Origin of the sequence: Idiomarina tyrosinivorans (assembly GCF_003987475.1) — a bacterium.
In the GTDB taxonomy this organism is placed as follows: domain Bacteria; phylum Pseudomonadota; class Gammaproteobacteria; order Enterobacterales; family Alteromonadaceae; genus Idiomarina; species Idiomarina tyrosinivorans.
Map to the genome: position 1 here is coordinate 57672 of NZ_PIQH01000001.1, position 115343 is coordinate 173014.

Here is a 115343-nt window from a genome sequence, read left to right on the forward strand (position 1 = left end):
GGGCTTTAGATCATAACTTGGCATTTGATGATAGCTTCGAATTCAACGACTTTACCAAAGATCACCTGGGTAGAGACGCTTGGATACAGCAGCGGGATTTATTATCGCGAAAACTTTATCAAGAGCGCGCGAGTAACTGTCTTCGACAACTTGATGAAATATTCTTACTCGTACCGGATGAGTGGGATCTAACAGATGACTTTATGGAGCAGATTCGGTTAACATTAGGTCTAATAAACGAAGACAACTTCTGGGAGCGGATATAATGAATACGTTATGCATGTATGCCACTGTGCGTTTTATGCCGTTCGCTGAAACCCAAGAGTTCGCTAATGTTGGTGTGGTCGTTTGTGCACCCGATACCGGTAAAATTAAGTTTAAACTTGCACGTAAGCGTTTTGGTCGTGTTAATCAATTCTTTGAAGACCTCGATGGCAAGTTGTTCGGCAGCGCATTACAACTTTTAGAGGCTGAACTTAATCGCCTAAAAGAATTCGCTATAGACAAGCCAGGAAAAGCTACCGCTGCGTTATTTCAGGAACTGACCCGGCACCGAGAAGGCGTGATATCTTTTGGGGGGGTTAGCACTGCAGTAGTTAATAACATTGACGATAAGCTCATCGACTTGTACGAGCATTATGTCGAGAGAAGCTTCCTCAGCGAAAAGTATCGCGAGAGCATAATCGAGCAGAACATTCGTCAACTGTTGAAACGTGAAAATGTAAGAGACTTTAAGGCCCAAGTACTCGAAACAAAGCTCGGCGAGTTCAAGCTGCCATTCGTAAAGAAAAGTGCTACCAATACAAAAGTAATACGGCCTCTTGCTTTTGAGCGAAAAACGCCACTAGCAGCCTATGAACATGCAGCTCAGTGGATAGATAGACTCACTCGCTTACAACATGAGCAGATAGTGTTGCCTTACAACATGATGCTGGCAGTAGAAAAGCCAACAGACAAAGGGTTTGAAGAGGCGTACCTTGAAGCCGTTAACATCGCTTCTCAGAGAGAAATAATTGTCGCTAACGCCAATAACTCTCTAGAAATTTTGAAGTTTGCTAATAACACATAATTCAAAGCCCGGATCAAAAAATAGGGGCTACAAACCCCTATAGCTCCAGTTCAGCAAAGTCTCAGTCAACATCTTCCTGAGTAAAGCCAATATAACGCAGCGTCACAGCCTCAGAGCTATGACGCTGCATCTTCATTACCTTGGCAATATCAGAGAACTTAACTCATTGTTTTAAAAGGAGTATAAAGAAAGGAAATTGGTCGGCGTGAGAGGATTTGAACCTCCGACCCCTGACACCCCATGACAGTGCGCTACCAGGCTGCGCTACACGCCGACCGAGTTGCTTATGTTACCGATTTCACGGGGTTACGCAACAATAACTCGGTGGTTTGAGTGCTGACTGCTGTAAATTTCGCCAGTTATTGGTCGTCGGTCTTTATTGGCTTGGAAAAACGTTTAATTTTTTTCAGTGCGTTAATTAACACCGAGGTGTGGGGTTCAGCGCCCGATTTTAATTGAAAGCCTTGATTGTCGTAAACGCTGAATTGGCCACTGCTGTCGAGCACTGTGGTTTCGGTCTGCTGGTAAATCACAATGTAGGGCTTATACGATTCAACCAGCGGGTAACGCTCGCCACGGCTACGCAGCGACTCACCGTTCGAGAAGTTCTTCACACCGTTGGCGCATGACATTAAGCTATCCAAAGCGGTTGGCATTAAGTCCATTAACCCAGCAATGGGATGTGACGGGAGGGAAATATTACTCACCCATAACGGTACTTCTAACAGTGAAGGCTGGAATTGTTTTTTGTCGACCAATTGCTCGTCGCGGACGGGCGCCAGCGCAGTAACCATGACTTTGGCACTCTTCAAATCGGCGCTTTCTAACCACTCAATAACCGCATCGCGGTCGCTAATATCGGCAAACAACACGGTTAAGCCTTTGTGTTCGTGCGGGCCGCTTTCCCAGCGTTGTAGTGTTTGTATGGTGCTATTCTCGGGTAATGCAATCTCGTCTTTGTAATGCTGCGTTCGCAGCAGGTGCATTGGCATACCAAAATCTGATAGTGGTTTCGCGTAAGCCGGTGCGGTTTTATCATTAATTAAGGTTTGCTGGTAAAAGTCGGGTAAGCCATACAGTAATTGGAAACTACCGCCTTCGGCCTCCGGATGACCTAGCAATTGAATGTCGGCGCGATGGTAACCGCTGGCGACTGGGCTCAATACGGTATTTAGTGCCTCGCGTTGCTCGGCGTTTAATCGGTTAAATGCCACAATCACAGCCTGCTGTGGGTTATTGACCTTGGCACAGAGTAACGGGTTTAACGGGTATTCAATGGTTTTCGTCGCATTATGCAGCAACATCTGTTGCCGATCACGGTAGTGCGTGGCTTCGATTAATCCATGTTTTGCCATTAGCGTTTTGGCAGTGGTTGGGTACGAAATCGGAAACATATCATCTTGCTGGGTAATTGGGTCGTACAGCGCCGCATCGGCCCATACGTGCATGCTGTGGCTGGTTAAAAAGCACAGCACGAAAATGCTGGTAATGGGCGCGCCGTAACGCTGATTTTGCAATTGCGGTAGGCGTTTCCAGGTCAGGTTTGCCAATACTAATTCAATCCCCAGAATCAGCAAAAAGCTCAGTAGAATACCAATCACCATCACAAAACTGGCACCGGTGAATACGGTTTCGGCATCACGCGCCATTTGTGCCAGTGAGTAGGTATTTAAGTGGTAGCCGTATTGGCGGAAGAAAATGACGTCGGAAATTAATGCAACAAGGGCAAAAGCGCTGACTAAGCTGGCGTAGCCGCGCATAAAGCGCGAATAGGGCGCGAATAAGCAGACCGGGAATATGGCAATAATAAAGAATACAAAGGGCAGAAAGGCAAAATGGCCAATCCAACTGACGATGGCGTAGATCGTCGACAGACCCGTTGTAGGAAATTCCGAAGCTTCGATATAAAGGGTACCAATCGCCAGCGACAGGATAATATTGGTAAAGGTAAACCAATGCCCCCAGCTAATAAGCCGAGCAATTTTATCGCGACGCTGATATTTCCCCATTAGTGGCATGCTCCCTTGTCACCCTCTACGGTATCTGACACCTAACTACAGTGAATTAGTTTGTGTTATCAAGCGATTGTAGCAAGATATTGGCAAATTGCCGCGCTACCGCACCTTGTTGATCGCCTTTGTAGCCTTGCTGCACCACATTGGTTACCGCATTACCTAATGACATCAGTGCCAAGTCGGCTGGTGTTTGGTGCTTTTCGAGCACCGCCATTAACTCATTGAGGATGGCGTCTTGCTTGTCAGTGGCATATTTTGATTGGATTGGCATGGGTACGTCGCTTAACCGTGATACACTAGCGCGCATAGTAACATACCTTGAAAGGGAAGGAAGCTACTCGCCATGCAATTGCAATTGCTTAACAGCATTATTCACCAGTTTTATCAAAACGACGGCCAGGTAGGTTTGCGCTTAGCGAGCCAAGAATTGGAAGCCGACGATGAGCTTAATAATTTATTAGAAGAGCTAACCGACGTTTACACCAGCAAACCGGCCAAGGGCTACGCCAGTTTCTTAACCGAACAGGATGATGGTGAGCCCAGTGAGTTTCCGACTCAATTAGCATCGTGGCAGAAGCAACAATTAGGTTTCGTTGAGTTTAGCCAAAGCGCGGCACGGGTGTTGTTACAGCAATTGCAGCACTACGGTATGTTAGATGCTGGCTTTTTATTGATTTCGCATTACCAGCATCTGGCAACCGACTATTTGTTGGTAAGCTTCTTACCAGTAAAGGATGGCGTGACCATTGACCATAACTTATCGGTCGACCGTTCATCGCAGTTGGATATTAGCCGTGTGCAGTTGGCCGCGCGAGTAGACCTTACTCAGTGGCAAACCGACCCGACAGATGACCGTTACATTTCGTTTATCAAAGGCCGGGCGGGACGTAAGGTATCGGATTTTTTCTTAGACTTTTTAGGTTGCACCGAACGCTTAAACAGTAAAGCGCAAACGCAGCACTTGGTGGAAGCGGTAGACGCTTACGCGCAAGAACAGCAATTCGAGCCAGAGCAACGTTCAGCATTGCGGCAGTCGGCTTACCATTATTGCGACGAACAATGGAAGCAGGGCGAGGGCGTAAGTGTGAAAACTTTGTCTGAGCAAGTACGAGAAAATATTCCGGCAGAACGTTCATTAGAAGATTTTTCGCGCGAATATGGTGAGCAAAAAAGTGTTGATTTAACCCAAGAGTTTCCCGCCGATAAAACTACATTGCGTAAGCTGGTGAAGTTTCAAGGCCAAGGTGGGGGTGTGAGCGTGGGTTTTGACCACACCATGCTGGGCGAACGGGTTGAGTACGATGCGGCAACGGATACCTTAACCATTCACGGTACGCCGCCAAATTTGCGTGATCAATTACGCCGCTATTTCGGTATAGATAGTTAACAGTAAGAAAAGAGTGGTAGGGGATAAACAAAAGCCACCGGCAGATGCGCGGTGGCTTTTGTTAAAAGGCTTACTTGTCGGCCGCTGAGGGAACGATGTTTGCTGCGTGCAAACCTTTAGGACCCTCTTGCAGTTCAAATTCGACAGCTTGACCCGCTTTCAGGGTGCGGTAGCCTTCCATTTCAATGGTGGAGTAATGCGCGAAGATATCGCCCTCACGTTCTTCGCTTTCGATAAAGCCGAAGCCTTTCGAATTGTTAAACCATTTGACTTTACCGGTAGCCATACTTCTACTTCCTTCTTTCTACAAATAGTGATCTTTTTTATTGTATGGTGAGACGACACACTGGCATTGTGTAAGCAGAACGCTTGAAAAAGTGCCAGTGAAACACCATGTTTTACTCTAGGTGAGTTCAGTTATTAGTCAAGTATTTTGCGCGAAAAATATGCAGATTTGTTAATCAAAAAATAACATCTTCCCTTACAGACGCGTAAGAAAATAACGACTATAGTGATAATAGGTTGTTAATTAATGAGTAATTTTGAGCATCAGCATGACAGCGACGTGCAGGAGAAAAAGGAACTCAAGCCGCCGTCCATGTACAAAGTACTATTGAACAATGACGATTACACCCCGATGGATTTCGTTATTGAAGTGCTGATGAAATTCTTTCGGATGGATCAGGAACGCGCCACGGAAACCATGTTGCAGGTGCATTATAAAGGAAAGGCTGTATGCGGCGTTTATTCTGCGGAAGTCGCCGAAACTAAAGTGGTACAAGTAAATCAGTATGCACGCGAAAACCAACACCCCTTGCTCTGCACTATGGAGCAGGCGTAAGGTGGTAATCAGTGGTACTGGAAGGAGCGGTCTATGCTAAACAAAGCGCTAGAAATCACCCTCAACGATGCTTTTAAATTGGCACGCGAGCGCCGTCATGAGCTGATGACGGTTGAACATTTATTGGTAGCGTTACTCGAGAACCCTGATGCTGCAGAGGCTCTGCGTGCGTGTGGGGCGAATTTCGCGCAATTGAAAGAAGAGTTACTGAGTTATATCGACCGCAGCACTCCGCAATTTGATGCCGACGAAGAAGCCGGCGACACCCAACCGACCTTAGGTTTCCAACGGGTGCTTCAGCGCGCGGTTTTCCACGTGCAATCTTCAGGTAATGCGGAAGTCACTGGCGCCAATGTGTTAGTGGCGATTTTCAGTGAACAAGAATCGCAAGCAGTGTATCTGCTGAACAAGCACGATATAACGCGCTTAGATGTGGTGAATTTTATCTCCCATGGTATTTCCCGTATGGAAGACGGTGCGGAAGGCGCGGAAGAGCCTGCCGCGGAAGAAGCCGAAGCCAGCCAACAAGCGGAAGAGCAAAGTTACCTAAAACGTTTTTGCACCAACCTCAATGTGCAAGCACAAGAGGGTAAAATTGACCCATTGATTGGTCGCGATGTTGAATTGGAACGTTGTATTCAGATCCTTTGTCGGCGTCGCAAAAATAACCCACTGTTCGTGGGAGAAGCGGGTGTAGGTAAAACGGCAATTGCCGAAGGCTTGGCATACCGCATTGTTAAAGGCGAAGTGCCAGAGATTATTGCTGATGCCACGATCTTCTCATTAGATATGGGCGGATTATTAGCGGGCACTAAATACCGCGGTGATTTTGAAAAACGCTTTAAACAGTTGTTGCGTGAATTGCGTGAGCAAGACGATGCCATTTTGTTTATTGACGAAATTCACACCATTATCGGTGCGGGAGCGGCGAGTGGCGGGGTACTGGATGCCTCAAACTTACTGAAACCGCTACTTTCTAGCGGCGAATTAAAGTGTATTGGCTCTACCACTTACAACGAATACAAAAACATCTTCGAGAAAGATCGGGCGTTGGTGCGCCGCTTCCAGAAGATCGACGTGGTGGAACCGAGTGTGGAAGACACCACTAAAATCTTATTAGGACTGAAAGATCGTTACGAAAGCCACCACGGTATTCGTTATACCCAGCCTGCCATTAAAGCGGCGGCTGAGTTGGCGGCGAAATATATCAACGAACGCCATTTGCCGGATAAAGCGATCGATGTTTTGGACGAGGCAGGGGCTTCACAACGCTTGTTGCCGCAGTCCAAACGCCGCAAAACCGTGGGCGTTTCTGATATCGAAGCGATTATCTCCAAAATCGCCCGGATTCCGGAGCAATCGGTGTCGCGGACTGACCATCAGATCCTGAAGCAATTGGATCGCAATCTTAAAATGGTGGTATTTGGTCAAGACGAAGCAATCGATAAGCTCACTTCGGCGATTCGCCTGTCGCGTTCTGGCTTGGCGAATGAGAATAAACCGGTCGGTTCGTTCCTTTTTGCCGGTCCTACCGGTGTGGGGAAAACCGAGGTCACACAGCAATTGGCGAAAGCCATGGGTATTGAGCTGGTGCGCTTCGATATGTCGGAATACATGGAGCGGCATGCAGTCAGCCGGTTGATCGGCGCGCCTCCGGGCTACGTTGGGTTTGACCAAGGCGGCTTGTTAACCGATGCAGTGATTAAGAATCCTCACTGTGTGTTGTTACTCGACGAGCTGGAAAAAGCCCACAGCGATATTTTCAACGTCTTGTTGCAAGTAATGGATAACGGCACGTTAACCGACAACAATGGTCGTAAAGCGGACTTCCGTAACGTGATTATTGTAATGACCACGAACGCCGGTGTGCGGGAGACGGTTCGTAAGTCTATTGGCTTTAAACAGCAAGATCACAGTCACGATGCCTTGGCTGAAATCAATAACATCTTTACCCCGGAATTCCGTAACCGTTTAGATGGTATTGTTTGGTTCAACCATTTGTCACCAGAAGTGTTAAGCCAAGTAGTCGACAAGTTTATTTGCGAACTACAAGCGCAACTCGATCGCAAAGGTGTGTCGCTTGAGTTAGACAAAAAAGCGCACGACTGGCTGGCCGAGAAAGGCTATGACAAACAGATGGGCGCACGGCCAATGTCACGGGTTATTCAAGAACACCTGAAAAAGCCGCTGGCAAACGAAATTCTGTTTGGCCGCTTAGCCCGTGGTGGCAACGTGAAGGTCAGTTGTAACAAAGACGGCGAGCTTGCGTTTAGTTACGACAGTACCAATGAGGCCGTTGAATCTTAAGCCCAAGCTACAGCCACAAAAAACCCGGCTACGAAGCCGGGTTTTTTTATGCGCGTTAGGTTAGCAACTTAACGGGCGCGGAAGACAATGCGACCTTTGGTCAAATCGTATGGGGTAAGCTGCACTGTTACAGTGTCACCCGTTAGGATACGAATATAGTGCTTACGCATTTTTCCTGAGATATGCGCAGTCACAACGTGGCCATTTTCTAGCTCAACGCGGAACATCGTATTTGGCAGGGTATCAAGAACCGTTCCCTGCATTTCAATGCTGTCTTCTTTCGCCATTCAAGTCCTCTGAAGTTGCTTCTGTTAAGTAATAAATCAAGTTGCGGTGGATTTTACCGCTTTTTGCCACTGATTGCCAATTAGCCGTTCGTAGGGGGCAAATTGGGTTTTGTAATTCATCTTCGAACAAGCGTCTATTTGGTAACCCAAATACAGGTAGCCTTTGTTATCTTGCTTGGCAAGTCGCCACTGTTCAAGAATTGCGAATATGCCTAGCGAACGTTTTTCCGCGCTCGGCTCAAAAAAAGAATATACCGCAGAGTAGGCGTCAGGTAGGCGGTCGGCAATGCTGACGAGCAATAAACGGCCGTTGTTATCGCGCCATTCCAACATTAACGGCGCTAACCAATCGCACGAGATCCAGCGCCAAAACGCCTCAGGATCGGGCGGGTACATTGCGCCATCAGCGTGGCGCTGCTCGATAAAACGGCAGAATAGCTCACTGTGCTCGGCGGTGGGTTCGCTAAAAGCTAGCGCGATTAAGTCGTTATTCTTTTTAATGATTCGACGGAAGCGCCGCGACGGGGAGAAATCTTGCACCAATACTCGAATTGATTGGCAGGCATTACAGGCATCGCAGTAAGGCCGGTAAAGGTCATTATGGCTGCGGCGAAAACCTTGCGAAACCAGACGGTGATAACTGGCTATAGAGGACGGGTGCTCCGCGTCTGGCACAGCCACAAGCAGGCGCTCCTGTTGCTCGTCTAAATAACCGCAGGTTTTGTTTTGGGTCAGACCAAATTGCATTGCCACAATCAGCGCTCCTGTTCACGCCCGAACAGCGGTATTTCGCCCGCTTTCCACGTGCTTTCTGCAACGCGTTGTTGCTCTGCTAAATGTAGCAAATAAAGGAACCTTTCGCGCGGTATTGATTGCGCGCCTAAAGAGGTTAAGTGAGCATTACCCACTTGGCAGTCGATGAACTGCCCGCCGGCCTGGTGGAAGTGTTCGGCAAAGCTCGCCAATGCGACTTTTGACGCATTGGTGGCTAAATGGAACATACTTTCACCACAAAACGCTTGGCCCACGGCAACGCCATATAAACCGCCCACTAGGGTATCGCCGTCCCAGACTTCAACAGAGTGGGCGTGGCCACGTTGGTGCAAGTTGGTATAAGCCGCGAGCATTTCTTCGGTAATCCATGTGCCTTCCTGTTCTGCCCGCACGTCGCCACAATAGCGAATCACTTGTTCGAAACAGTGGTTAATGGTGATGGTCCAGCGACTTTTGCGACAAAACTTTCGTAAGCTGCGGCTAACATGAATTTTATCGGGGAAGAATAGGGTACGAGGATTGGGCGACCACCACAATATTGGGTCGTCTTCACCGTACCAAGGGAAGATACCTTGGCGATAGGCGGCCATGAGTCTGGCCGCCGATAAATCGCCACCCACCGCCAGTAAGCCGTTTGGCTCGTGTAAAGCCATGGCGGGCGGTGGAAATACCAGCGAATCGTTAGCGAGTTGAACGATCACTGGTAGACACGCTATTTAGTCAGCGAGTCGAGGAAGCGTTCCGCATCCAATGCCGCCATACAACCAGTGCCAGCAGAAGTAATGGCTTGGCGATAAACATGGTCCATTACGTCGCCGGCGGCAAAAACGCCAGGTACACTGGTTGCGGTAGCGTTGCCGCTTAAACCGCTTTCTACCACGATATAGCCGTCTTGCATTGCCAATTGGCCGTCAAAAATGCCCGTGTTCGGCTGGTGCCCAATCGCAATAAAGCAACCGGCAACATCAAACTCGCTCAAGCTGCCGTCTTGGGTGTCTTTCACGCGTACACCGGTCACGCCCATCTCGTCGCCAAGGACTTCGTCCAGGGTTTTGTTCAGGTGCAAGGTCACGTTGCCGTTCTCAGCGCGATCACGCAGACGGTCGACCAAGATCTTTTCGGCACGGAAGGTTTCGCGACGGTGAATCACGTGCACTTCGCTAGCGATGTTAGCCAAGTACAGGGCTTCTTCAACCGCGGTGTTACCGCCGCCCACAACGCAAACTTTCTGATTCTTGTAGAAGAACCCGTCACAGGTCGCGCACGCAGAAACACCTTTACCCATGAATTTCTGTTCTGAATCTAAGCCTAAGTATTTCGCTGAGGCGCCGGTAGAAATAATCACAGAATCCGCGATGTATGAGCCTGTGTCACCTTTCAGCTTGAACGGGCGACTAGAGAAGTCAACTTCGTTGATGTGGTCGAATACGATTTCGGTGTTGAAACGTTCGGCGTGTTGCTGCATCCGTACCATCAAGTCAGGACCGGTAAGGCCTTCGGCGTCGCCTGGCCAGTTTTCTACATCGGTGGTAGTGGTTAGCTGGCCGCCTTGTTGCATCCCGGTCACCATGACTGGGTTAAGGTTAGCGCGCGCAGCGTAAACGGCGGCAGTGTATCCGGCAGGACCAGATCCAAGAATGAGTAGTTTGCAATGCTTAACTTCAGACATTGAACGTCTCCAAATAAATACGAAATTTTGATTATTCTAGGTATGGGGATTGATTGTAGGGATTGCAAGGGGCTGGCACAAGAGCAAATAAAAAAGCCCGCCAAGTTTGGCGGGCTGTTTCGTTAAAGCGTGATTACAGGTCTGCTTTAATCGCGTCAGTTGGGTCTTGGTAATCCAAGCCTAATTCTTCGCCGAGGTCGTCATGCACGGCTTTATAAGTGATTTTACCTTTGTGCATGTTCAAACCGTTCAACAAATGCTTGTCGTCTAACATCGCTTTCAAGCCTTTGTTTGCCAGCGCAATGCCTTGTGGCAGGGTGGCATTGTTCAACGCAATCGTTGATGTCCGCGCGACACCGCCTGGCATGTTGGCGACGCAGTAGTGCACAACGTCATCAACCACGTAAACCGGATCTTGGTGCGTTGTGGCCTTAGAGGTTGCAAAACAGCCGCCTTGGTCAATGGCTACGTCTACTAATACTGAGCCAGGTTTCATGTTTTTGATGTTTTCACGGGTAAGCAGTTTTGGTGCCGCTGCACCTGGAATCAGCACGGCGCCAACCACTAGGTCTGCTTCACGTGAGTACTTATCGATGGCATCTACGGTCGAGAAGATGGTCGTGACACGGCCACCAAAAATATCGTCCAGCTCGCGTAAACGCGGCAATGAACGGTCCAGAATGGTCACTTCTGCGCCCATACCTAGCGCCATTTTAGCTGCGTTGGTGCCGACTACGCCGCCACCAATAATCAATACTTTGCCCGGTGCTACGCCAGGAACACCGCCCAATAGGGTTCCGCTACCACCGTGCGCTTTTTCTAAGTAATGCGCACCCGCTTGGATAGACATACGGCCAGCGACTTCGCTCATTGGTGCCAACAGCGGTAGGGCGTTACGGTTGTCGGTAACGGTCTCGTAAGCAATGGCTGTTACGCCAGACTCGCCCAATAATTTGGTTTGCGTTGGGTCTGGGGCCAAGTGCAAGAAGGTGTATAGAATTTGGCCTTCACGAAGCATTTTGCATTCGTTTGGCTGTGGTTCTTTCACTTTAACGATCATGTCGGCGCGCGCAAAAATCTCTTCGGCGCTGTCAATGATTTCTGCACCCGCTTGTTGGTAATCTTCGTTGGTAAAACCGATGGCTGCGCCACCGTTGTTTTCGACGATAACCTGATGCCCATTTGCCACATACTCACGCACTGCAGCAGGGGTTAAACCAATACGATACTCGTGATTTTTAATTTCTTTAGGTACACCAATTAACATCTTCTGGCCCTATTGGTTGAGACGTGAAAAATTGGTGCAGATTATAGACTGTAACTGATAAGTGTTTCGTACTTTTTTTACACTATTTTTTCGTGCTATATTTTGCATTACTGTGAACTTATAGTGAAAAATAATGTTTAACGCAGAAGAACCCGTAAAAATCACTATTGACAGGATCGACCGTAAGATCCTTCGCTCATTGCAAGATGACGGACGCCTGTCGAACGTCGCATTAGCCCGTAAAGTGGGGCTCAGCGCCACGGCATGTTTAGAGCGCGTGCGTAAACTCGAAAAAGAAGGCATTATTGAGAGCTACCATGCGCGAATTAATCCAGCAAAGCTGGGTGCAAACCTTATGGTGTTTGTCGAGATCACCCTAACGCGGACGTCGCCCGACTCGTTTGAAGAGTTTAGCCAAGCGGCGCGAGATACCGACGAAATACTCGAGTGCCATTTGGTTGCGGGGGATTTTGATTTCCTAATTAAAGCGCGAGTGCCTGATATGCCAGCGTATCGTAAGCTGCTAGGGGAAACCCTGCTAATGATGCCTGGAGTGAACGAATCACGCACTTATGTGGTCATGGAAGAGGTAAAACAAGAAAATAAAGTCCTAATAAAGGGCTAACATGGCGAACAACATTCGATACAATAGTTTCAGGACAAAGGGACAGGCGACTCAGATATGACAGGTGTACAGCGTGTATTAGAAGCAGGACTTATTTTATTTGGCGCTCTCGCCGTGTTCTTGCTGCTGTCGTTGTTAAGTTTTAACCCCGCAGATCCCAGTTGGTCACAAACGGGTTATGAAGGGCAAATCCACAACGCTGGTGGTGCTATTGGCGCATGGTTTGCCGACGTATTGTTGTTTGCCTTTGGCTTTGTCGCGTACTTGATTCCATTTGTGCTCATTGGCATGGGCTACCTATTATTCCGCCAGCCGCACCGGTTACTGGAACTGGATTATTTGGCCGTAAGCCTGCGGTTAATCGGCGCCTTACTAGCGATCATCGGCGCGACCGCGCTCTCGTCGATTAACTTTGACGATATTTATTATTTTTCTGCCGGTGGCGTACTAGGCGATGTCATGGCGGATGCCTTACTGCCATATTTCAATTTCCTTGGCACCACCTTGTTATTGTTAACCTTCTTCTGTACTGGGCTAACGCTCGTTACCGGCATCAGTTGGCTGACGGTTGCAGACAAGTTAGGCGAATACGCTATTACCGGGACCCTGTGGGTGGTGGAAAAAGTGAAGCCACTCATCCAACGCCAGAGCCGCAAACAAGACGCTGAAGAAGAAGGTGAACTCGACGACGACCCATTAATAGTGAGTGCCGATGAACGGGGCCGTGCCGATGAACCGTCGATTGATGTCAGTGGCCTGTTAGGTGGCCCAAGCGCTGAGGCAGCGGATGATCTGCCCAGCATTGTGGCTACGGATGATGGCGACGAGGAACCGCCTTTCGAGATGGATCATAAGCCTGCGCCAAACGAAGCAGCGCCGCGCTTTAGCAAACAAGCAGCGGAAAACCATCGTGCGGTGGTTAGAAAATCCACCGATACAGATGACGATGATGATGAGGACGATAATGACAGCGCAGCAGAGGAGCCAATAACGCCTTTTCCGTCGCTTGAGCTGCTTGACCGTCCAAACCGTAAAGAAAACCCGATTACGCCAGAAGAGTTGGAACAAGTTTCACGCACCGTCGAAAACGTGTTGAAAGACTTCGGCGTGGATGTCACCGTAGCCAACGTACAGCCAGGTCCAGTGATCACGCGCTTTGAGTTGGACTTGGCGCCAGGCGTAAAAGTCTCAAAAATCTCTAACTTGGCGAAAGATATTGCCCGGACACTCTCTGCGGTTGCCGTGCGTGTGGTAGAAGTGATTCCTGGCAAGTCGTACGTGGGCTTAGAGTTGCCGAATAAGCATCGGGAAATTGTCCAACTCAGCGAGGTACTGAGTTGTGAGAACTTCCAGAATAGCCCATCACCATTAACCATGGTGCTGGGTAAAAACATTGCCGGCGCGCCGGTTATTGTCGATTTAGCCAAAATGCCGCACTTGCTGGTGGCAGGTACTACCGGCTCGGGCAAATCCGTGGGTGTGAACGTCATGATCTTGAGCTTGCTGTACAAGAGCTCGCCGGAAGATGTGCGTTTGATCATGATCGACCCGAAAATGCTCGAATTGAGTGTGTATGAGGGCATTCCGCACTTACTGACCGAAGTGGTTACCGATATGAAAGACGCCGCCAACGCCTTGCGCTGGTGTGTAGGCGAGATGGAACGTCGTTACAAATTAATGTCATCGCTCGGGGTACGGAACTTAAAAGGTTATAACGCCAAGATTAAAGCGGCTGAAGAAGCCGGCGAACCGCTTCGCGACCCATTATGGAAACCCGGCGATTCAATGGACGAATATCCGCCATACCTAGAAAAGCTGCCGAATATTGTGGTCGTAATCGATGAATTTGCCGACATGATGATGATTGTTGGCAAGAAAGTCGAAGAATTGATTGCGCGGATTGCGCAAAAGGCACGGGCGGCAGGTATTCACTTAATTTTAGCGACCCAACGACCTTCGGTGGATGTGATCACCGGATTGATTAAAGCCAATATTCCAACCCGGATTGCGTTCCAAGTGTCGTCCAAGGTCGATTCAAGAACCATTCTCGACCAACCGGGTGCAGACCAACTGTTGGGGCAGGGCGATATGCTCTATTTGCCGCCGGGTAGCGGTTCGCCAGTGCGGGTGCATGGGGCGTTCGTGGATGATCATGAAGTGCATAACGTGGTCGCTGATTGGAAAAAACGTGGTCGGCCGAATTACTTAGATGAAATTCTTTCTGGCGATATGTCAGAAGAGCAGTTATTGCCGGGTGAACAGCAAGAAGGCGACGATGGTGAGACGGACCCGGTTTATGATGAGGCTGTAGCGTTTGTGACCGAAACACAGAAAGTGTCGGTATCGAGTGTACAGCGCAAATTCCGCATTGGCTATAACCGTGCCGCACGGATTGTCGAACAAATGGAAATGAGCGGTGTCGTATCTAGAGCTGGCAATAATGGTCAGCGCGATGTGTTAGCGCCGAAAGCACCGAGGGATTAATCAATGAAGGTAAGTGGTATGAAGCTTGGTGGAATTAAACGTGGTGTACTAGCGCTGGTGTGCGTGGCGTCCAGTGCGGCGGCGGTCGCGCAAGATGTTGGTGCGACGTTGCGTGAAAAACTGGCGCCGATGCAAACCCTACAAGCGCAGTTTCAGCAAACCGTGACCGATCAGCAAGACGAATTGGTGCAGCGCTTGAACGGTACACTCATGTTAAAGCGTCCAAACCTGATGCGCTGGGAAACCGAAGCGCCGGATGAATCGTTGATGGTAGCAGACGGTGACGCTGTCTGGTACTTCAATCCTTTTGTTGAGCAGGTCTCGGTTTACGACCAAGGTGATGCGGTCGCGCAAAGCCCTTTATTGCTCTTGCTAAAAGGGGAACCGCAAAGCTGGGCAAACTACCGTGTGAGCCAACAGGGCCAAAGTTATACCGTAGAACCAAAAGCAGCGAATTCACAGGCCACATTAGAACTGGTATTTAGCCAGTCAGGACAGTTAAAAGATATTTATTTGCATGAGCCTGAGGGGCAAATGACCCACTTAGCGTTGTCTGATGTGCGGATGAATCAACCGATTGCGGCGAGCCAATTTCAGTTCACCCCGCCTGAGGGTGTGGCGGTAGACGATCAACGCCAAGCCAAGGCGCGCCGTGAGTAATTTGGATTTAAATTTCGCTCCGGATTTCCGACCGCTGGCCGCTCGAATGCGGCCAGTGTCGTTAGATGAGTACATTGGCCAGCAACATCTGCTTGGGCCAGACAAACCGCTGCGCAAAGCCATAGAGGCAGGTAGCCTGCATTCGATGATTTTGTGGGGACCTCCGGGTACCGGAAAAACCACCTTGGCGGAATTAGTTGCGCACTACGGTAATGCCGCGGTTTCGCGGCTGAGTGCGGTAACCTCTGGGGTAAAAGACATTCGCGAAGCGATCAGTGAGGCGAAGGCGCGCGCGCAACAGCAGGGCAAGCGCACATTGCTGTTTGTCGACGAGGTGCACCGTTTTAATAAAAGCCAACAAGACGCTTTTTTGCCGCATATTGAAGATGGCACGGTGGTGTTTATTGGCGCCACTACCGAAAATCCTGGTTTTGAATTAAATAATGCCTTGCTTTCGCGTGCGCGGGTTTATCGCCTGCAAGCGTTAACTACCGCGGACTTAGAAACAGCAATCCAACGTGCGCTAACAGACACTGAGCGGGGTATCGGTGGTCGCAAGTTGCACCTTGATCCGGCTGCACAAGCCTACCTCATTGAACACAGTGGCGGTGATGTTAGGCGCTTACTCAATGGGCTAGAGGTGGCTGCAGATTTTTTGCCTGTTGCTGAGCAGCAAATCAGCGTCGAGCTGGTGCGCGATGCGCTTGGGCAAAAGGCTTCGAGTTTTGACCACCAAGGCGACCACTATTACGACATCCTTTCGGCGTTCCATAAATCGGTGCGTGGATCGTCGGCAGATGGTGCACTGTATTGGTATGCTCGGGTGTTAGTTGGTGGCGGCGATCCGTTAATTATTGCTCGGCGGTTATTGGCGATTGCGTCAGAAGATATTGGTAATGCCGACCCGCGGGCGCTGCAATTGGCATTGAATGCTTGGGATACCTTTCACCGTGTGGGACCCGCCGAGGGCGAACGCGCCATTGCCCAAGCGGTGATTTACTGTGCCTTAGCACCGAAAAGTAACGCCGTTTATCAAGCCTTTAAAGGCGCGTTGGCATTAGCCGAGCAAACCGGAAACGCTGAAGTGCCGAGCCATTTGCGCAATGCCCCTACCAAAATTCATCAACAGCAAGGGTATGGCGAAGATTATCGTTACGCGCATAATTATCCTAATGCCGTTGCTGCCGGTGAACGTTATTTGCCTAGCGAGGTGGGTGAGGTTGTGCTGTACCAACCGAATACGCGCGGGCTAGAAATAAAACTGAAAGAGAAGCTGGAATGGTTGCAACAACTCGACCAGCAAAGTGATTGGCAACGCGGCAACGATTAACCCGGCTTTTTTCGTTGCAGCCTTTCTTTTTATAGCCCGCCTGGTTTACCATAAAGGCCTTGTTTTAGGCGGTGCACGCCAAGGGTTTCAGAATTTAGTAGGACACTGATGTTAGACGCCAAATATTTTCGCGAAGAACTACCACAAACCGCTGAGCGACTGGCCACGCGTGGCTTTCAATTAGACGTTGCGACCATCGAAAAACTGGAGCAACAGCGCAAGTCGGTGCAAGTGCAGACCGAACAACTGCAAGCTGAACGGAATAGCCGCTCCAAAGCTATCGGTAAGGCTAAAGCCGCGGGCGAAGATATCCAACCGTTATTAGCCGAAGTCAGTGATCTGGGTGATCAATTGGAAGCCGCAAAGCAACAACTTAAGGCGATTCAAGATCAGCTGAATCACATCGTTTTGGGTGTGCCAAACCTGCCTGCAGACGAAGTGCCGCAGGGGCAATCAGAGGATGATAACCAAGAGATCTCACGTTGGGGCGAACCCACAGCGTTCGATTTTGCAGTAAAAGACCATGTTGATATTGCTCAAGGCCTAGATAACGGCATGGACTTTGAACGTGCTGCTAAGTTAACCGGCGCACGCTTTGTGGTTATGAGTGGTGGTATTGCGCGTTTAAACCGTGCATTGGCACAATACATGTTGGACTTGCACACCGAGCAACATGGCTACCAAGAAACCTACGTGCCGTATTTGGTAAACCACGATTCACTTTATGGTACTGGCCAACTACCGAAATTTGGCGAAGACCTATTCCATATTCAGGGCGCCATGGAAGAAAGCATTCCGTTGTCATTAATTCCCACCGCAGAAGTGCCGTTGACTAACTTAATGCGTGATGAGATTGCCGATGAGGCCAGCTTACCGCTGAAGTTTACCGCGCATACACCGTGCTTCCGCAGTGAGGCCGGTTCGCACGGGCGCGATACGCGGGGCCTTATTCGCCAGCACCAATTTGATAAAGTGGAATTGGTTTGGTTGGTGCAACCTGAGCACTCAATGGACGCACTAGAGCAGTTAACAAGCCATGCTGAAGCCGTTTTGCGAGGGCTGAAACTGCCATACCGCAAGATGTTGCTATGTACTGGAGATATGGGCTTTGGTGCGGCAAAAACCTATGATTTAGAAGTCTGGTTACCGGCGCAGAATACCTATCGCGAAATTAGCTCCTGCAGTAACATGCAAGATTTCCAAGCGCGGCGCATGCAAGCCCGCTTCCGCCGCAAGGGCGCGAAGAAGCCGGAATTGCTCCACACACTGAACGGTTCAGGGTTAGCCGTAGGGCGCACACTGGTGGCGATTTTAGAGAATTACCAACAGGCCGATGGCAGTGTGCGTATTCCCGAGGTGTTACAGCCATACATGGGCGGTAAGACCGTATTGACGGCTTAAATACACTTGGCCGGTTTAGGCAGCCCGGCAATCCGGGTTGCCTGTTTTGCGGGTCCTTTCGGGAACAGCTTATACAAATACATGCTGTTGCCTTTGTCTTCACCTAACGATTCTTTCACCGCCTTTACCAATACTCGCATTGCTGGGCTGGTATCGTATTCACGATAGAAATCTTGCACAAACATCACCACTTCCCAATGCGCGGGTGTCATTTCAATGCCCTCAAGCTCGGCAAAATGGTAGGCCAGCTCTTCGCTCCAATCATCGAGATTAGCTAAGTATTGGTGTTTATCGGTGGGGTACTGCTTACCGTTAAATTCAATCATATTGTTACCAGGTGATCACTTGTTTGGCAGCTAAGGTTAACGCCACCCATTGTTCATCGTTAATCACTGTCAGCGATGTCGTGGGGGTTATCCCCAGCGCTGCTATTTCATTTGCCAGGGCAAAGCAGGCGACACCTTTTAACGGCGATAAATTGCTGTCATTCGCTTGCAGTAATGCCTTGCCACTCAGTAACACAGCGGCGTCTTGGCTGACTTGTGCGCGATGTTCAGCTAGCCACTGACTGAGGTTTAATGAGAGTACTTGGTGCAACGCGGAATAGTTCATAGGAATTGTAATACCTTTGAATACTTAGCTAGCTGCGCGCGCCATTGTTCGGCTGAACAGCGCTCAACATCACATAACAACGGCGTTTGCTGGCTATCAATGGCGCTTTCAATAACTACAGGTGCGGCAATCTCGAAAAGCGCTAGCATTTTCAGCTTCTTCTGCCGGCTACGTTGGCCCAACACATGCGTGTCACCGTGCTCAATAAGCATTGCCATAGAGGACTCTGCAACAAACCACTGAACCGGAATATCCAAACTGGCCGCAGCAAAAAGCGCGTCTAACGCTTCCCGCGCAGCGGCCGAGTAGGGCGCGCAGTAGGTGACAATAGCTAACGATTTCTCCATCTGTGGCTCCATTAAAACTGCACCACGCGGTCAGCTGTTTGGGTCGAGGCCATGAACTCCGTGAGTCCGGACGCTTGGAAACCCGCACGCCAATTTTCACCCTCGATAATGCCACGCCGTGTGGCAACTGTGTGGCAGACAATTAACGGCACCGCGTGTTGTTGAGCGAATACCAGCCAAGTTGTGGCGACGTCGGTTTCATCACTGGGGAGCTCGCGTAAGGCATTGGCGTGGTCTACCGCTGCCGAATAAAAGAATACCGCATTAATACTATGCCCAGCAGCCACTGCAGCTTGCGCGAAACGGCAAGCCAATGCCGAACGGTAGCTATTATCTGCACTGTCTTGAAGCACTAAAGAGAATGTCGCCACGGTTTTTCCTTACGCTAAAAAAAACGCCCCAAGCAGGGGCGTTTCGAGAATCGTTATCTGTGCTGCGATTAATCGTCGCCGCTGAACGCCATTAACAATGATAGCAAGTTCAGGAACAGATTATAAAGCGCCACGTACAAGGTGATGGTCGCAATGATGTAGTTGCGTTCACCACCGTTGATGATGTCGCTGGTCTGCCACATGATCAACATCGCCATTAATGGGATAGAGATAGCCGACAATGCCAAGCTTAGCGCTGACATTTGGAAGAACAGGTTCGCCAAGCTTACCACGAACACCATGATGATACCAGCCGTGACTAAACCGCCCAGTTTCGACATGTCTTTTTTGGTGGTCAGTACATAAGCGGAAGTCGCGAAGAAGGTTAACGCGGTGCCGCCCAATGCCGTGACAACAATATCAGAGCCGCCTACACCAATCGCCATGTTAATGATGGGACCTAGGGTATAACCTAAAAATCCGGTTAAGGCGAAGGTAAATACCAAGCCCATAGCACTGTCTTTGGTTTTATAAACGCCGAACAGTAAGCCGAAATAGGCAACAAGGGTTAGCAGAATGCCCGGATAGGGCCAGTTCATGATGGTTGACAGTGCTGCAACGGCAGAACTGAATAGTAGCGTCATCGCCAATAACGTGTAGGTATTGCGTAATACCTTATTGGTCGAAATCGCCGACTGACTGGCCGAGCCAGTATAGACTTGCGTGCGGTTGTCCATGGTTTTGCTCCAAGTTACCCTAAAATATTATCTAACTGTAATGTTAGACGTTAAGTTTTGAAAAAGTTTCCGCCATACTAGCGTATAAATGGCGGTACTGAATAGCCTTTTCAAGGCTTAACGCCTGGGAAATGCAGAAAACTGTTGAATCCTTGATCAAACTGAACAAATTACCAGCAACCGAACCCTTTGATTGAAATTTTTACTTTACAACGGCGTCAAGGCTCTTTAATATTCGCCTCGTTCTCAACAACGAGACGTCGCGGAGAGGTGGCAGAGCTCGGTTGAATGCACCTGACTTGAAATCAGGCGTGGGTTCACACCCACCGGGGGTTCGAATCCCTCCCTCTCCGCCAAGTATTCTAGAAAAACCCGCCTTCTGGCGGGTTTTTTGCTTTTCAGTCACAGTAAAATTTGCATGATATACTGGCCTCCAAAAAAAGGAGTGACACAGTGACATCATTGGCAGATATTCTCGCGCAAATACGCCCCAATCAAACACAGCAACTTATCCAGTTCCCAGAAGGCTGGGGTCAAGGACGCGCCTTATTTGGTGGCTTAACCGCTGCGGCAATTGCCCGTTTTATTCAACAACAAGGGCTCGCAGATGTACCGATGCGCTCAATCACCGTCTCTTTTGTGGCCCCAGTAGCCGCAGGTGAGGCGGAATTGGGCTTTCGACTATTGCGCCAAGGCAAAGCGGTGACGCAAGTCGCCGCAGAAATTTCCCAGCAAGGGCAAGTCGTGTTATCGGCGCTGGCGAGCTTAGGAGCAGGGCGGCCTTCAAGTATTGCGGTTGAACAAGAGCCGTGCGCTGAGTTAGGAGATAAAGCACAGGGTATGGCGCTGCCAGAAATGGATGTGGTGCCAGAGTTCGCCAAACACTTCGATTACCGTATTACCCGCGGTGGCATTCCATATACCGGCCAAAATGAGCGCGATTTTGGTGGCTGGATACGCTTAAAAGACGCTGATAAGCCTGTGACAGTGCCAACCATTTTGGCGTTAGTCGACGCTTGGCCGCCAGCACTTCTGCCCCACCTCAAGCAACCGGCGCCGGCTTCGTCGCTGACGTGGACGATTGAATTTCTTGACCGTGATCTGAGCCACTTTAGTGGCGCCGACTGGTGGCAATACCAAGCCATTATTGAACACGCTGAAAACGGCTACGGCCATTGCCGTGCAACGCTCTGGGACGCGCAGGGACAGTTAGTTGCACTGAGCCGCCAAACCGTTACGGTGTTCGGATGAAAACGACCGCGGAGAGTATCCGCCAGCACCTAATTGATACCCAACCCGGCATTGAACGGTTTTTATTAACCCACCCGTTAGTGCCGGTATTGGAGCCGTCAGGCATTCATCCTATCGAAGCGGTACCGCGTATTGTGATCCGGCAGATGCTATCGCTCAAGGCCTCTGACACCATTATTGGACGGGTGGAGGCAAAAGCAGCCGAACAAGGGCTTCGCCGTATTGCCGACGTGGATGAAATGAGCTTGATTGAATGTGGTTGTTCGCGAGCCAAAGCCAAAACCATCAGCCGTTTTGCTGAAGCTTACCAGCGTGATCCGCAAGCGATTGATAACTGGCAGAACCTTGCGGTGGATGAGCTACTGCGAGAAATCACCTCGCACAAAGGTTTAGGGATGTGGACGGCTTCAATTGTCGCCATGTTCCACTTTGCCAACGAGGATTTGTTCCCTTTACAGGATAGCAGTTTACGCAAGGCTGTAGGGCTAATGATTGAACACGGTGTGGAATTAACGCCCGAGCGTGCCAGCCCTTATCGCACTTATTTAGCCAGCTATTTGTGGCAATTACTGGATCAAGCACGGATCTGACATTCGAAAGTCCTCGTTTAGTGGTATTTTTACACTAGCGCTTGCTTCTTGCTTACAAATCGAAAACGTTTAGTCGTTACTCGGGGCTACGGAATGGCCCCGGTTATTACAAAAGGAAACGACTATGAGTTCGATTATTCTTGCGGTACCCAATGCAATTATCAGAACCGGCATGCAAACGTTGCTTGAGCAAAACTTTAACGACGACTGCGTAACCGTGACCTCGGTGAATCAACTGCGCCAAGCCTGCCACAACCATGACGATGCCATTGTTATACTGTTTAGTCGGCTTGGTGGTGATGCAACGGTAGAACTTTGGCGCCGGTTGCAACGTCGCCATTGCGAGCTGCAGCTAATTGTATTGGGTGAGACTTACCAAGATGTACTGGACTTTCAGTGTGGGCTGCCGCAGGTTGATGCGTACTTATTGAACGACGGTCGCCCTGAAGAATTAATTTCCGCTGTGCGGGCGCTGAAAACTGGGTGTGTTTTTGTCGCCTCAGGCGTGGCAGAATATCTGGCAAAGAATCCGCGCACCCCGAATAAACAAGGCTTGGTTGATCGCTTAAGCGATCGCGAGCTGCAAGTTGCACAAATGCTCAGCCGTGGTGTGCGAGTGGTCGATATTGCTAAACATCTGAGTATAAGTAGTAAAACCATAAACACGTTCCGCTACCGCATTTTTGCCAAACTGGGCATTAACAGCGATGTACAATTGTCGCATATGGCAATTCAAGCGGGGCTTGTTGATTTAATACAGTTCGAGAGGCCATGACACAAGCATTTGATGCCAAGCATTTTGTCCGTCACCTGACTCACAAACCGGGCGTTTACCGGATGTACGATGAGGCAGGTGACGTGATTTATGTAGGGAAAGCGAAAGACTTAAAAAAACGGGTCTCGAGTTACTTCCGCAAAAACGTCGACAGAGACAAAACACGGGTTTTGGTGAACCAGATCTGCAATATGGATGTGACGGTGACCAATACCGAGGCCGAAGCCTTAATTCTTGAAAACGCCTTCATTAAGAAGTACCGACCGCGCTATAACGTGCTGTTGCGGGATGATAAAAGCTACCCCTACATCATTATGACCGATCACCAGCATCCACGGTTAGGATTCCACCGTGGCGCTCGGCGAGTTAAAGGTGAGTATTTTGGACCGTTTCCTAACGGTGCGGCGGTGCGCGAAAGCCTGCGTTTGATGCAAAAGCTGTTTCCCATTCGTCAATGCGAAGACTCTTATTACCGCGCGCGTAGTCGGCCTTGCCTGCAATACCAACTAAAACGTTGCCTAGCCCCATGTGTAAATGTCTGTACCGATGCTGAATATGATGAGCAGGTTGGGTTAGCGAAAGACTTTTTAAAAGGCAAAAACCAAGAGGTGATTGACCGCTTGGTCACACGCATGGAAACGGCCAGTGAACAATTGGATTTTGAAAAGGCGGCACGCTATCGCGACCAAATTGTCGCGCTACGCCGCGTGCAGGAACGCAATTCCGTCAGTGGTAACCAGCAGGAACTCGATGTTATCGGTATTGCTCGGGGCAATGGTTTGTTTACCGTACAAATGTTGTTTATTCGCGAGAACCATATTCAAGGCAGTCGCAGCTATTTCCCGAAAGTGCCTGCCGATACCAGCGATGATGAAGTGTTGCGCTCGTTCCTGTTGCAGTTTTATTTATCGGACACCGCTGGGCGCAAAGTACCCAAAGAGATCATCTTGCCCGCCGATGTGGAAATTGATTTACCGCTAGCACAAGCGATGACGGAAGCACTGGGACAAACCGTAAAGCTGAACAACCGTGTGCGCGGCGAACGCAAGCAATACCAACAACTCGCTCAAAAGAACGCCGATAACGCGCTCAGTAGCCGTTTAAACCAGCAGGGGACAATGAACCGCCGTACCTCGGCATTGCAGCAGGTATTAGATTTCGGCACGCCGATACAGCGGATGGAATGTTTTGATATTAGCCATACCATGGGGCAGCAAACGGTAGCCTCATGCGTGGTGTTTGATCAAAACGGTCCGCGGAAAGCCGATTACCGGCGTTACAACATCACCGGTATTACTCCGGGCGATGACTATGCGGCAATGGCAAAAGCCTTGGCTAAACGCTACGACAAAGCTCGCGAGCTGGGTAACATACCGGATATTCTGTTTATTGATGGTGGCAAAGGTCAGTTGGCACAAGCAGAAAATTATTTCGCCGATTGGGGGCGGGATGCTCCCATGCTTATTGGGGTAGCGAAAGGGGAGTCGCGTAAACCTGGGCTGGAAACGTTGATTCTGGCGGGTAGCCATGAAACCTTACCATTAGACAAAGATGCTGCGGCGTTGCACCTGATTCAACACATTCGCGATGAATCGCACCGCTTTGCCATTACTGGCCACCGCATGAAGCGAGCGAAAGCCAAACGCACCTCGACGTTGGAGCAAATTGAAGGAGTCGGGGCTAAGCGGCGGCAGAAAATTCTGCAAAATCTAGGTGGATTACAAGAGGTAAAAAACGCTAGTATTGACCAACTCGCGAATATTCCAGGTATTAGTCGCGCAATGGCAGAGAAAGTCTATTACGCGTTTCATGACGAATAACCTGGATTGGAATGGAAATCACCCTGTATGAAGTGGAATATTCCTAACGTATTAACCACCTTCCGGATGGCCTTAATCCCGGTATTTTTGGTGGTGTTTTACTTACCTTTTGAAGGCTCGCATTTTTGGTCGGCGTTTATTTTTTGGTTAGCGGCCATTACCGATGCATTAGATGGCTATATTGCTCGTCGGTTTAACCAATTTACCAAGTTTGGCGCGTTCCTCGACCCAGTGGCAGATAAAGCCATGGTGGTGGTGGCGTTTGTGATTGTGGTGGAAGACTACAATAGCGCTTGGGTAAGCATTCCGGCACTGACCATGATTTGCCGAGAAATTATCGTTAGCGCGCTACGCGAGTGGATGGCGCGGATTGGTAAAGAAACGCAAGTGAAAGTCTCAAACCTCGGTAAATTGAAAACCGTCGCGCAAATGCTGGCGCTGATTGGGTTACTTTGGCAAGCCAATACCTTTATCGAGAGCTTATCGTTCGGCTTACTATACCTCGCTTTCGTGCTGACGATTTGGTCGATGTACGAATATATTAAAGCGGCGTGGGCAGATTTAAGCGAAAATTAACCGAAATGGTGCAAAAGTAGGCAAACGATTCACTATTTCGGAAAAAGTCGTTGACTGTAAGCGATATAAAAGTAGAATGCCTCCCACACAGATTGTGAAGCGGGAATAGCTCAGCTGGTAGAGCACAACCTTGCCAAGGTTGGGGTCGCGAGTTCGAATCTCGTTTCCCGCTCCAACACAATCTGCGGCGGGTTGGCAGAATGGCTATGCAGCGGATTGCAAATCCGTGGATCTCGGTTCGACTCCGGGACCCGCCTCCATTATTCGACGCAACGTCTCAGTGCCCGGGTGGTGGAATTGGTAGACACAAGGGATTTAAAATCCCTCGCTGGTAACAGCGTGCCGGTTCAAGTCCGGCCCCGGGCACCAATTCCTTTTAAATTATTTATGCTAGTTGGTAGCTATTTCAGAGCATTATCATGCTGATTTTTTGGTAATCCTTGCTGCTTTCGGTTAGGGTTGAGTTTGACATTATGTCTGCTGATACCAAAAGGACCGGGGTATGCTAAAAAGACGCCAACTAGAATTCTTCACCATAATATTCGCAACGCTAATGCTATTGCCGACTAACCTTTTAGCGCAAGAGTACTTAAAGACTTCACATCTCTACCCTCAGACAACGCAGGCTGATTGGATTGTAAGCTATTCTGAATCCTATCGCGAAAACTCTGCACCTTATGACTTATATGAAAAGATAACGGCATTTGGTGATGACGAGACAGCTATTGTGAATCGAATGGGGTCCCCAAAAGAGCGCTTCGAGTGGAAAGTCGAGAATAGGCACGAACCGGAATATATGAATACGGTTGTTACGTTAGTCTACGATGGACTGGTAATCGAATTGCTTGAATCAAAATATAAAACATTTGTTAAACGTGTTTACCTATCCAGTTGCGAGATAAATTCCGTTTTTCAAAATTATATGTGCAAGCCGATAGCAACGGTTATTAATCAGCTAGGGAAGCCTACGGTACGGCAAAATGACGAGCTCATTTACACTTTACAGCACGGTGACGTAGGAGCAAACCCGATGCGCCTGGGCATTGCAAACGGCGAAATCTCATGGATTTACCTCAGGAACTATATTGATTGAAAAGAGTGCTAGAAAAAATTGAGCTGAGATCTGCAAGGACGTGTTATCTTTTTAGATACAAAAGGAGAGGGTGAAGTCAATGGAACGAATTAAATACAGCTGCCTTTGGTTACTTCCGGTAGTTTTGTGTATCGCCATAGTTGTTGGAACCTCAGCGATCTCTGAGCCAATAAATCTGAATAAAAATTCAGAATATTTTTGGCTCGATCTCTTTACTAGTGTTGGTGGGCTATTAATTATAGTTGGTCTAGCTATGATTATATTCAAAATCTTGGTGGGTGATATGTTTACTCGCTACAGCTTCGATGACCAGGGTTTATACAAAAGCCGTTTTGGAAAAGTAGAGCGGATACTATTTAGTGAAACGTTCGGAGTAAGATTTTCAGACTCTAAACTAGTTAGGGATTGTGTTAAATCAGTAATTTTTGTTTTGAAAAACGGACAACGTAAATCTCTTCCTTTGGGATTTTCACCATCCGATGACCAGCTCAAAAAACTTAGTAATCTAGCTGGTAGACTAGAGTAATCGAGTGTTTCAAAACTGGTGACAGTTATTGTAACTCAAGTGAATTTTATTGAGGTAAAAAAATTAATTTCTATTTCGATATTAAACAAGCAAAATTAGGGGTCGAAAAGCGTTATGGTTCTGCAATGTTAGCTGATTTTTTTCTGTCAAAGATATCGTTTCCGAAGGTCTTCTATTTAACGTTGGTAGCTTTAAGTTTTTAGGTAGTAAAAAAGGTGAAAAGAATGGAACGACTTAACTATAGCTTTCGGTGGTTACCTTTGGTATCACTTCCTGTTATCTATGTCGTGTACAGAATGTTAACGTCTGAAGATCCACTAGAGTTAATCTATGGGCTTAATGGTGAAATTAACTTTATGCAAGCGTTTGGTGCGTTTGGAATTTTAATCGGAGGCATATTGCTTCCATTTCAAGTACTGAGTGATCTTCGAACTACTGTTCGGTTTGATGAAAAAGCCATTTACTTTACTAAAGGCGATAAAGTTCGTGAAATGCGATTCAGCGATATTAAAGGCATTAAATATCCTGATTCTAATTTTTTAAGAACTTATTTTACATCAGTGGCGATCCATCTTAATAGCGGAAAAAGGAAATTTATCCCTGTCGGATTTGCGTTAACTGAAGACCAGCTTCAGCGGTTTACTGAGCTTGCAGGTAGAACCCGCTAAGTTTCTAGTAGGCTACTGTAATCCTCATAACTTACCGATATTCTCATCGGCAAACGTAACGAGGGCGCAGAGTAACTTTAACCCGAAGAAAAACGGTTTTTTCCCTCGCTCCTAATGATTTTCCCATCCGTAGTCGACACCGGTCATTGCCGTACCCTGGTAAGTAGGGCACGACAATGAATTTTCAGAACCGCTTTTGGTAATGCTTACAGCTTAACTAGCAACTTACCCTTATTTTCACCACTAAAGAACAGGTTCAAGCCTTCGATCGCTGATTCTAAACCTTCCAGTGTGTGCGCGCGGTATCTGATTTTACCGTTCATCACATATGGAGTGAGCTTTTTCAGTAAGCTAGGCACCTGGTGAAAGTGATCAGGCATGGTAAAGCCTTGGATCTTAAGACGCTTCTTAATAATCGGGATCCAGCTTGGCCCTGGTGCCGGTTCGGCTTTATCGTAATCGGCAATCATGCCACAGACGACAATACGCCCATGCGCATTCATGTGTTGCATCACATGGTGTTGAATCGGTCCACCGGTATTTTCAAAATACAAATCAATACCATCAGGTGTTAGTTCGTTGAGCTTGGCATTGAGGTCATCTGTTTTGTAGTTAATGGCGCCGTCGAAGCCAAGCTCGCTAACTATCCAATCCGCTTTTTCGTCGCTACCGACTACGCCGATCACCTTCAAGCCATCGGCTTTAGCAAGTTGGCCAACGATAGACCCGACCGAGCCAGCTGCACCCGTCACGACAAGAGTTTCCCCCGGCTTTGGTTCGCCGACATTAAATAAACCTTGGGTCGCGGTTAAGCCCGGCAGGGCAAACACCGACAGTACCATTTCGTCGGGAACATCAGCCTGTACTTTATTGATACCCTGGCCATCGCTTAATGCATATTCCTGCCAGCCCATCATGCCCATAACCCGGTCACCTTTGGCAAAATCAGGGTGGTTGCTTTCTACCACTTCACCAACACCAGAGCTGCGCATCACGGTATTTAGCTCTACCGGCGGAATATAACTTTCAGTATCGGGGCTCATCCAGCCGAACATCGCAGGATCTAACGACATGTGTGTTTGTTTGATCAAAAACTGACCATCGTTAACTGTGGGTAGCGTTTTTTCTACAATCTCGAAAATATCGCTGCTAACGGGCCCTGGATTCGGGCGCTTTACCAGGTTAATCGCTTTATAGGTTGTCATATTAGTCCTTGTCACATCGCTATTGTCTGTGGGTAGCTTAACGCGCGTTCTCGCGCATGGATAGCTTGCGTTGTCAGAGCAAGTTATGACATGGCCAAAAACAGAACGTTCTAAAGAGGCTTTGTTATTTTTTACTAACCGGCTTTTTTATGCGCTTTGCTTGTAACACATGCCGATAATAATTATATTGGTTCCATGTTTGCTGAATAGGGAATTTCAGGTCATGGCTATGCAATCGTTTAGGATAATACTCTCTCTTCTGCTGGTATTCACAAGTGCCGCCAATGCGCAACAGCGTTTAAGCTCTGATAAGTTTATCCCGCGGACGCTAGTTGTGGGAGATTACCGCGTTGAATCGGATAAAACATTCATAAACCAATGGTTAGGTGAGCCCATTTTAAAAGGCATTCAAAGTTATGGCGTCGAGAGCGTCAGCGCTATGAGCGCTTTTGTTTCTGCGGCAGAGGTTGACCAATTTGCTCAACAGCTTAGTCATGATCAGAGTCTAAAGAATATCTACGCAGTGCAAGTCTACGGTGAAGACTATCATGAAGGTGTGATGGAAAAAATCACGGGCTTTACCCTTATCCAAAGGGATTCAGAGCAACCACGGGGTTTTACTATTTCAACCTATAAAATGAACGGAAATGGCAAATTTTCCTTGGTAAAAAGTCTCTCTGGTGGGGGAGTGGGAGCATTCGATTGCAGTTCTATTTCGACAACAGCAGTTTACTTAGGAAGTCCAAATAAAAAACTTGCTTCACTGACCGTAGGGCATTTGTCTTATCCCGACAAACCTATTGCGGAAACGCGTTTCGCTAATTGGCTAATGAATCAAACGTTGAAAATGGCGATTGAGAGAAATACGTCAAACCGCTCAATTTTTGTTGATTCAAAAATAGAAGAACAAATAAACAAATAATCACAGGTGTCTGTCATGAAAGTAAGTTTTGTCATTCCAATAGTCGCTACCGCAGGCATGTTTTTAGGTGGTTGCCAATCAGTCCATCATGCCGAAAAGCCTGACAGCTATTTGGACTTGACCAAAGGAGATTTTGCACTCCGCGATTATTGGATTCCGAACGAAGATGTTGGCGGAAGTTCACTGTTTTTTCCTGATGTCTTATATGACAAAAGCTTAGATGGTTGTGCGGTTATCGAATTCGGCATCAATAGCAATGGCGAAATCACTGGCTATAAACCACTGTATAGCTTTCCAAGTGAGGATGTTGCGCAAGCAGCCGGAGCTCACATCGCTCACGTTGGCTGGAAGCCTGGGCCAAAAAATAATGAGGCCAAGCCAGCGCTGGGGAAAATCTTTTTCGCCTTTAAACTGAAAGGTGGTAGTCGAAACAGGCAAGATTACCTAGCGCACTGTGTAGAAAAATACTTGTAATACCATCGACCCTATAATACGCGGTGAAAGTTCTTCACCGCAATATCGATACATTCAATCGCATTCATCAAAAAAAACTGCTTGTTAAGTGGTCAGATTTTACATAATCTGAAAAGGTAGTAAGTACAGCGAGGTTAAGATGTACGCGATACGTTGGATAGTAACAGTGTTGTTTGTGGCGGGGCTTTTAGCACCTGCACAGGCAAGTTACGCATCTTTCGAGCGCCACTTCGATGTACAAAGTCTACCTGCTGTTTTAGCCGACAGCCTTCCTTCTGATGTTAAAACGCCAGATCCAACGCCCTCATTGGATGACCATACGGCCGCTTTTAACGGTGACTTTTTTACCACGCCAAACCTTGTCGAGTTTGAATTACTGGAAAGCCAGTGGTTCAGTTATGCGGCAGCAAGCGTCTGGCAGCATGTCGCGCGGGCCCCACCAATTACTGCTTAATTTCGATCAAACAATTTTCGTAAATTAAGGAGTAGTACTATGAGCGAGTTTCATACGTTAAGCTGGTCAGCAGTGGCGGAAGCCTATCCAATGGTTGTTGATGATGTCACCCCAGATCGAATTGATTGGCACGAATTGGGTGAGCGGGTTATTGATGACTTTACCCGTAAAGCACCGTTACAAGTGCGTGATAACACCACATTAGGTAAAGCGGAAACCTTATTAAAAACCGCCAAAGCCCGTTACGCCTGTGTATTGAACAGCAACGACGAGCTGATAGGAGTGGTGGCATTACGCGACTTCCACAGCCGCAAAGCGGTGCAGTTGGGGCAGCAAACCCACACCCCCTGGCACGATGTGTTAGTCAGTGAGTTAATGACGCCACTGCGGCAGTTACCGCAAGTCGAAGTCAGCCGTGCACGGCGTGCACGTATTGGTGACTTAGCGGCTACGCTGCAAGCCAGTGGACGGGATTTTATTGTGCTGCATAACGATGGCAAAGTTGCCGGACTGGTTTCGTCGCTGCGCATTGCACAGTTAACGGGGGAGTCGGTCAATGTTTACCATACCGCTTCGTCGTTTGCCGAAATCTTAACCGCAGTAAACCATTCAGACACGCGCGATTAACTCGCGCGCAACTGTAGCCACTTCATAAAGGCAACAAGCGCCACTGGCTGGCGCTTGCGGCTCTTATAAAACATCTGCATGCCTTTTGCCGTTTGCGCACTGAGTTCGCTGTAGCGGGTCAGTTGTTGCAGTTCTGGATGCTCAAGCAGTTTTTGGTCAACCAAGGTTGCAGCAGCAGCGCTTTTTAATAAATCTATCGCCATACCGCAATCATCGGCTTGCTGTTTGCGTGCATGCTGCAGTTTGCTGTGTTGTTTTTCATAGGCTTGGTGCTCGGGATTTTGCCGATCCATCAACCACGTTAAGCTAAACGGATCGCTAACTTGTGCTTGGCGACTGACAGGCACTAAAGTCCGGTCGCATAAGCGTGTTTCGCGCAATTGGCGATCGTTTAAATGGCCTCCGGCTATCACCAAATCCCATTTCTCATGTTGCAGAGCGGCTGCCGCTTCGGCTGCACTATCGTGTTGCAAATAGTCGCTACAACGTTGAAAATTAAGTTGTACGTGAGGGTAGAGCGACTGGAAATCTGCGAGTTGGTCACTGAGCCACCAGCGGAGCCAGTGTGAACTGATTGCAATCGTTAATTGGGTAGTTTGCTGCGGTTGTTGAATCGCAACGCGGTCGACAACGCTTTGCAATTGCGAGAAAATTTGTGCTAACTCAGGCGCTAATTCCAAACCCGCCTGAGTAAGGGCATGAACACGATTGTCGCGCTGAAATAAGCGTGTTGATAACTGCTCTTCCAATGCCTGAATTTGGCGAGTGACTGCCGACTGGGTAACGCCCAGTTGTTGCGCGGCTTGTTTGAAACTTTGGCTTCTGGCGGCAACATCAAAAACCCGTAACGCGTTCAATGAGGGTAGAGTTTTATTTTTCATCTTTGGCAACCCAAATTAACTTATTGTTAACTGTATATCATTAACCGCTAGTATGCCGAAGAATGGCCATTTAGCAACCATAAAAAGGACTTTTCATTATGCTGGCTAATTATTGGAGTGAATTTGTCACCATCGCGGTGGTGCACCTATTCGCGGTTATGAGTCCTGGGCCTGATTTCGCGGTCGTTTCTAAGTACAGTTTCAGCCACGGTCGGCGCACAGCAATGTGGGTGAGCGTGGGTATTGGTAGCGGCATTATTTTGCACGTCACCTACTCACTGGTAGGCCTGGCGCTGATCATTCACCAAACCTTATGGTTGTATCAGTTATTGCTTTGTGCAGGAGCGTTATATTTAGGCTGGATTGGGGTGCAGGCTATCCAAGCCCAACCACGCGCAGCGTATTCAGCTGAACAAGCTGAAGTGAGACAACCCAGCCGTTGGCGGGCGTTTCTTATCGGCTTTCTGACGAATGGTTTGAACGTTAAAGCCACACTGTTCTTTTTGGCGCTGTTTACCACCATTATTTCGCCGCAAACCCCGTTAGTCGTTAAAATGGGCTATGGCGCATACTTGACCGTGGCTACGGCAGCCTGGTTCCTAACGTTATCGTGGATTCTTACCCATAAGCGCTGGTTTGCGGTGTTATGGCGCAATAGTCATTGGCTTGATCGCGTTATGGGCGTGTTACTGATTTTACTGGCCGGGCGCCTGTTAGTGGAGTTAGCGCATTCACTGGGCTTTATTGCAAGTGCTTGAGGGCGCTATAATAGCGCCAATTCACAGGGTTTCTACTATCCTCATTCGATTGATTTAATTACGGTGGGTCGTCCCAACGATGCAACTTTTTGTAAATGATTTAACGGTAATGGACTTTTCTTACCTGTGCCCGCAACGCGGCATTGTCGGTGAGAGCTGGATTGTTGATATTGTGCTAGATGGCGCATTGAACGAACAATCTATGGTGCTGGATTTTGGTAAAGTGAAGAAACAAATTAAAGCCATTATCGATGATTCTGTGGATCATAAGCTATTGGTTCCGACTGAGCACGAATATACCGCAGTAAAGCACAACCACGACGATACCAGCCAGTGGGTAGATTTTGCGCGCCCAGAAGGGCGTTCTATTCATTTGTATTGCCCGGCGGATGCCTTCGCGTTTATCGAGGCAGAAACCATTACCATGCAAGCGGTAATCGATTATTTGCGTGCGGTGATTAAACGAGAATTGCCGCAAAACGTGGAAGGGCTGCAGTTATCGCTACGCACAGAACAAATTGACGGGTTCTATTACCATTATACCCACGGGCTGAAAAAGCACGATGGCAATTGCCAGCGCATTGCCCACGGTCACCGATCAAAAATTACCATTGCCTTAGACAATATTCGCCAGCCTGTATTGGAAAAACTGTGGTCGAATCAATGGCAGGATATTTATTTGGGTTCGCGTGATGATGTTGTCAGCGTACCTGAGTTAAACCGTTCAGAAGCCGCGAAGCAACTCACCCGCGAGGCGACACACGTGGGTTACAGTTATGTTGCAGAGCAGGGCTTGTTCGAACTGATTGTACCAAAAGCGGAGAACTATCTGCTCGAAACCGACTCCACTGTAGAGTGTATTGCGGAATATTTGGCGCAACAAATTCATCAACGCCATCCAAAACAAAAAGTGATGGTGCGCGCCTTTGAAGGCGTTGGCAAAGGAGCAATTGCGTATGCTTAAGGCATTGTTAAGCGCAGCCGTGTTGTTAGTGACCAGTGGTGCGGTCATTGCGGCTGAGATGCAGTCGTTCGACGCGGTGAAAGTGCGCGGCGAATTAACCCAAGGCGCATTGTTGATTGGCGAAACGGCGCCCGGTAACCAGGTCGCGTTAGATGGCAAAGCGCTCGATGTCGACAGCCAAGGACGTTTTGTTTTAGGGTTTGGTCGCGATGCAAAGTTACAGCACCAGCTTACGGTAACCCGTGTTAATGGTGACGTAATTAGCAACACATTAACCCTGACTCCGCGGGAATACCGTATTGAGCGGGTCGATGGTGTGCCACAACGTACCGTTACCCCCGATCCCAAACAGGTGGCTCGGGCCCGCAAAGAGGCCGGTTGGGTGTGGCAGGCGCGACAGCAAGTATTACCCCGGGAAGACTTCTTGACGCCAATTGTGGCGCCGGCTAAAGGTCGCATCTCGGGCTATTACGGCAGTCAACGGGTGTTAAATGGCGATCCGAAGCGTCCGCATTACGGCCAGGATATCGCTGCACCTGAAGGCTCTACCGTTGTTGCACCATGGTCGGGCGAAGTCACCTTTGCCAATGACGATTTATTTTATTCCGGTGGCACCATTATTATCGCCCATGGGCATGGGGTGAATACCACCTATTTGCACCTCAGCGAAGTATCGGTGAAGGTTGGGCAAACAGTCGAGCAGGGCCAGCCGATTGGTAAAGTGGGTGCTACAGGTCGCGCTACAGGGCCACATTTAGACTGGCGGGTAAATTGGGGCCAAGTGCGCCTTGACCCTGCATTGCTGCCCAAATTGTACCCTTAAGCTTGCCAATTTAGCCATTGCTGAAGCTGCTCTGGCTTCTGTACCGACAATACCGCACAGGTCGCCGCTGGCTTGTCCCAGGTCAGCGTCAATTCTAGCAATTCATCCCTGCGAAACGCATGAATAGTGGCTTGCGTGCCAGGTTTTGCCGCATTTAGAAGCTCTTTGATGGTTTTGTCGTTTGCTTGCAGATAATTAATCGCGACGATACGGTCATTCGCGCTCAGTCCGGCGTGATGTGCGGCTTCGTCATGGAACACGTGGGTGATCTCTAGGCCGTTAGCATGTGCTTTGTATTTTGCCCCTAAGGCCACGGGCGCCGCAGGGCTGGCAAGCTTGCCATTATAGCCGTTGTCATCCGCCGCTGGATGCCAGCGCAGGGTTACGCCAAAGTTTTGCAACAGCTCTGCCAGTGGTAACTTACCCTTTTCATACAACGCCTGCTGAAGAAATTCACGGACATTAATGCCGTCGTATTTATGCAAAAACTCTAGCACCGTATCGTCGGCTGTCCCTTTGCCGGTTTTGCCATAGGTGTGCCAGAGCTCACGCATGACTTCAGCCAAGGTTAACTGGTGGTCGCTCTGCAGGCGCAACTGCAAATCCAAGCACAGTGCAATCAACGCGCCCTTAGCGTAATAACTGACAATCGCATTGGGGGCGTTTTCATCCTGCTGATAGAATTTGGTCCAGGTCAGGAAACTGGATTCAGTGATACTTTGTTGGAATAAGCCCGAACCGCGGTAAACACGGGCGATAGTATCGCCCAGCGTTTCTAAATATTCTTCTGCGCTGGTGATCCCGGCTTGATGCAATAAGTAGTCATCAAAATATGAAGTCATGCCCTCATAAAACCACAATTGCTCGGTATAGCTTTCTTGGTCGAGCTGGTAGGGCAGAAACGCTCGAGGTTTGAGCGTTTTCACGTTCCAGCTATGAAAATACTCGTGGCAGCACAAACTTAAAAAAGTCCGATAATCGCTTGGAAGTTTATTGCTGTTGTTTCCCGCCAAGTGGTGTTGCAAAGATTTGCGGCTACACAATAGCGCTGTAGAGTTGCGGTGTTCAAGACCACCAAAACCACTACCGACGACCATGGTTAGGAAGGTATAAGATGTGAAAGGCGCTGGGTCACCGAACAGTTGCAGTTGGTGTTCACAAATTCGCGCAAGATCTGCAGTGATGTGCGACAAATCTGCTGTGTGGCGACCGCTTAGCACTAGCCGGTGTTTAATACCGTGGGCAATAAATTCTTTGATGCTGAGTTCGCCCAGCAAAAACGGATAATCAATAAGCGCATCATAATTTTCGGCACTAAAACGACCAAATCCATGGACGTCGCCATCAACGCGCGGCATTCCTGTCGCCAAATGCCAGTGCGGCGCTTGTTGTGGCGCTAACACAGTGAGTTCGCAGGGCTCATCGGTTTGTCCTGCAACGGCTAGGCATAGGCTGGTATTGTTAAAAAAGCCTTGTTGTTGATCCAAATAGGCGGAACGCACGGATAGATCATAGGCATAAACTTGGTAATGAATCGATACTGTGCCGCTGCAAGGCGCCAGTTGCCAACGGTTCTTGGCTATCGGAGATATTTTTATCGGTTGGCTGTTTTGTTCGGCGTAGATGCCGATAACGTGTTTAGCGAAGTCGCGGACTAAGTAGCTTCCTGGGATCCAGTTAGGCAGCCAAAGTTCTTGGCCGTTGGGGTCTGGATTTGAGATCGTGACTGTGACGGAAAACAGATGGCCGTGCAAGTCGATGGGGTTTATCTCGTAGCTAACCAATGTTGTCTCCAAATGCTTGACAGTGAGTGGCATCTAGCGATCATATTAACATAGGATATAAAAGGTCAGGGGAATCCATGTCGAAAAAAATTCGCCAATTACCGCCGGGGCAACGGATAGAAATTCAAATTTCTGGGCTTAACGTTCCCGCGCGGTTTCAAACTGAGTTTGTCGGCATTGTTAATAACCGTTGGTTTATTGTGATGATGCCAGATTCAAAAAAATACGGCGAATTGCGCGATGGTCTATATGAAGGCGTCCCCATTGTTGTGCGCTTTGTGTTGGAAAACGACAATGGTGAGATTGTTGCGTTTCGTACTGACATTGAATATGTGTTGGCACATCCGACAAAAATGCTCTTTTTGGACTGGCCGAAAAGTGTCGAAAGCCGGGTCATCCGCAGTGGCCGTCGGTTCGATGCGTTCTTACCGGTCACCTTGGATAAGCTTGATGAGACCTCGGTGGTTGGTAGCCAACAAGGTACTATGATGGATATTTCCGAATCGGGCTGTCGAGTGCGATTCGAGCTTGAAGAAGAGGCTGATGAGGTCGCTGAGTCGACGGAAACCAAAATTCAGTGGGCACCCAGTGACAAAGCCAAGCTGCAGGTACACCAAAAAAATCGTGAACCGGTGGTTCTCACGGCAATTATCCGCCAAGTGCACAAAAAAGATCGCGGACTCGAATTGGGTATTCAATTTAGTAGCCAAGAAAAAGACCGTATTAACTCCCTGTTTAGTGGCAGCTTAGTGGATATCGACGCGCTAAGTCGCTCACAATAATTTGTTGTACGTTACATGCTTCGATGGTTAGAAAGAGAGTATTGGCGCAGCGTTTTAGACGAGCGTAACCGCTTGTTTTGGGTGTTGCACACGCTGGGCTGGGGTGGCTATGCACTGGTGCACTATATCGGTTCATTGATGCATGAAATGCGCAGTATTTATGCGCTGATCATTATCCTTGGAGCCTATGCCGGATTTTTGCTAACGGTACCGCTGCGCTATTTGTACCGCCGCATTTGGGAAGCGCCACCGGGGGTGCTGTTAGTGGTGGTGCTGATGGCATCCTATATTATTGCGGCCTGTTGGGCGGTGATCGATAACGCCACGTATTGGGAAATCTATAAATTCGGCTATCGGCCCGATAACTCGCTGTTTTACTTTAAAAATAGCCTTGCCAAGTTTTATATTGTCATGAGCTGGAGTGGCTTGTATTTTGGAATTAAGTACTACCAGATGCTGCAAGAAGAAAAACAGAAAGCGTTGATGGCAAACTCTATGGCTCACCAAGCGCAATTAAAAATGCTGCGCTACCAACTGAATCCACATTTTTTGTTCAACACCTTAAATGCGATTTCCACGTTAATTCTGGTCAAAGAAAATGCGCAAGCGAATCAAATGATGAACAAGCTTAGCCAATTCCTGCGTTTTTCTCTGGATAACGAGCCAATCAAAAAAATTCCACTGGTCAAAGAAATCGACGCGACCATGCTCTACCTTGATATTGAACGAGTGCGCTTTGATGACCGTTTAACCGTGAATATTACTATTGCAGAACAAGCGAAAAGGGCATTAGTACCTAGCTTACTATTCCAACCACTTATCGAAAATTCCATCAAATACGCCATTGCTAAACTTGAGCACGATGGAGTGATTGAAATTTCAGCTCAGGTTGAGGAGCAGATGTTAAAGGTAACCTTGTCTGACAACGGTCCTACGGTTATCGACAGTGATGATGCCGTATTACATCGTAAAGGCGGAGTAGGGCTGGAAAACATTCGTTCCCGATTAAAAGCCTTGTACGGAAAGCAATATGAATTTAGCATGAGTGGCAACCAACCGTCGGGTTTGACGGTAACCATCAAGATTCCGTTTGAAACATGAGTATGCAAAATAAAGCTATAAAAACATTAGTGGTTGATGATGAATCGTTAGCACGCAAAGGGCTCATGGTTCGCCTTCAAGAGCACGAAGATATCCAAGTGTTACCAGAGTGCAAAGGTGGCCGCGAAGCGGTAGAAATGATTTTAGCGCACAAACCCGAGCTGGTATTTTTGGACATTCAGATGCCAGGGCTCAATGGTTTCGAGGTGTTACGAGAAGTCCGTAAAGCCGATGTTCCAATGCCGATGGTGGTGTTCGTTACCGCGTTCGACCATTACGCAATTAAGGCGTTTGAAGTTCGGGCATTGGATTACCTATTAAAGCCGGTCGATGAAGACCGCTTGCAAGCAGCGTTAAAACGGATTTTTGCTCAACGTGACGATTATTTAGAAGAGCGCCAGCAGACCAAGTTGATTAATTTAGTTGCTGAGGTTACTGGCGAAGATTGCGAAGAAATTCTGCGCAAACTGGCGGCGGGTGACGATATTAGTCAAGGCCGTTATCCAGAGCATATTGCCATTAAAGAAAGCGGTGAAATTACCCGGGTTGCGATTAACTCGATAGAGTGGGTAGATGCTGCCGGCGATTACATGTGCATTCACGCAGATAACGAAACCCATATTTTGCGTCGCACCATGAAAGAACTTGAGCAAGAGCTCAACCCTAATCGGTTTCAACGCATCCACCGCTCGGCCATTGTTAACTTGAGCCAGGTAGAAAAATTGTGTAGCCGGCAAAATGGCGAATACCACATTGTGCTGCAGAATGGTCAACAGTTGAAAGTTAGCCGCAGCTATAAAGATAAAATTAAGCAGCTTATTCTTAACCAATAATTAGCGAAACTGATCACTCTGCTAACAGTAGCCGTATAACTGCAAAATAGCTCAGGGAGCAGGTTATGCGGCGCGCAGTTTTGTTAGTGGTAGCAGTTATTGCCTCATTGTTGGCAGGTTGTGGCAGCCAAATAGGCTACCACTTTGCCGATACCTACATCGAGTGGCAAATCGATGATTACGTCGATTTGACCGACACTCAGCAACAAACCGTTTCCGACGCTTTAGACCAATTGCACCATTGGCACGCCACAGAAGAGTTACCCACGTATCAATCAACGCTGCAGTCGTTAAGAGATAAAATCGCGAATAACAGCCTCACTAAAGCCGATATCAATGCGATCCAAAACGCGATGCTGGACGCGTGGAAGCGTATTCGCGGTGCAATTGTGCTAGTTGTCGGCAAATTGTACCCAACCCTGACCTCTGCGCAGAAGCAGCAAATTATTAGCAAAATGCGTGAAAAAGTAAAAGAACGGCGTCAGGACTATAACTCCGAGCGTGAAACAGAGCGCCAGTTAGCGCGTTTTGACGACATAGCTGACGATCTTTCAGATTGGCTAGGAGATTTAACCACCGCGCAGAAGCACCGCTTAGGCGAATTTGCCAAGCACAGTGATGACCGAACGCTTTGGTTTGATTATCAAGACGCATGGATAGATGCGCTCGAACAGGTCGTCAGTTATGCTGATAAACAGCGCTCCCTGGCGTCAGTAAAAGCATTGATATTAAAGCCAGAAACACTAAGGAGCGAGGCACTAAAGCAGCAAATCAGTGACAGCTCAACTCGGCGATTATCGTTTATTTGGCAAACCTACAAATCGATGTCGAGCATACAACGAGTGCGGGTGCTAAATAAGCTCGACGGATACATCAATTTGCTCGCCGAGCTCTCAGCAGACTTCCACTAACGAACTTCGATAATTTTGCAGGTGTTGGTGGAGCCAACGGTTTCCATCACGTCACCGTGGGTCAAAATCACCAAGTCGCCGGCTTTAATGTGGCCCAATTTCTTCACTTCTTCTATGGCTTCGAGCACTGGGTTTTGTGTAACAGTGGAATCGAATGCGATGGGATAGACACCACGATACAAGGCACATTTTGCTCGGCTTTTATCGTGCCGAGAGAGCGAAAAGATCGGCAGTGAGGACGTGATTCGTGACATCAGTTTTGCCGTAAAACCGGATTCGGTTAAGGCAATAATAGCGCTAACTCCACTTAGGTGCGTCGCTGCATACATTGCCGACATAGCTGCGGCCTCTGAAATGGTGGAGAACGTTTCTTCTAAATCTTCATGTTGTAATCGAATGCTAGGGTGAATTTCTGCCCCTAAGCAGATCTCTGCAACGGTACGCACCGTCTCAATGGGGTGTTTCCCGGCCGCAGTTTCGGCTGAGAGCATGACCGCATCAGTGCCATCCAACACCGCGTTAGCCACGTCCATGACTTCGGCTCGGGTGGGCATGGGGTTTTCGATCATCGATTCCATCATCTGGGTTGCCGTAATAACCACTTTATTCAGTTGTCGTGCACGTTCAATAATACGTTTTTGTTTACCGACTAATTGTGCATCGCCAATTTCTACTCCTAAGTCGCCACGTGCCACCATTACCGCATCTGAGGCACGAATAATTTCGTCCAGTGCATGATCTGAGGCCACCGCTTCGGCACGCTCAATCTTGGCGCATAGCACCCCGTTACCGCCTGCTTCACGGAGTAAATGGCGAGCGCGATTAATATCTTCGCCGCTACGCGGGAACGATACTGCCAAATAATCCACGTCAATTTCTGCCGCGGTCTGGATATCAGCTAAATCTTTTTCGGTTAATGCTTCCGCAGACAGTCCGCCGCCCAAACGGTTAATCCCTTTATTATTGGAAAGCTTGCCCCCCACCAACACCGTCGTTATCACTTTCTGCCCCTCTACGGCGGTAACCTCGAGTCGCAAGCGTCCGTCGTCTAGAAGCAAAATATCGCCATTTTCAACATCTTCGGGTAGGGCTTTATAGTCGATGCCGACCGTTTGCTGGGTACCTTCATTCTTATCTAAGCTAGCGTCCAGCGTGAAGGTGTCGCCGAGTGTTAGATTCACTGCTCCGTCTTGGAATCGTGCAATACGGATTTTTGGGCCTTGCAAGTCACCTAATACGGCAACTTCCCGTTGCACTCGCTTGGCAATTTCGCGCACATTTGCGGCTCGCCGTTTATGGTCTTCTGCCGAACCATGTGAGAAATTTAACCGTACTACATTAGCCCCAGCGACAATCAATTTCTCTAACGTTTCTGGCGAGTCAGTGGCGGGACCAAGGGTGGTTACAATTTTGGTACGACGAAGCATGCTAAACTCCTGCAAGCGAAAGCAATAAGTAGGATCTCAGTCTAGCATAGCTTTAGTGACAGGAGTATGACTATGAGTGAAGATAAGTCATTGAATTATGAAAAAATGAGCGACGAAGAATGGCGCAAAAGGTTGTCTGAAACTGAATATCAGATTTTGCGCGAAAAGGGCACCGAGCGACCGTTCTCTGGCAAGTATTTGAGTCTCGATAAGGACGGCATTTATCGTTGTGCTGGCTGTGGACAGGCATTATTCGACAGTGATCAGCAATTTGAAGCGCATTGTGGTTGGCCCAGTTTCGATAAAGCCATCGACGGCGCTGTGGAATATGTGCGGGATATCAGCCATGGCATGATCCGCACCGAAATCATTTGTAGCCGTTGCAAAGGCCACTTGGGTCATGTATTTGAAGATGGTCCAACCGCCACTGGTCAACGCTACTGCGTTAACAGCATTGCCCTGAAGCACGAATCCGATTAAGGCGCATCGGCGGCGCGGAAATGACCGTCTTGGATTTTTTCTAGCAACGCTTCCGCTTGCTCAAGCCATTGCTCCCGCTGCTCTTCGGTTGGGGCGGTGGCTGAGACAATATCATTCCACTGTAGCGAGCGCGCGTGTAATTGGTGGGCGATATTGCCCCAAATGAAGGCTGCTTTGGCATTATTCCGTGCAAGGTTGAGTGTCATCAGCGTTACCGCAATTTCAGGGTTAACCTCTGCATCTTTGCGGTACAGGCTAAGCGCTCTGTACAAGTGTTCAAAGGTTTTATCTTCGTTGGCTTTGGCATAATAGGTGGCATAGGCCAATTGCAGCTCTGGCGTTTGTACTTGCTTGCTGCCTTCAATGGTGAGCAATTTATCGATCGCATCGGTGTTGCCATTACGCGACCAGTGCCAGTACAACAGCAATGGATTCTCGGAATTACGCGTTTCTTCATTCAATTTGTCTATCGCTTGCATGCTAGCGAAATAACTTTCAATTCGCGCAGACTGCTTTTCTTTAAGCTGCTTGTGCTCAATTCTGGACGCAAGTTCCATACACTTTGAGTAACTTTCTAAATCGCGCAATAACCGGTACTGATGTTCGCCATCGTCTTTTTGTAAGCGAGCATAACGCGAGAAAATGACTTTTCGACGTTCTAGGTTGCACCAGTTGTCAGAGGCAATATCACTGCATAATTGCGGCTGTTGCTCACAAATATCTCGAACGGTCATTTCTTTCTCAAAGCAACCAGTCAATGTGAGAGCGGCAAATGCCGTTAACAAAGCGGTTTTATAGAAGCGTGTTGTCACAAGCAATACCTTTGTTTTGCTGCAGTTTGCAATTATTGGCGTCCTGCGGTGCTTTTCAGTACAATACCACACCGTAATTTAGACTATCATATTTGTGATCTTTAGCCAGCCTGTCGAAATGGCAGGCGTGCGGCTTCAACGACCGACAGAGGAATCGCTGAAAACATGAACCCATCGCAACCCGATCAAACTTTGCAAAGCTGGCAAGAACGTCAAGAATATGCGGAGTTAATGCAACCGCTGCTAGGTAAACTTTACCGCAACCAGGGCGTTGAGATTTTGGTTTACGGACGTTCATTATTAAACGTTTCTACCATTAACATTATTAAGGCTCACCGCCTTATTCGTCGCCATGAAGGCCAGAAAATTCGTTTGCGTGAGAGTTTCCCATTCTTGCAAGCACTAGCCGAGATGAAGCTTTCGCCGGCGCGTATTGATTTGGGTAAATTGGCGTATGCCTATATTCACGGCAATAAAGCAGATGGACTATCGGTTGAAGATTACTTACGTCGCGAATTAGCCGATGTTGTCGATAAAGACGATAGCATCGCTCCGCAAGACGTCGTGCTGTATGGTTTCGGCCGTATCGGTCGGTTGCTGGCGCGGTTGATGATTGAACGCAACGGTAGCAACAACAAAATGCGGTTACGGGCTATCGTTGTTCGCGGTGGGCGTGACGGCGATCTAGAAAAGCGCGCTAGCTTATTGCGCCGTGATTCAGTGCATGGCCAATTTAACGGTTCTATTACGGTTGATCACGAAAATTCAGCCATTAAAGCCAACGGCACGAGCATTCAAGTGATCTACTCAAACGGTCCGGACCAAGTGGACTACACCCAGTACGGTATCAACGATGCGTTGGTTATCGACAATACCGGCATCTGGAAAGATGAAGAAGGTTTGGGCTTACACCTGAAGTCAAAGGGTGTGAAGAAAGTGCTGCTGACTGCACCGTCTAAAGGCGATATTAAGAACATCGTTTACGGCGTTAACCACGATGACATTACTGCCGATGACGCTATCGTATCGGCGGCTAGCTGTACCACCAACGCTATTACACCAGTATTAAAAGCGATTTACGATGAATACGGTATCAAAAACGGTCACGTGGAAACGGTCCACTCATACACTAACGACCAGAACTTGATCGATAACTACCATAAAGCTGACCGCCGTGGTCGTTCAGCACCGTTGAACATGGTCATTACTTCAACCGGCGCGGCGAAAGCGGTTGCTAAAGCATTACCGGCGATGAAAGGTAAACTGACCGGTAACGCGATCCGCGTGCCTACACCTAACGTTTCGATGGCTATTTTGAACCTGAATTTAGAAAAAGCCACCGACCGTGACGCAATGAACGAATATTTGCGTAAAGTGGCATTGCATTCAGAGCTTGAAGGCCAAATTGACTACACCGCATCGACTGAAATGGTGTCAACCGACTTAGTGGGTTCACGCTATGCCGGTGTGGTTGATTCACAAGCGACTATCGTTGACGAAGACCGTGCAGTACTTTACGTATGGTATGACAACGAGTTTGGCTATAGCTGTCAGGTGATGAAAGTTGCGGAAAAAATGGCTGGACACGAAATGCCAATGCTACCGAAGGCAAAAGCCTAATAATAAAAAGCAAAAGGCGCCCAAATGGGCGCCTTTTTGGCTCAATAAGCACACAACGAGAAGGGGCGACAATGCAGATCTCTGCGCAATTTGATAGCGGTAATATCGAGGTGGTTAAAGCAGATACTGCCGACGATATTCGTTTACGGATTAAAAAAGACCATCAATCAGATTTTTATCAATGGTTCCACTTTAAACTGTTCTGCGAAGCCGGTGAAGAACACACCATGGTCATTGAGAACGCAGGCCAGTCAGCCTATCCTGACGGCTGGAAAGACTATTCAGCGCTTGCATCGTACGACCGTGAGACGTGGTTCCGTGTACCCACTGACTATGATGGAAAAGCGTTGACCATTCGTCACATTCCCGAGCAAGAAAGCGTGTATTACGCGTATTTCGTGCCTTATTCATACGAACGCCACTTGGACTTGGTGCAGAGTGCACAACAGTCATTAGACTGCTATCACGAGTTACTCGGCACGACACTTGATGGCCGTGAATTGAACTTGTTGGTGGTGGGTGAACCAAGTGAACAGAAAAACACTATCTGGATAACCGCGCGGCAACATCCAGGCGAGAGTATGGCTGAGTGGTTGATTGAAGGCCTGTTGCAACGTTTATTAGATGACGAAGACGGCATTGCCCGTAAGTTGTTGCAACAAAACGTGTTCTACATTGTGCCTAATATGAACCCTGATGGCAGCGTTCGTGGACATTTGCGTACTAACGCGGTGGGCACCAACTTGAACCGTGAGTGGGACAAACCGAGCTTAGAAAAAAGTCCAGAAGTGTATTATGTGCTGGAGCGCATGAAGGAAACGGGCGTAGATATGTTTCTTGATGTGCATGGTGACGAAGCTTTACCGTATAACTTTGTTGCTGGCTGCGAAGGCATTCCATCGTACGACGAGCGCCACAAAGATTTGGAAGAAACCTTTAAAGCGGCGTTACTAGCGGCTACACCGGAATTCCAAACGGAGTACGGTTACACGTTAGATAAACCGGGCGAAGCGAATTTATCGGTAGCATCGACTGCCGTTGGTGAACGCTTCCGCTGTTTGGCTTATACGTTGGAAATGCCATTCAAAGACAACGCCAATTTGCCAGACGAAGATTTCGGTTGGTCTGCCCCACGCTGCCAGCGTTTAGGTGAAGATTTACTGACGGCTATCTGGCAGGTATCACCAAAATTACGCGGTTAATTACTTTGGTGCTAGCGAAAGTGCTAGCACCTAACGATAACAACAATAAGAGGTTATTACCTTGGAACTGCTCAATAATTTACTGCTGTATATCGACAGCTATTTAGGGTCAGCGGCTTACTTTCCATATCTATTGCTTGGAGTAGGTTTGTTCTTCACATTGTACTTAGGTTTCCCGCAAGTTCGGTATTTCCGGCATGCCTGGCGAGTAGTCGCTGGTAAGTTTGATAAAAAGGGCACGCCAGGTGATACCAGCCACTTTCAAGCGCTTTCTACCGCGCTATCGGGCACCGTCGGTACCGGTAACATCGGTGGTGTGGCGTTGGCAATCTTCTTGGGTGGACCCGCGGCGCTATTCTGGATGTGGATGACCGCCTTCATGGGGATGACGACCAAGTTTGTCGAGGTAACGCTGTCGCATAAGTATCGGGTGAAAACCGAAGATGGCACCATGGCAGGTGGCCCGATGTACTACATGGACCGTCGCTTGAACATGAAGTGGTTGGCAGTGATTTTTGCCATAGCCACCATCATCAGTTCATTCGGCACAGGCAACATGCCGCAAATCAACAACATTGCGCAATCAATGGAGCAAACCTTCAGCATCGATCCTGTGGTTACAGGTGCGGTACTGTCGATTTTGTTAGCCATGGTCATCATCGGCGGCATCAAACGGATTGCTGCGGTAACGTCAAAAATCGTTCCTATTATGGGCGTGCTGTACGTGATTGGCTCATTAAGTGTCATCCTTTATAACCTGGATAATATCGGTCCGTCATTCGTTTCGATTTTTTCTGATGCCTTTACCGGCTCAGCCGCGACTGGCGGCTTCTTAGGTGCGTCTTTTGCTTACGCATTTAATCGTGGTGTTAACCGAGGTTTGTTTTCAAACGAAGCGGGTCAGGGTTCTGCACCGATTGCGCACGCCTCGGCACGAGCCAATGAGCCAGTATCGGAAGGCTTGGTGTCGATCCTTGAACCTTTCATCGATACCATCATTATCTGTACCCTGACAGGTTTAGTCATTCTATCTTCTGGTGCTTGGACGCAGAAATTTGAAAACGTCTTTGCGCGCACCGACTTGGTGTTTGTGACCGGGCAATATGATGACCATAACGATGCTGACCGCGAACAACTATACAAGTACTTAAACGGTAAGAAAGACAATACTGTTGAGAACTATAGCGGTACGGTTCAAGTGGTTGATGGGATACCGAAAAACAACGGTGAATACACCATCTTGCATGCGCGTTCAGTCGCGGAAGATGTGCACTTTATTGTTGCTGGCGAAGATCCGTACACGGGTAAACTACCGATTAAAAACGGTCAGTTGATGAAAGAAGACATTGAAGTGGTCGGTAAGTCGTTGATTCACTCTGCGGCTCTTACTTCAGTGGCGTTCTCTGAAGGCTACTTAGGCGATTTCGGTCAGTTTATTATTCCCATCTCATTGCTAATGTTTGCCTTTTCGACAGCGATTGCGTGGTCGTATTACGGCGACCGCGCAGTGGTGTATCTGTTTGGCCAACGTGGTGTTATGCCTTACCGTATTTTGTACGTGTGCGGCTTCTTTTGGGCATCTTTTGCCGATACCACGCTTATCTGGACGGCTTCAGCGGTAGCTATTGTACTAATGACGCTACCTAACTTGTTAGGTATGTTGTTGTTACACAAAGAAATGAAGCAAACCGTTAAGTCGTACTGGGAAGATTTCCGTAGCGGCAAAAACTAAAATTGCGCTGCAGACGTAAAAAACCCGCTGCCTTTTGCAGCGGGTTTTTTCTTGGCTAAAACGCCACTGCGCTTGAAATTACAGGCAAAAACCTTATATTGCTTAACTTGTTGTTATCCATGGAGCCCATATGGCACTCATTCAATGTCCATCCTGCGGTAAGCGCATGTCATCAAAGGCAAAAACCTGTCCGCATTGTCAATTCGTTACGGCGGGGCAGTCGCAAGATGACTTAAAGCGTGAGTCCATCCGCTTGAAACAGCAGAAAGTCGACAAAATTAATTCGCAGTCCATGCTTGCGTTGTTGATCGCGATTGCTGGCTTTGCGTATTTTTTTCTACAACAGCCGACACTTAAGACGCCCACATATTTTTTATCAGTTGGCGCTATTTTGGTCGGAGTGTTCGGTTTTTTGATCAACCGTGTTCGGCTGGTATTGGTTAAACGAAAGTGATGGTCCGTCATGCAGTTCGATGATCTACTACAATCAATGAGTCTGGAAACGTACCAACGCTTAGTCGCGGCCGTTGAAACCGGACGTTGGCCCGATGGTAACCCGTTATCCACCGAACAACGGGAAAACGCATTGCAATTAGTTATGGCGTACCAATCGCGCTATTTGCCGACCGAACAGCACATGAGCATTGGTGCAAATGGCGAGATTGTGATGAAAAGTAAACGCGAATTAAAGCAACAATTCAAAGATGCCGCGCCTGAACAAGAAATCACGCGGTTCAGTCTTAACGACGAAGATTAGGGTGATAGTAAAGATGGTAACGCTGCTTGACGATATGCTTAAACAAGCAAAAGCATTGACCGAAGATGAACCGGATGTAATTGCCAATCTTGCCAATATTTCAGCGCTGATTTACGAACAAATGCCGCGCCTAAATTGGGTCGGTTTTTACCTCACCAGAGAGCCAGAGATGCTGGTGCTGGGGCCGTTCCAAGGGCGAGTCGCCTGTGTTCGAATTCCGTTTGGACAAGGCGTGTGTGGCACCGCTGCCGCCACCCAGAAGCTGCAACGCGTTGCTGACGTTAATCAGTTTGCTGGGCATATTGCCTGTGACAGTGCGTCCAACAGCGAAGTGGTTGCGCCGATTGTGGTTAACGGTAAAACGGTTGCGGTATTGGATGTCGACAGTCCTGAGCTCGACCGTTTTAGCGAACAAGATGCCCAAGGACTCGCTGCTATAGCGGAATATTGTCAACAGCTGAATTGGGCTGGGCAGGGGGCATAATGTACGCCGACTTCGATGTACATGCTTACTTGGTAAGTCAGCAAGACACCCAATTTTTTGAAGATCACGAAGAAGAAGCTGCAGACCGAATAAACGAAATGCTTCATTTAATCGCTAGCGAGCGGTTGGACGATGACAGCTTAGATCAGCTTGAAGAAGCGGTTCGGCGGACATTGTTTGACTGGATTGAAGAGCCAGCATTACTTGATCTTGAGTTTGACGAGATGCAGGATTACATCAGTACGTTGCTAAAAGACGTGCGGGAACAGGAAGAAGATTCGAATGACTGACAGTGAAAAACTGACAAAGAGCAAAGACATCATTGCCTACTTGGCGGAGCAATTCCCCGAGTGTTTCTCCATATCGGGTGACGCTAAGCCGTTAAAAATTGGTATTTTTGAAGATTTAGCAGCGCGCTTAGCGGATGACGATAAAGTCAGCAAAACGCGTTTGCGCACTGCGTTGCGCCACTACACCAACAGTTGGCGTTATTTGCGTTCGGTAAAAGTGGGCAGTCAACGGGTCAACCTTGCCGGCGAGCCGGTAGCCGCGGTAGAAGAAGAGCATCAACAGCATGCTCAAGAAACCCTGAAAGAATCACGCGCTAAAGCAGCGGAGCGAAAGAAAGCACAGGGTGGAACGAACGACGGTGATAAAACGAATAGCGAGCAGAAAAAGCGCCGCACCGAAAAAGCACGCCCCCCCAAAAGAGCTACGGCTAAACCCCATAAAGTCGCTAAGCCGAAAGCGCCAAAGTTGAAAGATGTGGAACTAAGCGCACTGTCAGTCGGTCAACAAGTACAGGTAAAAGCTGGACAGTCTCCAATGCCAGGTGTCATTGTTGAGATTGATCGAGATGATGTACAGGTTCGTTTAAATAACGGACTTACCATGAAAGTGAAGGCGGAAAACGTCTTTCTTACAGCGAACGCTTAAGTGCTCGCTGGCAATTCAGGAGTAAAGCATGAAGCAGTGGGCAACTAAACCTTTATCATTTGCCGTTGCGTTTTTATTGCCGGTAGTGGCGTTAGCAATTCCACCAAAATATGACGTGCAGCAGCTGCCCTCATTACAGCAAGAGGAGCAGCACGAAGTAGCGAGTAAACGCGTTACCTCTTTCTTTACTCGTTATCATTTCAACCACATGGAATTAAATAACGCGTTGTCGGAAAAAATCGAAGCGCGTTACATTAAGATGCTCGATTACAACAAGATGTTTTTCTTAGCTGAGGACATTAAAAAGTATGAAGAGTATCGCCATTTGTTCGACGAAATGCTAAACAACGGTGAACTTGATATTGCCTACCAAATCTATACTGATAACTTAGAACGTCGGTTTGAGCGTTACACCTATGCGCTGAGCTTGCTCGATCCTAAAAAGCCAATGGACTTTACGGAAGCCAATGATAAGTATTATTACGATCGTGAAGATGCCAAGTGGGCGACATCGAAAGAAGAGCTTAACGAAATTTGGCACGATCGGGTGAAATACGATGCGCTCAATTTGAAGCTTGCTGGCAAAGACTGGCCAGAAATTACCGAAACACTTGGTAAGCGCTATAACAGTGCGTTACACCGTTTAACGCAATCAGAGAGTGAAGACGTCTTTCAAACCTTAATGAATGCGTTTGCACGCAGTATCGATGCTCACACCAGCTATTTATCGCCCCGCAATGCGGAACGCTTCCAGCAAGACATGAACTTGCAGTTGGAAGGTATTGGGGCAGTGCTACAAGCCGAATACGATTATACCGTGATTCGTAGCTTGGTTCCTGGTGGCCCAGCCGACAAAACCGATAAACTCGATCCGGAAGATAAGATCATCGGCGTAGCACAGGGTGCAGCCGGTAGTGATGATGCCGAAGACTTTGTTGATGTTATCGGCTGGCGTCTTGACGACGTGGTTGATTTAATTAAAGGACCCAAGGGCACGGCTGTGCGGCTACAAATTTTAAAATCTAGCCAAGGCGCAGGTGGTACACCGAAGGTTGTCGAAATTGTCCGTGACACCGTTAAGCTTGAAGATCGCGCGGCAAAGGCGGAAGTCAAGATCCCTGATTCGGGACCAAACAAAGGCCGTAAGATGGGCGTGATTGACGTGCCGGGCTTCTACAACGGTTTAACCGAAGACGTTAAAGGCCTACTTGCGGATCTCAAGAAACAGGACGTTGAGGGCGTGATTGTTGATTTGCGCGGTAATGGCGGTGGAGCATTGACCGAGGCCATTGGTTTAACGGGCTTATTTATTGACAAAGGTCCCGTTGTGCAGGTGAGTGATGGTCGTGGCCGTGTTGAAGTCAGCAGGGACGACGACGGGGAAACCTACTACGATGGGCCTTTAGTCGTGCTGGTTAATCGTTACAGTGCGTCGGCATCGGAAATTTTTGCTGCGGCTATGCAGGACTATCAACGAGCATTAATTGTTGGTGAGAACACCTTTGGTAAAGGGTCGGTCCAGCAACATCGCAGCCTTAATAGACGCTTCGACTTCTTCGAGAATCCGCTGGGTAGTATTCAATACACCATTGCGAAGTTTTATCGGGTAGATGGTGGCAGTACCCAAATAAAAGGCGTTGAGCCTGATATTAAGCTGCCAGCTTTTGTGTCACCCAGTGAAACGGGTGAAGCGGTAGAAGATAATGCGCTGCCGTGGGATCAAATCGCTCAAGCGGAATTTAAGCCGACCAAACAGGTGTCTAAAGCAGAGGTTAAAAAACTGCAAAAAGATACGAATTTGCGGATTGAAAAAGATCCTGAGTTTAAATATATCTTTGCTGACATTGATGAGTATCAGCGTGAGAAAGATAAAACGTGGGTTAGCTTAGTGCTGGCGGAGCGTGAACAAGAGCAGAAGGAAGAGCAAAGACAGAAGCTTAAGCGCGTGAATGAACGTCTGCAAAGACTTGGTATGGAGCCGGTAAAAACGTTGGAAAATGCGCCAGAAAAAGCGACTGATATCGATCCTTATTTGAATGAGACAATTAGTGTGGCGTTCGATTACTTGGATGACACCAAGGAACAGTCGAGAGGCTAAACTCATCGAACAATCGCATAAAAAAGCCGCAATTATTGCGGCTTTTTTTGTATAAACTTGTCAGTTATGCGCGTTTTATGGTGAGATAGCGCCTTCTTAAATGCCCGATAGGCTCGCTTACTATGACAACAACAACGATATCGAGCCGGTGGTCCAGCAGACTGTCGTTTATTTTAGCGTCGGCAGCTGCGGCTGTTGGTCTTGGCAATATTTGGAAATTCCCGTACATCGTCGGTGAGAACGGTGGCGGAGCTTTTGTACTGGTCTATCTTCTCTGCATTCTGTTAATCGGTTTGCCAGTGATGATGGCCGAGGTGATTATCGGTCGCCGTGGGCGCCATTCACCAGGGTATGCGGCGAAAGCGGTTGCAGAAGAATCAGAACGCTCAAGTTATTGGCAAATAGCCGGCTGGCTTGGCATGCTCACTGGCTTTTTGGTGCTGTCGTTCTACGCAGTTATTGCGGGTTGGTCGCTGGCCTATGTGAGCAAAAGTGCTCAGGGCTTATTTCAACAGCAAGGTGCAGATTCGATCAATCAAATTTTTGCTGATCTACTCAGCTCGCCTGCTGAACTTACTCTATGGCAGACCATTATCATAGCCTCTACGGTATTGGTAGTCGGCAAGGGTATTCGCAATGGTCTAGAGCGTGCGGTACGGTTTTTGTTGCCAACCATGGTGTTGCTATTGCTAATCATGGCTGTATACGCAGCACAAATCGGTGACTTCGGCGCAGCCATGCGGTTTATGTTCGCGCCAGATTTTGACAAGCTTAGCATTGGTGGCGTAATGATTGCCCTAGGCCATGCGTTTTTCTCTTTGGGGTTAGCGTCTGGCGTGGTCATTATGTACGGCGCTTACTTGCCGAAAAGCACCTCAATTGTGCAAACCAGCTTGTGGATTGCCATTGCCGATACTGTGGTCGCGTTACTGGCTGGACTGGTCATTTTTCCTATCGTTTTTGGCTTTTCGTTAACCCCTAGCGAAGGTCCGGGTCTGATTTTTACCACATTACCGCTAGCGTTTGCCGATATGCCAGGTGGTCAATGGATTGGCACTCTGTTCTTTATTATGCTGGTGATTGCCGCCTTCACCTCGGCCATTGCAATGATTGAGTCTTCGGTAGCCTTTATTGAAGAGAAATTCTCGCTTTCACGCTGGCCAGCGACGATTAGCGCAGGGGTGGTGTTGTGGCTGCTTGGGCAATTGACGGTTCAATCGTTTGCAGGGACTGGTTGGACGCAGCTCGACTGGCAATTACCGGGTAAAGCGGCGCACAGTATTTTTGATATTATCGACTATGCCACATCTAGCGTGTTGCTGCCCTTGGGTGGATTGCTATTAGCGTTGTTAGCAGCGTGGGTAATGAAAACCCAACACAGTGAAGACGAGCTCGACACTCAGCCATGGATCTATCACTTGTGGTTATTGTGTCTCAAATATATTGCGCCAATCGCAATTGTGATGATTTTTATGCAGTTGATCGGCATTATCCAATTTTAATTTTGTTGTTTACAGGTACCTAAGTTCATGACTCAAGACACTCGGCAACCAACGTTAACACAAGCACTGATCCCATTAGTGGTGCTTATCGCGTTACTGGCTTCGTCCGTTTATTTGTTTGGCGAAGATTCGTCCTATGGTCCTAACCAAATTGCGCTGTGGATTTCAGCCGGAGTTGCCGCGATCATTGGTTTCCGCAACGGTTTCACTTGGGAACAGTTAGAAGATGGCGTTACCAAGGGCATCTCGGTAGCGTTGGGCGCCTTGCTGATTATCTTAGCGGTGGGTTCGCTCATTGGTACCTGGTTGCTGTCGGGGACGGTTCCCACACTGATTTACTACGGCCTAGAACTGTTAAATCCCAGCTTATTTTATGCTGCAAGCTGCGTCATTTGTTCCATCGTCGCGTTATCGATTGGTAGCTCATGGACCACAGCCGCCACCATCGGTGTGGCGCTCATGGGAGTATCGCAAGGAATGGATATGTCGCCGGCAATAACCGCCGGTGCAATCGTCTCTGGTGCATACTTTGGCGATAAAATGTCGCCGCTATCAGATACCACCAATTTGGCACCAGCCGTCAGCGGCACCGAATTATTTGCCCACATTCGCTACATGGGGTATACCGCGGGTCCAGCAATTATTATCGCTATCTTGTTGTTCCTAATCCTCGGTTTCCATGCCGACACCGACGTTAGCCTCGGGCGCTTAGCGGAGATGCAAGCAGAATTGCAAGGCACTTTTAATATTGGCTGGGAAATGATGGTTCCGTTAGCGGTACTGTTATTCTTGGCCGCGACGCGCAAACCGGCGTTACCCACGGTATTCTTTGGTGCGTTATTGGGTGGTGTTTGGGCATTAATTTTTCAACCAGAGATGGTGCACCGTCTAGCGGGTGGCGAAGAGGGTATCGTTGCCTCATTAAAAGTGGTGTGGATGGCATTATCCGACGGCACTGTTGTGGATACCGGCAATGATAACCTTGATTCATTGCTTAGCGGTGGCGGTATGTCGAGCATGCTAAATACCGCATGGTTGATTTTAAGTGCCATGACCTTTGGCGCCATTATGGAAAAAGTAGGCCTATTGCGCCGTTTTATTCAAGGTATGTTGCATTCCGCTAAATCGGTGGGTTCGTTAGTAACCGGTACGTTATTTACCTGCTTTGGGGCAAACGTATTAACCGCTGACCAATATATGGCTATTGTCCTGCCTGGACGAATGTTTAAAGAGGAATATGCGCGTCGGAATCTTGATCCAAGAGTGTTATCACGGACGTTAGAAGACAGTGGTACCATCACCTCGGCGCTGATTCCATGGAATACCTGTGGTGCCTATATGTTTAGCGTTTTGGCAGTAAGTCCTTTAGATTATGCGCCGTTTGCATTCTTTAACTTACTCACGCCAGTTTTCGCAATGCTCTATGCCTATACCGGCTGGACAATCTTGTACCGTAAATCTCCCGCTCAACAAACAGCAGAGGCTGCGTAATACTCTATGACCACACAACCTCAAGCAAAATACCGTTTAGATTATCAGCAACCCGACTTCTTGATTGCTAATGTTGATCTGCGCTTTGAACTAGACCCAGATAGTACGCGCGTGACCAATACGATGACGCTCAGCCGTCAAGGTCATCACAACAAAGACTTAGTGTTAGATGGTGATAGTTTAACCCTACGAGGTGTGTGGATAGACGGCGTAGCAATGCCGCAAAGCCAATATTCGCAAACGGACAATACGCTCCAGATTCGAAATGTACCAGACCAATTTGAGCTGACCATCGTTACCGAAATCGCGCCAGCAACTAACGAAGCCTTGGAAGGTCTGTACTTTCAAGAGCAGAGTTATTGCACGCAATGTGAAGCCGAAGGGTTCCGGCGGATAACGTACTATTTGGACCGTCCTGACGTGTTAGCGGTTTTTACCACCACCGTTGTGGCAGCAAAACAAGGCTTTCCTTATTTGCTCTCGAACGGCAATAAAGTCGATGCCGGGGAAGAGGGTGAGAGGCATTGGGTCAAATGGCACGATCCGCATCCAAAACCATGTTATTTGTTTGCATTAGTGGCAGGTGACTTCGATTTATTGGAAGACGAGTTTGTAACGCAAGATCAGCGTACCGTTAAGTTGCAACTGTTCGTCAATAAGGGCCAAGTGGAACGCGGTCGGTTCGCAATGACGTCGTTAAAGAATGCGATGGCTTGGGATGAGCGGCGCTTTGGCTTGGTTTACGATTTAGACATTTACATGGTCGTTGCGGTCGACTTCTTTAATATGGGCGCGATGGAAAATAAGGGCTTAAATGTCTTTAATGCCAAATACGTATTGGCCAGCCAGAAAACAGCGACCGATCAAGATTTTTTAAACGTCGAATCGGTGATTGGTCATGAGTATTTCCATAACTGGACCGGTAACCGTATCACCTGTCGCGATTGGTTTCAGTTGAGCTTAAAAGAAGGTCTGACCGTTTTTCGAGACCAAGAATTCAGTTCCGACTTAGGCTCACGTGCGGTGAACCGCATCAAAGACGTGCGGATTATTCGTAGCCACCAATTTACTGAAGATGCCGGGCCAATGGCACACCCCATACGGCCCGACAAAGTTATTGAAATGAATAACTTTTATACGGTGACCGTTTATAACAAGGGCGCCGAAGTTATTCGTATGTTGCATACCTTGTTGGGCGAGGAGGGCTTCCAGAAGGGCATGCGGCTATACGTTGAGCGCCATGATGGACAAGCCGTGACCTGCGAAGATTTTGTCAAAGCGATGGAAGATGCCAATAAGCGAGACTTTAGCTTATTCCGCCGTTGGTACAGTCAAGCAGGAACACCGGTGGTAAAGGCGAAGGTCGAATATGATCCGCAACAACGCCAACTGACGCTGACGCTAGCACAACATACACCGGCAACGCCGGGGCAGACGGAAAAGCAAGCGCAGCACATCCCAGTGGCGATCTCCGCTTATAGTCAAGTCGGCCAGCCGTTAGCAATATTCGATGGCCAACATCAAACCTTGTTGTCACTTACGGAAAGCGAGCAGGTGTGGCAATGGCAAGGGGTAAACGAACCCGCAGTATTGGCGTTATTTGACAATTTCTCGGCGCCGGTCAAGGTCGAGCGCGAGGTCAACGATCGCGAGTTGATGGTGCTCATGATGGCGGCCGACGATGCGGTTAGTCGTTGGGACGCCGCACAGCAGCTGTTTCAACGCTTGGTCCAAGACGCAATTGCCGAACAGCGCGACGTTGAAGTCACTGGACCTGTTTTAGAAGCCTGTCGTCAGTTGTTGCGAGCGGACACCGATCCGGCTTTACGAGCGTTAGCATTAACGCTACCAACCGCGGCAACCGTTGCAGAAAACTACCAGACCATTCCAGTAGAGGCTATTGTGCGGCAGTTACAATGCTTGCAGAGCATTTTAGCCAAGCAACTCTACACTGATTGGTTAACAGTATACGAGACACTCGCTGAACAAACTGCAAGCTATGAGTTAGCGGCGCAAGATATTGCCGCACGGCAATTGAAACAAGTAGCGCTGCAATACATTGCAGAGTCAGGTAAAGCCGGTAGTGGTGAGCTATTGCGTCGACAATTTAACGACGCTAGTAACTTGACTGACCAACTCGGCGCATTGCAGGCTGCGGTGAGTGTTAACCATAACGTAACCACCGAGTTGTTAAGTGCCTTCGATGAACAATGGCGAGGCGAGAAATTGGTCATGGACAAATGGTTCAGTGTGCAAGCATTGCGAAATGCACCGACGACAGTCGAAAACGTGGCAGAGCTAATGAAACATGCGGATTTCAGCCTAAAAAACCCCAACCGGGTGTATTCGCTACTCGCCGCATTCACCCAAAACATGGCGCAGTTCCATCGCGCCGATGGTGCCGGCTATCGTTTGGTGGGTCAGGTGATTCGAGAGTTGAATCAAACCAATCCGCAAGTGGCGTCGCGGTTGTTGACACCTTTCATGGCGTGGAAGCGTTACGACACTGAACGTCAGCAAAGAATGCTGCATGAATTGCAACTTATTCGTGAGTTGCCAAATTTGGCGGCTGATCTATACGAAAAAGTGGAAAACAGTTTATCTGCATAATCAGTCGTGGAGCATTGGGTCTAGCATGCAGGTCACTTACTACTTTAACCTGTCGATGAGCTACCAGACATTTATTGATGTCTACTATAGCGGTAAGGCGCAAAGCCTTATGGTTACGTCTGATAACGGTACCCGGCTGAGCATTCCAGCCGGGCGTTTTATCCCCCTAGTTAATGCCGCAGGACTGAACGGTCGGTTCAAGTTAGTGGTCGATGAGAAGGCAAAATTCCAATCACTTGAGCAAATTCATTCAGCTTAACCTCATATCCATTCGACACGCCCCGAATTATCTGGTCTAAAGTGTTAGCAAAGCCATGAAAAAGCGTTGAATCAAGCGCTTAAATGATTAACAATACTAGTCATAAAGCTTTCAGGCCGTGGGCAGTCGCCCAAAACGCTCACGACGATACACCAACAGCTTCAAGGACACTGCAATTATGTCGTTGGTCGATGGTCAACCACCGGTTCTACTGGAAAAAGTAGCCGAGCTTATCGAGAAAAAAAATCCTTCAAAAGACGCTAGCTTAATCGTCGATTTTGCCAAGCGTCTTTATCGCAATATATCCTCTGATGATTTAGTCGCACGTACTGATGCTGATATGTATGGCGCGGTTCTGAGCGTTTGGCACAGTTTTAATGAGTATCGCCCCGGCGATAAAGCCCTCATTAAAGTGTACAACCCGGAAGTAGCTCGTCACGGTTGGGAGTCACCGCATACTATTGTTGAAATCATCCAATCTGATACACCATTCATGGTGGACTCGGTGCGAATGGCGCTTAGCCGTTTAGGAATTACCGCACATTTACTGTTACACCTACCGATTAGCCACAAGCGCGACGACAACGGGCAAATCAATCAATTGCTGAAACCAGGAACCCATGGCGACAATGAAATCGACACCGTGTTTTTAATCGAAGTTGATCGTCAGACCTCGGAAAAGGATCTGAAAGCGTTAAAAAAAGAACTGACTTCGGTGATGGAAGAGGTCAGCTTAGCCGTTGGTGACTGGCGTGAGATGCGTGAGCGGTTATTAAATGTTGCTGACGAGATTACTGGCGAAGGGTATCCAGGTACAAAGAAAGATCGGGCGGAAATCCAAGAATTTTTGCGTTGGTTGGCACATGATAACTTCACCATCATTGGTTATCGCGAATACACTCTGAAACCCATTGAGGGTGATCACGTGATAGAACAAGTGAAAGGTAGCAGCCTTGGCTTGTTGCGTAATTCAGAATCTAGCAAAGGGCGCTTGGTCTCGAGTTTGCGCGAGGATGCTCGTGAAATCACCTTCAACGATCGCATTTTGTTGTTGACCAAAACCAATGCAAAATCGCGTGTTCATCGTCCAGCCTATAACGACTACATCGGTATCAAGAAATTCGATAAAGATGGCAACGTGGTGGGTGAAGAACGCTTTATTGGTTTGTATTCATCGAGCTTCTACAACAACAGCGCGCGCGACATTCCGTTGGTAAAAAGTAAAATCCAACGGGTGATGGACCAGTCCGGATTTGCGGGCAACTCGCACGCTGCCAAAGCGTTACTGAATATTTTGGAAACCTACCCGCGGGATGAAATTGTCCAGGCTTCAGAAGAAGACTTGCTAAACGTGGGCCTGGGTGTGCTGCAAATGCAGGAACGGGATATGACCCGAGCCTTTTTGCGGCGTGATATTTTTGGCCGTTTCATGTCGTGCATGGTGTATGTACCGAAAGAACGGTACAACACCCTAGTGCGGCAGCGGACCCAGTCTATTCTCGCGCGCACTTTGCATGCTGAGAGCGAAGTAGACTTCACCACTTATTTCTCTGAGTCGTCTTTGGCGCGAACCCACTACACGGTGCGCATTGGCGAACACATACAGGATGTCAACGTGAAAGAATTAGAACAGAACCTGATTGAAGCTGCGCGCACCTGGGAAGACAGTTTTGCTCGCAGTTTGTCGTCGACCTATGGCGAAGCTAAGGCAAATCGCTTGAATAAGCGTTATTCAGCAGCGTTCCCTCGCTCTTACAAAGAAGAAGTGTTGCCGTCGGTGGCGTTATCAGACGTGGCGCAATTAGAAGCGTTGAACGATCAACACAAACTCGGCATGGTGCTTTATCGCGCTCAGGAAGAGCAAGGTGATAGCAAATATGTGAAGTTAAAACTGTTCCATAAAAATGAACCGATTCACCTGTCTGATGTGCTACCGATGTTAGAAAACTTCGGTCTGCGGGTGATCGGCGAAAGCCCTTACCAAATCAAAACGGGAGAGGGTGATGTCTATTGGGTGCTCGATTTCCATATGCTGCATACTGCAGGCCCATTAGATTTAGAAGACATTCGCGATAACTTCCAAGATGCTTTTGCCCGTGTCTGGGATGGTCTGCTAGAGGACGATGGCTTTAACCGTTTGATTTTGGGCGCAGGAATGACTGGACGACACGTCACTATTCTGCGGATGTTTGCAAAATACATGCGTCAAATCGGCACCACGTTCAGCCAAAGCTATATCGAGAGTACCTTCAGTAAATATCCTTTAATCGCTAAACTGATCGTTAAGCTGTTTTTCAGTAAGTTCGAGCCAGGCACTAAAGATGCAGAAAAGAAAATCGACGCCTTGCATACGCGGATTAATAGCGAATTAGAAAATGTCGCTAACTTAGACGATGACCGTATTGTGCGCCGATATGTCGAACTTATTGACGCATCGTTGCGGACAAACTTCTTCCAAAAAGACGAGTCGGGTGCGGATAAACCGTACATTTCGGTGAAATTCCAGCCCGACCAAGTGCCAGAAATGCCTCTGCCGTTGCCGCGTTACGAAATTTTCGTTTATTCGCCGCGGGTTGAGGGTGTTCACCTTCGCGGCGGCAAGGTTGCTCGTGGTGGTTTGCGTTGGTCAGACCGCCGTGAAGATTTCCGTACCGAAATCTTGGGCTTGGTAAAAGCGCAACAAGTGAAAAATACCGTGATTGTGCCAGTTGGTGCGAAAGGGGGCTTTTATTGTAAGAATTTACCCGAAGAGCGAGAAGCGTTCTTCGAGGAAGGCAAGGCCTGTTACCGTACCTTTATCCGTGCATTGCTGGATATTACCGACAATATCGTTAACGGTGAAATCGTTCCACCGAAAGACGTTGTGCGCTTGGACGATGATGACCCTTACTTGGTTGTTGCAGCCGATAAAGGTACCGCAACGTTTTCGGATATTGCCAATGCAATTTCTGCAGAATACGGCTTTTGGCTAGGCGATGCCTTTGCGTCTGGCGGCTCGGTCGGCTACGACCACAAGAAAATGGGCATTACTGCTCGCGGTGGTTGGGAGTCGGTTAAACGCCACTTCCGAGAAATGGGCGTGGATTGCCAAACCACTGATTTTACTTGTGTAGCGATTGGTGACATGGCCGGTGATGTATTCGGTAACGGTATGTTGCTGTCGAAACACACCAAGCTGCAAGCCGCATTTAACCATCTACACATTTTCATTGACCCTGATCCCGATCCGGCGACTTCATGGAAAGAGCGTAAGCGCCTGTTCGAATTGCCGCGCTCAAGCTGGGAAGATTACAACAGCAAGCTCATTTCGAAGGGTGGCGGTGTTTTCGCGCGCAGCGCAAAAGCCATCGAGCTTTCTCCAGAAATGAAAAAAATGCTCAATTCGTCGAAGAAGTCTATGACGCCGAACGAGTTGATCAAAGCTTGCCTGACTATGCCAGTCGATCTGATTTGGAATGGCGGTATTGGTACTTACGTGAAAGGCACCAAAGAAACCGATAGTGATGTTGGCGACCGCGCGAACGACGCATTGCGCGTTAATGGTAAAGAACTGCAAGCGAAAATCATTGGCGAAGGTGGTAACTTAGGCTTTACCCAATTGGGGCGCATTGAATTTGCACAGAAGGGCGGCCGGGTGAACACCGACTTTATTGATAACGTCGGTGGCGTGGATTGCTCGGATAACGAAGTTAACATCAAAATACTGATGAATGGCTTGGTTAACGATGGCGAATTGACGCTGAAACAGCGAGACAAGCTGTTGTATGACATGACTGACGATGTTGCCGATATTGTGTTGCACGACTGTAACCGTCAGACCCAATCAATTTCAGTGACACTGATGCGCGGCGCTGACCAAATTAAAGAAATGCAGCGCTTTATTCACCACTTAGAGCGCGAAGGCTCGTTGAACCGTCAACTAGAGTTCTTGCCTGATGATGATGAAATGGCAGAACGCCAAGCCTCAGGTAAAGGCTTAACGCGTCCGGAATTATCGGTGATTACCGCGTACGGCAAAATGGTGTTAAAAGAACAACTGATCACCGATGAGATCACGGAAGACCCGTACCACGCGAAAGAATTATTTGCCGCATTCCCGAAATTGCTGCAAGACAAATTCGCTGATGCGATGCTGAATCACCCGCTGAAGGGGCAGATTATAGCGACCAAGTTGGCAAACAACATTGTTAACGATATGGGCCCTAACTTTGTTTATCGGAAGCAGGAAGCGACTGGTGCATCGGTTGCTGAGATTGCATCGGCCTATGTTGTTTCGCGTGAATGTTTTAACGTTCGCGGTTTATGGAAAAAGATTGAAGGCTTAAATAATAAGATTCCGGCGGAAGTACAGAATGCGATTCTATTCCAAGTTCGCAGAATGGTGCGCCGTGCAACGCGTTGGTTCTTGCGCCACCGCAACCCTAGCTTGCACGGTATTCAGGAGCACTTAGACTTCTACCGTAAAGCGTTTGACGATTTGCGTAAAAACGCGCTCAACTACATGGTTGAGGATGAAGCGAAAGCGATTCGCAAACGCGCTGAGCAAATGGTAGGTCAGGGTGTACCGGAAGATTTAGCCAACGAAATTGCGATTTTGAGCACGGTATTCTCTTCCATGGATATCGCCGAAGTGGCGCACGATACCGGTGTGAAAATTGGTAAAGTTGCCGGCGTCTACTTCCACCTTGGCGCAGGTTTACAGTTGCACTGGTTCCTTGACCAAATCAATAGCCAACCAGTGGCTAACCATTGGCAGGCTCTGGCTCGGGCAGCGTTCCGTGAAGAACTGGATTGGCAGCAACGGTCGTTGACCAATGTGGTATTGCGCTGTACCGACGCGACCCACGATCCGCAGCAAATGCTGGATGCCTTCTTCGAGCCGAATGAGGTGTTCATTGACCGCTGGAAGCAAACATTGGCAGATTTCCGTACCACTAAGAGCCATGAGTTCGCCAAGTTCTCCGTGGCATTGCGCGAGTTGATGTTACTCAGCCACAATTGCGCACCTAAAGTGGCGGCCAATGTCTGATGTATGAGTGGTTAAAAAAATGGTGGTTTAAGTGCGACCCTGAGTGGTCGCACAATTTTACCATCGGCGTATTAAAACGTTTTGGTCGCACGCCGTTAAAGTTGCTTTGGCGCCAACGAGTGATTCGCAAACCGGTCAAGGTAATGGGAATCAGTTTTCCTAATCCGGTGGGTCTGGCAGCAGGGTTAGATAAAAATGGCGAGTGCACGGATGCATTTGGTGCCATGGGTTTTGGTTTTCTAGAAGTGGGCACAGTGACCCCAAAACCGCAATTGGGTAATCCGACCCCAAGGCTGTTTCGATTAGAGCAAGACCAAGCCATTATCAACCGTATGGGCTTCAATAATTTAGGTGTCGACCATCTCGTTGAGGCACTCAAACGCTCCAAGTACGCTGGTGTATTGGGCATCAACATTGGTAAAAATAAAACCACACCTGAAGAGCAAGCCATCGACGATTATCTGCTCTGCATGGAGAAGGTTTATCCGTTCGCTTCTTATATTACGGTTAATATTTCGTCACCGAATACGCCAGGATTGCGAAACCTACAACACGGTGATGCCCTAACAGGGCTGTTGGCAGCCATTAAACAACAGCAACGGCATTTGACTGATAAACACGATAATTATGTGCCTGTAGCGATAAAAATTGCACCGGATTTATCCGATGAAGAAATTGCTACTATGGCGAATGCCATTGCCGATGCTCGCTTGGATGCGATTATTGCGACCAATACCACGTTGGATAGGGAAGCGGTGAAGGGGCATCCGCATGCCGAAGAGGCGGGCGGCCTAAGCGGCGTGCCGGTGCGCGATAAAAGCACGCATGTTATTCAGGTGTTAGCAAAAACACTGAAAGGAAAACTGCCGATCATTGGTGTTGGCGGTATTGATAGCGCCGCCGCAGCGAAGGAAAAACTCGCCGCGGGTGCATCGTTGGTGCAAATTTATACCGGTTTTATCTACAAAGGCCCAGCGCTTGTCAAAGAAATTGTTAACGGCTTGTAAATGTACTTGGGTTAAAGTATGTTATTGCGCTAGAACACTATAAGAATAACCGCAAAAGGACGATTTTGTGCAGGTAACGAACGACTGGTTATGGGAATATGATGCTGCGGGAAAGCAGTTATACGTTGTCATTGACGATGGTATTCGCCACCCTGTGCCATATCGTAGTAGCCAACTGATCAATATCCATTTTAGCCAGCAAGCGTTGGATATCGACGATGCGAGTTTATTCCAAAAAGTGCTCGATGACTTGCAACAATTCGATGAACTGCAAGGCCCACATCTTCTGCCTGCGGCACTGAACGCTATGGCTTGGTGTCGTTTCGGACGTCCGCAAATGCCACAGAGTTGGCACTTTCAACAGGGCGAACTGGCCTCTTGGAATAGTCAGCGTAAGCTTTGTGAACTTAACTCGGGCTTTACCCAGGGGTTATTCTATATTCTTGATAACGATGGTGAGTTTTCTACTGTGATGCTGCTAAGTGATAGTATGACCCTGTCGGATATCAAGACCTTTCAACGTTTCCACGTCGTTAAAATACTCAACGATCGACTGCTTCCAGCAACCATCGAATTGGTACAAACCACCAAGGCCGATTGGAATCAGCGTAGCGCATAATCGCCGAATTCAGGCGTAGTGTCGCTGTTGATTTTGATTCATTGATTCGCTAAAGATAGTTATTTGCCGAAAGGCTAAGAAAGGCTGCATCGGAATTGGTTGCGGGGGCCGGATTTGAACCGACGACCTTCGGGTTATGAGCCCGACGAGCTACCAGACTGCTCCACCCCGCGTCCGATTGAGAGCGCAGTCTACGTTGATGCTTCCGCTTATGCAAGCGACTTTTTTGCTATTTGGTTAAGGATTCACCAAATTCGATTTGATTGCTGTAAAAACCAGCAGTAAGGGCAAAAAAACACCTTGTTTTACGCTTCTACAAGACACTCCTCCGCGGCTTCGTTATAATCGCTGCCACGCTTTTAGAGAAAAGAATCACTATGCCACGCTTTTTTATTGCCTGTGCGAAAGGAATAGAGCCGCTATTGTTCGACGAGCTCCAGACGCTAGGCCTCGAGTCTGTAAAACAAACCGTTGCCGGTTGTTATGTAGAGACCGATTTACGCAATGCTTATCGAATATGCTTATGGTCTCGATTGGCCAGCCGGGTGTTGTTAGAGCTCGGCTCTGCGGCTGAGTGCGACAACGGTGATAGTATCCGTGCCGCCATTAAAGATTTTCCGTGGGAAGATGTAATGACGGTGGAAAATACTTTCATCATCGAGTTTTCTGGAAGTTCCGATCATATTCGCCATACCCAATTTGGCGCACAACTTGTTAAGGACGGCATTGTTGATCGCTTTCGTGAGCTAACCGGTGAGCGCCCAAGCGTGACTCGAGAACAACCGCAATTGCGATTTTCCGTTCGCTTGCATAAGCAGCGTTTAACTTGGTCGTTAGACTTAAGCGGCGAGGGGCTCCACAAACGCGGCTACCGTCTCCGCCAGGGTGGCGCACCATTGCGAGAAAACCTAGCAGCAGCAGTGCTTTACCGTGCTGGAATTAGTGACGAGTTAAGGCGTGACGAACCGATAGTTTTCGATCCGTTTTGTGGGTCTGGCACGCTGTTAATAGAAGCGGCCTTAATGGCATTAGACCAAGCGCCAGGACTTTACCGCGATCACTGGGGATTTCGTGCTTGGCGTGGTCATCGGCAGGCGCTGTGGCAAGACGTGTTGGCTGAGGCGAAAACTCGTATGGAGGCTGGCAGAGAGCGTTTTAGCGGACATTTTTATGGATCTGATAGCGATCCTATGCTGGTGAAAATAGCTCGCGAAAACGCTGAACGTATGCAATTGGCGCAATGGTTCAGCTGGCAAACCGTAGATGCTACGGCGGTAAATGCCCCCGCTGAACAGGGTTTGTTAGTGACTAACCCACCTTATGGCGAACGTTTGGGCGAAGAAGTCGAAACCTTGCTGTTGTATCGACGCTTTGGACGCCAGTTGCGCGAGCATTTCAGTGGTTGGCATGTTGGGATTTTGGCCGGCGATGACAGCTTATTGAAACGGTTAAAATTGCGCAGCGATAAGAAATATCCGCTATTTAATGGCGCATTGAGTGTCACTTTGGCTCGTTACGACTTAACTCAAGAGCATCCAGAGTTTACAGAAAGTCAATCAGATGACTTTTCTAATAGGATTAAGAAAAATCACAAGAAACTCAGCAAGTGGGCGCGCGGTGAAGGCTTGGATGCATGGCGCGTCTATGATGCTGATCTGCCAGATTACAATGCCGCGATTGATTTTTACCAAGATTACCTGGTCGTACAAGAGTATGCGGCACCAAAAGCCATACCAGATGCCGTAGCCAGCGATAGACTTTGGCAGATGATAGAAGCCTTGCCAGAAGCGCTCGATGTAGCGCCACAAAATATCATTTTGAAAAAGCGCCAACGGCAACAAGGCAGTAAGCAATATCAACGCAATCAGCGGCAAGAATCCGTGGTCTGCAAAATTCATGAATATGGCGCAACCTTTGAAGTGAATTTAACCGATTATCTGGATACGGGGTTATTTCTTGACCATCGCTGGGTGCGTAAGACGTTGCAACAGCAGTGTGACGGGTTACGGGTATTAAACTTGTTTGCTTACACTTGCACCGCATCTGTACATGCTGCGCTGGGCGGGGCTGAGCGCGTGGTGTCGGTGGATATGTCGAAGACCTATCTAAGTTGGGGTAAACGCAACTTTAGCTTAAACCGCTTACAAAAGGTGGATGCCGAGTTTATTCAAGCGGATTGTATTGACTGGCTGCAACGACCAGCCACGGAAGAATTCGATGTGATCTTCTTAGATCCACCGACGTTTAGTAACTCTAAACGGATGGATAATACCCTTGATGTGCAGCGTGACCATGTATTCTTGCTAAAACACTGTTTGCGTTGGCTTGACCCAGAAGGGGTGATTTTGTTCTCCAATAATCGTAAGAAATTCAAGCTGGACGAGCAGGCGCTCAAAGGTTTAGGGCTGGAAGTGATGGATAAAACGCAAGCATCAATTCCACCAGATTTTGCCCGCCATAAGGGCATTCACCATTACTACATTATTACTCGGGAGCAGTAAGTGCAGGATTTTTACTTGCTAACCAAGCAACAGTGTCCGCTATGTACCGAGGCGTTAAAGCTGATTAACCAACAGCCGCTTGAGGAGCCTATTCGATTACATGTGGTAGATATTGCTGAGCAACCGGAGTTACAGGAAGAATATGCTTGGTTGGTACCGGTTTTGGTTCGCGCTAGCGATGACAGTGAGTTGCGCTGGCCCTTCGCAGAGCAGTTAGGCGAGTTTTTACAAGTATGAATTTATTGCGTATTCAAGACGCTGAGCTGAGTTACGGTACTCAAGTTCTGTTAGACCAAGTGCAATTGACCGTTGATGCGGGTGAACGAGTCTGTTTGGTTGGCCGTAATGGTGCGGGAAAATCAACCCTGATGAAGGTCATTGCCGGGGAAATCCTGTTGGATTCTGGCACCGTTCAGGCGGTCGGTGAAACCGTTATTACGCGGTTACCGCAGGATCCGCCGGCACAGAGTGACGATACCGTGTACCACTATGTCGCCGACGCCTTGGCCGACGTTGGGGCGCTGTTAGACGAGTACAATCAACTGTCGGCGCAGATTGCCGAAGATGCCAGCGAGCACGCTTTAAAGCGTCTTGATCAACTACAAACCGCGATTGATGCAGCAGACGGCTGGCAATACAGCAGCCGCATCGAGAGCGTGTTGAGCCGCTTAAACCTGCAACCCAACCAAGTGATGAATACCTTGTCAGGGGGCTGGTTGCGTCGCGTAGCGTTGGCTCGCGCGCTGGTGGTCAATCCCGATATTTTGTTACTCGATGAGCCAACTAACCACCTTGATATTGAGATGGTGAAATGGCTTGAGCAACAATTAAAAGAGTTCACAGGCGCGATTGTGTTTATTAGTCACGATAGGGCATTTATTCGTGCTTTAGCGACACGCATTGTCGATTTAGACCGTGGACACTTAAGTAGCTTTCCCGGCGATTACGATCGTTACTTGAGCAAAAAGGCAGAAGCGCTCGATGTCGAAGCTAATCAACGCGCTGAGTTCGATAAAAAACTTGCCGAAGAAGAAGCCTGGATTCGTCAAGGGATTAAAGCGCGTCGGACTCGCAATGAAGGCCGTGTACGGGCGTTAAAAGCTTTACGTAACGAACGTAAACAGCGCAGAGAACTGCAAGGCAACGCAAAAATGCAAGCCAACGAAGCAGGGCGTTCTGGTAAACGTGTGTTCGAGGGCGAAGGCTTACATTTGGCGTTTGATGACAAAACCATTTTGCAAGACTTTTCACTCAACCTGCAACGCGGTGACAAAATTGCTTTGGTTGGCCCTAACGGCGTTGGTAAAAGTACCCTTATTCGGGTGATTTTGGGTGAGCAAGCTGTCGATTCAGGGCAGGTGAAACTTGGGACTAATCTGGAAGTCGCTTACTTTGACCAACACCGAGACCAACTTGACCCACAAAAGACCGTCATGGATAACGTGGGTGATGGGAAGCAGGACATTCAATTTCAAGGCCGAAGCCGACACATATTGAGCTACCTGCAAGACTTTTTATTCAGCCCTGCGCAGTCGCGTACTCCGGTCAGAGCGCTGTCGGGCGGAGAACGAAATCGCGCTTTGCTCGCAAAGATTCTGCTTAAACCCAGCAACGTTTTGGTGCTGGATGAACCGACTAATGATCTAGACATTGAAACCCTTGAATTGCTTGAGCAAATTCTTGCTGAATACCAGGGCACTGTCATTTTGGTCAGTCACGATAGGGAATTCGTGGATAATACCGCGACCAGTGTGCTGTATTTTGAAGGCGAGGGTAAAGTGACTGAGATCATCGGGGGGTTTACCGAGCTCAGCCATTATTTAACAGAACGCGAGCCCAGCCAGGGAACCAAAATAGGTGCTGCACAGTCAGAGCCGCAGAAAGAAAAAAAATCAACGGCGAGAAAAGGTTCAGCTCAACCGTCGAAAAAGTTATCCTACAAGTTGAAAAGGGAGCTGGAATTACTCCCTCAGCAGATAGATGAATTGGAGCAGCAGTTAGCAGAGCTGCAAGCGGTGATGAATGAGCCTGACTTTTTTAGCCAGCCGCACGAAAAAACAGAACCGGTACTCAACGATATCGCTGAAATAGAAGCGCAACTTATGAGCGCTCTAGAACGTTGGGATGAACTTGAAAAACTAGCACAAGAGAGTAGTTAATCGCATGATAAAGCATTGGTCTTACGGCGCTATCGCGAGTGCTGTTATTGCTGCAACCACAACCGTTGCGCACGCAGACACCTTCACAGTTCAGGATTTAGGCAAACCCGCTAATGTTAGAGGGGCTTACGCAGAAAGTATTAATAATCAAGGCTTGATGTTGGCCACCGGATATTTTCCAGAGCAAGTCAATATTGATTTGACCAAAGTACCTACAAGCCTGTTAGTTAATTTGGGCTATACAAGTGCTGAAGAGATTGAATCGCTAACACCCGAAGAATATGACTATCTGATTCGTAATTTGGCAAACGAACAGAACAATAATCAACGTGCGTTCCGGGTTGGCTTAAATAGAGGCCTTCTCTATGATGGACAGTGGCAATACAACAACTTTTTCGCCTCGTCAGAGGCTGGTGCGTTGCCTGCAAGTGTTAATAACTTCTTATTAGAAATAAACAATAATAATGAAGCTGTGGGTTACGGTAGTGCGCCTTATTATCCAATAGACCATACCTATACGACGGCTGATGATGAAACGGTAACTATCCAGTTATATCAGCGTGACTTTATCAGCCGAGGGATCTGGTTCCGGAACGGTACGACAACCCAAATTAATCCGCCTGAAACAAGCTATTTAGGCGGTGAATCTGCGATTTTAGATATTAACGACAGCGGTTTAGCAGCCGGGTACGCGAGTATTGGTGTGAGTCCAGAAGCGCAAACAGTAGCCGATAAGTGTAACGATCCAGAGCAACGAGAAGCTAGCCAAACGGCGATGTCCTGCATGTGGGCGGCGTGGTATGACATCTCGCATGCTCGAGCCAATCCACGACCCAATATTTACAGCGCAAGTCCTATTCGAGCAAACCGTTCGATTTATGACATTCGCGGTTATTTGTGGCAGTTAGATGCCGATGGACAAGTTATTTCAAGTACAGAATTAGGCACTTTGACCGATCGTGAAACAGAAGAAGATACACGCGATTTTTCAAGTTACGCGTTAGCGGTGAATAACGCGGGCATCGCAGTAGGACAAAGTTGGACGTACTATGAAAATGACCGTACGGTAGGGAATCGCATCCGCATGCCAGCCATTTTCATCGATGGCGAGGCTTTACCAGTGACTGAAGATAAGAATTGGCTCTGGGGTGCAGCGACCGATATCAATGACAACAACTTAGCTATTGGGTACTTAACGGAAACGCGCGCTGCGGCACTGCGTAACAAAGGCTTTGTCTATGACGTTGATGCAGGTCAGTTGAAAGAGCTGGATGGCTTTTTCACCGGGTCATCGACCGTGCCTATGGCCATTAACAATAACAACGTGGTTGTTGGTACCGGCGAAATTGAGGGGACCTTCAGCGACACTCGTCGCAGAGCTGGGTTTATGGTTGATCTCTCAGCAGACGCGCCGAAGTTTATTGATTTAAACGATGCGATTAGTTGCGACAGTGATTACTTTATCGTTGAAGCAAATGATATTAACGATAACGGTGAAATCATTGCGACGGCATTGATTTCAGAAACCTATGTTGACGGCGATGGCAACGAACAAGAGCGCACAGTCGCACGAAGCGTTAAACTCACCCCAAAAGATGGCGAGTTGAACGACTGCTCCGTTGAAGAGAACAAAGTTGAGCGTCAAGGGGCATCACTCGGCTGGTTCCACCTAGCGGGATTGCTGGCTTTGGGAGTATTTATAACTCTTGGGCGCAAACGCTAAATTTTAAGACCGCAATGGTCTATTAAAAATTTTAAAAAAATAAGCACAGTTTCAAGTTGTTACTTTTTGTCAACGAAACTGTGCTTTTTTATGCATTGAACTCGTCGTAAAAAAAGCTATCTATTTAAGAGAGTCCTCCTTTCGTCGGGAGACTCCATGGTTAGATAAACTGGAACAACAGGACGAGGAAAGCATAATGAAGAGACAAAAACGTGATCGCCTTGAACGTGCCCATACACAGGGGTTTAAAGCTGGCATTTCCGGTCGCTCAAAAGAACAATGTCCTTATCAATCACAAGATATACGATCGCATTGGCTAGGTGGCTGGCGAGATGCTATTGAGGCACGAAATACAGGGTTATTCCGTTAGATTGTCGTGTGCGAGTTGGAGAAGGCCGGGGTCATGTGACTCCGGCCTTTTTAGATCAGAAATTCGAGGTATCAGTGAATAAGCCGACTTTTAAGTCTTTTGCGGTATAGATAGTTTTGCCGTCGACTTCAACGCGACCATCACCTACGCCCATGAACAGCTTGCGTTTGATCACACGCTTCATATCAATGTGGTAGGTCACTTTTTTAGCGTTCGGTAGAATTTGACCAGTGAATTTCACTTCACCAACGCCGAGTGCTCGGCCTTTGCCTGGGCCACCTTGCCAACCTAGGAAGAATCCAACCAACTGCCACATTGCATCTAAGCCCAAGCAACCGGGCATAACTGGATCGCCAATAAAGTGGCAATCGAAGAACCAAAGGTCAGGATGAATATCAAGTTCTGCATGGATGCGGCCTTTGCCGTACTCACCACCTTCGTCGCAGATCTCTACGATGCGATCCATCATTAACATATCAGGTGCAGGCAAACGGCTGTTACCTGGACCAAACATTTCGCCGCGACTGCAGGCAAGTAAATCCTCACGGGTAAAACTAGATTGTTTCATATCGACCTTATTACTTTGCATTGTAAGTCATCAAAGGTCGCTAGCTTAGCGAACAGTTGTACGCTAAACAACTCCGACAAGTCAGTTATTTGAATAACTTTTTCGAAAGATCCTCGATAGCCAGTGCTGGTGCTCGTCATCACCGTGACTCTGTTGCCGAATAACGCGGTATATATCGCGGCTGGACTGCTGGGCTAAAAGGCTAATCGCTTGTTCAACGGTTTCTACCGCGTGAATCGTGAATAACCCTGCAGATACCGCTTGTTGCACATCGTCATTGAGACATAACTGGCCAACGTTGGCCTGAGGAATGATCACGCCATGCTCGCCATTCAAGCCGCGCTGCTTACACAACTCAAAGTACCCTTCAATTTTATCGTTTACCGCACCGATAGCCTGAACTTGACCAAATTGATCTACCGCTCCGGTTACTGCTAACGCTTGCTGCAAAGGAACTTCTGCCAGTGCTGACAACAGGCAGCATAACTCGCCCATAGAGGCGCTATCGCCATCAACTTCATGGTAGGACTGCTCAAAAACCACCGTTGCTGATACGTTCATGGGTTGGTGGCGTGCAAACTGGTTTGCTAGGTAGGCGCTTAAAATCATTACACCTTTGGTGTGAATGTTGCCCGATAAGTCAGCTTTGCGTTCGATATCAATAATATCACCGTCGCCAAAGTGCACGGTTGCAGTGATTCGAGACGGTTCACCAAATTCGACACCGCCTGTGGAAACCACCGTCAAACCATTCACTTGGCCGACTTTCTTACCTTCGGTCTCAATTAACACTTGGTGCTGCAAAATAGCACGCCGACTGAAATCGGCGAGCAAACCTTCGCGCTCAATGCGGCGCTTCTCGGCTGCGACCATTGCTTCCGCATCAATTTGCGAGCGACCATTAGCCCTAGCTTGTTGATGCGCCTCTTGCAAATACTGTAGTAAGGTGACGCTGGCAAGGCTGAGCTCGTTCTCGAATTCTGCGAGGCGAAAACTGAATTTCAACCACTGTTGATAGCCACTCTCCGTTAATGGCAAAACATCGGCATATTGCCACAACCAATGTAGGTAACCGAAGTAGGGTGCGACACCATATTGTTGAATGGGGTAGTACGCCGAGTAATCCGCTAAAAACGCAAAATGGTCAAAAAAGTCAGGATCATATTCGCGAAGTTGCGCCAGTTCATTGCGCCCGCCAGCAAGGAAAACTTTGATTGACAGTGGTACGGCTTGGGGCCGATAAAAATACGCTGGGCCTTGTTCCGGCTGTGGTTGTGGCCAGTCGAAGCGATTGTTGGCGAGGCTATGCTTGAGTCGGCTCCAGAGGTTCGGTTGGTCTAATAAACTGACTGCATCGATAACCAGCACACCGCCGTTTGCGCGCAACAAAGCGCCAGGTTCGATCAGTTGCAGATCAGCGCGAACTGTGCCTTCGATAGATTGCAGACCTAGCTGCCCAAACAGCGAAGCTTCTGTCACCCGATCACAATAAATAAAGGGTTCTGGGTGTTGCTGTTGAACGATAATGCTCGCGAGTGGTTGATCTTCAAAGTCAGTCAGTTCACTTTGTTTGATTCGATGGCAATAGTCCATGAAACTTTCGGTGGAAAAATCCGCAAAAACCTTAAGTGGATCGACACGTTGCTCAATGGGCTGCTGTAGGTATTCAACTAGTTTGGTAATCGCCGCGTCCGCGCTGCCACTTGGCACATTCACGCACAACGGGCGTAAAGGATCACTGGGGTTAGTGAAGTATAGCCAGTCGTAGAATTTAGCATGCTGCCAACTGACTTTACCAAATGTTGCCTGAAGCCATGGCAGTTTCAATGCGTTATGCGGAAATAGTAGAAAACCATGAGAAAAACGGCTTTGCTGGGCCAAAGCATCGGTAACGGCATGTAATGCCCGTTGTTGACCGGCTAGTGGTTCCTCAGTCAGTTTTTCTGGCATTTGCTGCATCCAAAAACTGACGGGAGGTGACAGTTTTTCAGAAGGTAACGGCATGCGTAATCCTTGTTATCCAGTATTTAATGCAAATGATACCAGCTTTCTTTGATAAGCGTGCTGTCGACAGCGAGCAAATCATTAAAACTGCTTATACTTACGTAAATACTGGATAACGGCTGGTACCGTTATGGTCGGATTCTTAGAATGCGAATCTAACGGCAAACCTCAGTGTTCTCGGCTCAATAGGGTGGAAGTGTACATCTTCAATGCCCGATGCGGGCTCTCCGGCGAGTCTTGATGCGTAGTAATAATCGATGTCATGGTCATTACTGTTAAACAGGTTAAGCGCATCTAACTGAAATTGCCACTGTCCGATTTTATAAGACGATCCCCAGTTGACTACCGTAAAATCATTCGATGTCATGTCATTAAAACTGTCTAATGTTCGCTCGCCAAAATGTCTTAGTCTCAAGCTAGTACTCAGCGCAGAGGATATATTCCAGTTAGCGCCAATACTGGCGACCATCGGTAACGCACCATCGATATAGCGTCCTTCGCCATCAGCATCTGTTGTAAAGCGTGAACGAGTCCAGGCTAACTCAGTATCATATCGGCGGATGTTGGAAAAGTATAAGCGCGTGCTACGTAAATTCAGGAGCAGCCTAGGCCACAAACGCGGTCAGATTTTACGTAGCGACGCGTTAGCGCAAGCGTCTGCTTATTGAGTAGCATTTTGGTTAAATCCTTAATTGCGCATAATGTATATTATGTTAAATTAATAATATATATGGTTAAGCCAGTTAGTAAGTGTTGCCTCCAAAATCGTCTGCTCTGTCGCTATAATGTTCATTACCACAGTTAATCCTCTCAGATTTTAAGGACGTGCGTCTGTGTTCACTCAGCTAAAACAAATTGCTCGTAAGATGAAAACACAGCTCGTGGCGCTCTACTTTGCCGCTCGTGATCCGCGAACGCCAATAGTGACAAAATGTCTTATTGCTTTGATTGTCGGTTATTCACTGAGTCCCATTGATTTGATTCCCGATGTTATTCCAGTGCTTGGCTTGCTAGATGATGGAGATGACTCGCGCCGACGTAGTGAACGAACTTAAAGGACAATTAGTCAATTAACATGAGACGTTTGAAAGGCTACTCCAACATTTTCTATTCCATGCTACTGGCAGTGATTATGATTTCGGTGGTAAGCGGCTGTTTAATGATTCCTACCTTGCTCGAATTCAAGTTACAAATGGCGGTAGATTGGCGATTATCTGGAAGCCAGCGATTATGGACTGTTAGCTTTCATGTTTTAGCGTCCATTATTTCACTGATATTGATGGGCGCATTGTGGCAAGTTCATATGAAGTTGGGCTGGCGTAAGCAACAGCATCGCGGGAGTGGAACCTTCTGCGCAATAAGTTTGGTTGTTATGGCAGTGACTGGCGTTGGGCTTTATTATTTAAGTCAGTTAGATATGCAACTCTGGACTGCCCTAGCCCATACCGCTTTGGGGCTTGCTTTTACTCTGGCCTTTCTGCTGCATCTGCTATTTAGTATTCGCAGTCGCCGCTAATTGTGACCTTTAAGCCCGGAACGTGCGCTCAACGACACTTGGAAAAGCGTAAAAGAAGTGTTTGACAGCGCTGATAAAAGGAAGGCATGGAAAGCCTTCGAAGAAGCAAAAAACTATATGAATGAGCAATCGCTATTTGAACTTAAGCAAAAATAGGAGTTACTGACGTGTCGAACAAGTTAGTAAGGGAAACAGGTTTATTTGGCGCACTTGTCATCGGGCTGGGTTCAATCATTGGTACAGGTGCCTATGTAAGCGTGGGACTGAGTGCTGAAATTGCTGGCTCAGGTATAGTGTTCGCAATCTTAATAGCCGCGGCGACGGCATTAATGAACGGTCTATCATCGGCACAGCTTGCCGCTGCTCACCCCGTCAGCGGTGGAACGTACGAATACGGCTACCAGTTCTTGAATCCGTTAAGTGGCCGTATTGCCGGCATACTTTTTGTCGTAGCTAAAAGCGCATCTGCAGCGACCGCAGCGCTCGCGGTTGCCTGGTATATCAGTCTAAGTATCAGCGTGCCCTTCTGGGTCGTTAACTTTATCGCTGTCGGTCTTTTGCTCATGTTCACGGTCCTTGTGTTAGCTGGTGTACGTCGGACGAACTGGCTCAATTCATTATTGGTCTTAGTAAGCTTGCTGGGTTTAGTAACATTTATTGCTGCGGGCTTTAGCGAGCGTGACGCACAAGAAATAGTCGTGAGCGTATCGTCACCACTATCACTATTTCATGCGGCTGCTTTGATGTTTGTTGCTTTCACAGGGTACGGGCGAATTGCGACCATGGGTGAGGAAATCAGAGCGCCTCGTCAAAATATCCCCAAGGCCGTGATTATTACGCTTGCCTTTATTAGTGCGATTTATATTTCGGTTGGCCTGACGATCTTGCATATGGGGGGGATCTCATCTTTTGAACAAAGTAACTTCAATATCGCGCACCTAATCGCTGACCCAAATTGGCGCTGGGTCGTGATTATTGGAGGCTTGGTCGCAATGAGCAGCGTTGTTTTAAATCTAATACTAGGCGTATCACGGGTTATTCTTGCCATGGCTCGTCGAGGCGACTTACCTAATCGGATAGCGGTGTTGAGTACTGACAATAAGTCTGCACCAGCTGCTACATGGTTAACGTTCGCTGTAATGTCATTGATTGCGACGCTCGGTGGTGTCAAAACCGCTTGGACATTGAGTGCGTTCACGGTATTGATATATTACGGAATAACCAATATCGCGGCATTGAAAGTCCCTCCAGCACAGCGGTTCATACCTAAGTGGGTCTCTATTCTTGGGATCTTGGGTTGCTTCGGACTCGTGCTTTTAGCCGCCATCGCTTGACTGGAGCTTTTATAGCCGACCGACGGGCTCTTTGCGGTCGGCACTTGCAAACTTAATATCTTCACTCCCTGAGTTCTCTCTGGGTTTAGATAAAGCTGTGATGTGATAATCGGGTCGCAACGTTTGCCGATCCATATCGAGTATATAGTCACCAAAACGATTAATGTGTGCGGTTCGGTAAGGCGATAGCCTGGCAATAATGTCGGCAAATTGACCTTTCCTTTGAACTAACACAATCTTATCGATGAAATTTCAATTATATGACAGATCCAAACTCATCGGTCTTGTGGATTTTTTTCGTGGGGAGCCGTCACCAACCCCTCAAATCACGGGTTTCCTTGCACAGCTATCCAAAATGGGAAACGACCATTTATTGGCTGCTCTCGCACTACGGTTAAGGTTGTGCTGTCGATAATCGCGATCTTGTTTTCGCCAGTTACTGATACAAAAATAAATCGACCATCAGCGCTTGCTCTCACACCATGTGGTCCCGCGCCAACGTCTATCGTATGAACCAGTTTAAGTTTGTCTGTATCAATTATCGATATAGTAGAATCTGAAATTGCCCCAGTGACTACTAAGTGGCTATTTGGAATTACGTCAATCCCTCCATGTCCTGTACCGACTTTGAATACTTTAAGCACTTTCTCTGATGCGATATCTAATACACCAACCTTTCCTGTAAAATCTCTAAGCCACAACCTTTTATCATCTCGGCTTATGTCAATGTTATGCGGTGTTTTTATACCAGGTGTCGATATCTCATTTTCTTTTATTAAGCTTTGCATATTAATGACGGCAATAGCACCGGCTCCCTGCAGAGTAACGAATGCTTTGCTCCCATCAGCGTTGAAAACTGTGTTGTGAGGCTCCTTGCCAACCTTTATCTTTTTTATGACCTTCATTTTTTCCATATCAATCACTGTCACAGAATGCTGTTTAGGAACAACCGCAAATCCTAGTTTTCCATTTGGTGAAATTTTAACACCTTGTGCTATGTCTCCTGCTGCCAGATTTGCCAAGATCTTACCAGAATCAGTATCAATTATATAAACTTGACCTGTTTTAAAACCCGAGACTAATAAACGACTTCCGTCAGGCGTGATAGCATCATAATGTGCGCCTTTCACCCCCTCCCATACTTGTAGTGATGGGAGTTTTTCTATTTGGCTACTGTTTTGAGCTGCTACGTAGATGGGGGATGGCAGCGTTTCATCTAACGTTAGTGCATAGGAGTTATCAGGAACTTTATTAGCGGAGATCGATGGTTTCTGGCCTATCATGCTTAATCGTAGCTTGTAAACATCAGTTCCTGATATGTCTTCGTTTGCGATTGCGTTGATTTCATTAGCAGTATACGGCAAGAACGGTTTTTGAAGTTGATTATCATTTCCAAACGACGTGACAATAAAATTTAACACATCGGCAATTTGTTGATCGCTTAAGGCTCCTTTCCAAGCCGGCATGTTACCACTGTAGTCTATGCCATTTACCTCAATCGAGCCAGTCAATCCATAATTGACAACTTTTACTAAATATTGTCTTCCTGTGATACCTGTTTCTAAATTAAACATTTCGACAGCATGACCCTTTTGGGGAGGAAATGAACCCGGAACACCTGATCCATCCATTTGATGACAGGCTGCGCAATAACTTTTATAAACTTGCGCTCCGTCGTCGAAATTTTGACTATTATCTTGCTCAGCATGCGTTACATTTGCCTGCAAACCCAACAGAATGGCAATGGCTAACGGCTTCAAAAAAATAGTCGGTTTTTGGTAGCACATTTTTTTATTCCTTAATGATGCAAACGTGGTTACTACTTGGAAGAATGATATAGTCGAGAGGACGCCATTAAAAAGGATTCTCAGCTGAGTACTGCCTCTCAAGAAGCATATGCCACACTAAAGGATAAAGCAACAATTCGTCTGTAATTTCCAGTTTACCCATTGATTTCACTTATTCAGCTCCGTCCATGGTCAGGTACTTTTTGCCGGAGCTCCATTCGTCCGATATTTCCATAATCACGGCGGTCACCAATCGTAGGCAAGACGCCTCATTCGGAAACAATGTTGCCACACGTGTTCGCCGCTTTATTTCTTTGTTTACGCGTTCAAGCGCATTGGTCGTTCTTAAACGACGCCGATGACCCGCTGGCAGTGCTAATATTGCCAAGCCTTCAGGAAGCGCTGTTTCTGCCCATGCTGCGAGTTTCGGTGCGCTTTGCTCATATTTCTTGCACAGCAGCTCGATGTGACGTTTTGCTTCCTCTGGTGTCTTGGCATCAAACACACTACGAATGTCGTCGGCCACTTGCGTCTTCATGGCTTGCTTCGGTACATAGCTCTGTGCGTTTTGCTGCAGGTGGAACTGGCAACGCTGCCAAGGCACACTTGGAAAAACGCTCTTGCGGGCAGCTTTGAGCCCCTCATGAGCGTCGCTTACAAACAGTTTCATACCGTGCAAGCCTCTGTCTTTCAAGCTCAGAAGGAAATCACGCCAATGTACTTCTTGCTCTGAGAGCGATACTGAGCACCCTAGAAGCTCTCGATGCCCCGACTCATTCACGCCCATCGCAACGAGTACTGCGCAATCGATAACTGAGCCACCATGACGGACTTTTTCATAGCGGGCATCAAGCACCACATAAGGAAAGCTTCCAAGGGGTCGTTCGCGCCATTGCTGTAAGTGAACATCAAGCTCATGGGCTGCACGGCTCACTTGTGTGGAGCTGATTTCAAAACCGCAAAGCTCTTCAGTGACACGTGCAACTTTACGCGTTGAAACGCCCTGTACGTACATCTCAGCGAGCGCTAATTTAAGTGCCTTCTCTGAGCGTAGCCCGCGCTCTAAACTGCTTGGGTAAAAGTCTGTATCGCGCGTTTGAGGAATGTTTAAATCAAGCTTCCCAAAACGACTCTGAAGTGCTTTCTTCTTGTAGCCATTAGCATACCCTTGGCGCTCTTCAGAGCGCTCCCAAGGGCCGGCGCCGAGATGTCGCTCACGCTCCAGGCGCATGGCTTCATTCAACAAAATACTAATGGCTTCAGCAGTTCCATCTAAGCCTTGTTCAATCAATAATTCCAAAACATCGCCAATCGATCTATCCTGTATATCGCAGGTCATTGTGGTTCCTCTTTCAATTTACTTTGGTCGGTAAATCAAAAGGATAAACTTTGACCTGCGCCTTTTCCAGCTCAGGCGAAATTACAGAAAGAATGATGCACTAACCACTAAAGCGCCCCACTTCCATAATTCAGTTATCCAGAATGCTGATAACTAAATTTATTATAATTACCAGACTAAACTATGTCGTCGATCCACGCCAACTCGGAGTGCCGCTCCTTATGCTTCACAATAAACAAGGGCCGATAAAAATCGTTATTTATCGGTATCTCCTTTACCATAGCTGCTTCCAGTAGAAGAGGTGTCGTGATCCGAGGAACATAAGCGATACCGACACCTGATGCCACAGAATGAATGATGCTTTCGTTGGTATTAAATTGTGTAACATCTTTTGGTTCGATGACTAATTCAGCCCATAGTTGTTCGGTATATTTTCGCGTTGCAGAGCCTCGTTCCCGGATCAACCAAGGCGCAGTTTGTAGTGACCCAAACTCGTTGTCTGGTGGCGCGATAAGCACGAGACTATCCTTTTTAAAGCATCGGCTCTTCAATGCACTATGGTGATTTGGGCCTTCCACTAGGGCAATATCGTCACGAAATGTTTGTACACGGTCTAAAGCTTCATCAGTGTTACCGATAAAGACGTTGATTTGGCAGCGTGGATAGCGCTGTTTGATGTCCCGAATATAACGGGGCAGCCAATAATTTCCAACAGTCTGACTCGCGCCAATGTTCAGCACTGTCGGCTCAGATTGCTGTCGCTGCTTAAAATACATTTGAGTGCTTTTTTCAAGCGCTAAGATATCTTGCGCTCTTTTCTTCAACCAGATTCCTTCTGATGTTAACAAGATAGTTTTGTCTGTACTCTTTCTGCCAGGCGCTCGTTGAAGTAGACGGGTATTCAGTTGTTGTTCTAACCCCTTTAGACTTAACGAGACGGCTGCAGCCGTCATATTCAATTGCTCACTGGCTGATGCCAGACTATTAGACTCTGCTACCACCGAGAAAATGTATAGTTGCCTCAAATTAATCATAAATAATATTTACCTTTATAGATTTATAATTTGTTTTATTCAATATTAATTTAAATATACTCACATTACGAATTGAAAATAATGATGAGGATCGCATGAAAAATATAATTCCCGGGCTACTCGCATCAATGGGCATAGCGGCCACTGTATTGTGGGGAAAGCATCAAGTTTTCTTTTTAGAAACGATATCTCCGCTTCTAATAAGTATTGCGTTAGGGATAGTGATAAGCCACGCTTTACCCAACGTTTGGAAATCTCGGTTAACGTCTGGATTGAACGTAGCAAAAGGTACTGTCTTGCGAACCGCGATCGTCTTATACGGTTTTAATATTACGTTTCAAGCGTTTGCAGATATTGGATTATATGGTGTACTCAGTGCAGTCACCATGGTAGCAACGATTCTATGTGTAGGTGTGTGGCTCGGAAAACGACTGTTTGGTTTGGATACCGAGCAATCCTTATTGGTTGCCGCTGGGAGTGCTATTTGTGGTGCGGCGGCTGTCGCCGCATTCGAGCCGATCATTAATGCAAAGCCGCACAAAGTTTTGACCGCCATAAGCACAGTGGTCGTCTTTGGTACACTATCAATGCTTCTGCTTCCAACGTTGTTTGAATTAGTGCCCTTGACGCATCACCAGTATGGTCTTTGGGCTGGTATATCCATTCATGAGGTCGCTCAAGTAGTTGTTGCAGGAGATGCAATAAGTGAATCAGCAGCACATATTGCTGTTTTAGAAAAGATGTTCCGCGTCGTATTACTGGTGCCGGTACTACTTATTGTTGCTATCTGGACAAAGTCTCGTTTTCAAGACTCGAACATATCTGTTGTTGAGAAACGGATAACAGTTCCTTGGTTCGCGTTTTTATTCATTGGCGTTATTGTGATTAATTCGCTTGAAATATTACCTTCATCATTAATCGATATTTTATCAAACGTGGCAACGTATTTGCTATGTGTGGCGATGGCTGCATTAGGTATGCTTACTCACATTAGTGTAATCAAACAAGGAGGTCTTCAAGCGTTTGGTTTAGCGGCCATATTATTTGTGCTATTGCTTGTTGCAGGATTTGGACTAGCAACATTTGGGTGACATCACATAATGGAAATATGGCGCCTTCTTTACTCAATAGCGGTAGCTTGCCACTGGCACAACTAAATAGATTTGTTACTGCTCCAGTTTACTGGTTAACTCGATATTTTGATATAGTATTAAAAGGTATTACCCCTTATTAATCTGAGAGATCAGGAATGGCGACATCCGTAAAACTGAGTGATGATATGAAAAAACGCGTGCAGAACTTGGCCGATGCTCGTCGTCGCTCAGCGCATTGGATCATGCGTCCGGCTATCCAAGATTACGTTGAACGTGAAGAAAAACGTGAAGCGTTTAAGCAAGATGCGCGCCGTGCTTGGGAAGAATACCAACGTAATGGTGTGCATTTGACATCAGCGGAAGCCGATGAATGGTTAGCAAAGCTTGAATCGGGTGACAATGCTGAGCTGCCAAAGTGTCACAAGTAATTTGGACCCCGTCCGCTTTAGCAGACGTGCAACGTCTGCATGAATTTTTGCGAGAGAAAGATCCGATAGTGGCGCGCGAAGCCGTCAAAAGCATTCGCCAAAACCTCCTTATTTTGGCTGGTCACCCTGAGATTGGCCGCCCGCTGGATTATATGCCCATTGAATTCAGAGAATGGCTCATTGATTTTGGCTAAAGCGGTTATGTCGCACTCTACCGTTACGATGGCGTTAAAGCGATCATCCTTGCGGTACGACATCAAAAGGAAGTTGGCTGTTAGTGATCGTTTGGCTTATTCAGCATAAATCCCGATAAACCCTCTTTAAGCCCGGAACGTGCGCTCAACACCGCGAGTAATATCCACGCCGTAAACAACGCAAAGATTTGATCCGGTTGCCAACCAAGATAATCGACCAACATACCGTATATCCACGGGGCTGATGCAGTAGAGAAGATCATCAACGACGTGGTTAATGAACGAATGGCACCCAAAAACTTCGTGCCATAAAGCTCGGGCCACAACGCGCTTGCTGTAGGAGCTGTAGCACCAATACCTATGCCGAGTAGCAGCATAAAGGGCATCACAGTCCAGCTACCGTTGGTGAGTGTTATCAACGCCATAGCAGCGCCAAGTGGCAACACCATGATCGGCAATAAACGCCGTGCCGTGAAACGATCAATCATTGAGCCGGCAACCACAGACATTAACCAGTGCCCTATTCCGTACAGTATGAAGGCCGTTGCTAAACTTTGCTGGCTCCAGCCTTCGCTAGCAATGAGACTTTGTTGTTGGATAAATAGCGCGGTCACCATAAAAGGACCAGCAAGTACCAGTGGTAGAATTCGCCAGAAGCGCGAATCTTTTAATACGTCGCGGCGTCGCCAATGCGCTTGCGGCCCGGCATCAATTGCCTCTGATTCAGTGGTTAATGTCGAACGCTTTAATAACCAAAACGCCAATGGTAAATAGCCCAGCAATACCAAAGCGGCGAGCAGATACCAGCGTAGGTCAAAACTCAGTGCCGCGAAAATACCCACGAGTATCGCCGGTAAAACCGCCTCGCCCAGAGGCACTCCTGAGGACGAGATACTTAACGCCTTGCCTCGCGAACGATTGAAAAACCGCGCCATGGTGGTTTGCGAAATGTGCGGTAACATGCCTTGACCAAAGAAACGCAGCAGCAGAAAGCCAATTGTCAGACTAATAAAGCCACTGATCTGCGTCATCATTAAGCACGCTGCAATTAAGCCAATCGCGCAGCCAACCACCACACGTCTCAGTGGTAAATCATCAACCACTTTACCCCAGATCAGTAATAACGTGCCGCTGGTCAAGGTGGCAAGCGCATAGCTCGCACCGTAGTCGGCCGCATTCAGGCGCAGTTGCTGCTGAATATCCGCACTAAACCAACTAATGAAAAACGACTGACCAATATTGCCAAAGAATATGGTGAGCAAACCAAAGCTCAACAGTGGCCAATGTTGACGAATCAATTGTCGATAATTGAGCATAACCGTTGCCCTATTAGCGCAACACCAATAAAGGTGATGCTGACGTCTCTAACATTTTGGTTGTGGTACTACCCACCAACAATTGACGGATCCGCGAATGTCCGTATGCACCCATAACCAACAGATCAAGCTGGTGTTGCTGTTGGTATTGATGAATACTTGCTTCCACATCCCCGGCTAACAATTCGGCCTTCGCGTCATGACCTTGCTGCTGCAGGGTTTCAACGGCCCACTGCAGCGCCGAGTGATGGTCATCGCTAGCTGCACCTACCATGACCACATGCACAGGCAAGCCTTTCAGTAATGGACTAGCGGCTACCATTTGCACGCCTTTACGAGTGGTTTCGCTATTATCAAACGCTAATAACACGCTGCTCGGTGCGTTAAAGTTATCCGGTACCAACAGCACTGGTCGGTGTACCCGTCGTAAAATCGTTTCTAGCTGGCTGCCGATGTGGTCGCCTTGTTCGTGTTCTTCGCCATGTAAACCCAACACGGTCAGCCGAGTCTCTGGCTCGATATCTAGCAACGTATCAACCAATTGACCGTGCCGTTGGCGGCTGTTGATGGCGATCTGTGGGATTTCTTCGGCTACCGAGTTGTGCGCTTTATCAAGCATCAAGTGGCCTTGCTGCAAGGCTAATTTTGCTCGCTTTTCATCGAGTTCCGCCAGCTCATCTAGCAGCGCCTCTTGGCTACCCAAACCAATATTCCCCGACAGCTCTGACTTTGCGGGGTAGCGATTTTCATCCAGTACGTGTAGTAACGTTAGCGCAGCACCCATCCGTTGTGCGGCCCACGCCGCGTAGCGGCTGACACTGATAGCGGCACTGGAGCCGTCGATACAAGCAATAACATTTTCCATAATGACTCTCCGCTCGCTAGTGACTGTTTAAAATATCTTCGGCGCTGGCTTTGTCGTGTACCCCAAAACGGTCGACAATGGTTGCGCTGGCTTGATTTAACCCGAGGACTTCTACATCCGCACCCTCGCGGCGGAATTTGATCACCACCTTATCGAGAGCGCCTACCGCGGTAATATCCCAAAAATGTGCTTGGGTAAGATCAATCACCACACGGTCAACCGCTTCTTTAAAGTCGAATGCAGCAATAAATTTCTCGGAAGCGCTGAAGAATACTTGGCCAACCACGTTATAGCGGCGCTCGGTTCCTTCATTATTAATGCTCTCACTAATGTGCAGATAATGGCCGACTTTATTAGCAAAGAATAATGAGGCCAGTAATACCCCAACACCAACGCCAATGGCTAAGTTGTGGGTAGCAACCACCACCACCACCGTACTCAACATAACGATATTGGTCGACAAAGGATAGCGTTTAAGATCGCGGATGGACGACCAGCTAAAGGTTCCGATCGATACCATGATCATCACCGCAACAAGAGCGGCCATCGGGATTTGCCGTAACCACTCGTCCAATACCAAAATTAAAATCAGCAAGAACACACCTGCAGTGAGTGTTGATAGACGCCCACGGCCACCCGATTTTACGTTGATAATGGATTGGCCAATCATTGCACAACCCGCCATGCCACCAAATAAACCGGCACCAATATTAGCAATACCCTGGCCTTTGCATTCCCGGTTGCGATCGCTTTGGGTATCGGTGAGGTCGTCAACGATGGTCGATGTCATCATCGATTCCAGTATGCCCACCACAGCTAAACCCAGCGAATATGGCAATACAATCCATAGCGTTTCCAGGTTCCAAGGGACATCTGGCCACAAAAAGACGGGTAAGGTATCTGGTAGTTGCCCCATATCGCCAACAGTGCGGACGTCGATGTTCCAAATAATAGCCACAATCGTCAGGCTGATAATGCAAACCAGCGGTGACGGTAACCATTGGCCAACTTTTGGCACGCGTGGGAATAAATAGATAATGCCTAAGCCTGCGGCAGTCATCGCATATACGTGCCAGGTTACGTTGGTCAACTCTGGTAGTTGGGCCATAAAAATTAAAATGCCAAGGGCATTAACAAAGCCGGTGACCACTGAACGGGAGACGAAGCGCATTAGTTCACCTAAGCGTAAATAGCCCGCGATAATTTGGAAAATGCCCGTTAGCAACGTCGCCACTAATAAATATTGTAGGCCGTGCTCTTTCACTAAGGTCACCATAACCAATGCCATTGCGCCCGTCGCGGCACTGATCATGCCCGGGCGACCACCGACAAACGCGATGATGGTGGCAATACAAAATGACGCGTATAACCCGACTTTCGGATCCACGCCAGCGATGATGGAAAAAGCGATAGCTTCAGGGATTAATGCTAAAGCAACGACGATCCCCGATAAGAGATCGCCGCGAATGTTGAATAACCAGTCTCGTTTTAATGCTGCTAGCATGGGGCCTCAGTAAAAATATTGCTGCGCTGAATTAGGATGTTTCAGGCGCGCGATGATACGCGAAACTGGCCCCGGATGCGAATCAGTGGGCGTTAGCCGCCCTATCTTGCACTTACCACCAAATCACCACACCACCGATGACAAAAATGCTGGCTAATGAGGTCACTGCATTTTTTACCGTGATGATTGAGTCACCGCCGTGATGGTGGTGATGGCCTTGCTTAATATTGGCCAACGTCAGCAATACTGCAGTTACCACGGCAAAAACGATGTTTAAATAAAAGGTATAGTCAATGGCAAAGCGTTCTTTGGGTGCAACATCCAGCGTTGCTGTTGCGGCTTGCGGTAAAATGTCAAACGCGGCAAATCCCAAATGCAACAACAGTGCTGAAATCACGATTGATACCCACATCATAAAAGCGATGTAGAGCGCTAACTTCCAACCATAATATTTGGCGTTGACCGCAACTAATGGAGGCACCATTAAGTCCGAATAGATGAATCCCATAATACCAGCGAACAGTACACCGTTACCGGCCAGTACCGTAGCTAATGGTATGTTGCCCATCGATCCAATAAAAGTGGCTGCCGCAACAAACGGTGCGACTAACGCATTTTCTAAAATCACCCAGGCTTCGGGAATCTGTGGCTGATTGGTGAGGAATAGCGTATTCCAGAACTCGGCCGGCACGGCAACAGCAATAATGCCCGCCATTGTGAAGCCTATCAGTACCTCTTTCCAGACCATTTGCCAATCGTGTTTAAAGGCATGGCTCACTTGAATCCATGCGTGCTTTGAGAAAAACGCAGGGATCTGTTCGTCGTCAGCTTGTTCTTCATCAAGTTTTTTGCGTAACCGCTGCACCGCTTTCGACGGGAACCATACGCGCATTAACAGTGAGCAGATAACAATGAGCAGCAGACCGCCGATGACTTCAGCCACTAAATACTGCCAGCCAAGGAATATCAGTATGAGTACCCCAAGTTCTATCACTAAGTTCGTTGAGGCAAACATAAACGCGACAGCGGCAATGAAGTGCGCGCCCTTCTGCATCAAAGCGCGAGCGGCTGCCAGCGCAGCAAAAGAACACGACGACGATGCCGCGCCAAAAATCGCGCTTAGGGTAAGTGCCTTCGGGGTGGGTTTGCCGAGATACTTCACTAAGCGTTGTTTGGGGACAAAAGTCTGAATCATTGCGCTGATGAGATATCCCATCGCGAAGGCCCAGCCGGCTTTCCAGAAGAATCCAAGCGAAGTTAATGCTGCATCACCTATCCATTCCATGATCGTTCTCCTTTGTATTTGTTATCTTTGTGGCTACGCAATGGATAAAAATAGCGATCAAACTAGAGCGGTTGGCGGTTGATTATTGCACAGCCAAAGGTGCCGTTGGTTATTTTTAAAAATTGTTATTAGCTTGACAACAGCTCATGTCATTTCGTGGTGTTATTTACAAAAAAGCAATATAGATTAATAAAAATTATTGATGGATTGGACATAATAAAGACCCGAAGCGTGCTTTTTCGTCCCTTTAACTGCCCGATTAGCGTTTTTATCCTACAGTTTCTTTACCCCTGCCCGATAAATTTAGAGCAAGGTTGAATAAGGAGTTTTCTGATGCTGAAGTTAATGAGCCGGTTAAGTGTTGCTCAACGTCTTGTGTCGTTGCTCGCCATTGCCGCAATTGGAACGGTGCTGATGGTGGCGTTTATGATGTTTATTTTACGCGGCCTTTTGGTTGATGAAGAGCAACATAAATTGGATGCAGTTCTAGCCGTTGCTCATGGCATCACGGCACATTATTACCAACAGCAGCAAGCTGGAGAACTGACCGAGTCGCAAGCACAAGATGCAGCTATTGCGCGCTTAAACGAACTGCGTTACGAAGGTAACGAGTATGTATTTAGCCTTAATCGCGACGGAGTTCTCGTTCAACATCCTTTTAGTAAGAAGCTGGTAGGTACCGACGTCACAGGTTATAAGGACCCAGAGGGTGTGCAGTTGTTTCAACTGATGTTAGATAGAACCCGCAGCGCAGACCAAGCAACGGTCGAGTACGTTTGGCAAAAAGGCAGTGACGCAGGAAACTTAGTGCCGAAAATTAGTCGAGTGATCACCTTTGCACCATGGAATTGGGTGATCGGTACCGGGCAGTACATGGATAACATCAGCGCCATGTTGTGGGCGCAATTTTGGAAACTGTTTGGTTTAGCGATTGTGCTATCGCTGCCCTTGCTGGCGCTATTCGCGCTCATTATTCGCTCCATTACCCGCCCACTCGGCCGTATTCGAACCGCGATGATAGCCATTGCCGAAGGCGAAGGTGATCTCACGCGTCGCCTGGAAACCCATGGTAATGACGAAATTTCCGCGGTAGCGGCAAGCTTTAACCAATTCGTCGCGAACATTCAGCGGTTGATTAAGTCGGTGCAGGAGTCAGCGTTGACCGAAGAAAACGTTGCCAAGCATTTGAATAGCTTAGCCAAGAGCAGCCAGCATAAATCGCAGGAACTCACCAAACAGACTGATTCAGTGGCAACCGCCATTACTGAATTATCATCCTCTGCAGGCGAAGTAGCGGACCATGCGCGCAGAGCGGCTGAATCTGCATCAACAGCCGACGAAGAGTCGGGTCGTTCAGCAATTATTGTCCGCGATTCGGTGAACCGAATTGAAGCACTTACCGCACAGTTACAAAAAGCCGGCGCAGAAGCGCGAACCTTACGTGAGGGTTCAGAAAAGATAGGCACAATCTTAAGTACGATCATCGCTATCGCTGAACAAACCAATTTACTGGCACTAAACGCTGCCATTGAAGCGGCTCGTGCTGGTGATGCTGGCCGCGGGTTCGCTGTCGTCGCCGACGAAGTGCGAACTCTCGCCACTCGCACCCAACATTCAACCGATGAAATATCAACCATTGTTGAATCAATTCAGTCAGCCATTAAAGGCGTAAACAACATCATCAATGATGTTGAACAACGTTCTGAAGAGACAAACACTGAGGCGTTGAAGGCGGAACAAGCGATCAGCCGTATTCAAGAAGCGGTTGCAAATATTTCGACAATGAATATTCAAATAGCCACCGCGACCGATGAACAAAGCCGTGTTACCAAAGATCTCAACGTAAACATTACAGATATCAGTGAACTCTCGAATGAAAATAGTCGGTCAACAGCAGATTTAGCAGAAGTTGGGCGTGAACTTACCGAGAGCAGTGACAACCTATCCAAACTTGTCGGCCGGTTTAAAGCATAAGGTAGATAGACCATCGTTAGATGACTTTGATAACAAGCCATTAACATACTAGGCTTTGTACTCATAAGTTGACGCATAGTTTATGCGCAAGTACACGGTTTTGCACCGCTTTTTATACAATCAATCTGTATTTTTAGGTTGCGACATCGTAGAATAGTGCCAGCTTTTTTAAGGTTATATAAAGCTGTCACATTTGAACTCTACACCGCGGAAACTAACGATGAGTCAAACAATTCCACAACAACCGATCGAATATAATATGAAGGTCGTTCGACAGTTTACTGTCATGACCATTATTTGGGGTATCGTCGGGATGTCGTTGGGCGTGATTATTGCTGCCCAGCTGGTATGGCCTGAGTTGAACTTTGATACACCTTGGTTCACCTACTCTCGCCTTCGCCCACTGCATACCAATGCAGTCATCTTCGCTTTTGGTACCAGTGCGTTATTTGCAACGTCTTACTATGTTGCACAAAAAACCTGTAAAACCCGCTTGTTTTCGGACAAACTGGCAGCGTTTACCTTCTGGGGTTGGCAAGCCGTTATTGTTGGCGCCATTATCACCCTGCCAATGGGTATCACTACCACGAAAGAATATGCAGAGCTTGAATGGCCAATCGATATCTTGATTGCCATCGTCTGGATCGCCTACGTAATAGTGTTTTTTGGTACCTTGGCGAAACGTAAAACGTCGCACATCTATGTTGCAAATTGGTTCTACGGTGGTTTTATTGTCACAATCGCTGCGCTCCATATTGGCAATAGTTTGGCAGTGCCGGTTTCGTTCACCAAATCCTACTCAATCTATGCCGGTGCCGTTGACGCCATGATGCAATGGTGGTGGGGACATAACGCAGTAGGTTTCCTGCTCACTGCGGGATTCTTGGGTATGATGTACTATTTTGTGCCTAAGCAAGCAGAACGTCCTGTCTACTCCTACCGTTTATCGGTTGTTCACTTCTGGGCATTGATTTCTTTATATATTTGGGCAGGTTCGCACCATTTGCATTACACTGCCCTGCCAGATTGGACGCAGTCTGTGGGTATGGTGATGTCGGTGATTCTGTTTGTACCCTCATGGGGCGGTATGATCAACGGTATTATGACTCTGTCTGGCGCATGGCATAAACTCCGTACAGACCCTATCTTACGCTTCCTGATCGTTTCACTGTCATTCTACGGCATGTCAACGTTCGAAGGCCCAATGATGGCGATCAAATCGGTCAATGCGCTTTCGCACTACACGGACTGGACCATCGGTCACGTTCACTCAGGCGCTCTAGGCTGGGTAGCAATGATCACGATTGGTTCGATGTATTATCTGGTCCCTCGTTTGTTTAACCAAAAAGCGATTCACAGCATTCGTTTGGTTAATGTGCATTTCTGGCTGCACACTATCGGTGTGGTGTTCTACATCGTTTCGATGTGGATTTCAGGCGTAATGCAAGGTTTGATGTGGCGTGCCACTAACCCTGACGGCACCCTAACCTACAGCTTTGTAGAGGGTGTTCAGGCATCATACCCATTCTGGACGGGCCGATTTATTGGTGGCTTATTCATTGTTACCGGTATGTTCCTAATGGCATACAACTGTTATAAAACCATCCGTGCTGGTCAGCGTGAAACTGCTGCGGGCAACGTAGTTCAGACCGCCTAAGGAGTCGTCGATGAGCAAGATTAAACACGAATCCGTAGAGAAAAATCTGGGATGGCTTTCGATCTTTATGATCATTGCCATCTCAATTGGTGGTTTGGTTGAAATCACGCCACTGATTTTCCAAAAACAAACCAACGAGCCGGTCGACGGGTTAAAACCTTACACTGCGTTGCAGTTGGAAGGTCGCGATATCTTTATGCGTGAAGGTTGTACTAACTGCCATAGCCAAATGATTCGCCCTTTCCGTGCAGAAACGGAGCGTTATGGTCACTATTCGCTGGCTGGCGAATCTGTTTGGGAACACCCGTTCTTGTGGGGGTCCAAACGCACAGGACCTGACTTAGCCCGTGTAGGCGGACGTTATAGTGACCAGTGGCACTACGTGCACTTGATGAATCCACGAAATGTGGTTCCAGAATCTAACATGCCAGGCTTCCCGTGGTTGGCGGAACGTAAGCTAACAGGTGAACTCACGGCGAAGAAAATGCGCGTATTCCGCTCATTCGGTGTGCCATATACCGACGAACAAATTGCTAATGCGAAACAAGCTGTTCAAGGTAAAACTGAAATGGAAGCACTGATTGCTTACCTTCAGTCGTTGGGTACTGCACTTAAACGGGCAGAGTAAGACCATGGATTATGGAACTTGGCGGGGGCTATTTACGATTGTACTTTTGGTATTGTTTATTGCCATTATTTTTTGGTCGTATAGTCGTCGCTCAAAAAAAGCATTTGATGAAGCCGCAAATTCGATTTTTGATGAAGATCAAAAATCGGAATCTGTGAGCCAAGAATCGGAGTCAAAGAAAGATGAGTAGCTTCTGGAGCGCATGGATCATTGTGCTAACGCTGGGCTTGTTGATTGCCCTCATTGTGCTGTTGCGTTGGAACATGAAAAACTACACCGACGTGGAAGAAGGTGAGTTAATGGACCACGAGTTCGACGGTATCGTGGAAATTAATAACCCCCTTCCTAAGTGGTGGACCTATTTGTTCTGGGCATGTTTTGCTTGGGGTTTTATTTATTTAGCACTCTACCCTGGCTTAGGTAACTTTCCAGGGTTATTGGGTTGGAAAAGTTCCAACCAAGATGTGCAATCGCTAGCAGAGTCTAAAGCGGCGATGAAAAAGGCCAAAGAAGAAGGTTTAATTGTCCAGTATGACCGCGAAATGCGCGCTGCTGAGGCAAAATACGGTCCGATCTTTGAAAAGTATGCCTCTCAGTCAATTGATGAATTGCTTAATAACGAGAAGGCGTTGGAAGTTGGTCAACGGTTATTTCTGCAAAACTGTTCACAGTGCCACGGTTCAAACGCTATGGGTGGTCAAGGCTTCCCGAACCTAACCGACGATGATTGGTTGTATGGTGGTTCATACGAAACCATCAAAACGACGTTACGCAACGGTCGCCAAGGTCAAATGCCGGCGTGGGGTGAGCAATTTAGCGACCAGCAAATTACTGCGCTGGCAAACTATGTAGCTAGCTTAAGTGGCCGTGAGCGTGACGCTGACTTGGTTGCTCAAGGTAAAAAACTGTTTACGGTTTGCGCCGCCTGTCACGGTCAGGACGGTAAAGGTAACCAAAATATTGGTTCAGCCAACCTAACCGACAGCATTTGGTTGTACGGTGGCTCTATCAGCACTATTAAAGAAACCCTGAAATATGGCCGCCACGGTGTTATGCCGGCGTGGAAAGATATCCTCGGTGAGGATAAAATACACGTAGTTGCAGCATATATTTACAGCTTATCTCACGATAAGTAAGGTTGAAATAAGCCCCGCAACTGCGGGGCTTTTTGTTATTAAAGGAGAAAGTATTATGGAGAAACCTTGGTATAAGCAGTTCTGGCCATGGTTTCTAATTGGCGTGCCTTTCATTGTTATTGTGGTGTGCACGACAATTATCTTCATTTCAAACTATTTGGGCGGCTTCAATATGGTAGTCGATGACTACTATAAACGTGGTAAAGCAATTAACGCCGTCGTCCACAGAGTGAAAAAGGCGCGTGAACTTGGCATTACCTTTGGATTTACTGCCCACGATGGTCAATTCGTTGTGCGTTACACCGGTGGTCAGCCGAAAGAATTAACAGCAATTAAAGTCAGTTTTTATCATGCCACCATTGCTACAAAAGACTTCCAACGACTGGTTCCGGTGAATGCCGACGGTATTTACCGCACTGACATTCCAAAAGATATCAGTGGTAAATGGACTATAACCATCGAGCCATTCGATGAGAGCTGGAAAGTCAGTGAGCAATTTATGTTACCAAAAACCGACGAAACGGCGCTGGAACCTAAGCTCTATGGGGTCTGATGCGGAGCGCTGCTTTCATTGTCGGCAACCGATTCCTCATAATGTGCAATTGTCGGTTGCCTACCACGGCGAAGATAAACCTGTTTGTTGCTATGGTTGCCAAGCGGTAGCAGAAACTATTATTGGCAGCGGTATGGATAATTTTTATCAGTACCGTGATGATGATGCCCTTTTCAATACACCGTTGATACCCGAGGGTTTAACGGATTTCAGCCTTTACGATCATCCACAGTTGCAACACGATTTTGTTTCTCAACAAGGCGCTGTTCAGCAAATCGCGTTGTCCGTTGATGATATAACCTGCGCTGCCTGCGCGTGGTTAATTGAGCGTCAATTAGGCAGCTTACCTGGGGTTAAAGACGTGGTGGTAAATGTAAGCCATCGTCGTATAACCGTGCGCTGGGATAAACAGCAGGCATCGCTTAGCGCAATACTGAATGCCTTGCTTAAAATAGGCTATCGGGCATTCCCTTTTAGGCCTGATCAACAGGAACAAAGGCTGAAACAACAAAAGTTGTCGCTAATCAAGCGTTTAGGCGTGGCAGGCATTGCATCAATGCAAGTAATGATGGGGGCCGTCGGCTTGTATTTTGGCGTTGTTTCAGATCTAGATTCCACTGCTCGTTCGTTTTTATGGTTCATTAGTTTACTCTTCGCGACTCCCGTTATTTTATATAGTGCAACGCCATTCTATTGGAGCGCTTTACGTAGCTTGCAAGCTGGTCGCGCTAATATGGATGTACCTGTGTCGATAGCCCTTCTTGGTGCTTATATAGCAAGCGCCTATGCGGCTTTTTCAAGACACGGTGAAGTGTATTTTGAATCAATATCAATGTTCACCTTTTTCCTGCTCGCCGGACGATATTTGGAAGTACTGGCGAAAGACAAAGCCACACAAGCTGCGTCGAATAGAATGACTGTGGTACCCGAATTAGCCACCCGTGAATTAGCGGATGGAGGTACCGAGAGCGTGGCGGTTCGGCAACTGCAACCCGGTGATATTATTTATGTGACCCCTGGCGCGACGTTGGCGGCTGACGGCGTTCTCTTATCCAAAACTGGCGCATTTGATGAAAGCCTGCTGACGGGAGAGAGCCAAGCGCGATTGAAGCTAGAGGGTGATGATGTGATTGCAGGCAGCATTAACCAGCAGCAACCGATTCGCGTAAAAGTTACCGCAACCCAACAGAACACCGTTTTAGCCGGGCTTGTGGCGCTGCAAGACATGGCGTTAGCGGATAAACCGAAGGGGCAAAAGACGGTTGATAAGGTTGCGCAATATTTTGTCTTAGCATTACTTTTGTTGGCAGGTGTAACCTACCTTATTTGGTGGTGGATACAGCCCGATCACGCACTATGGGTAACACTGTCAGTATTAGTGGCTACTTGCCCTTGCGCCCTGTCATTAGCTGCACCGACTGCCGTTACTGGCGTTATCCACCGGTTAAATCGATTAGGTGTGTTAGTAAAAAAAATGGGGCTTATTGATACGGCCGCAAAGTTGACGACGATTGTCTTTGACAAAACGGGCACGCTAACTAGAGGTGAATTCCGCATCACTGATCGCAACGATTTTGCCGACGAAGTTAATAATAATGCAATTATTGCGAACCTTGAGGCGCAGTCCGAGCACCCTATTGGACGTTTCTTGCACAGCCTCAGCGATCAGCAGTTACAGGTGGTTGACCGCGAGAATCATCCGGGTGCAGGCGTTGCTGGTACAATTAATGGCGTCACCTATCGCTTAGGTCGTCCTGATTGGATTAAGCAATGGCATCCTCATTGGCAACCGACAATTGAAACGCAAGTGGTGTTAGCCACTTCCTCAGAGGTGTTAACAGAACTTCAACTCGCGGATACGCCACGTAAAGATGCGGCATCAACGATAAAAGAATTACAGCGCCAAGGTATTCGCTGTGTAATGTTAACAGGTGATCAGCAGTCAGCAGCAGAACGCACAGCAAAAGAATTGGGGATAACCGAGGTCTTTGCTAACTGTCTACCACAAGAAAAATTACAATGGTTGGCATTGCAACAGCAGCAGGGTCAGTGTGTGTGGATGGTTGGGGATGGTTTGAATGATGGTCCTGTACTTGCTCAAGCCGATGCTTCTATTACCTTTGCAGAAGCCTCTGATTTAGCAAGGAACGCCGCCGATACGTTGGTGTTAAAAGGCCGATTAAGCGCCATTTTAGATATTCTCTCGAGTGTGCGCAAAGCGCGCAGTATTATGCAGCAAAACTTTATATGGGCCACAGGATACAATCTGGCGATTTTACCGCTTGCGATGATGGGCATGGTGGCGCCTTGGGCTGCAGCTATCGGGATGTCACTAAGCTCTTTGTTGGTTATTGTAAATGCTTTAAGGTTATATAAATTATGAGTGTATTTTACTTACTAATTCCTATTGCCATGGTATTGGGCGTTATCGCGGTTTACGTGTTTTTTTGGGCAGTGCGAGGGAAACAGTTTGATGACCTCGAGCGCCATGGTCATGACATTCTGATGGACGATGATGAACGGTCTACTACCAACGGGCATCAACATCAGGAGAACCGCTCAACCAAACAGGAACGCTAAATGGATTTAACAACGGCGTTGCTCATGGGATTGGCGGGCGCAGGCCACTGTTTTGCTATGTGCGGTGGTTTGGCTGCCGCGATTGGTATGCAGAATAAGCGCAGTCGTATCTACCTCTATCATCTCGGGCGCTTGAGTTCGTACATGTTATTGGGCGCGATTGTGGCGGCGGTAGTAGACGGGTTAGGCTTGCGCATGGGACTTACCCACATGGTATTACGCTGGGTTGCAGGTGCATTTTTGATTGCACTCGGTTTATACATTACCAATATCTGGCGCGGCTTGGTGGTTATCGAGCGCATAGCGTTGCCATTGTGGCGCAGGATTCAACCACTCGCACAGCGTATTCGTCGCCATGACGGTCTATTTATGAGTTATCTAGCGGGTGCATTTTGGGGCTGGCTACCCTGTGGTTTGGTTTACAGTGCGCTCACTTGGGCTGCTATCAGTGGCAACGCCATCAATGGCGCCCTAACGATGCTATTTTTCGGTATCGGTACCTTACCAGCCATGCTTTTCGCCAGCCATTTTAGCCATGCCTTGCGCGCGGTATTGGCAACCAAAGGCTTTCGTTTACTCATGGGCACCCTGCTGATCGTTTATGGCCTTTGGACCTGGGCAATGTTATTGATGCACTAGGCATTTTTAGTAAATATCGGCTATGGTTTAAGGAGCATTTATTGTCGTTAAGCTTGAGGTCGATATGGAAGATTTTGCGCATATCTTGGTGGTGCTCGATCCCGCCGACGAACAGCACAAAGCGCTACGTCGCGCGTTGCATCTAGCCAGTTTTAAACAGACAAAAGTCACCGTTTTTCTCTCCATCTACGATTTTTCCTATGAGATGACAACCATGTTGTCTGCCGAAGAGCGTGAGCTTATGCGGTCGACGCTGATCCACGATCGGCGGGTGTGGATTGATGACCTGCTGTCACAAGAAGTGGCGGAAGGAATGAAAGTAGAGTCAGTGGTGGTATGGCACAACCGCCCTTTTGAAGCGATCATCGAAACGGCACAAAAGCATGGCGCTGACTTGATTGTTAAGGGCACACACCAGCATTCTATTTGGCAGAATCTATTGTTTACTCCCACCGATTGGCATTTGATTCGTAAAGCTCCCTGCCCTGTATTGCTGGTCAAGGAGCATGCCTGGCCTGAGCACGGCAAGATCATCAGCGCCGTCAACGCCGGCTCCGAGGACGATGCGCACATCTCGTTAAACCGTAAAATCATGGACTATGCAAAATTGGTAGGGAGCTATCTCGATGCAGAGGTTCATGCAGTGAATGCCTGCCCCGGAGCGCCGATGAATATTGCGGTTGAGATTCCTGAATACGACGTCACTCAATACACCGAAACATTATTAAAGCAACATAAACAACGGCTGGCGGAACTGGCTAAAAATTACGCGTTAGCGCCGGCACAACAGCACGTTATTCAAGGGTTACCGGAACAAGTTATTCCACAGCAAGCAAAAGATTTAGACGCCGAATTAGTGATCCTCGGAACCATTGGTAGAACTGGCTTCAAGGCTGCGCTGTTGGGTAACACGGCTGAGCACGTTATCGACCAATTAAATTGTGATGTGCTAGCAGTGAAACCCGACGGTTTTAGTTCACAAGTAGGTGGCTAGATAAAATTCGCGCCGTCACCCGTGCTACGTTATAATTGCGCCGTTTTTGCACACAGAAAGAGAGTTTGTCGTATGACTCAAGCGGCTAGTCAGCGTAGCAGCCATAATTTCAATAAGCTTCAGAAGCGTCTCCGTCGTGAGACGGGGAAAGCCATTCAAACGTATAACATGATCGAAGATGGCGATCGCGTTATGGTTTGCCTATCTGGCGGAAAAGATAGTTATACCCTGCTCGATATTCTGCGCTACTTGCAGCGCGTTGCACCTATTCGGTTTGATATTGTTGCGGTAAATTTAGACCAAAAGCAGCCGGGATTCCCTGAGCATATTCTTCCTCAGTACCTTGACGCTCAAGGGGTTGAGTACAAGATTGTAGAGGAAGATACCTACAGTATTGTGAAAGAAAAAATCCCCGAAGGAAAAACTACCTGCTCGCTCTGCTCTCGACTCCGTCGTGGCATTCTCTATCGCACCGCGACTGAGTTGAAAGCGACCAAAATCGCTTTGGGTCATCACCGTGATGACATGCTGGAAACGCTATTCTTGAATATGTTCCATGGCGGCAAATTAAAGTCTATGCCGCCTAAATTGGTCACCGACGACAAACAACATATCGTTATTCGGCCGTTAGCTTTCGTGCGCGAAAAGGACATTGAAAAGTACTCACGGACCATGGAGTTTCCTATCATTCCATGCAATTTATGTGGCTCGCAAGAGAACTTGCAGCGCCAAGCGGTTAAGCAAATGCTGAATCAATGGGATAAGCAATTCCCCGGTCGTATTGAAAGTCTGTTTACTGCAATGCAGAACGTTGTACCGTCCCATTTGGCAGATGGTGAGTTATTTGATTTTGCTGGTGTAGACCAGACTCGAGAGGGCTTTGAAGGCGATACCGCTTTCGATCCGCCAAGCTTTAGTGAAAATTTTTCCGCCAATGACAATGCGTTGGACGACGAAGATAACGCCGTCCAACGTATTGCGATTAAGGAGCTGCGTTAATTTCTTTCACAATTGGGCGGTTTACGCGAATCATATCATCCAATATGTCGATGTAATGCTGCCCTTTTTCTGAATAGCTATGCAAGCCCTCGATCAATTTGACCGCCGTGACAGGCTCCCCATCTAACCGCTGTTCTTCGCGAATTAGGCGCAACTCCAAGTATGCTGGGTGCGAGTTGATATTACGCATGTAGCTGCGAATTGAGGCGTTGACCGAATCGAATTTTGCTACCTCATGGCGGCCGTCATCGTCGCGCGAAGACGGAATCAGTCCACACCCTTTTTTGTAACACCATTGGCCAAAAAAGTTTAAACCCTCGGTGGCAAAGCGTGAGGTTCCCCAGCCAGATTCATTGGCGGCCTGCACCAGCACTAACATTTCCGGAATGATATCGATGCGCCGCCGCAACAGCGTAAACAGGTCATCGTTGATCGTTTCATCCGAGAGCTCATAAACTTCGGCCATTTTTTGCAGCCACTGTTGATCGTCATTGCTTAACGTCTCGCCCTGTTGCCAGCGCTGATAGAGATTCAACAAGCGTTCACGTTGATGGAGAATGCGGAGGTTTTCTGCGTGCACAGCGGGCAGTAAAAATTCGAAAAACGCTGCCTTTTTCTTTTTCACGTCCTGATAGTTGGTAAAATCCGGCACTTCGGTATGGATTTCGACATCAGGAACAGGGGGTAAGCTTGAGCTCACCTCAGGTTCAGGCTGCCGCAATAACCACGGTGTTAATAAGGCTAACACCGTCGCGATAACAATAACGGCACCCATAAAATACGATGTTTTCGATGCTTTCTGCATAAACTCTATGCACTCCAGTTATCTTCGTTTCTGTTCGTTGGTTGCGCACTATCGTCAGTCGTCACCTGAACGCCCACGACATCGCGGTATAGTACACCAATCACATTATACGTCATTGGTAGCATCCAGATCAGGCCCAAAAATAATGGTAGCGCAGCAACAATCAGCAACACGCCCAAACACAGCGTGATCAACACGAATTGTGGTAGCGCCTTATGTGCAATCACAAACGAGGCATAAAGCGCGCTCAATGGCCCCATTTTTCGTTCCGCAACAAGCGGTACCGCAAGCATAAAGCAAGAGGTGATATACAACGAACTAAGAATGGTTAACGCCGGATGGAACAGCAGCGCCAGTTGATTTACGACAACAGCAATAGCACTACTCAGTAGGCTCACGCTAACCAGCGGTAGTAGCTGTGAAAAGCCGTCGAACATATCGGTTGCCTTGCTACCCAGGCCGATACTGTGGCGAATGCCCATTAATGCGATACCGCCTAAAAACGGTGCGCTAATAGCCGTTTGCAACAAGTTCATTAGCAATTGGGTTTGCGCCGATTGCTGAATCTGTTCCAAACTTACAAAATTGCTGGTGATCACCAAAAACACCAAAATATTGATCGCGATTAGACCGATAAAGGCTAAACATAACGGTGCCCAATGCTTTTGGGTTACCGCAAATCCCTGTTTGATGGTATCGCCGAGGGATAACTGAAAGTCACCTTTCAGTGCGCGTGCTAAGTCGCCACCAATCACTTTTTGTTGCTCTGACATCCCTACTTTGCCTCGTCAGTTATGGTAAAATTGCGCACAGCATAGCAAAGCTGCGCCCAGTTTGTTTTACAAATTATCTTACAGGATGTTTCGTTATGAAGCCGAATCAGCGCAAGCAACCGCGCAAGTCACGCCCACGCCCAGCCAATCCGAAATTGGTCTTATTGAATAAACCTTATGGCACCCTGTCACAGTTTTCTGGCGAAGCAGGCGATAGCACCTTAAAAGCCTTCGTTCCCCACAACGACGTCTACCCTGCAGGTCGCTTGGATAAGGATAGCGAAGGGTTATTGTTGTTGACTAACGACGGTGTGTATCAGGCGCGCTTGGCCGATCCCAAATATAAGGTTTGGAAGACCTACTGGGTTCAGGTTGAAGGAACACCCACCGCAGAGCAACTGCAGCAACTTTGTGATGGTGTTGAATTAAACGATGGTATGACCCGACCTGCGGAAGCCTTTGTGATGCCTGAACCGGCAAATCTGTGGCCCCGCAACCCGCCAGTACGCGAGCGGAAAACGGTGCCAGATAGTTGGCTGTGTATTCGAATCCGCGAAGGTAAAAACCGCCAGGTTAGGCGTATGACTGCGGCCGTCGGCTTACCCACTTTACGCCTTATTCGAGCGGCGATAGGACCGTTTAAATTGGCCAGCTTACAACCGGGAGAGTGGCGTGAAGAGCCACCAGTATGGTAGCCCCGTGGCTACCTTTTTAGCCCCCGCCGTGGTAGAATTCGCGGCACAAATTTTCTGCCATCACCTACAACCGATTGGACACCATAAGCAATATGTCTGAACAACCGCAAAAAGTCATTGTCGGCATGTCCGGCGGCGTAGACTCCTCAGTTTCAGCCTACCTGTTAAAACAGCAGGGCTATCAGGTTGAAGGCCTGTTTATGAAAAACTGGGAAGAAGATGACGACGATGAATATTGTGCAGCGGCCGAAGATCTTGCCGATGCCGAGGCTGTTTGTGAGAAGCTTGAAATTCCGCTGCATACGGTCAACTTTGCGGCAGAGTACTGGGATAACGTGTTTGAGCACTTTTTAGACGAATATCGTGCTGGGCGAACACCAAACCCCGACATTATGTGTAATAAGGAAATCAAGTTTAAAGCATTCTTAGCCTTTGCAGCTGAAGCCTTGGGAGCCGATTTTATTGCTACCGGTCACTATGTCCGGCGTGCTTATGACGGGAGCCAATGGCAATTGCTGCGCGGGATTGATAGCAATAAAGATCAAAGCTACTTCCTTTACACCTTAAGCCACGAACATATCGCGCAAACGTTATTCCCGGTCGGTGAATTGGAAAAACCTGAAGTGCGCAAAATTGCCGACGAACTAGGGTTGGTCACCGCAGCGAAAAAAGACTCAACCGGCATTTGTTTTATCGGTGAACGCAAATTCAAAGACTTTTTACAGCAATATTTGCCTGCCCAGCCCGGTGCCATTGAATCGGTTGATGGCGAAGCTTTGGGTCAGCATGAAGGCTTAATGTACCACACCATTGGGCAACGCAAAGGCTTACACATTGGTGGCATGGCCGATGCCAGCGGTGAACCTTGGTACGTGGTCGATAAAGATGTAGAACGCAACGTGTTGATTGTCGCGCAAGGAAAAAATCACCCTCGCTTGTATTCCTACGGCATGCAGGTCGGCCAATTGCATTGGGTTAACCGCCAAACGCCCAAATTGCCGTTGCGTTGCAGCGTAAAAACACGCTATCGCCAAGCCGACATTCCATGCCAGGTGGTAGCCGCAGCGGATGGTCAACTGCGGGTTGAATTTGATGAGCCGGTTGCGGCCGTGACGCCCGGACAATCAGCGGTGTTCTATCTCGACAGTGTGTGTCTCGGGGGCGGCATTATTGAGGCGCGCCTGACCGATTTTGAGGTTAAGTTATGAATGACTGGGATGATAGGGTCCTAGCGTTAGCCGGTGTGGCACAAGCCGCGACCTGTGTGCAGCGCATCGCTCGCACTGGCGAGGTTGAACCCGCAGCGGCGAGTCACACACTGATTAATAGTGTGTTTATCACCAATCCTAGCTCTACCGTCGACGTTTACGGCAGTATTCCACAACTATTACCGGGACTGCGCACCCTACTCGACCAAATCGGTGCCGCCCGTCAGAAGGATGTCGAACTCACCCGTTATATCGTCGGTATGCTTTATCTTGCTCGCCGCTTGTCGAAGAAGCCGCAGCAATTGCAGGCGCTTGGTCAGCGAATCGAACAAGTGCAACGGCAACGAGAAATGTTCGATTTTGCCGAACACCGTGTGTTGGAAAATTTAGCCAGCATATACAAAGACCTTATTAGTCCACTGGCCAAACCGATGCATATTAATGGCCATCCTGATTTTCTCTCTAAGCCCGCTAATCAACATCATATTCGCGCCCTACTACTTGCCGGTGTGCGCAGCGCCATTCTATGGCTGCAAGTTGGTGGTAAGCGTCGGCATTTCATTTTTTCACGCCGGGCCATGGCGGCCGCGGCGCAACAGCTATTACGTCGTTTGTAGGAGAACAACATGTTGCCATTAAGTGCTTTAACGGCTATTTCCCCGGTTGACGGGCGTTATGGAAGTAAAGTTGATGCCTTGCGTCCTATTTTCAGTGAATACGGCCTTATTCGTTTTCGCGTAGAAGTCGAAGTGCGCTGGCTCCAGGCATTGTCCGCTTGTGAAGGTATTCATGAAGTTCCGGCCTTTAGTGCAGAAACGCATGCGGCATTAAATGCCATTGTTGATAATTTCTCCGTGGCAGATGCTGAACGCGTAAAAGACATCGAGAAAACCACCAACCACGACGTTAAAGCCGTCGAGTACTTACTCAAGGAAAAGGTTGCCGATACTCCTGAACTTGCCGCAGTGAGCGAGTTCATTCACTTTGCCTGTACCTCTGAAGATATCAATAATTTGTCACATGGCTTGATGCTGAAAGCCGCGCGCGACCATGTGATCGTGCCAATGATGTCCGAATTGCTCGAGCAAATTAAGGCTATGGCAAAAGACTTCCGCGCGATACCGATGATGTCGCGGACGCATGGTCAACCGGCGACTCCAAGCACTATGGGTAAAGAGTTTGCCAACGTGGCGGTGCGCTTAGAACGGCAATTAGCCCAAGTTAAACAGGTTGAATTGCTAGGCAAAATTAACGGCGCCGTGGGTAACTATAATGCCCACCTTGCGGCTTATCCGAATGTCGACTGGCACCAATTGTCTGAGCGCTTCGTTAGCGATCTGGGATTAACGTGGAACCCCTACACGACACAAATTGAACCGCATGACTACATCGCCGAGTTGTTTGATGCAGTGAGTCGTTTTAATACTATTTTGATCGATTTCGACCGAGATGTGTGGGGCTATATTGCCCTTAACCACTTTAAACAACGCACCATTGAGGGCGAAGTGGGTTCATCGACTATGCCGCATAAAGTCAATCCAATTGATTTCGAGAACTCTGAGGGTAATTTAGGCATCGCTAACGCGGTAATGCAGCATTTGGCGCAGAAGCTACCTATATCTCGTTGGCAGCGCGACCTTACCGATTCAACCGTATTGCGTAACCTAGGTGTCGGCTTCGCCCACGCCGCTATCGCCTATCAGGCCACAGTAAAAGGGTTGAGTAAATTAGAAGTTAATGAAGAAAACTTGCGCCGCGAACTAAACCAGAATTGGGAGCTATTAGCGGAACCTGTGCAAACCGTCATGCGTCGCTACGGTGTTGAAAAGCCTTATGAAAAATTGAAAGAGCTGACCCGCGGCAAACGTATCAGTCAAGACGATTTAATCGCCTTTATCGAAGCATTGGATGTGCCCGAAGCAGCGAAGGCTGAAATGAAGGCCCTCACCCCAGAAAATTACTTGGGCCGAGCGACACAGTTCGTTGACGATCTGAACTAATGCAGCTTAACGTCGACAGTCAAAACTTCCTTGCGGAATATTGGCAACGTAAGCCGGCGCTATTTCGCCGCGGGTTTGCGGATTTTGCGGATCCGATCGCAGCAGAATTATTGGCGGGTTTAGCGTGTGAAGATGGCGTGGATTCACGAATTGTTGAATCTGCCGCAGATACCGCATCCGGATGGCGAGTCACGCACGGCCCATTTACCGATTACGAGGCATTCGGCGACAGCGATTGGACGTTGTTGGTGCAAGCGGTTAACGAGTGGTTCCCCGATGTCCAAGCATTGTTGAGCGCATTCCGTTTTATCCCGGACTGGCGTTTAGATGATGTGATGGTAAGCTTTGCCTGCCCCAATGGCGGTGTCGGTCCGCATTTAGATCAGTACGATGTGTTTATTATTCAAGGCGAAGGCAGTCGTCGTTGGCGCGTAGGCAACAAACCCAGCAGTGCAGCGCAAGCTTTAGCGCAGCAACAAACAACCACCGATTTACTGCAACTTGCCGAGCCGTTTGATGCCGTCATCGATGAAACCTTAGAGGCAGGTGATATTCTTTATATCCCTGCCGGTTGCCCCCATGAAGGTATCGCTATTACGCCATCACTTGCCTACTCTGTGGGCTTTCGAGCGCCTAACCAAGCAGAGTTATTGGCGCAGTTGGTCGATGCTGCGTTGGAGCATGATAACTGGCAAACGCGTTATAGCGATGATGGGCCTGAGAGTTTTGCGGGTCAACCTTGGCAGGTGTCAGCAACGGCGTTACAGAGCTTTAAACAACTGCTCCATCAGGCGATTGATAGCGACCAAACCGATGCACTTTTATTGCGCGCACTGTCTCAATCGAAGCGCCCGTTAGCTGAGCCAGAAATGTTGGTTACCGAGCCGCTGCTGGCCGAACTGATTAAGCGCCCCGGACAACTTTGTAAGACGCCGGGTGCAAGAGTACTTGCCGCGGCAGACGGCAAAATATATGCCGCTGGTCAATGCTATCCGTTAACGACCGGAACCTCGCCGCTAGCGCAACAATTGGGGGCGTTGACAGACGGGATCGCACTGAGTGAGCTACAGCAGCTTTGCAAAGATGACGACTGTTTAGGGTTGCTGTCAGCGCTATTGAATGACGGTGTTTTGCATTTATTGATCGATGAGGCGGATTCAACTGAAGGCGTGTAAAGGCTAGTTGCTAAACACCTGTTTGAATCGTCAAATTATCTGTTTATTTGGAGTAGCGCACGCCCCGCTATAGTGGTAATGTGCGCGCAATTTTAGACTGAACGAGGACTTGTGATTCATGTCACTATTCGAGCATCCTGAGTTTGATCAGCATGAACAAGTGGTATTTTGCCACGATAAAGAAACTGGCTTAAAAGCAATTATTGCCATTCACGATACCACCTTAGGCCCAAGCTTAGGTGGTACTCGCCTATGGAACTACGCCTCATCGGCTGAAGCATTAACTGACGTGTTACGTTTATCACGCGGCATGACCTATAAAAGCGCTATGGCAGGATTGCCATTAGGCGGCGGTAAGGCCGTGATCATCGGTGATGCAAAAACCATTAAAAGTGAACAACTGTTCCGCGCTTATGGGCGTTTTATCAATTCATTAAGTGGTCGATATATTACTGCTGAAGACGTTAACATCCGTACCAGTGACATCGAGCAAGTGGCAAAAGAGACCACCTTCGTCGCTGGTACTGAAGGTAAAGCGGGTGACCCTTCTCCGCATACGGCTCTAGGCACTTATTTGGGTGTTAAAGCAGCGGCTAAGCACCGCTTGGGTAGCGAAGACCTGTCTGGTGTGAAGGTCGCAATTCAAGGCTTAGGTGCCGTGGGTTACGGTTTGGCCGAGTATCTTGCCAAAGATGGTGCGAAACTGATTGTCACCGACATTAATGAAGAAGCAACGGCTAAAGCGGCGAAAGAATTAGGTGCTGAAGTTGTTGGTTTGGAAGAGATCTACGCTGTTGAAGCGGATATCTATGCGCCATGTGCGCTGGGTGCAACAGTTAACGACGATACGTTAAAAGTTTTGAAAGCAAAAATCATTGCCGGTAGTGCGAACAACCAGTTGGCTACCCCAAAACACGATAAGATCGTTAAAGACATGGGCATTTTGTACGCACCGGATTACGTAATCAATGCTGGTGGTGTCATTCACGTATGCCACGAAGCAGCTAACATGACGTTAGAAGAAACTGAGAAGCGTGTTAACGGTATTTACGATACGCTTGATCGTTTGTTCCAGCGTGCTAACGATGAAAATCGCCCGACTGGCGAAATCGCCGACGAAATGGCGCGCGAAATTATTGCTAATGCGAAAGCGCGTTAATTGCTAACGCGCTGTTTCAGCTAAGATTTCAAGCGGGTGTTTCACCCGCTTTTTTTCTATCCGCTTGACTTGTGAACGGCACGAAAACCCTGTTGCTACCACCCCTGAAGCGCCATATTGATCAATCGGTTGCTGCCAACTCATAGCAAACAACGCATGGCTGTTGGTTTGGTTTTGTTGCTCATGCCCATAGGTTCCCGCCATACCGCAACACCCAGTCTTAACCACCGTTAACGATAAGCCAAAAGCTGCGAAAATGGTTTGCCATTGTTTGCTGCTACCCGGCGTCAAACTCTGTTCAGTGCAGTGTGAGAGTAATTGATATTGACGATGAAATGCGGTTTCAGGTTCGCGCCCTTTTACTGCATCGTTTAACCATTCATCAACAGTGGCAACATGGAAGTTCGCTTGTTCAGCACTCAGCACTTGGCGATATTCATCGCGATAGCAGAGCACTGTAGAAGCATCGACACCGACCATTGCAACACCCAGTTGGTGGATGCGCCGTAACGACTTAGCGACTCGTTCGGCAGTTTCTTTAAACTCGTGTAAAAAGCCTTTCACATGTTGCGCCTTGCCATTGCCTTTGAACGGCAATAGCACCGGCGTAAAGCCGAGCTTATTGGCAAGCACAGCAAAGCTCTCTACAACTTCTGCTTCGTAGAAACTGGTGAATGGGTCTTGCACCACAACCACCAATCGTCCGTGCTCTTCGGTCCCTAATTGTTCAATGGCCTCAACATCGAGTTCAGCGAAACCACGGCGTTGCCAACGCTGTTGCAAATTAGGCACCGACAGTTTTGGCGCGTCGACATAGCCGAATACATGGCGCATAACGGCTTTGCTCAACGGATTGTGGGTTAACGCATTACTTAATTTGGGAAATTTTGCCATCAGCGGCGCGGTCTGCTCTACCGACTTCACTAAAAAGTCTTTTAGCGGACGCTTATAGCGGCTGTGATAATGCGCTAAAAACTTTGCTCTGAAAGTCGGTACATCAACATTTACCGGACATTGGTTGGTACACGCTTTACATGCTAAACAGGTATCCATGGCTTCTTTAACCTCGTGGTTAAAGTCGTCATCGCCCTTGTCTGGTGCGGTTACTGCAGTCTTGCTGTTTTGGAGTGGCCAACCACTCGCATCATAACCATTAGCGTTGGTTAACCGCAGCCATTCGCGCATCAGTGTCGCCCGCCCCTTTGGCGAGAAACGTCGGTCGCCGCTCACCCGATATGATGGGCACATCGGTGAACGAGGATCGTAATTAAAGCACAAACCATTGCCGTTACAGCTCATTGCATTGCTGTAGTCATCGCGCAATTGAATGGGAATTTGTCGGTCGTAATAGCCACGCTTGGTGTCGTCCACCGATACTAGCGTTTCTGCGGAATTCAGCGGCGTACAAATTTTGCCAGGGTTAACCTGGTTGTTTGGGTCAAACACCGCTTTGATTTTTCGCAGTTCAGTGAATAGCTGTTCACCGAAGAAATTTTCCGCGTATTCTGAGCGATAGCCTTTGCCATGCTCACCCCACATCAGGCCACCGTATTTTTGCGTTAATGCGGCAACTTGGTCGCTAATAGTGCGCAACAGTTTTTCATCTTCTGGCTCGGTAAGGTCAAGTGCCGGGCGCACGTGTAATACGCCAGCATCGACATGACCAAACATACCGTAATGCAGTTGCTGGTCGTCTAATAGTTGCCGGAATTCGAGAATATAATCGGCCAACTGCTCTGGCGGAACCGCCGTGTCTTCGGCAAACGCCACTGGTTTGCGCCGACCTTTGGTTGCTCCTAATAGGCCGACCGCCTTTTTACGCATTGCGTAAATGGTTTGAATGCTCTCAAGGTCAGCACAAATTTGATACCCGATCACCCCTTGTTGTTGGGTCTTGGCTTGTTTATCCAGTTCAGCCGTTAAGGCATTCACTTTTGCATCAATTTCTGCCTTATCAACACCGGTAAACTCCACCATGTTAATACCGTTCATGGTTTGACCATCGACTTCGCTTAGGTGTGGCTCAACGGAATGCCAAATAATGTCCTGTTTTGCTAGGTTTAATACATTGCTATCGATGGTTTCTACCGAGGTCGCGTTTGCCTTAACCAAAAAAGGTGCGTGCCGCAGTGCTGCTTGAAAGTCGAGGTACTTAACGTTAACCAAAACGCGTTGATTAGGAATTGGCGTAATATTCAGTTTTGCCTCGACAACGAATCCTAGAGTGCCCTCGGAACCGGTAATCAACCGTGAAACATCAATGCTTTGTTGCGCTGGATCGTACGCATGAGCCAAGTCATAGCCAGTGAGAAAACGGTTCAGTGGCGGAAACTTAGCTTCGATGGCCTGGCGGTGTTCAACACAACTCGCTAGCACCTGTTGATAGATCCGTCCGAGTTTAGTCGTTTGTTGTGCGTGTTGTTGCGCCTGTTGCAAGCTGACTGGCGCGGTCTCCAATACGTCACCGCCGACCGTAACCGTGGTTAACCCCAACACATGATCGCTGGTTTTGCCATAAACCAGCGAGCCCTGGCCAGAGGCATCGGTATTGATCATGCCGCCAAGCGTTGCGCGGTTACTGGTAGAAAGGTCAGGCGAGAAAAAGAAACCGTGCGGGCGCAACGCGTCGTTAAGCTGGTCCTTAACCAATCCCGCTTCAACCCGAACCCAGCCCTCTTCTACGTTAATTTCTAAGACGCGATTCATGTGGCGACTCAGATCAACCACGATACCGCTGGTCAACGATTGACCATTAGTTCCTGTGCCGCCACCACGAGGTGACGTTTTAATGGTCTCAAAGCGAGATTCTGCAAGCAACGCCCCAACTTTGCTGACATCCTCAGCATTTGTCGGGTAAACAATGGCTTGTGGTAATTGTTGATAGACACTGTTATCAGTCGCAGCAATCAGCCGTTTACCGTAAGCACTTTCGATTTCCCCTGAAAATCCGCTATGGTGTAATTCAGTCAGGAATTCTTGATAAAGCGCTTGTTGGGTTTGCTCAACGGCGATGCGAGGTAACTGGCTCATAACACCTTGGTAAAGGTTGCTGATTAATGCCTTAGAGTATAACGCAGATAACCACGATTCGGCAGTCTTTGTCTGAAAACTCTTAGTAAAAACAACAACAAGGAAATGGCATGAAAAGAATATTCTGTTGGCTTTCAGCCATCGTAATACTGAGCTGCCAAACGGCATGGGCCGACGACTCTGGTGATGCACGCGCAGAGTATATCCGCTCTCACTATGCCAAGTATGAGTATCGTGTTCCAATGCGTGATGGCAAAACGCTTTTCACCTCGGTATACATTCCCTATGACCACAGCCGCAAATACCCTATTTTGATGCAACGCACGCCATACCGTGTTGCGCCGTATGGTGCGGGGAAATATAAAACTCAGATTGGTCCGACCGAAGCATTCGAAAAAGAAGGCTTTATTTTTGTCTTCCAAGACGTGCGCGGCAAGTTTATGTCGGAAGGTCAATTCGTCAATATGCGCCCGCAAGATGCTGAAGAGCGAGGCGGAGATGCCGTAGATGATGCCACCGATACCTACGATACCATTGAGTGGTTGGTGAATAACCTTCCCTACAATAACGGTAAAGTGGGAATGCTGGGAACTTCGTATCCGGGTTACTATTCAACAGTGGGTGTGCTTTCAGGGCATCCAGCTTTGAAAGCCGTATCGCCACAGGCGCCAATTGCTAACTGGTTTTTTGATGATTTCCATCGCAACGGCGCATTTGTGTTGCCAATGGCATTCAAATTCTTTGACTTCTTTGATCAGCCCCGCGATGAGCTCTATACCAATTGGCCACAGGGCGTGCAATTGAAGACACCGGACGGCTATCGGTTCTATAAAGAACTCGGCCCGTTAAGCACGGTGAATGACAAATATTTTCATCGCACCCGCCCATTTTGGAACGATCTCACAGAACACCCGAATTACGATGAGTATTGGCAGTCACGCAATGTCTTATCGCAAATTGAAGACATTGATACGCAAGTGTTGATCGTCGGTGGTTGGTTCGATACCGAAGATCTCTACGGTCCGTTGAAAACCTACCAAGCCATGCAAAAAGCGGAAGACGACGGTAACGTGCGTATTGTTATGGGGCCTTGGACACATGGTGGTTGGCATCGCACCGATGGCACTCACGTGGGTGATGCAACATTCGGATTTAGCACTAGCAAATGGTTCCAAAATAACATTGAACTACCGTTTTTCTTACACTATTTAAAAGGTGCACCGGAGCCAAAAATTGCCGAGGCCACCGTGTTTGAAACCGGTGCTGACCGCTGGCGTCAATTCTCGACATGGCCACCAAAAAATGTGCGTGATACCACTTGGTATCTGCATCAAGGTGAAGGTTTAGATCAACAACCGAGCAGCGCCGATCAACAACCGATTGAGTTTGTTAGCGATCCGAACAAACCTGTGCCTTATACCAAAGAGGTATTAACTGGCTGGGCGAAGAACTACATGGGCGAAGATCAACGTTTTGCTGCCTCACGTCCTGATGTGCTGGTGTTTGAGTCTAAACCGATGGAACAAGACTTAACCGTTGCTGGCGAAATTACTGCTGACCTTTGGGTTGCAACCAACCGCACTGCGGCTGACTGGGTTGTCAAAGTTATTGATGTTGAACCAGGCTTTGACGAACAATCGCAATCTATTAATCCGGACGGCGATCAACAAACATTGGTGCGCTGGGGTGTCATTCGTGGTCGCTTCCGTGACAGCTTTAGCGATCCGAAACCCTTCACCCCGAACAAACCAACGCAGGTGAAATTGGTATTGAATGATATTCTGCATACCTTCCAAAAAGGTCACCGTCTGATGGTTCAGGTGCAGAGCAGTTTCTTCCCGTTTATCGACCGTAACCCACAAACGTATGTGGACAATATTTTTGCGGCGAAGCCGGAAGACTTTGTCAAAGCGACTCACAAAGTGTTCGTTTCAGGTGACCATCAAAGCCGGATTATTGTACCGGAGCTACCGGGCCAACAACGTCCATAACCCTGTTTGGGCGTTAACCCAGAAGCCTAAAACAAAAAAAGGCCAGCAATTTGCTGGCCTTTTCTATACTTGCTCAACAAGGTTTACTTCATTTGTTCAGCGAGGTATAGCCAAGTTTCTAGTACCGTGTCTGGATTCAGTGATACTGAGTCAATGCCTTGATCTACCAACCACGCAGCAAAGTCGGCATGGTCTGAGGGGCCTTGGCCACAAATACCGACGTATTTACCGCGTTGCTTGGCTGCCTGAATGGCCATCGACAATAATGCTTTAACCGCTTCATTACGCTCATCAAATAAGTGAGCAATGACACCAGAGTCCCGGTCTAAGCCTAGCGTGAGCTGAGTTAAATCGTTGGAACCAATGGAGAAACCGTCGAAAATATCCAAGAATTGGTCGGCTAACAGAGCGTTCGATGGCAATTCGCACATCATAATTACCCGTAGGCCATTTTCGCCTTGGCGTAAGCCTTGCTCTTCCAACAGTTCGATAACCTTGCGCCCTTCCTCTAAGGTACGGACAAATGGGATCATGATTTCGACGTTGGTTAAGCCCATGTCGTTACGCACGCGTTTAATGGCTTCACACTCTAATGCGAAGCAGTCACGGAACTCTTCCGAGATATAGCGTGATGCACCGCGGAAACCTAGCATCGGGTTTTCTTCGTCTGGTTCGTATTGATTACCGCCAATCAAGTTGGCGTACTCATTCGATTTGAAGTCAGACATCCGCACGATAACACGCTCTGGGCAGAACGCTGCGCCTAAGGTGGAAATACCCTCGGCTAACCGCGCGACATAGTATTCACGCGGGCTGCTATAGCCTGCCATCATCTTACCGATGGTAGTTTTTAGTTCATCAGTTTGTTGGTCAAAATTCAGCAGCGCTTTCGGGTGGACGCCGATCATACGGTTAATAATGAACTCTAAACGTGCCAAACCAATACCTGCGTGCGGCAATCGCGCGAAATCAAAGGCGCGGTCAGGGTTACCCACGTTCATCATGATTTTCAGGGGTAACTCCGGCATTTCGTCGATGGCTGACTCGGTGACATCGAAGTCCAACTGGCCATCGTAAATATAACCAGTATCACCTTCAGCACAAGATACGGTGATGTCACGGCCGTTAGCGATACTGTCGGTAGCATTACCACAACCCACAACTGCAGGGATGCCGAGTTCGCGAGCAATAATGGCAGCGTGACAGGTACGCCCGCCGCGGTTGGTAACGATGGCCGCGGCACGTTTCATGATCGGCTCCCAATCAGGGTCGGTCATATCGGTGACTAAAACATCACCCGGCTGCACCTTATCCATTTCGCTGATGTCGTTGAGTACACGCGCTGTTCCCTTACCAATGCGCTGACCGATTGCGCGGCCTTCGGTAATGATTTCGCTGCGCTGCTTCAGGTTGAAGCGCTCCATTGCTTGGCCGCTCTCATTCGAACGCACGGTTTCAGGACGCGCCTGAACGATATATAGCTTGCCGTCAATTCCGTCTTTGGCCCACTCAATGTCCATCGGGCGGCCGTAATGCTGTTCAATAATAACCGCTTGTTTGGCTAATGCTTCGACTTCGTCGTCAGTGATAGAGAAGCTATCGCTACGCGCGCTTTCGACATCTTCAATTTTAACCTGCTTGCCATGGCTACTATCGTCTGAGTAGACCATTTCGATTTTTTTACTGCCCAAATTACGGCGTAATACAGCCGGTTTTCCGGCCGCTAGCGTGGGTTTATGGACGTAAAACTCATCAGGGTTTACCGCGCCCTGCACCACCATTTCACCTAAGCCGAAAGATGAGGTGATAAATACCACTTGGTCAAAGCCTGACTCGGTATCAATGGTGAACATAACGCCGGATGCTGCTTTATCGCTACGCACCATCCGTTGAACGCCGGCGGACAATGCCACGCCGCGGTGGTCGTAACCTTGGTGCACGCGGTATGAAATGGCGCGATCATTGAACAGCGATGCAAAAACGTGCTTAATCGCTTCTTTAATGGCGGCTAAACCTTTCACGTTTAAAAAGGTTTCTTGTTGCCCTGCAAATGATGCATCAGGCATATCCTCGGCGGTCGCCGAGCTACGTACTGCAAAACTTAATTCATCGTTACCACCGCTCAACGTCTGATATGACGCTTCAATAGCGTTGGCCAAATTGTCTTGAAATGGGGTTTCGATAATCCATTGGCGGATTTTTTTACCCGCCGCTGCCAGTGCAGTGACGTCATCAACGTCGAGATCGTCAAGTAACGCATAAATTTTATCGTTAATGCCGCTTTGCTCTAGAAACTCATTAAATGCATCTGCGGTAGTCGCAAAACCTCCGGGCACTTCAACGCCTGCGCCAGATAAGTTGCTGATCATTTCGCCGAGTGAGGCGTTTTTACCGCCAACTCGTCCAACGTCTTGCATGCCTAAGTGTTCATACCAGAGTACGTAATCTTGCACGATGGGTTCCTCGATATTGCGCTTTTTAGAGACGTTTGCGTGAGTCTCTGATGAATTTGCCTAGGCATTTTACACTTTAGCGCCCAATTAGTTAATATCTGCACACGCTTATTCATGTTATTCATGGAGTTTATGCCTGTGCGAACGGCTTTTTATATCTCAGATGGTACTGCACTCACCGCGGAGGCCTTTGGCCACGCGTTATTGTCGATGTTTCCTATCGCTGTTGAACATAAAACCCTGCCCTTTATCGACAGCGAAGAAAAGGCGCAACGGGTATGTCGCCTGATCCAACAAGCGCAAGCCGAAGACGGCGAAGCTCCGCTGATTTTTCATACCTTCGTGAACACCGAGCTGAAGCAAAAGATCACTTCTTGCGGCGGCGTGAGTTACGATTTTCTGGATAAATTTGTCGGGCCACTTGCCGCCGAGTTAGGGGTTGAGGCGCAGCCCAAAACGCACCGAACTCACGGCATTCATCAAGATTACAGTTTCCGTATTGATGCGATAAATTACACGCTTGACCATGATGACGGCAAAAAGCTCAATAAACTGAGTGAGGCCGATATTATTCTTATTGGTGTGTCGCGCACAGGGAAAACCCCAACCAGCCTTTATCTGGCATTACAGTACGGTATTAAAGCGGCGAATTATCCGATTACTGACGATGATGATTTCGAGAGCTTGCGATTGCCTGCCGCGCTGAAGCCGCACCGTCATAAGCTTTTTGGCTTGACTCTTGAGCCCGATCGGCTGCATGAGATTCGTTCGAAACGGCGCGAAGGTAGCCGCTACGCATCACTGCAGCAGTGCCGTTTCGAACTTGCTGAGGTGGAAAAATTGTATCGCCGAGAGGCTGTGCCGTTTATCGATTCGACACGCTTTTCGGTGGAAGAAATTGCCGCAAAAATTTTGGCTGAGACCAATTTAAAAAGGCACCGCTACTAACAGCGATGCCTTTTCCCCATCTTACCAGTATTCAACCAATGCTATCGGTTTAGCCTTTAGCGTTGGTACTCTCGAAAATCTTATCAGCAGATGCTGCAACGAAGCCCGTGTACAGTTTACTTGGGGCAATTTCGTAGCGTTTCGCAAATTCATAGAAGCAGCTAGGGATTTCCGCTTTTTTATCCGCGAATGAGACGACCACACGGTCCGCCATCGTTGACGACTGTTCTAAATAGACGTCCGCTGAACCTTTAATTTCGCCACCAGAGGTGTTTAACCGGAAGCCGGCGTCTTTCAGCTTCTGATTTACCTGTTCTAGGGTTTCGTAGCCCGGGAGGTAATTAACGCTGACCGTGAAATGATTAGCACGGAAACCGAACGCAGACATCCAACCCGCATATTCGCTCTCGTCCAGTAATGCTAGGTATTCTTCGTAGGTTACCTGCCAATGCGTACCCGAATACAAGAACTCTGGTTTCTCAACCAGATCTGCAGGCACCGCATCAACCATACGCTGAACCAGGGCTTGCAATTGTGGCGAAAACTCTTCAACCAACAGCTCACTAATGAACACTTTTGGGTATGACGGATCGTCGTGTTCGTAATGCTTTGCGCGCAGTTTTTTGGCTTCAAAGTGGTAATCACCACCCTCTTTGTAGCCCAACGCTAAAAAGTGCTGAGCCAGTTTTTCCAAGCCTACTGGCGCCGAATTAAAGGTACGAAAAGCGACGTGGTCATTGATAATCTCATGACCTTCACCGAGCAAGTCGTGAACTTTCTGTGCCGACGGTGTGTGTTGGATGTAATCGTTCCAAAGCTGTTCGAATAACACTTCGACCTTATTTGACATGATGACCTA

General features: G+C 48.1%; 107 protein-coding genes, 6 tRNA genes and 2 pseudogenes (1 of these 115 only partly in view). 80 read left to right on the forward strand and 35 right to left on the reverse strand.

Annotation, left to right across the window (positions count from 1 at the left end; all coding sequences use genetic code 11):
* Together CWI84_RS00260 and CWI84_RS00265 are read left to right on the forward strand one after the other, a co-directional pair.
* Positions 1-266, forward strand: partial view of a HipA family kinase gene (locus CWI84_RS00260; protein ID WP_338034251.1) — the 3' portion only. 187 nt of this gene lie to the left of the window's left edge; the window shows 266 of its 453 coding nt (coding positions 188-453); its start codon lies beyond the left edge, outside the window; its stop codon occupies positions 264-266.
* Positions 266-1069 (forward strand): DUF3037 domain-containing protein, encoded by an 804-nt coding sequence (locus CWI84_RS00265; protein ID WP_126840585.1) that lies wholly within the window; start codon positions 266-268, stop codon positions 1067-1069. Before CWI84_RS00260 ends, CWI84_RS00265 begins: the two co-directional genes overlap by 1 nt.
* A gap of 61 nt (positions 1070-1130) precedes the next feature.
* Here CWI84_RS00265 and CWI84_RS11780 read toward each other — a convergent pair.
* From CWI84_RS11780 to CWI84_RS00285, 4 genes and pseudogenes are all read right to left on the reverse strand, one after another.
* A pseudogene (locus CWI84_RS11780) lies at positions 1131-1223 on the reverse strand (site-specific integrase); the annotation flags it as partial.
* 43 nt (positions 1224-1266) lie between these two features.
* Positions 1267-1343: transfer RNA gene (locus tag CWI84_RS00275), tRNA-Pro, on the reverse strand.
* Positions 1344-1428: 85 nt separating this feature from the next.
* Positions 1429-3078: a DUF3413 domain-containing protein gene (locus tag CWI84_RS00280; protein WP_126840586.1), complete on the reverse strand. Its 1650-nt coding sequence runs from the start codon at positions 3076-3078 to the stop codon at positions 1429-1431.
* 55 nt (positions 3079-3133) lie between these two features.
* Complete coding sequence (locus CWI84_RS00285; protein ID WP_241968686.1) at positions 3134-3391, reverse strand: YejL family protein; 258 nt, start codon at positions 3389-3391, stop codon at positions 3134-3136.
* A gap of 36 nt (positions 3392-3427) precedes the next feature.
* On the opposite strand from CWI84_RS00285, the gene yejK reads away from it, so the two are divergent.
* The gene (yejK, locus tag CWI84_RS00290; RefSeq protein WP_126840587.1) at positions 3428-4471 is read left to right on the forward strand and encodes a nucleoid-associated protein YejK; all 1044 of its coding nucleotides are present in this window, start codon (positions 3428-3430) and stop codon (positions 4469-4471) included.
* 70 nt (positions 4472-4541) lie between these two features.
* Here the strand turns inward: yejK and cspD are convergent, their stop codons facing one another.
* Positions 4542-4757, reverse strand: coding sequence for a cold shock domain-containing protein CspD (cspD, locus tag CWI84_RS00295; RefSeq protein WP_126840588.1), 216 nt, complete (start codon positions 4755-4757; stop codon positions 4542-4544).
* A gap of 246 nt (positions 4758-5003) precedes the next feature.
* Here cspD and clpS point away from each other — a divergent pair, with 246 nt between their 5' ends.
* Both clpS and clpA read left to right on the forward strand, forming a co-directional pair.
* Positions 5004-5312: an ATP-dependent Clp protease adapter ClpS gene (clpS, locus tag CWI84_RS00300; RefSeq protein WP_126840589.1), complete on the forward strand. Its 309-nt coding sequence runs from the start codon at positions 5004-5006 to the stop codon at positions 5310-5312.
* Between the two features lie 33 nt (positions 5313-5345).
* On the forward strand, positions 5346-7619 hold the full coding sequence (gene clpA, locus CWI84_RS00305) for an ATP-dependent Clp protease ATP-binding subunit ClpA (protein WP_126840590.1): 2274 nt from the start codon (positions 5346-5348) through the stop codon (positions 7617-7619).
* 68 nt (positions 7620-7687) lie between these two features.
* On the opposite strand, the gene infA is transcribed toward clpA, so the two are convergent.
* The 5 genes from infA to ald form a co-directional block, all read right to left on the reverse strand.
* Positions 7688-7906, reverse strand: a complete 219-nt coding sequence (gene infA / locus CWI84_RS00310) for a translation initiation factor IF-1 (RefSeq protein ID WP_008489926.1) — start codon at positions 7904-7906, stop codon at positions 7688-7690.
* A gap of 36 nt (positions 7907-7942) precedes the next feature.
* Positions 7943-8653 (reverse strand): arginyltransferase, encoded by a 711-nt coding sequence (locus CWI84_RS00315; protein ID WP_126840894.1) that lies wholly within the window; start codon positions 8651-8653, stop codon positions 7943-7945.
* An 8-nt stretch (positions 8654-8661) separates the two neighbouring features.
* Positions 8662-9381 carry a leucyl/phenylalanyl-tRNA--protein transferase gene (gene aat, locus CWI84_RS00320; RefSeq protein ID WP_126840591.1) on the reverse strand — a complete coding sequence of 240 codons (720 nt, stop codon included), beginning with the start codon at positions 9379-9381 and terminating at the stop codon, positions 8662-8664.
* Between the two features lie 11 nt (positions 9382-9392).
* On the reverse strand, positions 9393-10349 hold the full coding sequence (gene trxB, locus CWI84_RS00325) for a thioredoxin-disulfide reductase (protein ID WP_126840592.1): 957 nt from the start codon (positions 10347-10349) through the stop codon (positions 9393-9395).
* 133 nt (positions 10350-10482) lie between these two features.
* Positions 10483-11616: an alanine dehydrogenase gene (gene ald / locus CWI84_RS00330; RefSeq protein WP_126840593.1), complete on the reverse strand. Its 1134-nt coding sequence runs from the start codon at positions 11614-11616 to the stop codon at positions 10483-10485.
* 133 nt (positions 11617-11749) lie between these two features.
* Here ald and lrp point away from each other — a divergent pair, with 133 nt between their 5' ends.
* The 5 genes from lrp (at position 11750) to serS (ending at position 18116) form a co-directional block, all read left to right on the forward strand.
* Positions 11750-12241, forward strand: coding sequence for a leucine-responsive transcriptional regulator Lrp (lrp, locus tag CWI84_RS00335; RefSeq protein WP_126840594.1), 492 nt, complete (start codon positions 11750-11752; stop codon positions 12239-12241).
* A 57-nt stretch (positions 12242-12298) separates the two neighbouring features.
* Positions 12299-14725, forward strand: coding sequence for a DNA translocase FtsK (locus CWI84_RS00340; protein ID WP_126840595.1), 2427 nt, complete (start codon positions 12299-12301; stop codon positions 14723-14725).
* Positions 14726-14728: 3 nt separating this feature from the next.
* Positions 14729-15385, forward strand: a complete 657-nt coding sequence (lolA, locus tag CWI84_RS00345) for an outer membrane lipoprotein periplasmic chaperone LolA (protein ID WP_126840596.1) — start codon at positions 14729-14731, stop codon at positions 15383-15385.
* Positions 15378-16715, forward strand: a complete 1338-nt coding sequence (locus tag CWI84_RS00350; RefSeq protein WP_126840597.1) for a replication-associated recombination protein A — start codon at positions 15378-15380, stop codon at positions 16713-16715. The genes lolA and CWI84_RS00350 overlap by 8 nt, the downstream gene beginning before the upstream one ends.
* A gap of 108 nt (positions 16716-16823) precedes the next feature.
* Entirely contained in the window at positions 16824-18116 is a 1293-nt protein-coding gene (serS, locus tag CWI84_RS00355; RefSeq protein ID WP_126840598.1) for a serine--tRNA ligase, read from the forward strand.
* On the opposite strand, the gene CWI84_RS00360 is transcribed toward serS, so the two are convergent.
* The 5 genes from CWI84_RS00360 to CWI84_RS00380 form a co-directional block, all read right to left on the reverse strand.
* Positions 18113-18442, reverse strand: a complete 330-nt coding sequence (locus tag CWI84_RS00360; RefSeq protein WP_126840599.1) for a TusE/DsrC/DsvC family sulfur relay protein — start codon at positions 18440-18442, stop codon at positions 18113-18115. The genes serS and CWI84_RS00360 overlap by 4 nt on opposite strands.
* 4 nt (positions 18443-18446) lie before the next feature.
* The gene (locus CWI84_RS00365) at positions 18447-18728 is read right to left on the reverse strand and encodes a hypothetical protein (protein ID WP_126840600.1); all 282 of its coding nucleotides are present in this window, start codon (positions 18726-18728) and stop codon (positions 18447-18449) included.
* Positions 18725-19075: a DsrE family protein gene (locus CWI84_RS00370; RefSeq protein WP_126840601.1), complete on the reverse strand. Its 351-nt coding sequence runs from the start codon at positions 19073-19075 to the stop codon at positions 18725-18727. The genes CWI84_RS00365 and CWI84_RS00370 overlap by 4 nt, the downstream gene beginning before the upstream one ends.
* Before the next feature lie 11 nt (positions 19076-19086).
* Positions 19087-19446, reverse strand: a complete 360-nt coding sequence (gene tusD / locus CWI84_RS00375; protein WP_126840602.1) for a sulfurtransferase complex subunit TusD — start codon at positions 19444-19446, stop codon at positions 19087-19089.
* Between the two features lie 68 nt (positions 19447-19514).
* A complete protein-coding gene (locus CWI84_RS00380) occupies positions 19515-20183 on the reverse strand; it encodes a Bax inhibitor-1/YccA family protein (protein ID WP_126840603.1) in 669 nt (222 codons plus the stop codon).
* A 264-nt stretch (positions 20184-20447) separates the two neighbouring features.
* Here CWI84_RS00380 and CWI84_RS00385 point away from each other — a divergent pair.
* The 12 genes from CWI84_RS00385 (at position 20448) to CWI84_RS00440 (ending at position 27482) form a co-directional block, all read left to right on the forward strand.
* Positions 20448-20539: transfer RNA gene (locus CWI84_RS00385), tRNA-Ser, on the forward strand.
* A 97-nt stretch (positions 20540-20636) separates the two neighbouring features.
* Positions 20637-21434, forward strand: a complete 798-nt coding sequence (locus tag CWI84_RS00390) for a thioesterase family protein (protein ID WP_241968687.1) — start codon at positions 20637-20639, stop codon at positions 21432-21434.
* The gene (locus CWI84_RS00395; RefSeq protein WP_126840604.1) at positions 21431-22024 is read left to right on the forward strand and encodes a DNA-3-methyladenine glycosylase family protein; all 594 of its coding nucleotides are present in this window, start codon (positions 21431-21433) and stop codon (positions 22022-22024) included. Before CWI84_RS00390 ends, CWI84_RS00395 begins: the two co-directional genes overlap by 4 nt.
* Positions 22025-22148: 124 nt before the next feature.
* Positions 22149-22799 (forward strand): LuxR C-terminal-related transcriptional regulator, encoded by a 651-nt coding sequence (locus tag CWI84_RS00400; RefSeq protein ID WP_126840605.1) that lies wholly within the window; start codon positions 22149-22151, stop codon positions 22797-22799.
* Positions 22796-24619 (forward strand): excinuclease ABC subunit UvrC, encoded by a 1824-nt coding sequence (gene uvrC / locus CWI84_RS00405; protein ID WP_126840606.1) that lies wholly within the window; start codon positions 22796-22798, stop codon positions 24617-24619. Before CWI84_RS00400 ends, uvrC begins: the two co-directional genes overlap by 4 nt.
* 27 nt (positions 24620-24646) lie before the next feature.
* On the forward strand, positions 24647-25195 hold the full coding sequence (pgsA, locus tag CWI84_RS00410; protein WP_126840607.1) for a CDP-diacylglycerol--glycerol-3-phosphate 3-phosphatidyltransferase: 549 nt from the start codon (positions 24647-24649) through the stop codon (positions 25193-25195).
* Between the two features lie 99 nt (positions 25196-25294).
* Positions 25295-25370 (forward strand) — tRNA-Gly (locus tag CWI84_RS00415).
* A gap of 11 nt (positions 25371-25381) precedes the next feature.
* A tRNA-Cys gene (locus CWI84_RS00420) sits at positions 25382-25455 on the forward strand.
* A gap of 22 nt (positions 25456-25477) precedes the next feature.
* Positions 25478-25564, forward strand: a tRNA-Leu gene (locus tag CWI84_RS00425).
* Positions 25565-25697: 133 nt separating this feature from the next.
* Complete coding sequence (locus CWI84_RS00430) at positions 25698-26288, forward strand: hypothetical protein (protein WP_126840608.1); 591 nt, start codon at positions 25698-25700, stop codon at positions 26286-26288.
* 79 nt (positions 26289-26367) lie between these two features.
* Positions 26368-26814, forward strand: a complete 447-nt coding sequence (locus tag CWI84_RS00435; RefSeq protein WP_126840609.1) for a hypothetical protein — start codon at positions 26368-26370, stop codon at positions 26812-26814.
* A gap of 296 nt (positions 26815-27110) precedes the next feature.
* Complete coding sequence (locus CWI84_RS00440; protein WP_126840610.1) at positions 27111-27482, forward strand: hypothetical protein; 372 nt, start codon at positions 27111-27113, stop codon at positions 27480-27482.
* Between the two features lie 206 nt (positions 27483-27688).
* On the opposite strand, the gene CWI84_RS00445 is transcribed toward CWI84_RS00440, so the two are convergent.
* Positions 27689-28687 carry an NADP-dependent oxidoreductase gene (locus CWI84_RS00445; protein WP_126840611.1) on the reverse strand — a complete coding sequence of 333 codons (999 nt, stop codon included), beginning with the start codon at positions 28685-28687 and terminating at the stop codon, positions 27689-27691.
* Positions 28688-28910: 223 nt separating this feature from the next.
* Here CWI84_RS00445 and CWI84_RS00450 point away from each other — a divergent pair, with 223 nt between their 5' ends.
* From CWI84_RS00450 to CWI84_RS00465, 4 genes are all read left to right on the forward strand, one after another.
* Positions 28911-29609: a hypothetical protein gene (locus tag CWI84_RS00450; protein ID WP_126840612.1), complete on the forward strand. Its 699-nt coding sequence runs from the start codon at positions 28911-28913 to the stop codon at positions 29607-29609.
* 15 nt (positions 29610-29624) lie between these two features.
* Entirely contained in the window at positions 29625-30083 is a 459-nt protein-coding gene (locus CWI84_RS00455) for an energy transducer TonB (RefSeq protein ID WP_126840613.1), read from the forward strand.
* A gap of 139 nt (positions 30084-30222) precedes the next feature.
* The gene (locus CWI84_RS00460) at positions 30223-30537 is read left to right on the forward strand and encodes a hypothetical protein (protein ID WP_126840614.1); all 315 of its coding nucleotides are present in this window, start codon (positions 30223-30225) and stop codon (positions 30535-30537) included.
* A gap of 39 nt (positions 30538-30576) precedes the next feature.
* The gene (locus CWI84_RS00465) at positions 30577-31164 is read left to right on the forward strand and encodes a CBS domain-containing protein (protein ID WP_126840615.1); all 588 of its coding nucleotides are present in this window, start codon (positions 30577-30579) and stop codon (positions 31162-31164) included.
* On the opposite strand, the gene CWI84_RS00470 is transcribed toward CWI84_RS00465, so the two are convergent.
* On the reverse strand, positions 31161-32045 hold the full coding sequence (locus CWI84_RS00470) for a LysR family transcriptional regulator (RefSeq protein WP_126840616.1): 885 nt from the start codon (positions 32043-32045) through the stop codon (positions 31161-31163). The genes CWI84_RS00465 and CWI84_RS00470 overlap by 4 nt on opposite strands.
* A gap of 98 nt (positions 32046-32143) precedes the next feature.
* On the opposite strand from CWI84_RS00470, the gene CWI84_RS00475 reads away from it, so the two are divergent.
* The 3 genes from CWI84_RS00475 (at position 32144) to CWI84_RS00485 (ending at position 34590) form a co-directional block, all read left to right on the forward strand.
* On the forward strand, positions 32144-32803 hold the full coding sequence (locus CWI84_RS00475) for a LysE family translocator (RefSeq protein WP_126840617.1): 660 nt from the start codon (positions 32144-32146) through the stop codon (positions 32801-32803).
* Between the two features lie 79 nt (positions 32804-32882).
* Positions 32883-33767 (forward strand): 6-carboxytetrahydropterin synthase, encoded by an 885-nt coding sequence (locus CWI84_RS00480; RefSeq protein WP_126840618.1) that lies wholly within the window; start codon positions 32883-32885, stop codon positions 33765-33767.
* Positions 33760-34590, forward strand: a complete 831-nt coding sequence (locus tag CWI84_RS00485; RefSeq protein WP_126840619.1) for a M23 family metallopeptidase — start codon at positions 33760-33762, stop codon at positions 34588-34590. The genes CWI84_RS00480 and CWI84_RS00485 overlap by 8 nt, the downstream gene beginning before the upstream one ends.
* Here the strand turns inward: CWI84_RS00485 and CWI84_RS00490 are convergent.
* Positions 34587-36407 (reverse strand): M61 family metallopeptidase, encoded by a 1821-nt coding sequence (locus tag CWI84_RS00490; RefSeq protein WP_241968688.1) that lies wholly within the window; start codon positions 36405-36407, stop codon positions 34587-34589. The two genes, CWI84_RS00485 and CWI84_RS00490, sit on opposite strands and share 4 nt — an antisense overlap.
* Positions 36408-36451: 44 nt before the next feature.
* On the opposite strand from CWI84_RS00490, the gene CWI84_RS00495 reads away from it, so the two are divergent.
* The 4 genes from CWI84_RS00495 (at position 36452) to CWI84_RS00510 (ending at position 40001) form a co-directional block, all read left to right on the forward strand.
* Entirely contained in the window at positions 36452-37156 is a 705-nt protein-coding gene (locus tag CWI84_RS00495; protein WP_126840620.1) for a flagellar brake domain-containing protein, read from the forward strand.
* Positions 37157-37171: 15 nt separating this feature from the next.
* Entirely contained in the window at positions 37172-38257 is a 1086-nt protein-coding gene (locus CWI84_RS00500; protein WP_126840621.1) for a sensor histidine kinase, read from the forward strand.
* Positions 38258-38259: 2 nt separating this feature from the next.
* Positions 38260-39090, forward strand: coding sequence for a LytR/AlgR family response regulator transcription factor (locus CWI84_RS00505; protein WP_126840897.1), 831 nt, complete (start codon positions 38260-38262; stop codon positions 39088-39090).
* 65 nt (positions 39091-39155) lie between these two features.
* On the forward strand, positions 39156-40001 hold the full coding sequence (locus CWI84_RS00510; protein ID WP_126840622.1) for a DUF6279 family lipoprotein: 846 nt from the start codon (positions 39156-39158) through the stop codon (positions 39999-40001).
* Here the strand turns inward: CWI84_RS00510 and pyk are convergent.
* On the reverse strand, positions 39998-41428 hold the full coding sequence (pyk, locus tag CWI84_RS00515; protein ID WP_126840623.1) for a pyruvate kinase: 1431 nt from the start codon (positions 41426-41428) through the stop codon (positions 39998-40000). The genes CWI84_RS00510 and pyk overlap by 4 nt on opposite strands.
* Before the next feature lie 72 nt (positions 41429-41500).
* On the opposite strand from pyk, the gene msrB reads away from it, so the two are divergent.
* A complete protein-coding gene (msrB, locus tag CWI84_RS00520; RefSeq protein WP_126840624.1) occupies positions 41501-41908 on the forward strand; it encodes a peptide-methionine (R)-S-oxide reductase MsrB in 408 nt (135 codons plus the stop codon).
* Here the strand turns inward: msrB and CWI84_RS00525 are convergent.
* Positions 41905-42720: a DUF2989 domain-containing protein gene (locus CWI84_RS00525; protein WP_126840625.1), complete on the reverse strand. Its 816-nt coding sequence runs from the start codon at positions 42718-42720 to the stop codon at positions 41905-41907. The two genes, msrB and CWI84_RS00525, sit on opposite strands and share 4 nt — an antisense overlap.
* Before the next feature lie 165 nt (positions 42721-42885).
* Between CWI84_RS00525 and CWI84_RS00530 the strand changes: the two genes are divergently transcribed.
* The 16 genes from CWI84_RS00530 (at position 42886) to CWI84_RS00605 (ending at position 64066) form a co-directional block, all read left to right on the forward strand.
* Entirely contained in the window at positions 42886-44340 is a 1455-nt protein-coding gene (locus tag CWI84_RS00530; protein ID WP_126840626.1) for a glyceraldehyde-3-phosphate dehydrogenase, read from the forward strand.
* A gap of 71 nt (positions 44341-44411) precedes the next feature.
* On the forward strand, positions 44412-45542 hold the full coding sequence (locus CWI84_RS00535; protein WP_126840627.1) for a M14 family metallopeptidase: 1131 nt from the start codon (positions 44412-44414) through the stop codon (positions 45540-45542).
* A 61-nt stretch (positions 45543-45603) separates the two neighbouring features.
* Positions 45604-47274, forward strand: a complete 1671-nt coding sequence (locus CWI84_RS00540) for an alanine/glycine:cation symporter family protein (RefSeq protein WP_126840628.1) — start codon at positions 45604-45606, stop codon at positions 47272-47274.
* A gap of 130 nt (positions 47275-47404) precedes the next feature.
* Positions 47405-47728, forward strand: a complete 324-nt coding sequence (locus CWI84_RS00545) for a zinc ribbon domain-containing protein (RefSeq protein WP_126840629.1) — start codon at positions 47405-47407, stop codon at positions 47726-47728.
* Between the two features lie 9 nt (positions 47729-47737).
* Entirely contained in the window at positions 47738-48031 is a 294-nt protein-coding gene (locus CWI84_RS00550; protein ID WP_126840630.1) for a YeaC family protein, read from the forward strand.
* Between the two features lie 13 nt (positions 48032-48044).
* Positions 48045-48515 carry a GAF domain-containing protein gene (locus tag CWI84_RS00555; protein ID WP_126840631.1) on the forward strand — a complete coding sequence of 157 codons (471 nt, stop codon included), beginning with the start codon at positions 48045-48047 and terminating at the stop codon, positions 48513-48515.
* Positions 48515-48805 carry a hypothetical protein gene (locus tag CWI84_RS00560; protein WP_126840632.1) on the forward strand — a complete coding sequence of 97 codons (291 nt, stop codon included), beginning with the start codon at positions 48515-48517 and terminating at the stop codon, positions 48803-48805. Before CWI84_RS00555 ends, CWI84_RS00560 begins: the two co-directional genes overlap by 1 nt.
* Positions 48798-49451, forward strand: a complete 654-nt coding sequence (gene proQ / locus CWI84_RS00565; protein WP_126840633.1) for an RNA chaperone ProQ — start codon at positions 48798-48800, stop codon at positions 49449-49451. The genes CWI84_RS00560 and proQ overlap by 8 nt, the downstream gene beginning before the upstream one ends.
* Positions 49452-49479: 28 nt before the next feature.
* The gene (gene prc, locus CWI84_RS00570) at positions 49480-51549 is read left to right on the forward strand and encodes a carboxy terminal-processing peptidase (RefSeq protein ID WP_126840634.1); all 2070 of its coding nucleotides are present in this window, start codon (positions 49480-49482) and stop codon (positions 51547-51549) included.
* Between the two features lie 122 nt (positions 51550-51671).
* Positions 51672-53051 (forward strand): sodium-dependent transporter, encoded by a 1380-nt coding sequence (locus tag CWI84_RS00575; RefSeq protein ID WP_126840635.1) that lies wholly within the window; start codon positions 51672-51674, stop codon positions 53049-53051.
* Between the two features lie 27 nt (positions 53052-53078).
* A complete protein-coding gene (gene nhaC / locus CWI84_RS00580; RefSeq protein ID WP_126840636.1) occupies positions 53079-54542 on the forward strand; it encodes a Na+/H+ antiporter NhaC in 1464 nt (487 codons plus the stop codon).
* A 6-nt stretch (positions 54543-54548) separates the two neighbouring features.
* Positions 54549-57152: an aminopeptidase N gene (pepN, locus tag CWI84_RS00585; RefSeq protein ID WP_126840637.1), complete on the forward strand. Its 2604-nt coding sequence runs from the start codon at positions 54549-54551 to the stop codon at positions 57150-57152.
* 25 nt (positions 57153-57177) lie between these two features.
* Positions 57178-57411 carry a DUF2835 family protein gene (locus CWI84_RS00590; RefSeq protein WP_126840638.1) on the forward strand — a complete coding sequence of 78 codons (234 nt, stop codon included), beginning with the start codon at positions 57178-57180 and terminating at the stop codon, positions 57409-57411.
* Positions 57412-57589: 178 nt separating this feature from the next.
* On the forward strand, positions 57590-62440 hold the full coding sequence (locus tag CWI84_RS00595; RefSeq protein WP_126840639.1) for an NAD-glutamate dehydrogenase: 4851 nt from the start codon (positions 57590-57592) through the stop codon (positions 62438-62440).
* Positions 62440-63447, forward strand: a complete 1008-nt coding sequence (pyrD, locus tag CWI84_RS00600; protein ID WP_126840640.1) for a quinone-dependent dihydroorotate dehydrogenase — start codon at positions 62440-62442, stop codon at positions 63445-63447. The genes CWI84_RS00595 and pyrD overlap by 1 nt, the downstream gene beginning before the upstream one ends.
* Before the next feature lie 67 nt (positions 63448-63514).
* Positions 63515-64066 (forward strand): cell division protein ZapC domain-containing protein, encoded by a 552-nt coding sequence (locus CWI84_RS00605; protein ID WP_126840641.1) that lies wholly within the window; start codon positions 63515-63517, stop codon positions 64064-64066.
* Between the two features lie 96 nt (positions 64067-64162).
* Here the strand turns inward: CWI84_RS00605 and CWI84_RS00610 are convergent.
* Positions 64163-64239: transfer RNA gene (locus CWI84_RS00610), tRNA-Met, on the reverse strand.
* Positions 64240-64443: 204 nt separating this feature from the next.
* On the opposite strand from CWI84_RS00610, the gene rlmKL reads away from it, so the two are divergent.
* The 5 genes from rlmKL to rmf all read left to right on the forward strand — a co-directional run bounded on the left by rlmKL (position 64444) and on the right by rmf (position 70819).
* On the forward strand, positions 64444-66567 hold the full coding sequence (gene rlmKL / locus CWI84_RS00615; RefSeq protein WP_126840642.1) for a bifunctional 23S rRNA (guanine(2069)-N(7))-methyltransferase RlmK/23S rRNA (guanine(2445)-N(2))-methyltransferase RlmL: 2124 nt from the start codon (positions 64444-64446) through the stop codon (positions 66565-66567).
* Positions 66568-66804 (forward strand): glutaredoxin family protein, encoded by a 237-nt coding sequence (locus CWI84_RS00620; RefSeq protein WP_126840643.1) that lies wholly within the window; start codon positions 66568-66570, stop codon positions 66802-66804. It abuts the gene before it with no gap.
* Positions 66801-68726 carry an ATP-binding cassette ATPase Uup gene (gene uup, locus CWI84_RS00625; protein ID WP_126840644.1) on the forward strand — a complete coding sequence of 642 codons (1926 nt, stop codon included), beginning with the start codon at positions 66801-66803 and terminating at the stop codon, positions 68724-68726. Before CWI84_RS00620 ends, uup begins: the two co-directional genes overlap by 4 nt.
* 4 nt (positions 68727-68730) lie before the next feature.
* A complete protein-coding gene (locus CWI84_RS00630) occupies positions 68731-70449 on the forward strand; it encodes a DUF3466 family protein (RefSeq protein ID WP_126840645.1) in 1719 nt (572 codons plus the stop codon).
* 196 nt (positions 70450-70645) lie between these two features.
* Entirely contained in the window at positions 70646-70819 is a 174-nt protein-coding gene (gene rmf / locus CWI84_RS00635) for a ribosome modulation factor (protein ID WP_126840646.1), read from the forward strand.
* A 55-nt stretch (positions 70820-70874) separates the two neighbouring features.
* On the opposite strand, the gene fabA is transcribed toward rmf, so the two are convergent.
* A complete protein-coding gene (gene fabA / locus CWI84_RS00640) occupies positions 70875-71387 on the reverse strand; it encodes a 3-hydroxyacyl-[acyl-carrier-protein] dehydratase FabA (RefSeq protein WP_126840647.1) in 513 nt (170 codons plus the stop codon).
* An 81-nt stretch (positions 71388-71468) separates the two neighbouring features.
* Complete coding sequence (locus tag CWI84_RS00645) at positions 71469-73391, reverse strand: AAA family ATPase (protein ID WP_126840648.1); 1923 nt, start codon at positions 73389-73391, stop codon at positions 71469-71471.
* 866 nt (positions 73392-74257) lie between these two features.
* Here CWI84_RS00645 and CWI84_RS00655 point away from each other — a divergent pair.
* From CWI84_RS00655 to CWI84_RS00665, 3 genes and pseudogenes are all read left to right on the forward strand, one after another.
* Positions 74258-74410 (forward strand): annotated as a pseudogene (locus tag CWI84_RS00655) (YkvA family protein); the annotation flags it as partial.
* Positions 74411-74466: 56 nt separating this feature from the next.
* A complete protein-coding gene (locus CWI84_RS00660; protein WP_126840651.1) occupies positions 74467-74907 on the forward strand; it encodes a hypothetical protein in 441 nt (146 codons plus the stop codon).
* 167 nt (positions 74908-75074) lie between these two features.
* The gene (locus tag CWI84_RS00665) at positions 75075-76241 is read left to right on the forward strand and encodes an APC family permease (RefSeq protein WP_157980974.1); all 1167 of its coding nucleotides are present in this window, start codon (positions 75075-75077) and stop codon (positions 76239-76241) included.
* Between the two features lie 326 nt (positions 76242-76567).
* Here the strand turns inward: CWI84_RS00665 and CWI84_RS00670 are convergent, their stop codons facing one another.
* From CWI84_RS00670 to CWI84_RS00680, 3 genes are all read right to left on the reverse strand, one after another.
* Positions 76568-78028 carry a c-type cytochrome gene (locus CWI84_RS00670; protein ID WP_126840653.1) on the reverse strand — a complete coding sequence of 487 codons (1461 nt, stop codon included), beginning with the start codon at positions 78026-78028 and terminating at the stop codon, positions 76568-76570.
* Between the two features lie 172 nt (positions 78029-78200).
* Complete coding sequence (locus CWI84_RS00675; protein ID WP_126840654.1) at positions 78201-79367, reverse strand: IS256 family transposase; 1167 nt, start codon at positions 79365-79367, stop codon at positions 78201-78203.
* A 176-nt stretch (positions 79368-79543) separates the two neighbouring features.
* Positions 79544-80401 carry a LysR family transcriptional regulator gene (locus tag CWI84_RS00680; RefSeq protein WP_126840655.1) on the reverse strand — a complete coding sequence of 286 codons (858 nt, stop codon included), beginning with the start codon at positions 80399-80401 and terminating at the stop codon, positions 79544-79546.
* Positions 80402-80496: 95 nt separating this feature from the next.
* Here CWI84_RS00680 and CWI84_RS00685 point away from each other — a divergent pair, with 95 nt between their 5' ends.
* The 3 genes from CWI84_RS00685 (at position 80497) to CWI84_RS00695 (ending at position 82117) form a co-directional block, all read left to right on the forward strand.
* A complete protein-coding gene (locus CWI84_RS00685) occupies positions 80497-81492 on the forward strand; it encodes a YeiH family protein (protein ID WP_126840656.1) in 996 nt (331 codons plus the stop codon).
* A 158-nt stretch (positions 81493-81650) separates the two neighbouring features.
* Entirely contained in the window at positions 81651-81923 is a 273-nt protein-coding gene (locus CWI84_RS00690) for a CopG family ribbon-helix-helix protein (RefSeq protein WP_126840657.1), read from the forward strand.
* Positions 81911-82117: a type II toxin-antitoxin system RelE/ParE family toxin gene (locus CWI84_RS00695; RefSeq protein ID WP_241968689.1), complete on the forward strand. Its 207-nt coding sequence runs from the start codon at positions 81911-81913 to the stop codon at positions 82115-82117. The genes CWI84_RS00690 and CWI84_RS00695 overlap by 13 nt, the downstream gene beginning before the upstream one ends.
* An 80-nt stretch (positions 82118-82197) precedes the next feature.
* On the opposite strand, the gene CWI84_RS00700 is transcribed toward CWI84_RS00695, so the two are convergent.
* From CWI84_RS00700 to CWI84_RS00715, 4 genes are all read right to left on the reverse strand, one after another.
* Positions 82198-83433 carry an MFS transporter gene (locus CWI84_RS00700; protein ID WP_126840658.1) on the reverse strand — a complete coding sequence of 412 codons (1236 nt, stop codon included), beginning with the start codon at positions 83431-83433 and terminating at the stop codon, positions 82198-82200.
* A gap of 13 nt (positions 83434-83446) precedes the next feature.
* Positions 83447-84298, reverse strand: coding sequence for a universal stress protein (locus CWI84_RS00705; protein ID WP_126840659.1), 852 nt, complete (start codon positions 84296-84298; stop codon positions 83447-83449).
* Between the two features lie 16 nt (positions 84299-84314).
* Positions 84315-85802 carry a SulP family inorganic anion transporter gene (locus CWI84_RS00710; RefSeq protein ID WP_126840660.1) on the reverse strand — a complete coding sequence of 496 codons (1488 nt, stop codon included), beginning with the start codon at positions 85800-85802 and terminating at the stop codon, positions 84315-84317.
* A 112-nt stretch (positions 85803-85914) separates the two neighbouring features.
* On the reverse strand, positions 85915-87087 hold the full coding sequence (locus CWI84_RS00715; RefSeq protein WP_198674459.1) for a permease: 1173 nt from the start codon (positions 87085-87087) through the stop codon (positions 85915-85917).
* A 333-nt stretch (positions 87088-87420) separates the two neighbouring features.
* Here CWI84_RS00715 and CWI84_RS00720 point away from each other — a divergent pair, with 333 nt between their 5' ends.
* From CWI84_RS00720 to ttcA, 11 genes are all read left to right on the forward strand, one after another.
* The gene (locus CWI84_RS00720) at positions 87421-89061 is read left to right on the forward strand and encodes a methyl-accepting chemotaxis protein (protein WP_241968690.1); all 1641 of its coding nucleotides are present in this window, start codon (positions 87421-87423) and stop codon (positions 89059-89061) included.
* Between the two features lie 220 nt (positions 89062-89281).
* Complete coding sequence (gene ccoN / locus CWI84_RS00725; RefSeq protein WP_126840662.1) at positions 89282-90718, forward strand: cytochrome-c oxidase, cbb3-type subunit I; 1437 nt, start codon at positions 89282-89284, stop codon at positions 90716-90718.
* 10 nt (positions 90719-90728) lie between these two features.
* The gene (gene ccoO / locus CWI84_RS00730) at positions 90729-91346 is read left to right on the forward strand and encodes a cytochrome-c oxidase, cbb3-type subunit II (protein WP_126840663.1); all 618 of its coding nucleotides are present in this window, start codon (positions 90729-90731) and stop codon (positions 91344-91346) included.
* A 4-nt stretch (positions 91347-91350) separates the two neighbouring features.
* Positions 91351-91536: a cbb3-type cytochrome oxidase subunit 3 gene (locus tag CWI84_RS00735; protein WP_126840664.1), complete on the forward strand. Its 186-nt coding sequence runs from the start codon at positions 91351-91353 to the stop codon at positions 91534-91536.
* Positions 91529-92482 (forward strand): cytochrome-c oxidase, cbb3-type subunit III, encoded by a 954-nt coding sequence (ccoP, locus tag CWI84_RS00740; RefSeq protein ID WP_126840665.1) that lies wholly within the window; start codon positions 91529-91531, stop codon positions 92480-92482. Before CWI84_RS00735 ends, ccoP begins: the two co-directional genes overlap by 8 nt.
* Before the next feature lie 55 nt (positions 92483-92537).
* Positions 92538-93035 carry a FixH family protein gene (locus tag CWI84_RS00745; RefSeq protein WP_126840666.1) on the forward strand — a complete coding sequence of 166 codons (498 nt, stop codon included), beginning with the start codon at positions 92538-92540 and terminating at the stop codon, positions 93033-93035.
* Positions 93025-95418, forward strand: coding sequence for a heavy metal translocating P-type ATPase (locus tag CWI84_RS00750; protein WP_126840667.1), 2394 nt, complete (start codon positions 93025-93027; stop codon positions 95416-95418). The genes CWI84_RS00745 and CWI84_RS00750 overlap by 11 nt, the downstream gene beginning before the upstream one ends.
* On the forward strand, positions 95415-95615 hold the full coding sequence (gene ccoS, locus CWI84_RS00755) for a cbb3-type cytochrome oxidase assembly protein CcoS (RefSeq protein ID WP_126840668.1): 201 nt from the start codon (positions 95415-95417) through the stop codon (positions 95613-95615). The genes CWI84_RS00750 and ccoS overlap by 4 nt, the downstream gene beginning before the upstream one ends.
* Positions 95616-96254, forward strand: coding sequence for a sulfite exporter TauE/SafE family protein (locus CWI84_RS00760; RefSeq protein WP_241968691.1), 639 nt, complete (start codon positions 95616-95618; stop codon positions 96252-96254).
* A 64-nt stretch (positions 96255-96318) separates the two neighbouring features.
* On the forward strand, positions 96319-97248 hold the full coding sequence (gene uspE / locus CWI84_RS00765; RefSeq protein ID WP_126840669.1) for a universal stress protein UspE: 930 nt from the start codon (positions 96319-96321) through the stop codon (positions 97246-97248).
* Between the two features lie 72 nt (positions 97249-97320).
* Entirely contained in the window at positions 97321-98247 is a 927-nt protein-coding gene (gene ttcA, locus CWI84_RS00770) for a tRNA 2-thiocytidine(32) synthetase TtcA (protein ID WP_126840670.1), read from the forward strand.
* Here the strand turns inward: ttcA and CWI84_RS00775 are convergent.
* Positions 98231-99052 (reverse strand): glucosaminidase domain-containing protein, encoded by an 822-nt coding sequence (locus CWI84_RS00775; RefSeq protein WP_241968692.1) that lies wholly within the window; start codon positions 99050-99052, stop codon positions 98231-98233. The two genes, ttcA and CWI84_RS00775, sit on opposite strands and share 17 nt — an antisense overlap.
* A gap of 5 nt (positions 99053-99057) precedes the next feature.
* Positions 99058-99825, reverse strand: coding sequence for a DUF2189 domain-containing protein (locus CWI84_RS00780; protein WP_126840671.1), 768 nt, complete (start codon positions 99823-99825; stop codon positions 99058-99060).
* Between the two features lie 95 nt (positions 99826-99920).
* On the opposite strand from CWI84_RS00780, the gene CWI84_RS00785 reads away from it, so the two are divergent.
* The 6 genes from CWI84_RS00785 to CWI84_RS00810 all read left to right on the forward strand — a co-directional run bounded on the left by CWI84_RS00785 (position 99921) and on the right by CWI84_RS00810 (position 106062).
* Positions 99921-100520, forward strand: a complete 600-nt coding sequence (locus CWI84_RS00785; protein ID WP_126840672.1) for a pseudouridine synthase — start codon at positions 99921-99923, stop codon at positions 100518-100520.
* Positions 100521-100612: 92 nt separating this feature from the next.
* Positions 100613-101728 carry a tRNA 2-thiouridine(34) synthase MnmA gene (gene mnmA / locus CWI84_RS00790; RefSeq protein ID WP_126840673.1) on the forward strand — a complete coding sequence of 372 codons (1116 nt, stop codon included), beginning with the start codon at positions 100613-100615 and terminating at the stop codon, positions 101726-101728.
* Complete coding sequence (gene hflD / locus CWI84_RS00795) at positions 101725-102345, forward strand: high frequency lysogenization protein HflD (RefSeq protein ID WP_126840674.1); 621 nt, start codon at positions 101725-101727, stop codon at positions 102343-102345. Before mnmA ends, hflD begins: the two co-directional genes overlap by 4 nt.
* Positions 102346-102357: 12 nt before the next feature.
* Entirely contained in the window at positions 102358-103728 is a 1371-nt protein-coding gene (gene purB, locus CWI84_RS00800) for an adenylosuccinate lyase (RefSeq protein WP_126840901.1), read from the forward strand.
* On the forward strand, positions 103728-104903 hold the full coding sequence (locus CWI84_RS00805) for a cupin domain-containing protein (RefSeq protein WP_126840675.1): 1176 nt from the start codon (positions 103728-103730) through the stop codon (positions 104901-104903). Before purB ends, CWI84_RS00805 begins: the two co-directional genes overlap by 1 nt.
* Positions 104904-105021: 118 nt before the next feature.
* On the forward strand, positions 105022-106062 hold the full coding sequence (locus CWI84_RS00810) for a Glu/Leu/Phe/Val dehydrogenase dimerization domain-containing protein (protein WP_126840676.1): 1041 nt from the start codon (positions 105022-105024) through the stop codon (positions 106060-106062).
* A 3-nt stretch (positions 106063-106065) separates the two neighbouring features.
* Here the strand turns inward: CWI84_RS00810 and ydiJ are convergent, their stop codons facing one another.
* Positions 106066-109092 carry a D-2-hydroxyglutarate dehydrogenase YdiJ gene (gene ydiJ / locus CWI84_RS00815; protein WP_126840677.1) on the reverse strand — a complete coding sequence of 1009 codons (3027 nt, stop codon included), beginning with the start codon at positions 109090-109092 and terminating at the stop codon, positions 106066-106068.
* A gap of 110 nt (positions 109093-109202) precedes the next feature.
* On the opposite strand from ydiJ, the gene CWI84_RS00820 reads away from it, so the two are divergent.
* Positions 109203-111083 (forward strand): CocE/NonD family hydrolase, encoded by a 1881-nt coding sequence (locus CWI84_RS00820; protein WP_126840678.1) that lies wholly within the window; start codon positions 109203-109205, stop codon positions 111081-111083.
* 83 nt (positions 111084-111166) lie between these two features.
* Here CWI84_RS00820 and ppsA read toward each other — a convergent pair whose 3' ends face one another.
* Positions 111167-113536, reverse strand: a complete 2370-nt coding sequence (gene ppsA, locus CWI84_RS00825; RefSeq protein WP_126840679.1) for a phosphoenolpyruvate synthase — start codon at positions 113534-113536, stop codon at positions 111167-111169.
* Between the two features lie 138 nt (positions 113537-113674).
* Between ppsA and ppsR the strand changes: the two genes are divergently transcribed.
* Positions 113675-114484 (forward strand): posphoenolpyruvate synthetase regulatory kinase/phosphorylase PpsR, encoded by an 810-nt coding sequence (ppsR, locus tag CWI84_RS00830; RefSeq protein WP_126840902.1) that lies wholly within the window; start codon positions 113675-113677, stop codon positions 114482-114484.
* Between the two features lie 49 nt (positions 114485-114533).
* Here ppsR and CWI84_RS00835 read toward each other — a convergent pair whose 3' ends face one another.
* On the reverse strand, positions 114534-115334 hold the full coding sequence (locus tag CWI84_RS00835; protein WP_126840680.1) for a DUF1338 domain-containing protein: 801 nt from the start codon (positions 115332-115334) through the stop codon (positions 114534-114536).
* Positions 115335-115343: the final 9 nt, after the last annotated feature.

Bases quoted from the DNA above. Each gene is read 5' to 3' on its own strand.
- CWI84_RS00670 (WP_126840653.1), bottom strand. From the start codon at position 78,028: ATGTGCTACCAAAAACCGACTATTTTTTTGAAGCCGTTAGCCATTGCC.
- nhaC (WP_126840636.1), top strand. From the start codon at position 53,079: ATGACTCAAGACACTCGGCAACCAACGTTAACACAAGCACTGATCCCA.
- CWI84_RS00700 (WP_126840658.1), bottom strand. From the start codon at position 83,433: ATGCTCAATTATCGACAATTGATTCGTCAACATTGGCCACTGTTGAGC.
- pgsA (WP_126840607.1), top strand. From the start codon at position 24,647: ATGAAGTGGAATATTCCTAACGTATTAACCACCTTCCGGATGGCCTTA.
- fabA (WP_126840647.1), bottom strand. From the start codon at position 71,387: ATGAAACAATCTAGTTTTACCCGTGAGGATTTACTTGCCTGCAGTCGC.
- CWI84_RS00400 (WP_126840605.1), top strand. From the start codon at position 22,149: ATGAGTTCGATTATTCTTGCGGTACCCAATGCAATTATCAGAACCGGC.
- CWI84_RS00775 (WP_241968692.1), bottom strand. From the start codon at position 99,052: ATGCAGAAAGCATCGAAAACATCGTATTTTATGGGTGCCGTTATTGTT.
- CWI84_RS00820 (WP_126840678.1), top strand. From the start codon at position 109,203: ATGAAAAGAATATTCTGTTGGCTTTCAGCCATCGTAATACTGAGCTGC.
- CWI84_RS00705 (WP_126840659.1), bottom strand. From the start codon at position 84,298: ATGGAAAATGTTATTGCTTGTATCGACGGCTCCAGTGCCGCTATCAGT.
- CWI84_RS00500 (WP_126840621.1), top strand. From the start codon at position 37,172: ATGCTTCGATGGTTAGAAAGAGAGTATTGGCGCAGCGTTTTAGACGAG.
- CWI84_RS00280 (WP_126840586.1), bottom strand. From the start codon at position 3,078: ATGGGGAAATATCAGCGTCGCGATAAAATTGCTCGGCTTATTAGCTGG.
- msrB (WP_126840624.1), top strand. From the start codon at position 41,501: ATGAGTGAAGATAAGTCATTGAATTATGAAAAAATGAGCGACGAAGAA.
- CWI84_RS00685 (WP_126840656.1), top strand. From the start codon at position 80,497: ATGAAAAATATAATTCCCGGGCTACTCGCATCAATGGGCATAGCGGCC.
- CWI84_RS00835 (WP_126840680.1), bottom strand. From the start codon at position 115,334: ATGTCAAATAAGGTCGAAGTGTTATTCGAACAGCTTTGGAACGATTAC.
- hflD (WP_126840674.1), top strand. From the start codon at position 101,725: ATGAATGACTGGGATGATAGGGTCCTAGCGTTAGCCGGTGTGGCACAA.
- proQ (WP_126840633.1), top strand. From the start codon at position 48,798: ATGACTGACAGTGAAAAACTGACAAAGAGCAAAGACATCATTGCCTAC.
- cspD (WP_126840588.1), bottom strand. From the start codon at position 4,757: ATGGCTACCGGTAAAGTCAAATGGTTTAACAATTCGAAAGGCTTCGGC.
- CWI84_RS00440 (WP_126840610.1), top strand. From the start codon at position 27,111: ATGTTAACGTCTGAAGATCCACTAGAGTTAATCTATGGGCTTAATGGT.
- ald (WP_126840593.1), bottom strand. From the start codon at position 11,616: ATGTTAATTGGTGTACCTAAAGAAATTAAAAATCACGAGTATCGTATT.
- CWI84_RS00575 (WP_126840635.1), top strand. From the start codon at position 51,672: ATGACAACAACAACGATATCGAGCCGGTGGTCCAGCAGACTGTCGTTT.
- CWI84_RS00710 (WP_126840660.1), bottom strand. From the start codon at position 85,802: ATGCTAGCAGCATTAAAACGAGACTGGTTATTCAACATTCGCGGCGAT.
- CWI84_RS00460 (WP_126840614.1), top strand. From the start codon at position 30,223: ATGTACGCGATACGTTGGATAGTAACAGTGTTGTTTGTGGCGGGGCTT.
- ccoO (WP_126840663.1), top strand. From the start codon at position 90,729: ATGAGCAAGATTAAACACGAATCCGTAGAGAAAAATCTGGGATGGCTT.
- CWI84_RS00395 (WP_126840604.1), top strand. From the start codon at position 21,431: ATGAAAACGACCGCGGAGAGTATCCGCCAGCACCTAATTGATACCCAA.
- CWI84_RS00265 (WP_126840585.1), top strand. From the start codon at position 266: ATGAATACGTTATGCATGTATGCCACTGTGCGTTTTATGCCGTTCGCT.
- CWI84_RS00550 (WP_126840630.1), top strand. From the start codon at position 47,738: ATGCAGTTCGATGATCTACTACAATCAATGAGTCTGGAAACGTACCAA.
- CWI84_RS00315 (WP_126840894.1), bottom strand. From the start codon at position 8,653: ATGCAATTTGGTCTGACCCAAAACAAAACCTGCGGTTATTTAGACGAG.
- CWI84_RS00750 (WP_126840667.1), top strand. From the start codon at position 93,025: ATGGGGTCTGATGCGGAGCGCTGCTTTCATTGTCGGCAACCGATTCCT.
- CWI84_RS00545 (WP_126840629.1), top strand. From the start codon at position 47,405: ATGGCACTCATTCAATGTCCATCCTGCGGTAAGCGCATGTCATCAAAG.
- infA (WP_008489926.1), bottom strand. From the start codon at position 7,906: ATGGCGAAAGAAGACAGCATTGAAATGCAGGGAACGGTTCTTGATACC.
- ccoN (WP_126840662.1), top strand. From the start codon at position 89,282: ATGAGTCAAACAATTCCACAACAACCGATCGAATATAATATGAAGGTC.
- ccoP (WP_126840665.1), top strand. From the start codon at position 91,529: ATGAGTAGCTTCTGGAGCGCATGGATCATTGTGCTAACGCTGGGCTTG.
- CWI84_RS00450 (WP_126840612.1), top strand. From the start codon at position 28,911: ATGGCTATGCAATCGTTTAGGATAATACTCTCTCTTCTGCTGGTATTC.
- CWI84_RS00485 (WP_126840619.1), top strand. From the start codon at position 33,760: ATGCTTAAGGCATTGTTAAGCGCAGCCGTGTTGTTAGTGACCAGTGGT.
- CWI84_RS00455 (WP_126840613.1), top strand. From the start codon at position 29,625: ATGAAAGTAAGTTTTGTCATTCCAATAGTCGCTACCGCAGGCATGTTT.
- ydiJ (WP_126840677.1), bottom strand. From the start codon at position 109,092: ATGAGCCAGTTACCTCGCATCGCCGTTGAGCAAACCCAACAAGCGCTT.
- CWI84_RS00505 (WP_126840897.1), top strand. From the start codon at position 38,260: ATGCAAAATAAAGCTATAAAAACATTAGTGGTTGATGATGAATCGTTA.
- prc (WP_126840634.1), top strand. From the start codon at position 49,480: ATGAAGCAGTGGGCAACTAAACCTTTATCATTTGCCGTTGCGTTTTTA.
- lolA (WP_126840596.1), top strand. From the start codon at position 14,729: ATGAAGGTAAGTGGTATGAAGCTTGGTGGAATTAAACGTGGTGTACTA.
- CWI84_RS00555 (WP_126840631.1), top strand. From the start codon at position 48,045: ATGGTAACGCTGCTTGACGATATGCTTAAACAAGCAAAAGCATTGACC.
- CWI84_RS00780 (WP_126840671.1), bottom strand. From the start codon at position 99,825: ATGTCAGAGCAACAAAAAGTGATTGGTGGCGACTTAGCACGCGCACTG.
- CWI84_RS00340 (WP_126840595.1), top strand. From the start codon at position 12,299: ATGACAGGTGTACAGCGTGTATTAGAAGCAGGACTTATTTTATTTGGC.
- ttcA (WP_126840670.1), top strand. From the start codon at position 97,321: ATGACTCAAGCGGCTAGTCAGCGTAGCAGCCATAATTTCAATAAGCTT.
- CWI84_RS00430 (WP_126840608.1), top strand. From the start codon at position 25,698: ATGCTAAAAAGACGCCAACTAGAATTCTTCACCATAATATTCGCAACG.
- CWI84_RS00805 (WP_126840675.1), top strand. From the start codon at position 103,728: ATGCAGCTTAACGTCGACAGTCAAAACTTCCTTGCGGAATATTGGCAA.
- CWI84_RS00495 (WP_126840620.1), top strand. From the start codon at position 36,452: ATGTCGAAAAAAATTCGCCAATTACCGCCGGGGCAACGGATAGAAATT.
- CWI84_RS00760 (WP_241968691.1), top strand. From the start codon at position 95,616: ATGGATTTAACAACGGCGTTGCTCATGGGATTGGCGGGCGCAGGCCAC.
- CWI84_RS00465 (WP_126840615.1), top strand. From the start codon at position 30,577: ATGAGCGAGTTTCATACGTTAAGCTGGTCAGCAGTGGCGGAAGCCTAT.
- yejK (WP_126840587.1), top strand. From the start codon at position 3,428: ATGCAATTGCAATTGCTTAACAGCATTATTCACCAGTTTTATCAAAAC.
- CWI84_RS00365 (WP_126840600.1), bottom strand. From the start codon at position 18,728: ATGAACTATTCCGCGTTGCACCAAGTACTCTCATTAAACCTCAGTCAG.
- CWI84_RS00590 (WP_126840638.1), top strand. From the start codon at position 57,178: ATGCAGGTCACTTACTACTTTAACCTGTCGATGAGCTACCAGACATTT.
- CWI84_RS00595 (WP_126840639.1), top strand. From the start codon at position 57,590: ATGTCGTTGGTCGATGGTCAACCACCGGTTCTACTGGAAAAAGTAGCC.
- uspE (WP_126840669.1), top strand. From the start codon at position 96,319: ATGGAAGATTTTGCGCATATCTTGGTGGTGCTCGATCCCGCCGACGAA.
- pepN (WP_126840637.1), top strand. From the start codon at position 54,549: ATGACCACACAACCTCAAGCAAAATACCGTTTAGATTATCAGCAACCC.
- CWI84_RS00720 (WP_241968690.1), top strand. From the start codon at position 87,421: ATGCTGAAGTTAATGAGCCGGTTAAGTGTTGCTCAACGTCTTGTGTCG.
- CWI84_RS00285 (WP_241968686.1), bottom strand. From the start codon at position 3,391: ATGCGCGCTAGTGTATCACGGTTAAGCGACGTACCCATGCCAATCCAA.
- CWI84_RS00530 (WP_126840626.1), top strand. From the start codon at position 42,886: ATGAACCCATCGCAACCCGATCAAACTTTGCAAAGCTGGCAAGAACGT.
- CWI84_RS00745 (WP_126840666.1), top strand. From the start codon at position 92,538: ATGGAGAAACCTTGGTATAAGCAGTTCTGGCCATGGTTTCTAATTGGC.
- clpS (WP_126840589.1), top strand. From the start codon at position 5,004: ATGAGTAATTTTGAGCATCAGCATGACAGCGACGTGCAGGAGAAAAAG.
- CWI84_RS00475 (WP_126840617.1), top strand. From the start codon at position 32,144: ATGCTGGCTAATTATTGGAGTGAATTTGTCACCATCGCGGTGGTGCAC.
- lrp (WP_126840594.1), top strand. From the start codon at position 11,750: ATGTTTAACGCAGAAGAACCCGTAAAAATCACTATTGACAGGATCGAC.
- CWI84_RS00370 (WP_126840601.1), bottom strand. From the start codon at position 19,075: ATGGAGAAATCGTTAGCTATTGTCACCTACTGCGCGCCCTACTCGGCC.
- CWI84_RS00435 (WP_126840609.1), top strand. From the start codon at position 26,368: ATGGAACGAATTAAATACAGCTGCCTTTGGTTACTTCCGGTAGTTTTG.
- CWI84_RS00630 (WP_126840645.1), top strand. From the start codon at position 68,731: ATGATAAAGCATTGGTCTTACGGCGCTATCGCGAGTGCTGTTATTGCT.
- CWI84_RS00380 (WP_126840603.1), bottom strand. From the start codon at position 20,183: ATGGACAACCGCACGCAAGTCTATACTGGCTCGGCCAGTCAGTCGGCG.
- rlmKL (WP_126840642.1), top strand. From the start codon at position 64,444: ATGCCACGCTTTTTTATTGCCTGTGCGAAAGGAATAGAGCCGCTATTG.
- CWI84_RS00510 (WP_126840622.1), top strand. From the start codon at position 39,156: ATGCGGCGCGCAGTTTTGTTAGTGGTAGCAGTTATTGCCTCATTGTTG.
- trxB (WP_126840592.1), bottom strand. From the start codon at position 10,349: ATGTCTGAAGTTAAGCATTGCAAACTACTCATTCTTGGATCTGGTCCT.
- CWI84_RS00490 (WP_241968688.1), bottom strand. From the start codon at position 36,407: ATGCCACTCACTGTCAAGCATTTGGAGACAACATTGGTTAGCTACGAG.
- rmf (WP_126840646.1), top strand. From the start codon at position 70,646: ATGAAGAGACAAAAACGTGATCGCCTTGAACGTGCCCATACACAGGGG.
- ccoS (WP_126840668.1), top strand. From the start codon at position 95,415: ATGAGTGTATTTTACTTACTAATTCCTATTGCCATGGTATTGGGCGTT.
- CWI84_RS00360 (WP_126840599.1), bottom strand. From the start codon at position 18,442: ATGATTGAATTTAACGGTAAGCAGTACCCCACCGATAAACACCAATAC.
- CWI84_RS00660 (WP_126840651.1), top strand. From the start codon at position 74,467: ATGAGACGTTTGAAAGGCTACTCCAACATTTTCTATTCCATGCTACTG.
- CWI84_RS00675 (WP_126840654.1), bottom strand. From the start codon at position 79,367: ATGACCTGCGATATACAGGATAGATCGATTGGCGATGTTTTGGAATTA.
- pyrD (WP_126840640.1), top strand. From the start codon at position 62,440: ATGTATGAGTGGTTAAAAAAATGGTGGTTTAAGTGCGACCCTGAGTGG.
- CWI84_RS00470 (WP_126840616.1), bottom strand. From the start codon at position 32,045: ATGAAAAATAAAACTCTACCCTCATTGAACGCGTTACGGGTTTTTGAT.
- CWI84_RS00445 (WP_126840611.1), bottom strand. From the start codon at position 28,687: ATGACAACCTATAAAGCGATTAACCTGGTAAAGCGCCCGAATCCAGGG.
- CWI84_RS00810 (WP_126840676.1), top strand. From the start codon at position 105,022: ATGTCACTATTCGAGCATCCTGAGTTTGATCAGCATGAACAAGTGGTA.
- CWI84_RS00645 (WP_126840648.1), bottom strand. From the start codon at position 73,391: ATGCCGTTACCTTCTGAAAAACTGTCACCTCCCGTCAGTTTTTGGATG.
- mnmA (WP_126840673.1), top strand. From the start codon at position 100,613: ATGTCTGAACAACCGCAAAAAGTCATTGTCGGCATGTCCGGCGGCGTA.
- uup (WP_126840644.1), top strand. From the start codon at position 66,801: ATGAATTTATTGCGTATTCAAGACGCTGAGCTGAGTTACGGTACTCAA.
- CWI84_RS00680 (WP_126840655.1), bottom strand. From the start codon at position 80,401: ATGATTAATTTGAGGCAACTATACATTTTCTCGGTGGTAGCAGAGTCT.
- CWI84_RS00715 (WP_198674459.1), bottom strand. From the start codon at position 87,087: ATGGAATGGATAGGTGATGCAGCATTAACTTCGCTTGGATTCTTCTGG.
- CWI84_RS00560 (WP_126840632.1), top strand. From the start codon at position 48,515: ATGTACGCCGACTTCGATGTACATGCTTACTTGGTAAGTCAGCAAGAC.
- serS (WP_126840598.1), top strand. From the start codon at position 16,824: ATGTTAGACGCCAAATATTTTCGCGAAGAACTACCACAAACCGCTGAG.
- uvrC (WP_126840606.1), top strand. From the start codon at position 22,796: ATGACACAAGCATTTGATGCCAAGCATTTTGTCCGTCACCTGACTCAC.
- CWI84_RS00690 (WP_126840657.1), top strand. From the start codon at position 81,651: ATGGCGACATCCGTAAAACTGAGTGATGATATGAAAAAACGCGTGCAG.
- CWI84_RS00535 (WP_126840627.1), top strand. From the start codon at position 44,412: ATGCAGATCTCTGCGCAATTTGATAGCGGTAATATCGAGGTGGTTAAA.
- CWI84_RS00735 (WP_126840664.1), top strand. From the start codon at position 91,351: ATGGATTATGGAACTTGGCGGGGGCTATTTACGATTGTACTTTTGGTA.
- pyk (WP_126840623.1), bottom strand. From the start codon at position 41,428: ATGCTTCGTCGTACCAAAATTGTAACCACCCTTGGTCCCGCCACTGAC.
- CWI84_RS00785 (WP_126840672.1), top strand. From the start codon at position 99,921: ATGAAGCCGAATCAGCGCAAGCAACCGCGCAAGTCACGCCCACGCCCA.
- clpA (WP_126840590.1), top strand. From the start codon at position 5,346: ATGCTAAACAAAGCGCTAGAAATCACCCTCAACGATGCTTTTAAATTG.
- CWI84_RS00480 (WP_126840618.1), top strand. From the start codon at position 32,883: ATGCAACTTTTTGTAAATGATTTAACGGTAATGGACTTTTCTTACCTG.